Genomic DNA, 115,343 nt, shown 5'->3' on the forward strand with positions numbered 1-115,343 from the left:
GCACGCTGGCAGCGAAGATCTTGAGGTGTTTTTAAATGCCTTCGACAGAATGCCGACGCCGATGATTGATACGCAAGTACTGGCCGCATTTTCGGGACGTTCGCTATCTTGTGGCTTTGCTATGTTGGTCAATGAGTTTGAAGGTGTTGAGTTAGATAAAAGTGAATCTCGTACCGATTGGATAGCCCGGCCATTAAGCGAAAAGCAGTGTGATTACGCGGCTGCTGATGTGTTTTACCTGTTACCGCTGGCGGCTAAATTAGTTGAAGCGACCGAAGCCGCCGGGCGGATGGATGCGGCTAAAGATGAGTGTCAGCTGTTGTGCCGTCGTCGTAGTGAGACACTGGACCCAGAACTCGCCTATCGTGAGATTACCAATGCCTGGCAGCTACGAGGGCGTCAGTTGGCATGTTTACAGAAACTGGCCGCATGGCGTTTGCGTCAGGCACGTGAGCGCGATTTGGCGGTGAACTTCGTGGTGCGGGAAGAGAACCTTTGGCAAGTAGCCCGCTATCAGCCCACTTCGCTAGGTGAGCTGGACTCCTTGGGGCTGAGTGGGCAGGAGATTCGCTATCACGGTCGCACCTTATTGGCGCTGGTCGCTGAGGGTAATACAGTACCTGAAGAGCAACTGCCGCCACCGGTCGCTAACCTGATTGACCAGCCCGGCTACAAGAGAGTTTTTAAAGAGATTAAAGCGCTAATTCTGTCGGTCAGTGAGCGCTCTGGCCTAAGTAGCGAATTACTGGCATCACGCCGTCAAATAAATCAACTCCTCAGTTGGCATTGGAAATTGAAATTATCAGAGACTCAGCCTGAACTATTAAGTGGTTGGCGTGGTGATTTGTTATCTACGGAATTGACCGAGATTTTACAGCACTATTAATGATATTCAGGGTGGGGGAGACTTCACTCTGGTTATTTCAGTTTTTAATTCATCAGGGCTTTATGAACAACTGAAATAGAGATTAAGAATTTTCTTGTTTTAGTGGGGATGTCTATTTAATTGCGGCGATGTAGCTGGATATATATACAGTCAATAGGATGGCCATCCGCTATAGATAACTAGCACTGTAAATAAACACCCCTGTAAATGAATACAGGGGTTAGTTATTGCGAAGACATCATTTAGGTGTTTCTTCCGTTTCCGGTAATGTCACGTTAAGTTCAAGCACCGAAATATCATCCCCTTTCTGCTCAAATTGCACATGCAGCATTTCAGGTTCGATCTGGATATATTTACAAATAACCGCCAAAATATCGCGTTTTAAGTCAGGCAAATAGTGGGGCGCACTGTCCCCACGACGACGTTCAGCGACGATAATTTGCAGCCGTTCCTTGGCTATATTGGCTGTCGGTTTTTTGCGGGACAGAAAAAAGTCTAACAAAGCCATGGTTTATCCCCCAAAAAGGCGTTTCAGGAAGCCCTTCTTCTCTTCTTCGATGAAGCGGAAGGGGCGTTCTTCTCCTAGCAGACGGTCAACGGTATCGTCATAAGCTTTACCAGCATCTGACTCTTTGTCCAGAATCACAGGCTCGCCTTGGTTCGAGGCACGCAGTACTGACTGGTCTTCTGGTATAACGCCAACCAATGGGATCCTCAGAATGTCGAGGACATCTTCCATGCTAAGCATATCGCCGCGATTAACGCGCCCTGGGTTGTAGCGGGTCAACAGCAGATGTTCTTTAATCGGATCTTGGCCATTTTCGGCACGACGCGACTTAGATGACAGTATCCCGAGGATGCGGTCTGAGTCACGAACCGAAGAGACTTCAGGGTTGGTGGTAATGACTGCTTCATCGGCAAAATAGAGTGCCATCAAAGCGCCGCTTTCGATGCCGGCAGGAGAGTCACACACCACGAACTCGAAGTTCATTTCGCCAAGATCATTCAAAATCTTTTCAACACCCTCTTTGGTCAGGGCGTCTTTGTCACGGGTCTGAGAAGCGGGCAGGATATACAGATTATCTGTGCGCTTATCTTTTATTAATGCTTGGTTCAAGGTGGCATCACCTTGAATGACATTAACAAAATCATAAACGACACGGCGCTCGCATCCCATAATTAAATCTAAATTCCGTAGGCCGATATCGAAATCGATAACCACGGTTTTTTTACCTTTTTGGGCCAAGCCGGTTGCGATAGCCGCGCTTGATGTGGTCTTGCCAACGCCCCCTTTACCCGATGTAACAACAATAATGCGTGCCATGAAATGGATTCCTTGTCAAAAGGGCTTAATTTAAAGGTTGTATAGTTAGTGCGTTATCCAGCAGATGCAGACGTGCGGCCTGACCAAAATAGTCACGCGGAATCTGATCACTCAACCAGTACTGCCCTGCGATAGAGACTAGTTCAGCACCCAGATGCGTGCAAAAAATCTGGCACTGGGCATCACCGGATGCACCTGCTAGCGCACGGCCTCGCATCATTCCATAGATATGAATATTGCCGTCGGCAATTAATTCAGCACCGGCACTGACACTGCTGATAACAATCAAATCGCAATTACGAGCATAAATTTGTTGGCCAGAACGGACTGGCGTGTTGATGATTCGAGTCTTGGTCGGAACGTTTTCTGGCGGGCTGATAACTGGCTCGGGCGCCCTTTTCTGGCCTTTCCCCTCACTCAGTAATGGTAAGCCTGCTCGTGCTATCGCCCGTTTTTGACGCTCATCTTGACAACCACTGATGCCAACAATACGCAGACCTGCTGAGGTGACAGCCTGTTGGATATCTTTCCAGTTAGCACCGTTAGGTAACGTTGCAACGTTAATCACAACAGGGGCGTTTTTCAGAAAAGCGGGAGCTTGATCCACCTTTTCCTGCAATGCCTGACGGATTACCTCCGGTCGTGAATCATGTAAATGAATGACCGAAAGGGTAAAACTACTGCCTTTTAACTCAATTGGCGATTGTGACATCTATCCTGACTCAGTTTCAGCTACGTTTAATCCCCAGAATATCATTCGGGGGTACAATATTCTGATGTTCCTAAGCATGTTATAGGTAATATAAAAATAAATCTATCCGTATCAATATATTGAAATCTTAAGGTCAGAATGACAGCAATCAGACAAGAAATTACAGCATAACTTCTGCTTATTCGCTAGCCCTGAACCGTCTATATTTGGCTGATATCACTACCATTCTAGATTTGTGTATTTTTTCAACAATGAAATTCACTTAGTACCGGTTTTGCTACGCCGATAAAATTCGTTATTTCTATCAAATATGGCGAATTCTTTATCATGCGGCGTGTTTTTTATAAAATAGAGTAATAGCGCATCACTATTATCGGTTTCGTGAAATATTTCTCAGTGCTATTTCGGAAAAATCTGACTAAGTCATCTGTAAATCCAGATATCGCGAGAGTGTGGTATAGCTTGGCATGTTATAATTTTCAGCTACCATACCATTTTACTATCGAATTCGACCAATAGAGTCCAGAACATGCTTTGTGCTATTTATAGAAGCCCGAAACGGGATCAGACTTACCTCTATATTGAAAAGAGAGATGATTTTTCGCGAGTGCCGGCTGAGCTGCTCGCCAGTTTTGGCAAACCGCAATTTGCGATGCAACTGGCATTAAACAGCCGTAAAACCTTAGCAACCGCGGATATCGAAAAAGTGAAAAGTGCGCTTGTTGATCAGGGCTTTTATCTGCAAGTTCCGCCCCCGCCAGAGAGCTTGTTGAAAATGCATTTGGGCGAAAGCAAAGCATCATCCTAATATGAAGGCTTTCACCTTCCTCAGTGAGTTGCGGTCTAGTGAGGAGGGGCTTTTACCTTGATTGAGGCCATAAGCTAAATTGCGGGCGGACTTCAATATTGAGTTGGCGTGATAGTCGCTCTATGCCATAGTCGTTTGACTGCGGTGTCGGGGCTATCAGGATGTAAATTCAGGAGAGGCAGTATGTATCAACATAGAGACTGGCAAGGGGCTTTGCTGGATTTTCCAGTGAGTAAAGTGGTTTGCGTAGGCAGCAACTATGCAGAACATATTAAAGAGATGGGGAGTACAGCCTCAGTTGAACCGGTTCTGTTTATCAAACCTGAAACGGCGTTATGTGACATTCGCCAGCCAGTGTCGATCCCCAAAGAGTTTGGAGCAGTACACCATGAAGTTGAATTGGCTGTTTTGATCGGTACGCCGTTAAAACAAGCCAGCGAAGATAGGGTGGCTCGTGCGATTGCGGGTTATGGTGTGGCGCTGGATTTAACTTTGCGCGAGCTGCAGGCGGGTCTGAAGAAGGCCGGCCAGCCGTGGGAGAAAGCCAAAGCATTTGATGGCTCTTGCCCGATCTCTGGTTTTATTCCTGTAGCTGAGTTTGGTGATGCACAACAGGCTGAATTGTCCCTGACTATTAACGATGAAATTCGTCAGCAGGGTAATACTCGCGACATGATTACCCCCATCATTCCGCTGATAAGTTACATTAGCCGCTTCTTTACTTTGCGGGCTGGCGATATTGTTTTGACGGGCACCCCACAAGGGGTTGGGCCGATGAAGTCGGGCGATATGCTTAAAATAATGCTTAATGGCAAGACCTTGAACACCCGCATAATCTAACCAAATCCCTGCCGCTTATGCCCTTTGGCTGGGCGGCAAGGCTTGCATCTGACCGCTAAAGCGTCTATAACGACCCGCTCATTTATCTACACCGGATACCGATATGTCACAACTTCCTTTTTGGCAACAAAAAACACTCGCTGAGATGTCAGATAGTGAATGGGAATCACTGTGCGACGGTTGCGGCCAATGCTGTTTGAACAAACTGATTGATGAGGACACTGATGAAATCTACTTCACCAATGTGGCCTGCGATCAGCTCAATATTAAAACCTGCCAGTGCCGTAACTATGAGCACCGCTTTGAGTTGGAAGAGGATTGCATCAAGTTAACTCGCGAAAATCTGGTCACTTTTGATTGGTTACCGCCAACTTGCGCCTATCGGCTCATCGGCGAAGGTCGTGGCTTACCCCAGTGGCACCCGCTAATCACCCATTCAAAATCCGCCATGCATGGCGAACGTATCTCAGTACGCCATATTGCGGTTCATGAAAGTGAAGTGATCGACTGGCAAGATCACATACTTAATAAACCTCAGTGGGCCAGATAACACTTACCTATTGATAGGTTAGGTGTGGCATACTAGCGCCGAAATTTAACCAAGAAACTTAATAAAATGAAATATTCAACGTTAGCCGCTGTCATCATCGGCATCTCCGCGACTTTAGGTAGTGTTTCGCATCAGGCTCTGGCGGGTGGGACTTCATTAATTAACCTTGATTGCCAGCTGAAAGAGGGGAGTCGTCTCTCTGCGGTGTTGGATGGTCCTAATCAACAATTGACCATCGATAAGTCGGTATTTCAGTTCGTAAAAGTGAATCCGGAAGGTCAGGGTGAGTCATTAATCTTCCAGAAAGCAAATAGTCAGGATCAGGTTATTGCCTCCCTCAATATATCTGCATTGCCAATTCGACTGGCTATTGTTGATGGTGAGCAGGCTAACCAGTACATTTGCACACATACCAAAGCTTAATTCGCTTATCATCAGATTGAGATGAGGCTGCCTAAAGGGTGGCCTTTTTTAGTTGTGCGACCTTTTTTATCTATAAATCTGATTAAACCAATGGATGGATTAGTCCCTAGTTGACGTTAAAGTTACCCACAAAGTTGTAAAGTGAGTCCTCTATCTAGAGAGTTAAATAGCTTGATTGATAACACCGCGATAATTTCTGCTACTGCAATTATTGAGAAGGGGGCGGTGATTGGTGCGAATGTACAAATTGGTCACTTTTGTCACATTGGCGCTCAAGTCACTATTGGTTCTGGCACGGTACTTAAATCACATATTGTCATTAATGGTAATACCGAGCTTGGCTGTGACAATAATATTGGACAATTCTCCTCCATCGGTGAGGTTAATCAGGATCTTAAATATCAGGGTGAAGATACTCGGGTTATTATTGGTGATCGCAATTTGATTCAACAAAATGTCACCATTCATCGCGGCACAATACAAGGTGTTGGTATAACGCGCATCGGTGATGATAATAATCTGATGAGTCACGTGCATATTGGCCATGACTGCGTAATAGGCAGCCACTGTTTATTAGAGTCAAATGTGGGGTTGGCGGGGCATGTTGAGGTCGATGATTTCGCCATTATTGCCGCCGCAAGTGCAGTACATCAGTTTTGTGTTATCGGCACTTATGCGCTAGTCAACACCGGTTCCTGTGTGGTGCAAGATATCCCGCCTTATGTTATTGCTGAAGGTAATCGTGCTGCGCCCGTGGGGGTCAGGGATTTGGCGATGGGGCCTGATTGGCTGGATAGTTGCGACTGGCAAGCAGTTAAAAATGCCTATCAGCTTATTTATCATACCGGTAAGCGGGTGGCGGAGGTGAATATTGAAATTGAACTTCTCGCGAAAGAGTGGCAAATACTGCACGCCTATAAGCCTTTCTTTTCCCGCTCGGCACGGGGCATTATTCGTTAATTAATCGTGGAACGGGTATTTATTAAAACCAATGGCGCCGAGTGGCGCCATTGATAGATAAAGATATGTATAAAAACTATCGGCCAAACAGATCGCGTCTTTTCGGTTTAACGAATTGGCTGATCAGAACTAATAGACCAATCACTAAATACGCAGCAAAGATCCCTACCAACCACTGTGGCATTTCTAATGACAGAAATTCCCACTGTTTTACTGAGCAGTCGCCACTGGCAACAAATACCGCAGGTAACCATTTATCCAATGGTAACCAAGAAGGGAAGCTGACAAAGAAATCACAGGTTGTGAAAGGTGAAGGGTGCAGTTGCAGCATGGTGTGAACCCAGGCTAGTTGAACCCCTCGCCATGCGCTGTAGATCCAGATAAAAATAGCCAGATAGCGCAGTGGTGATTTGGGCGCAATCGCACCCAACAACGACGCACCAAGAATGCCGAATAAAGCAGCACGTTCGTAGATACACATTACGCAAGGCTGTAACAACATCACGTGTTGAAAATAGAGCGCAATCAATTCTAGTGCAAGTGCAGTCAGGGCCATTAATAGCCAAGCACCGCGCCCTTTAGAGCAGCGGTTAAGGAATTGCAACATATCTTTATTTTCCATGCAGTAAGCAATTGTACCGGCAGTGTAAACCAAATCATCTTTGCTGCCAGCTACCCAAAGGTAAAATTAGCCAAAAATCAGCGATTTCTCGCGCGTGACAACCTATCACTGGCATAAATTTTACTTTGGGTGAGATATTGGTTTGTTTTGCCAGCTCATAATTCCCCGAAGTTAATCAACGCCCTTCGTAGCGAGGAAAAGTGTAGAACTGGCTGAGACTATTATGCAAGTAATCAGTGTGTGATGCTAACCCCTGCCACGATATGAGGCAAACTTATCCAGCCATTTTGTGTCATCCATTCTGTTACTGGGACTAATAAATATTCAACACCCAACAGACCGACAATGGTCATCACGATGGTATAGGGCAGAGCCATATACACCATACGACCATACGAAAGGCGAATAAGTGGTGCCAGCGCGGAGGTCAGCAAGAACAGGAACGCGGCCTGACCATTAGGGGTGGCAACGGAGGGGAGGTTAGTCCCGGTATTGATGGCGACCGCCAGAAACTCAAACTGCTTAAGTGAAATAACGCCATGTTCAAACGCGGTACGGGCCTCATTGATATAGACGGTGCCGACAAAGACATTATCCGAAACCGAGGAGAGCAAGCCATTAAACAGATAAAACAGTGATAACTGTGCTGATGGTGAGGCCTGCAACACAAACTGTATAATGGGGGTGAATAGACTTTGCTCAATGATTACTGCGACTACCGCGAAAAAGACGGTGAGCAGCGCGGTAAACGGCAACGCCTCCTGAAAGGCTTTACCCAGGGCATGTTCATTAGTGATACCACAGAGCGAGGTGGCGAGAATAATCACCGATAACCCGACCAACCCCACTTCGGCGATATGTAGTGCCAACGCCAGAACCAACCAAACACCAATCAGTGCTTGAGTCAGGAGTTTTGCCTTCTCCTGCCGGCTGCGTTTTGCGCTGGCTTGCTTATCGTAATCGGTCAGTACCTGGCGAACACGGTCAGGTAGCTCGGCACCATAACCAAAGAGTTTGAAGCGCTCGACCAGCAGGCAGACCAGTAATCCGCAGCACAATACTGGCAGTGTGACGGGTAGCATTCGTATAAAGAACTCAGCAAAATTCCAGCCGGCACTTTTGGCGATAATAAGATTCTGTGGCTCACCGACCATGGTCATCACACCGCCCAGTGCCGTGCCTACACCCGCATGCATCATCAGACTGCGTAAAAATGCCCTGAATTGCTCCAGCGTTTTACGATTCTCTTGATTATCGATCCAGCTGTCATCGGTAATGTCTTTATCGGTATGATTCGATGCAACATGGTGATAAATAGTATAAAAACCAACGGATACGCTAATGACTACCGCAATAACGGTTAATGCATCCAGGAAGGCAGAAAGAAAAGCGGAGGCGATGCAGAAGGCTAATGAGAGAACTATTTTTGAACGGATATTCAGTAAAAGTTTAGTAAATACAAACAGTAGCAACTGCTTCATAAAGTAGATGCCCGCTACCATAAATACCAGCAGTAACAGCACTTCCAGATTGCTGGCAATCTCTTCTGCAACTTGATGTGGGCTAGTCATGCCGATGGCAATGGCCTGAATGGCTAATAATCCACCCGGTTGCAGGGGATAACATTTTAGTGCCATTGCCAGCGTAAAGATAAACTCAATCACCAGCATCCAGCCAGCGATAAACGGGCTGACAAAGAAAAACACCAGCGGGTTAATGATAAGAAACCCGACAATGGCCAATTTGTACCAATCCGGTGAGTTGCCGAGAAAGTTCTTGAGTACCGCTTGTCTAATGGTCATATCCATTGTGAATTATGGTCTCCTTAAATAAATTATTATGGCGCTATTGGCATTCAAAGTTACGTTTTACTTTACGTCATTCATCTAAAAGCAATGCGTATAGTCTGCCCATCATTACATCTGCACAATTTTTGCAACTTTATGACTACTTTCAACGTTTGTACGATTCTGGCGCTATATCAGGGTAGAGTCGTCTGGTATGATGAGCGCACTAAATCGCTGATATGTATCGCTACGGAACGTCAAAAATATGGTTATAAAGGCGCAAAGTCCTGCCGGTTTCGCGGAAGAGTATATTATTGAAAGTATTTGGAATAATCGCTTCCCTCCAGGCACTATTTTGCCCGCGGAGCGTGAACTTTCAGAGCTAATTGGAGTGACCCGCACAACATTGCGCGAAGTGCTGCAACGGCTAGCCCGCGATGGCTGGCTCACTATTCAGCATGGTAAACCGACGAAAGTAAACAATTTTTGGGAGACATCCGGTCTCAATATATTGGAGACACTCGCGCGGCTTGACCACGATAGCGTTCCACAATTGATAGATAACTTACTGGCTGTTCGAACTAATATAGCGACTATTTTTGTCCGGACTGCAATTCGCAATCATCCAGAAAAAGCGCAGGAAATTCTGGCGCAAGCTCTGACGGTTGATGACAGCTCAGAGGCATTTACTGCACTGGATTACGGCATTTTCCGTGGGTTGGCTTTCGCTTCAGGTAATCCGATTTATGGTTTGATCCTCAATGGCATGAAAGGGCTCTATACCCGCGTTGGGCGTTACTACTTCTCCAATCCTGAGGCCCGCAAGCTGGCACTAACCTTCTACAGCAAGCTGTCGTCACTCTGTGATGAGAAAGCCTATGATCAGGTGCTGGATTGTCTGCGAGCTTATGGCAAAGAGAGCGGGGCTATCTGGCACAGTATGCAAGGTACCATGCCAAGTGATTTGGCGGATGCTCGCCGTTAGGTACAAGTACAGTTAAACAGAACAACAAAGGGGGCATTCAATGCCCCTTGAGGTTAATGACAAAGCTGCTGATAGCTCAGTGAGTGAAGGGGTTACCGCACCTAGGGGCACGTCGGTGGCTCACGCCACTTCGACCCCAACGGCACGATCCCCCTTCATTTGACTTTTTTCATGCAAAACTTCCCCTTATCGCGTTAACCCCCTACTATCTATGCCTAATCATGGATATCAGACATTTTCAGGTAAATCCTGAGGCGATGGCCGAGAATATAATGCAGACCCACCCACTATTTACCGCACTCCAACAGCGGCAACAACAGCGTGATCACCGTTACCTCTGGGGCTTGATGGTGATGCTGCTATTGGCGCTGGTCGTCAGTTTGTGTGCCGGTGATGTTTGGATTTTGCCGACTCAGTGGCTGAGCGACAGCGGGCAACTATTTGTTTGGCAGTTGCGTTTGCCCCGAGCATTAGCGGTGATGATGGTTGGCGCGAGTCTTGCCGTCTCCGGTGCGGTGATGCAGGCACTGTTCGAAAATCCATTAGCCGAGCCGGGCTTATTAGGGGTAGCCAATGGCGCGGGGGTAGCGCTGGTGATGGCCGTGTTACTGGGCCACGGGCTGCTGCCCATCTGGTTCTTAAGTGCTTGCGCGATTGCCGGGGCCCTATTTATGACTGTGCTTCTGCTCGGATTCGCCCGTAGACGATTACTGACCAACGCCCGTCTGCTACTGGTTGGCGTTGCCTTAGGGATTGTTTGCAGCGCCATTATGACGTGGGCTGTCTACTTCAGCACCAGCTTGGATTTACGCCAATTAATGTATTGGATGATGGGCGGGTTCAGCGGGATTGACTGGCGCCATCAAGGGTTGGTTATTGCGCTACTGCCGATTGTCATATGGCTCTGTTGCCAAGGGCGAGTACTTAATTTTATGTCACTGGGTGAACAACAAGCCAGACAACTGGGTATTCCCCTCCACTTATGGCGGAATTTATTGGTGCTGGCTATTGGTTTACTGGTCGGTATCAGTGTTGCTTTAGCTGGCGTGATCAGTTTTATTGGTCTTGTTATCCCCCATATTTTACGATTGACTGGCTTAACCGACCAACGGCGTCTATTAGTGGGTTGTGCTTTGGCGGGCGGCGGGATACTGCTATTGGCTGATGTTATCGCGCGTATCGCTCTATTCTCGGCAGAATTACCCATTGGCGTGGTCACCGCGACACTCGGCTCGCCGCTATTTATCTGGTTGCTGACACGGGTGAAAAGTGTAAAGTGATCGGCCTGTTACCCATTCATATTATTGTCAGTTTATCTGTTTTTCATTGCTGAATAAGGGGCCTTCCTGATGAGTAATCCAATTTATTCCATCCCAGTCAACACCATTGATCATCAATCGGTGCAACTAGAAAAGTATAAAGGTTCGGTTCTGTTAGTGGTTAATGTGGCCTCTCAGTGTGGTCTGACTAAGCAGTATGAAGGGCTAGAGAGTCTTTATAAAACCTATCATGGGCAAGGTTTTGAGGTCTTAGGTTTCCCCAGCAATGAGTTTGCCGGGCAGGAACCGGGCAGTGATGAGGAGATCCAGGCTTTTTGCCGCGGGACATTTGGTGTTGAATTCCCGATGTTCAGTAAAATCGAAGTCAATGGCCCACAACGGCACCCACTCTATCAGCAGTTGATCGCCGCTAAATCGGTGGCGGTAAAACCTGAAGGGAGCGAGTTTTATCAGCGGTTAGCGAGCAAAGGGCGTGAGCCAAAACAAGCGGGTGATATTCTATGGAATTTTGAAAAGTTCCTGATTAGCCGCGATGGCGTGGTGCTTGAGCGCTTTGCGCCTGATATGACGCCAGAAGATCCGCTGCTGATTGCCGCCATTAAGCAAGCATTGGCTAGTCACTGATTTACGGATGAAAAAGTCATTTTGAAGCTATTGCAGCTCAGCAATCTCAGTGTAGATACCCGCCTTGCACCTTTTTCTACTCAGGTGACTGCTGGGCGGCAAATTCATGTGATTGGCCCGAATGGGGCAGGGAAAAGCACCCTGCTGGCAGCAGTAGCGGGCCTATTACCTGCGGCTGGAGATATTGTGCTGGCGGGTAAATCTCTACCTCTCTATTCAGGGCATGAATTGGCCCGGTTGCGGGCCTATTTAAGCCAACAGCAGTCGGCGCTGACCATTATGCCGGTTTTCCAATATCTTGCGCTTTATCAGCCCGCAGGGGTTGACCCAGATGCGGCAGCGGCGACGATTGGCTATCTCTGCAGCCAATTACGCCTGAGCGACAAACTCCGACGAATGCTGTCACAGCTCTCCGGTGGTGAGTGGCAACGTGTTCGTTTGGCGGCGATATTCTTGCAAGTGTGGCCAGATATCAATCCCGAGAGTCAATTGTTGCTGCTTGATGAGCCTTATACGGGCTTAGATGTGGCGCAAAAAGTGGCGCTAGATGAATTGCTGCATAAATTTTGTGCGATGGGTCGTAGCGCAATTATCACGGCCCATGACCTTAACCATACCTTGCAGCAGGCCGATCAGGTGTGGTTAATGGCGGGTGGAAAGGTGCTTGCCCAAGGGGAGACTCAGCAGGTAATGCAAACCGCTACCTTATCGGAGGTATTCGAAGTCGACTTCCAAATTCACAGTTTTAATCAGCAGAATTGGATTATTACAAAAAAGATTTAAGAGTTGCGCTGACTTATTCCTCTCTATCGCTAGCAAATAATCAATATTCCATATTTATAATCTCTAATTATAATTATTATAGCTTTCACCTCAATATTTTCTAAGCAGCCTAATTAATTGAGTGGTCACGATAAAAGAGTGCCATCTATTTTATTATAGTTTTGATTTTTTTGGATAAATCTCAATCTGATATTTATGGTTATTATTTTGAATATATCCGCTAAACCCTCTTTTCTTAAGGTTCGTTTAAGGTTAATGAACTAGAGTTTCCCCCTAGTAGCTCACGACTCTATCTGAGTGGCGTTTAGTTTTCGTTAACTTATTCGGGCCTATAGTTGCCAGAAGCGCAAAGTACTCTAGGGATTTATTAATGCAGAATTTTTTGCCTTTTTCGCGCCCAGCGATTGGCAGCGACGAAATTAACGCGGTAGTCAAAGTGCTAGGTTCTGGTTGGATCACCACCGGCCCACAGAATCAGCAGTTAGAAACGGATTTTTGCGCGACGTTTGGCTGCAAACATGCGGTCGCCGTCTGCTCTGCGACTGCGGGGATGCATCTCACGCTGATGGCGCTGGGGATTGGTCCGGGCGATGAAGTGATTACGCCGTCACAGACTTGGGTGTCAACCCTAAACATGATCGTGCTACTCGGCGCGGAGCCGGTGATGGTTGATGTCGATCGCGACACGTTAATGGTCAGCGCCGCCGATGTTGCAGCGGCTATTACACCAAAAACCAAAGCTATTATCCCGGTACATTACGCCGGCGCACCCTGTGATCTTGATGCTTTGCGAGCTATTGCTTTGCAACGAGGGATTCCATTGATTGAAGACGCGGCCCATGCTGTTGGGACTCGCTATAGAAATCAATGGATTGGCGAAAAAGGTACGGCTATTTTCTCCTTCCATGCTATCAAAAATATCACCTGTGCTGAAGGTGGCTTAATTGCGACTGATGATGATGAGTTAGCGGCGAAAGTTCGTCGGCTTAAGTTTCATGGTTTGGGCGTGGATGCTTTTGATCGTCAGGTTCAGGGCCGCAGCCCACAGGCTGAAGTTGTCGAACCGGGCTATAAATACAATTTATCGGATATTCACGCCGCTATTGCCGTGGTGCAACTCCAGCGCTTAGCTGCAATCAACGCCCGCCGTCAGGAGCTTGTCGCTCGCTATCATGCGGCATTAGCGGGTTCTCCCTTGCAACCACTGGCTGTTCCTCACTATCCCCATCAACATGCATGGCATCTATTTATGGTCCGCGTCGACGAGGAGCGTTGTGGTCTTAGCCGTGATTCGCTGATGGCGCAACTGCAAGAGTTAGGGATTGGCACGGGCTTACATTTTCGTGCGGCACATACCCAAAAATATTATCGCGAACGTTTCCCACAGCTGAATTTACCTCATACCGAATGGAACTCTGCCAGATTATGCACATTGCCCCTTTTCCCCGACATGCTGGATAGCGATGTTGATCGGGTGGTTGATGCACTGACAACTATTATAGGGCCGCACCGTGTTACAAAATAAAGCGATCAAGAAAGTCTCCGTGGTTATCCCGGTTTATAACGAGCAAGAGAGCTTGCCGGTATTAATTGAGAGAACATCGGCGGCCTGTAAATTACTCACTCAACCTTATGAAATTATTCTGGTCGATGATGGCAGCAGTGATAACTCCGCCGATATTTTGACTGTGGCGGCTAATGAGCCTGATAGCTGCATCATTGCGGTTTTACTTAATCGCAACTATGGCCAACACTCGGCGATTATGGCGGGATTCAATCAGGTCAGCGGTGATCTGGTGATTACTCTTGATGCTGATCTGCAAAATCCGCCAGAAGAGATCCCTCGGCTGGTCACTGTGGCGGAAGAGGGTTATGACGTTGTCGGCACCGTGCGCGCCAACCGTCAGGACTCGCTGTTTCGTAAAACGGCCTCCCGCATGATCAACATGCTGATTCAACGGGCGACGGGGAAATCAATGGGGGATTATGGCTGTATGTTACGAGCTTACCGCCGCCATATTGTCGAGGCAATGTTACACTGTCACGAACGCAGTACCTTTATTCCTATCCTGGCAAATACCTTTGCCCGCCATACCACTGAAATTACTGTTCATCATGCTGAACGTGAATTTGGCGACTCAAAATATAGCCTGATGAAACTCATCAATCTGATGTATGACCTGATTACCTGCCTAACCACGACGCCGCTACGTCTGCTCAGCTTGGTCGGCAGTGTCATTGCACTCTCTGGCTTCACGCTGGCGGTGCTGCTGGTGGTTTTGCGTTTGGTCTTTGGCCCCGAATGGGCCGGCGGTGGTGTCTTTACGCTATTTGCCGTGCTGTTCATGTTCATCGGTGCTCAATTCGTCGGTATGGGGCTACTCGGTGAATATATCGGCCGTATTTATAACGATGTACGTGCACGCCCACGTTATTTCATACAGAAAGTGGTCGGCGGTGAGCAGACCGAAAATAATCAGGAAATAGAAAAATGAAAGCGATTGTATTTGCCTATCATGATATTGGCTGTGTAGGTCTGAAAGCACTGGTTGACGCGGGTTACGATATTCAGGCGGTATTTACCCATACTGATGATCCCAATGAAAATCGCTTTTTTACTTCAGTGGCGCGTGTCGCCGCTGATTTAGATTTACCGGTATTTGCGCCGGAAGATGTTAATCACCCATTGTGGATTGAGCGTATTCAGCAATTGCAACCTGATATCATATTCTCTTTCTATTATCGCAATATGCTTTGTGACGATATATTGTCATTAGCACCACGCGGCGCATTTAATTTACACGGCTCGCTGTTACCTAAATATCGTGGCCGTGCACCTATTAACTGGGCGCTGGTGAAGGGGGAGAGTGAAACAGGTGTGACCCTGCACCAAATGGTAAAAAAAGCTGATGCAGGCCCGATAGTGGGTCAATATAAAGTTGCCATTAGCGATGCAGACACCGCATTAACATTACATGGAAAAATGCGTGATGCTTCTCAAAATTTATTAGGTGATTTATTGCCTAAAATGAAAGAAGCGCCACTGCCTCTGACGCCACAAAATGAAGCTGAAGCCAGCTATTTTGGCCGTCGTACTGCAGCAGATGGTGAGATTCATTGGCATCAGTCAGCATCAGCTATCAATAATCTGGTGCGTGCCGTAACAGAACCTTATCCCGGTGCTTTCAGTTATCTTGGCCAGCGTAAACTGATCATCTGGCGCGCCCGTCCACTGGATATGGCCCACGGGAAATTGCCCGGCACTGTGCTGTCGACGTCACCACTGATTGTTGCTTGTGGTGAAGGGGCATTGGAGATTGTGACCGGTCAAGGTGAAAGTGGTTTGTACGTTCAGGGCAACCGCCTGGCACTCGAGATGGGTATTGTCACTGACGTGCGTTTAGCCAGAAAACCAAGCAAAACCCTAAAACGCCGGACCCGCGTGTTAATTCTCGGCGTGAATGGCTTTATCGGGAATCACTTAACCGAGCGCTTATTACGCGATGACCGTTACGAAGTTTATGGTCTGGATATTGGTTCTGACGCCATTAGCCGCTTCCTGAATAACCCCTATTTCCATTTTGTGGAGGGGGATATTAGTATTCATTCCGAATGGATTGAGTACCACATTAAGAAGTGTGACGTTATTTTGCCACTGGTTGCTATTGCTACACCGATCGAATATACCCGCAATCCACTACGGGTGTTCGAATTAGATTTTGAAGAAAATCTGAAGATCGTGCGCGACTGCGTTAAATACAATAAGCGTATTGTCTTCCCATCCACATCTGAAGTTTATGGTATGTGTGATGATAAAGAGTTCGATGAAGATAGTTCACGACTGATTGTGGGGCCGATCAATAAACAGCGCTGGATCTACTCCGTCTCTAAGCAGTTGTTGGACCGCGTGATTTGGGCCTATGGCGCGAAAGAAAATTTAAGATTCACCCTGTTCCGTCCTTTCAACTGGATGGGGCCGCGCTTGGATAATCTTGATGCTGCGCGTATTGGTAGCTCCCGCGCCATTACTCAGCTTATTTTAAATCTGGTCGAAGGCTCACCGATTAAACTGGTTGATGGTGGTGCGCAAAAACGCTGCTTTACCGATATTCATGATGGCATTGAAGCGCTATTCCGTATTATTGAGAACCGTGATGGATGCTGTGATGGTCAGATTATCAACATTGGTAACCCAACCAATGAAGCCAGTATTCGTGAGTTAGCTGAAATGCTGTTGAGTAGCTTCGAAGAGCATGAGTTACGCGGCCATTTCCCGCCATTTGCTGGCTTTAAAGATATTGAAAGCAGTGCCTATTATGGGAAAGGCTATCAGGACGTAGAGTACCGCACGCCAAGTATTCGCAATGCGCGCCGCATTTTACACTGGCAACCTGAAGTCGCCTTGCAACAAACCGTCACCGAAACCTTGGATTTCTTCCTGCGTGGCGCAGTACTTGAACTGAACGAAAGCTCAAAGGACGATCATCACGTATGAAGCAAGTTGGCCTGAGGATTGATGTTGATACCTACCGTGGCACCAAGGAAGGCGTACCCTCACTGTTGGCCGTATTGGCAAAGCATGATGTTAGCGCCAGCTTCTTCTTTAGTGTTGGGCCGGATAACATGGGGCGCCATTTATGGCGTCTTTTCCGACCGCGTTTTCTGTGGAAAATGCTGCGATCTAACGCCGCCTCACTTTATGGCTGGGATATTTTACTGGCCGGTACCGCCTGGCCGGGTAAAAAGATAGCTGAAGACCTTGGGCCAGTGATGAAAAGCACGCTACAGGCGGGGCATGAAGTCGGCTTACACGCATGGGATCACCAAGGCTGGCAGGCTAAAGTTGCGTCGTGGTCAATGCAGCAACTGGCGGAGCAGGTGCAATTGGGGGTGGATGCATTAGAACGGAGCATTCAGCAGCCGATTACCTGCTCCGCAGCTGCGGGTTGGCGTGCCGATGAACGTGTTTTAGCGGTAAAACAGCCATTTTCTTTCCGTTATAACAGCGATTGTCGTGGTACCCACCCCTTCCGGCCACAACTGCCAGATGGCAGCTTAGGCAGTGTCCAGATCCCCGTCACTTTACCGACTTACGATGAAGTGGTGGGGAGTGAGGTTCGCGCTGAAGATTTTAATGATTTTATTATTGCCGCCATGTTACGTGACCAGGGGGTGCCGGTTTATACCATCCATGCCGAGGTTGAAGGGGGGGCTCAGGCTCAGATGTTTGAGCAGTTATTGATTCGAGCAAAAAAACAGAATATCCAGTTTTGTCCTCTCAGCGAACTATTACCCGAGAATTCGGATTTATTACCTGTGGGTAAAGTTGTACGTGCAGCCTTTCCAGGTCGAGAGGGCTGGTTAGGATGTCAGACAGATATAAAGGGTGCAGGATGAGACTGTTAAAAGGAAGTGGAGCGGTAGTGCTGTCGCTATTTTTTGCTCTGGTATATCTATTACCGGTCAATAGCCGGCTATTTTGGCAACCTGACGAAACGCGCTATGCAGAAATTAGCCGGGAGATGTTGCAACGTGGTGACTGGATTGTACCGCATCTACTGGGCATCCGTTATTTTGAGAAACCCATCGCGGGATATTGGTTTAATAATATTAGCCAGTGGATATTTGGTGACACCAATTTCGCCGTCCGGTTTGGCTCAATTTTTAGCACCGCGCTGAGTGCCATATTAATCTACTGGCTGGCGACGTTATTATGGCGTAATCGTGCTACGTCACTGTTGGCGACACTAATTTATCTCTCTATGTTGCTGGTGTTTGGTATCGGGACTTATGCGGTACTGGACCCAATGATCTCATTGTGGTTAACCGCCTCAATGGTCTGTTTTTATCTCACACTGCGGGCAGAGACGTCGACGCAGAAGGCTGGAGCATATCTGCTGCTCGGCCTTGCTTGTGGGATGGGTTTTATGACCAAAGGTTTTCTGGCGTTGGCGATCCCCGTCATCTCTGTACTGCCCATAGTGATACAGCAAAAACGGGTAAAAGAGCTGCTTATTTTTGGCCCAATCGCGATAGTGAGTGCGGTGCTATTGAGTTTGCCGTGGGCATTGGCAATTGCACAACGCGAGCCTGATTTTTGGCACTACTTCTTCTGGATTGAGCATATTCAACGCTTTGCCGAGAAAGATGCGCAACATAAAGCCCCATTCTGGTACTACCTGCCGATATTGTGCCTGGGTGTTTTACCCTGGTTAGGGCTATTGCCAGGAGCACTTCTCAAGGGGTGGCGTGAACGTGTAGCACGACCTGAGCTGTTCTTTTTACTCAGTTGGGTACTGATGCCGTTGCTATTTTTCAGTGTGGCAAAGGGGAAGCTGCCGACCTATATCCTGCCGTGTATGGCACCGCTATCCATGCTGATGGCCGCCTATGCGACAGATTGTGCCAACAACTTGCGAATGCGTGCGCTCAAGATTAATGGTGTCATCAACTTCCTGTTTGGATTGGTTTGTGCATTGGCGGTGCTGGTTATCGACGTGGGGCTAGTGAGTGGTCTGGTGGCTTACGGGCCGCAAGAGCATCAAAAAGTGGTACTTGCAACAGTTGCCTTTGCCGGCTGGGGGCTGGTGGGCTTGATAACCTGGCGCAATGATGCGCGTCATTGGCGCTGGGCGGCGGTGTGCCCATTACTGTTTGTTTTACTGGTGGGATATTTGATCCCGCAACAAGTCATTGATTCCAAACAGCCACAAAACTTTATCAAGCATAATTTTAGCGAACTCAATAGCAGTCGCTACGTGCTGGCCGACAGTGTGGGGGTGGCTGCGGGATTAGCATGGCAATTAAAACGTAGCGATATACTGATGCTCAGTGAGAAGGGTGAACTGACCTATGGGCTGAACTATGCTGACAGCAAAAACCAGTTCGTCAGCGGCGAAGATTTCAGTCAATGGCTGGCTAGGGCAAGGCAGCAAGGGGATGTATCTTTGGTGATGCAACTATCTCGCGATGAGGCAATTCCGGCCTATTTACCGGCAGCAGATAAGGTTAACCTGATGAATCGTTTGGCACTTTTGTGGTACAAAAAGGCACCATGACAAGTTACCTGCTATTGGTCATGGTCAGTTTATTGACCTGCGCGGGCCAATTGTGTCAGAAACAAGCCGCGCAATGCTGGGAGCGGTCGCCGAAAGCGCGGCTGGCCCCGACACTGCGCTGGCTTGCCGCCGCCATCATGCTGCTCGGTTTGGGGATGTTGCTGTGGTTACGGTTACTGCAACATCTGCCGCTGAGTGTGGCCTATCCGCTACTGAGCTTTAATTTCGTGCTGGTCACGCTGGCCGCACAGCTGTTTTATGGCGAGAAGGCGACATCCCGCCATTGGCTAGGGATTGCCACCATTATGTTTGGCATCCTATTAATAAGTTGGCGCTGATGAAAGGCTATCTGTGGGGCATTGGCAGCGTGATGCTGGTGACTGTGGCCCAGTTAATGCTGAAGTGGGGCATGATGCATACCCCGTTGATCTCATTGGCTGATATTAATTTCGAATTCTTAGCCAATCACCTAAGCCAACTCATCGCCGTCATCTGTGGGCTGACGGGCTATGCTTTATCAATGTTGTGCTGGTTTTTTGCGTTAAGATACCTGCCGCTCAATCGAGCCTATCCGTTACTGAGCCTTAGCTATGCACTGGTCTATCTGGCCGCCGTACTGCTGCCTTGGTTTAATGAACCCGCGACTTTACTGAAAACCATGGGGGCAGTTTTTATTCTGCTGGGTATCTGGTTGATAAATACTAAGCCGATAAAAGGCGCTTAAACCTATTATCTCATTCATATCACTTGTTTTTTCCATACTCGATAGCTAAATTAACCCTACTGGTGCCTTTCGCTAGCCAGATATAACGTCAAACAGTTCACTGTGCGGCGAATTGGCTAAGCCTCACCCTGGGTGGAATATCGATGCGGATGCGTTTTTGGATCTTTCTGATCAGCATGATTCTTGCTGGCTGTAGCAGCCATGCACCGGCACCCAGTGGCCACTTGTCTGATTCTATTGTGGTGGTTGCCAAACTGAATGAGCAGTTACGTCAATGGGAAGGCACGCCGTATCGAAATGGCGGGCTGGATCAAGGTGGCGTTGATTGTTCTGGCTTTGTTTACCGCACCTTCCGCGATCGTTTTGATATGCAATTGCCCCGCACCACAGTGGCACAAACCACGTTAGGGACTAAAGTCTCTCGTGATGATCTGATGCCCGGCGATTTAGTCTTCTTCAAAACCGGCAGTGGGCAGAATGGGTTGCATGTTGGCATTTACGATACCAATGACGAATTCATCCATGCCTCAACCAGTAAAGGCGTTATCCGCTCATCACTGGAAAATGTGTACTGGAAACGTGTCTACTGGCAAGCGCGTCGCATCTAAATAGGGTATTGCATCAATAGGCTGAAGCTGAAGATATCACTGTGGGTTATGCTATCTTAGTGGCTGCTTATTCTGGTTCGGAGCCCTGTTTATGTCATCCCTGCGCTTACTCATTTCTGATTCTTATGATCCCTGGTTTAATCTGGCAGTAGAAGAGTGCATTTTTCGCCAAATGTCTCCGGATCAGCGGGTACTGTTTTTGTGGCAAAATTCTAATACCGTGGTCATCGGTCGCGCTCAGAATCCGTGGAAGGAGTGCAATACACGGCGCATGGAACAAGATGGCGTGAAGCTGGCGCGCCGCAGCAGTGGCGGCGGGGCGGTATTTCATGATTTGGGCAACAGCTGCTTCACTTTTATGGCCGGTAAACCGGAATACGATAAAACAATATCAACTCAAATTATTCTCAATGCCTTGGCCTCGCTAGGGATCCAGGCCACAGCTTCCGGGCGTAATGACTTAGTGGTGGTTAAGGGGGATGGTGAGCGCAAAGTTTCGGGTTCCGCTTACAAAGAGACCAAGGATCGTGGTTTTCACCATGGCACGCTATTACTGAGCGCTGACCTCAATCGTTTAGCTGATTACCTGAATCCCGATCCCAAAAAATTGCAGGCCAAAGGCATTACCTCAGTGCGCTCCCGAGTCACCAATTTGGTGGAGCTGTTGCCGGGAGTTAACCACCAGCAGATTTGCGCCGCCATTAAGCAGGCATTCTTCGATTATTACCATGAAGAAGTCGCCGCAGAGATAATCTCGCCACAAGTTTTGCCAGACCTGCCCGGCTTCACTGAACAATTTGCCAAACAGAGCAGTTGGGAGTGGAACTTTGGCCAAGCCCCGGCTTTTAGCCATTTAGTCGATACTCGCTTTGTTTGGGGCGGAATTGAGCTACATTTTGATGTATTACACGGTGCGATTGATCGCTGCCAAATATTCACCGACAGTTTGAACCCAGCCCCGCTGGAGGCGCTAGCAGAACGGTTACAAGGCGTGAGCTATCGCCCCGAGGCCATCCATGCGGTCTGCCAGCAGTTAGGTGCTGATTTCCCTGAGTCACAGGCTGAGCTGCTGCAAGTTCGCCACTGGCTGGCGGAGGTATTACGCTGATGTTACCTGCTAACACCCCACAATTTAACAACAGCTACGGGCAACAACTGAGCGGTTTCTACACCCATTTGCAGCCAACGCCATTAACAGGGGCACATTTGCTCTATCACAGTGAGCCACTGGCGCAAGAGTTAGGGCTTGATGCCAGTTGGTTTAGTGGCCCGAAAGCGGCTATATGGGCAGGTGAGGCGCTATTACCGGGCATGGAGCCGCTGGCGCAGGTCTATAGCGGCCACCAATTTGGCGTATGGGCGGGGCAGCTTGGTGACGGTCGTGGTATTTTGCTGGGGGAGCAGCAACTGAGTGATGGCCGCAGCATGGATTGGCACTTGAAAGGCGCGGGCTTGACCCCCTATTCGCGTATGGGAGATGGGCGCGCAGTGTTGCGCTCGGTGGTGAGAGAGTTTTTGGCCTCCGAAGCCTTGCACCATCTGGGGATACCCAGCAGTCGTGCATTGACCATCGTCACCAGCAATCATCCGGTTTATCGTGAGCAACCAGAGCGCGGGGCGATGCTACTGCGGGTGGCAGAAAGCCATGTGCGCTTCGGCCATTTTGAGCATTTCTACTATCGACAGCAGCCTGAGCAGGTCAAACAGCTGGCCGACTATGTTATTGCCCGCCACTGGCCGCAGTTGGTCGGGCTGGCGGAGGGTTACCTGTTGTGGTTTACCGATGTGGTCAAGCGCACCGCCCGCTTAATGGCCCATTGGCAAACGGTAGGTTTCGCCCATGGCGTGATGAATACCGATAATATGTCGATTCTCGGCATAACCATGGATTATGGCCCATTTGGTTTCCTTGATGATTACGTCCCCGGCTACATATGCAATCACTCCGATCATCAGGGGCGTTATGCTTTTGATAATCAGCCGGCGGTCGCACTGTGGAACTTGCACCGCTTAGGGCAGGCGTTGTCCGGTTTGATGTCGGTAGATCAATTGCAACTGGCGCTGAATGCTTATGAGCCAGAACTGATGGCGGCTTATGGTCAGCAGATGCGCGCCAAATTAGGTCTCTTTGACAGCGGCAGTCAGGATAACGACCTGCTGACGGCACTATTGAGCTTGATGAGTAAAGAGGGGCGCGACTATACCCGCACCTTCCGCTTGTTGAGTGAGGTTGAGATCCATTCGGCACAATCGCCACTGCGGGATGATTTTGTCGACAGAGCTGCTTTTGACAGTTGGTATAGCCGCTATCGTGCACGTTTGCAGCAAGAGTCAGTGGATGATGCACAGCGCCAGCAGGCGATGAAAGCGGTTAATCCTAAATATATACTGCGCAACTATCTGGCACAGCATGTGATTTCTCATGCTGAGAAAGATGATATTCAGCCGTTACAGCGCTTACATCAGGCGTTGCAGCAACCTTTTGCCGATCAACCTGAGTTTGATGACCTGGCGGCATTGCCGCCGGATTGGGGAAAACATCTGGAAATTTCCTGCTCCAGTTAAGAGGCAGGGAGATATACCCTGCCACCTGAGGTTATTGACAAAGTCGCCTGAGCGGAGAGAATAAGCAGGTCGTCAAGACGCCGTAAAATCATCCCTGATGGCTCGAACCGCGCCATTCCTGGCGCGGACGCTTGACTCTTCTACCTATCCTCACCGTTATCGATCGAATCATTGAGGTTGTCAGCCGTCTGAGATGACATGGGGCGGCCCTACCACTCTATTTCAATCAAAAACTATCTATGTGTTGAATGCCCCCTTGATCACCATTGATAGCTAATCAGTAATTTGGCATTGCGGCCATCTTGAGGAATAGCTTGCGGTGAGTAGTGCTCTTTGTTGAAAGCATTACTCAGTACCGCTGTGGTGGTGACACCTTGCAAAGCCCCTTGCCCACGATAGCTCAGATAGAAGTCATGCAGGGTATAGCCATGTTGTGGTTTATAGGGGCCAGACCTCTGCTGCGCATCATTATTTTTCATAAATTGCGTGTTGCCCACCATCTTGACTAGCCAGCCGGCACTTAGACCGGTGTTGGCAATAGGGAGATTCAGGCGGCTGGTCACCGTGTCAGGATTGATGCTGTTAATATATTGGCGGGTCGCCAGATTAATGCCCCGGGTGCGGTTATAGGCCAGTGCCCAGTCAAACCACGGATTTTGATAGTCCAATGATGCATCCCAGCCCCAGCTTTTGCTCTGCGGGATATTAATGTACCGGGAGGTGATGAGTTTAACTTCAGGGGTAATGCGGTTCTCAGCGTTAATAGCGAAATAGCTGGTTTTGAATTTGACTGAATCGTCATCGGTCAGTAGCGAGTTAAAATGTAAACCAAAACCCGCTTCCCGGGTGACGTTGCTTTCGGGGTGTAAACTTGGGTTGGGTTTCCAGTAATTTACCCAAAAATGGTTTGAGTTGTTATACAGCTCGGCCAGTGTCGGGGTGCGAAACGCCTGGCTGTAGGCGCCAAACAGCATCAGCCAATCTGTCGGGTTGAGTGTCACCGCGCCCCGTGTTGACCATTTTTTGGCATCCCGATTGGCAAAGCCCACGCGGCTGTTTTGATAACTGTCGAAACGGGTCCCTGCCAGTAAGGTAACAGGTAGGTTGCGCAGGGTTATCTCATCTTGCAACCAGCCGGAGGTAAATCTGACACTGGCCGGCGGGAAGCTGCGGATTAAGCCATCGGGGATCTGCTGCTGACGATAACTCTCCGCACCGTAAGTGAACAGATGTGCCGCCGGGCTATCAGTAAATAGCGCGCTACGATTCTCCAGTTTTACCCCCGAACTCCTCTGCCGACGATTGCCAAAATCTTTGGCGCTCACCTGATCACTGACATTAATCTCCGAGTAGTAGATTTTGCTGGTGAAGTCTAGCCACTCAAGGTGTTGCGGTTGCAGCCGATAGCTCAGGTCGGCATCACGTTGCAGGGTATGTCGCGCCATCATGGGGTTCATTCGTGGGTTTGGCTGGCTACTATTGGCCATCTTAGGCTGCTGCGCGCGGTTGTTGTAGTAGCGCAGTCCGGTGGTTAATGATTGCCCCTCAGAGAGGTAGGCGGTGCCTTTGAGCATCAGATTGTTCACAGCTTCATCATTGGGAGCAGTATAACCATCACTTTGGCGTATATTTCCGACCTTACGTGTACTCAGGGCCATAAGGCCATCCAGATTATCTGTGCGGCCAAAGAGCGATAGCGCCGCGCCGCGACTATGATAGGCACTGGCGCTATAGCCGCTGAGCCGGAAACCCAAGTTTTGATCTTTAGCCAATAGATCCGCCGCCGTGACTGTTTGGTAAGCAATCACGCCGCCCATGGCACCGCTACCAAACAGTGAGGTTGATGGGCTGCGAATGACGCTAACCTGTTTTATCAGCGCCGGATCAATGAAAGTCCCGTTGATATGGGCGCCGCTAATTCCCTGACGGATACCATCAATCAGTACCAGCACCCCATATTGGTCATAGCCTCGAATATTGATATTCTGTCCGTTGGTGCGGCCAACCCCAGTGACACTGACCCCCGGCTCATTTTGCAGCATCTCTGCGGCGCTGGTCGCGGTCTGTTTTTGTGGTAATGAATCATCAATGGTGGTGATGGTTCCGGCAGCATTAAAACTGTCGGTGATGGGGCGGTCAGCGGTAATGACAAGGGTGTCATTTTTACTCTCGGCGGCGAGGCTGGCAGTGGCTAAAGGCGATAATGCCAGGGTGATTGCCAGACTGCACGAAGACAAACGAAAGAGACGAGACATAAGCAACTCTCCATATGTTATTAAACATAATCAAAGGATTGCTGGCTGCCTTGGGGGAGCTATTCGGTGGCTGGCGTAGTGATAATTATCGGAAACAGTACTCTGGCGACTAAATCATTATTTAGTCAGGATCAGTTTTCCTGCTTTGGTTTGGCGTAAATAGTAGAGCTGGCCTTGATGATGGATCGCCACCACATCCTGTTGGCCAAGCAGTTGTTCGCTGCGCAGTGAGGACAGTGGCAAAGTCGAGTGCTGCTGGTCGGCGGTGTAATTCAAATCCTGAATGCGACGAGTGGGATTATTCATAATGTCTGTTTTTTAGCGTTCATATCATTTTGAATGTGATAATAATTATCATCTGCATCTGCGCAATATTTCAATAGCAATATTCATTACTTGATATGCCAACTCCTTGTTTTTCATTAATGATTCAGTGAGTCAATTGGTGATGATAAATAGATAGGAGGAATCTAGTGCACGGGGAATTATAACAGCGTGGATCATATCATTTAGTGATAGAACAGAATTACCGCAGTGATTAACCCGGTACGGCTAATGCCATTCTATCACTATGTTAATTAAGATATCTTACTAGCTGAAGGGCGCTGCTAGTTAAAATCGACTGCTGACCGCATCAGCCAGTAGACTCAATAGTTGCTCGGTATCGGCCCAGTTTAGGCAGGGGTCGGTAATGGATTGCCCATAGGTTAAGGGCTGACCCGCAACAATTTTCTGTGTTCCTTCCATCAGGAAGCTCTCCGCCATCACCCCAACGATAGCCGTTGAACCGGCGCGGATCTGCTGACCAATATCGGCGGCGACCTCTAACTGACGACGATGCATCTTCTGGCAATTGCCGTGGCTGAAATCCACCACCAGATGTTCGGGTAGATCGAATTCACGCAGGCTATCACAGGCTGCGGCAATATCCGCAGCACCATAGTTAGGGGTTTTTCCGCCGCGCATGATGATATGGCCGTGCGGGTTGCCACTGGTTTGGTAAATGGTCATCTGGCCATGCTTATCCGGTGACAAAAACATGTGGCTGGCTTGTGCGGCACGAATAGCATCAATGGCAATGCGGGTATTACCGTCAGTGCCGTTTTTGAAACCGACCGGGCAGGAGAGTGCTGAGGCCATTTCACGATGAATCTGGCTTTCGGTGGTACGTGCGCCAATCGCGCCCCAACTGATAAGATCGGCAATATATTGACCGGTCACCATATCCAGGAATTCTGTCGCCGTCGGCAGCCCTAGCTCATTCACCGCCAGCAGCAAGCGACGGGCCATCTCAATACCCAAATTGACCTGACAGGAGCCATCAAGAGCGGGGTCAGAAATCAGCCCCTTCCAGCCTACGACTGTGCGCGGCTTTTCGAAATAAGTGCGCATGACGATTTCGAGGCGGTCTTGATAGCGCTGGCGCAATACATTCAGGCGAGTGGCGTAATCAATCGCGGCATCAAGGTCGTGAATTGAACAGGGGCCGACCACCACCAGCAGGCGCGGATCTTCACCGGTGAGTATCTTCTCAATCCGCTTACGTGACGCTGTCACGTTATCGGCAATGGCCGCAGAGATCGGCAACTTCTCCGCCAGTTGTTGTGGCGTAATTAAGCTGTCGATGCGCGCGGTCCGCAATTCATCTGTCTTATGCATGGAAATTCTCTAAATCCGTTCTTCTCTGCGGCAGGAATACCGGGAAGTGATGGCGATCACAATAAACCAAAACTAAATGAATTCAACCGCCATCGCCGTGATTTATACAAATTTTGATTAAATAAATTGCAAATGATAAGTCTGGCAATGGTCTGATTAGAACATCCGCCGACTCATGCCCAAAATATCCAGAATTTTGGTGGAGATCTCCTCGACGGAGTAGTTGGTGGAGTTCAGATAGCGAATCTGATTTTTGCGAAATAGCGCCTCCACTTCCCCCACTTCCATCCGGCATTGGCGCAGTGAGGCGTAACGGCTGTTTTCTCGCCGCTCCTCACGAATGGCAGCCAGCCGCTCAGGGTTAATGGTGAGGCCAAAAAGTTTATGCTGAAAGGGTTTCAGCGCCGCTGGAAGCTGCAAATTGTCCATATCATCGGCGATAAACGGATAATTTGCGGCACGGATACCAAATTGCATGGCTAAATAGAGGCTGGTGGGGGTTTTTCCGCAGCGAGAGACCCCCAGTAGAATCACTTGCGCCTGATCCAGATTGCGCAGAGAAATACCGTCATCATGAGCCAGGGCGTAATCAATGGCGGCGATACGGGCATCATATTTGCTCAGATTGCTTTCGGTTAAACCATGGGTGCGATTGAGTACCGGTTGCGGTGCCACGCCGAGTTCACCCTGAAGTGGTGCAACCAATGCCTGCACGATATCCTGGCAGAACCCTTCACTGTGCTGAATGAGTTCCCGCACTTCGGGACTGATTATCGAATAAAAAACCAGCGGCCTGACCCCGGTATTCTGATAGATATCATTAATTTTTTGGCACACCTCTTGCGCCCGTGCGGCACTTTCAACAAATGGCAGCGTAAAGGTGGTGGCTTTAACCGGAAATTGCGACAGGACCGCATGACCCAGTACTTCGGCAGTAATTGCCGTACCATCCGAAATATAAAACACACTTCTTTCCACGCTGACTCCTGAATATTTTGTCGTTCGGATTAATGGCATTGGTTAATAAGGCATCATATTGCTGCAAGTTTAGCGCAATCAGTGTGCCTTATTCGGCATGTCGGTAAAGTGTTTGCTGTCAGAATCGCCCGAAAATAACTTTTCTTGTTGGCTTGATCGATTCACCTGTCCATGGGGTATGGATCATTATGCTAATCTGAAATAGATCTTTGCTACTTAAGGTGGCAGGGATGTTAGCTGCGCTAACCACGATTTGTCCCCTACAGACGGTTCGTCACTATAAACAATGTAAAAAGGATTGTTTCGATGTCCAACAATGGCCTAAACCTGTGTAATGTGCTTTGGTACAACCAGCTTGGCATGCACGATGTTGAAAGGGTTGGCGGCAAGAATGCCTCCCTGGGTGAAATGATAACTCATCTCTCCGCACTGGGTGTCTCGGTGCCCAATGGTTTTGCCACTACCGCTCAGGCGTTTAACGACTTTTTGGAGCAAAGTGGCGTTAACCAACGTATCTATCAATTGCTGGATCAAACTGACGTTGATGATATTGCGGCACTCTCCAAAGCGGGCGCGCAGATCCGCCAATGGGTTATTGAGACACCATTCCATCCTGAGTTTGAACAATCCATTCATCAAGCCTATCAGCAGCTAGCGGATGGCGAGCCAGCGGCCTCCTTTGCGGTGCGCTCATCGGCGACAGCGGAAGATATGCCCGATGCCTCCTTTGCTGGTCAGCAGGAAACCTTCCTTAATGTGCAGGGCATTGATGCGGTGATGATTGCCATCAAGCATGTTTTCGCCTCACTGTTTAATGATCGCGCCATCTCTTATCGCGTGCATCAGGGGTACGACCATCGCGGTGTGGCGCTCTCTGCTGGCGTGCAGCGCATGGTGCGCTCAGATCTCGCCTCTTCCGGCGTGATGTTTACCATTGATACAGAATCAGGTTTTGATCAGGTGGTATTCATCACCGCAGCCCATGGTTTGGGGGAGATGGTGGTGCAGGGGGCGGTGAATCCAGATGAGTTCTATGTCCATAAACCAACGCTACGTAGTGGTAAGCCGGCGATTGTGCGCCGTAATATGGGTTCGAAAAAGATTCGCATGGTTTATGCCGAAAGTCAGGATCATGGCAAACAGGTACAAATTGAAGATGTGCCAGAGGCGCAGCGCAATCGTTTCGCTCTCAGCGATGATGAGGTAGAAGCACTGGCGCATCAGGCGTTGTTGATTGAGGAGCACTATGGCCGCCCGATGGATATCGAGTGGGCTAAAGATGGTCACACCGGCAAACTGTTTATCGTGCAGGCCCGCCCGGAAACGGTGCGTTCCAACGAGCAGGTGATGGAACGCTACCAATTGAATCACCAAAGCAATGTGTTGGTGGAGGGACGGGCTATCGGGCACCGCATTGGCGCGGGGCCGGTGAAAGTGATCCACGATATTAGCGAGATGGACCGCATTCAGCCGGGTGATGTTCTGGTCACCGACATGACCGATCCTGATTGGGAACCGATCATGAAAAAAGCCTCGGCCATTGTGACCAATCGTGGTGGACGTACCTGCCATGCGGCCATTATTGCCCGTGAGCTGGGGATCCCGGCGGTCGTCGGTTGTGGTAATGCCACGGAGCTGCTGCGAGAGGGGCAGAATGTCACGGTTTCCTGCGCCGAGGGCGATACTGGCTACGTTTATCATGAACTGCTCGACTTTTCGATTCAAAGCTCGCAGGTGACTGAACTGCCTGATTTACCGTTGAAAATAATGATGAACGTCGGTAATCCAGACCGGGCGTTTGACTTTGCCCGCCTGCCGAATGAGGGGGTGGGGCTGGCGCGGCTGGAGTTTATCATCAACCGCATGATTGGCGTGCACCCTAAAGCGTTACTGGAGTTTGACAGTCAGGAACCGGCTATTCAGGCTGAGATCAAGGCGCTGATGAATGGTTATGACGATCCGGTTGAGTTTTATGTCGGCCGCCTGACCGAAGGTATCTCGACCCTGGGGGCGGCGTTCTGGCCTAAACGGGTGATTGTGCGCTTGTCAGATTTCAAATCTAACGAATATGCCAATCTGGTCGGTGGGGAGGCTTATGAACCGCACGAAGAGAACCCGATGCTGGGCTTCCGTGGGGCCGGGCGTTATGTTGCCGATAGCTTCCGCGACTGTTTCGCCCTGGAGTGTGAGGCGGTTAAACGGGTGCGCAATGTGATGGGGCTGACCAACGTCGAAGTGATGGTGCCTTTTGTCCGCACTGTGGCTCAGGCGGAAGCGGTAGTCGCAGAGCTGGCACGGCAAGGGCTGAAACGTGGCGAGAATGGTTTGAAACTCATTATGATGTGCGAAATCCCATCGAATGCGTTACTGGCGGACCAATTCCTGGCGCATTTTGATGGCTTCTCCATCGGTTCCAATGATATGACTCAGCTAACATTGGGGCTGGATCGTGACTCCGGTGTGGTGTCTGAGCTGTTCGACGAACGAAATGAGGCGGTCAAGGCACTGCTTTCAATGGCAATTCAGGCGGCGAAACGGCAGGGCAAATATGTTGGGATTTGTGGTCAAGGGCCATCAGATCATGAAGATTTTGCTATCTGGTTGATGGAGCAAGGGATCGACAGTTTATCCCTTAACCCAGATACCGTGGTGCAAACCTGGCTGAGTCTGGCGCAACATACTCAACATTGATATTGCTGATATAAATCAACCACCAATTAATTATCCGCAGCTTAGGTTGCGGATTTTTTTGTCTGCATCCCAATAGAGTGGGTTGAATAGTGGCGATAATTTGGTTGGGAAGGAGCAACAGCAATAAAATTAGCGAGAGTGGTAATGAAAAGGGAATAGTAAAATAAAAGATAGTAAAAAAAGATAGCAGCAAAAAAAAAGCCCATCTTAAGTGATAGGCAAAGACTACACACAGCAATACGTATATTCGATTACAGATATTTAAGTAAATCATTCTGAAATGATTTATTTAAACGCCTTGGGGAAAGCAATATCTTATAATAATAGTAAGTAAATTCCTTGGTTTAGTCATTAAGAATCATCTGAATAAAATAGATTGAATAAATGCTTCCCATTACAGTGATTTCAAATGGTTATTAATAATCGGCTTATTTAATTATTTATAGGATTGCTGGCGGAGAATATAAATAGGGGATTTTAAGTGGCTATTATTAAATAATCATAGCGGATGGTTCTGAGGCGCGGGGGTTGCGCAGGATAATTGCCCAACCCCCTAAAAGCTAAAGTTCTTCCAAATGTTTGGCGACTTCTGTAATGCTCTCTTCTGGTTCAGGGGCTTCGCTGACCCAAGCTGCCGTCAGGCGATAGGAGATAGCTAACACCACCGGGCCGATAAATAGCCCAATCATGCCGAATGACAGCAGGCCACCAATAACCCCGGAGAGAATTAAGATCATCGGCATATCGGCTTCCATGCGGATAAGGTAAGGTCGCAAAACGTTGTCCATGGTTCCGACGATACAGCTCCAAACCAGCAGTACCGTGCCCCATGTGGTGTCGCCGGTCCAGTACAACCAGATAATCGCCGGAACCAGTATCAACAGCGGCCCAAGTTGCGCAACACAGCAGATAAACATCAACACGGTAAACAGGGTGGCATATTGGATCCCGGCAATGGCCAGACCAATCCCCCCCAGCACCGCTTGTACCAGTGCGGTGACCACCACCCCCAGCGCCACGGCGCGGATCGCTTTCGCCGCCAAGACCACCACGGCATCACCGCGTTTATCGGCTGCTCGCACCGCAAAATGGCGAATACCCAAACCCACTTGCTCACCATGGAAGTAGAGCAACACGCTAAATAGCACCATCAGCGCCAGATGAATTAAAAAGTAGCCAACATGGGCGGCTTGAGCCACCAGCCAGGTCGCAGCCGCACCGACATAGGGCTGCACTTTAGCAATAATCGCATTACCGCCACCGGCAATCAGCGTATGCCAACTGCTATAGAGCTTATTGCCCACCATGGGGACTGATTGCAGCCAGGTGACATCGGGCATCCGTAAATTAGAGGGGCTGGATGCCCACTGGATAAGCGGGCCGCTGTTTTGCACCAGGCTACTGACCAGTAGTGCTATCGGAATGACGAATAGCAAAACCAGTAGCAGCGTCATGATTAATGCCGCTAACCAACGTTTCCCCCAAAGGATTTTTTGTAGCCTAATCAGCAGTGGCCAGGTGGCAATGACCACCATGCCCGCCCAGGCAAAGCCCATAATAAAAGGTTGTACCACCCAGAAGCTGGCGATAATCATGATCAAAATGAATATCACCCCAAACATCAGTTTAGGTAAATCGAGACGACGTTGTTGCGGGTAATTCATCAGTGGGTTCTCACTTCGAAAGTCATGGCAAGGTGGCCATCGCACTGCTTATTTCTGCACTAATCTGCATTAATTGGGTTTGGAACTCATTAAGCATCTGCACTAATCATGGTGTATTTCTGCCACTTTTAATAGATAGCAGCGGATTTTACTGCGGCGATTTTTTTAAAAAAGGAGAATATCGGCGATGTAATAGAGATCTGGCCGCCGTAAAAAGGCTGAAATAATTTGCTTCTAATGGTTTGCGGCTATTATTTGTGCAATATAAAATTTTGATACTCAATGGTTTGCTGCTCTATTTCTCCGTGGCCGACAGCCATCACTTTCCCATCGTTCTGAATTGGCATAAATTATTCGACAAAGGCGATCGCGAACAGATAATCTTTTAGCGAAATAACAAACACACATACCTATAGATAGGGTCACACTCATGATCCCACAGATTTCTCAAGCGCCGGGTGTTGTTCAGTTGGTGCTGGATTTTTTGGATGCTTTGAAGCAAAACGGATTCACCGGCGATACTGCCACCAATTATGCCGGTCGCCTGACCATGGCGACGGACAACAGTATCTACCAACTGCTACCCGATGCCGTTGTTTTCCCCCGTTCGACGGCAGATGTCGCACTGATTGGTCGCCTGGCGGGGCAAGAGAGTTTTAAATCGCTGCTGTTTACGCCCCGTGGTGGCGGCACTGGCACCAATGGGCAGGCGTTAAACCACGGAATTGTGGTGGATATGTCGCGCCACATGAATCGCATTCTGGATATTAATCTGGAGCAAGGCTGGGTGCGGGTCGAAGCTGGCGTGATTAAAGATCAGTTGAATCAATACCTGCGGCCTTTTGGCTACTTCTTCTCGCCGGAGCTATCGACCAGTAACCGTGCCACATTAGGCGGCATGATTAACACCGATGCCTCTGGACAAGGCTCCTTGGTGTATGGCAAAACTTCCGATCACGTGCTGGGGCTGCGGGCTATTTTGCTCGGCGGTGAGATGCTGGATACCCGTGCCATGCCGACGGCATTGGCGGAAACGATTGCTCAGGAAGATTCAATTATCGGCCGCATCTACCAAACGGTGCTGAATCGCTGCCGTGACCAGCGGGCGCTGATTCTGGAAAAATTCCCCCAATTAAACCGCTTCCTGACCGGCTATGACTTACGTCACGTGTTCAGTGATGATCTGCAAACCTTTGACTTAACGCGCATTTTAACCGGTGCCGAGGGGACGCTGGCCTTTATCACTGAAGCCACGCTGGATATCACGCCGCTGCCGAAAGTCCGCCGTTTGGTCAATGTGAAGTATGACTCCTTTGATTCTGCGCTGCGCCACGCCCCTTTTATGGTGGAGGCGAAGGCGCTATCAGTGGAGACCGTGGACTCCAAAGTCCTCAATTTGGCGAAAGAAGATATTGTCTGGCACTCGGTCAATGAGTTGATTACCGATGTGCCGGATGAAGAGATGCTGGGGCTGAATATTGTTGAGTTCGCCGGTGATGATAAGGCGCTGATCGACAGCCAAATGGCGTCACTTTGTCAGCGGCTGGATGATTATCTCGCTGCCAGAGAGGGCGGGGTGATTGGTTATCAGATTTGCGGCGATCTGGCCGGTATTGAGCGCATTTATGCGATGCGCAAAAAAGCGGTGGGTTTGCTCGGTAACAGTAAAGGGCAGGCCAAGCCGATTCCGTTCGCGGAAGATACCTGTGTGCCGCCACAACATTTAGCCGATTATATTGTTGAGTTCCGCCAACTGCTGGATAGCCACAATCTCACTTACGGCATGTTTGGTCATGTGGATGCTGGCGTATTACATGTGCGTCCGGCACTGGATATGTGCGATCCGCAGCAAGAGATGCTGATGAAACAGCTATCTGATCAGGTGGTGCAACTGACGGCGCGCTATGGCGGCTTATTGTGGGGGGAGCATGGGAAAGGCTTCCGCGCTGAGTACAGCCCTGACTTCTTCGGCGAAGAGCTGTACCGCGAATTGCGGCGCATTAAATCGGCTTTTGATCCCGATAACCGTTTGAATCCGGGGAAAATCTGCTCACCATTAGGCAGTGATGCGCCCATGATGAGAGTGGATAGCTCGGATAAACGCGGCACCCTGGATCGACAGATCCCGCTGGCGGTCAGAAGCTCCTTCCGTGGCGCGATGGAGTGTAATGGCAATGGCCTCTGTTTCAACTTTGATGCCCGTAGCCCCATGTGCCCCTCGATGAAGATTACCGGTAACCGAATTCACTCGCCCAAAGGGCGCGCAACATTGGTGCGCGAGTGGTTACGGCTGCTCTCTGAACAAGGGGTTGATCCGGTGGCGCTGGAACAGGGGCTGGCCACTCAGCGCCCGAGTCTACGTGGCCTGATTGAAAAGACCCGCAACACCTGGCATGCCAGCAAGGGGGATTATGATTTCTCCCATGAAGTCAAAGAGGCGATGTCGGGCTGTCTGGCTTGCAAAGCCTGTTCGACCCAGTGCCCGATAAAAATTGATGTGCCCGGTTTTCGTTCGCGTTTCTTGCAGCTGTATCACACCCGCTATCACCGCCCACTGCGCGACTATGTGGTGGCGGGAGTGGAGAGCTATGCGCCGTTAATGGCGAAAACGCCGAAGATCTTTAATTTCTTCCTAAAACAGCCGTGGGTTGGCACGTTAAGCCGCAAGAGTATCGGCATGGTGGATCTACCGATGCTCTCCACTCCCTCGCTGAAGCAGTCGTTGTCGGGCCACTACGCCAGTACCATGACGCTGGAACAGTTGGAGAAACTGCCCGCAGCTGAACGCCGTCAGCATGTGCTGATCGTGCAAGATCCCTTCACCAGCTACTATGATGCGCAGGTGGTGGCCGATTTTGTGCGGCTGGTGGAAAAACTGGGCTTTAACCCGGTGCTGCTCCCTTTCTCACCCAATGGCAAGGCGCAACATATTAAAGGCTTCCTGCTGCGTTTCGCCAAAACTGCGCGCAAGACCGCAGATTTCCTGAACCGCATTGCGCAATTGGGTATGCCGATGGTCGGGGTTGATCCGGCATTAGTACTTTGCTATCGCGATGAATATAAAGAGATTCTGGGTGATGCGCGCGGTAACTTTAATGTGCAACTGGTGCATGAGTGGCTACAGGTGGCACTGGCGGAGCAGCCCGAGCAGCAAATGAGCGGTGAGTCCTGGTATCTGTTTGGTCACTGCACCGAAAGCACCGCACTGCCCGCCAGTAGTCAACATTGGGCGTCGATATTCTCCCGCTACGGTGCCAAACTGGAAAGTGTCAGTGTCGGCTGCTGTGGCATGGCCGGGACCTATGGTCATGAAGCAAAAAACATCGATAACTCGTTGGGCATCTACGCACTATCCTGGCAGCAAGCACTGCAAAAACTGCCGGGTAAACGTTGCTTAGCCACCGGTTATTCGTGCCGTAGCCAAGTTAAGCGCATTGAGGGCAATGGATTACGACATCCGTTGCAGGCACTATTGGAGCTTGTTTAATTAGCGCAGATATAATTGGAGATAACTTAATGCTTTGGAAACGTAAAGCCACGCTGGCGGAACTGAATAAGATCGGTGAAGGTTGTATGGTTGCCCACTTAGGTATTGAGATAACCCGGTTGGGTGATGACGAACTGGAAGCCACTATGCCGGTCGATAATCGCACCACACAACCTTTTGGCCTGTTACATGGCGGGGCTTCGGTGGTGCTGGCGGAGTCTCTCGGTTCGATGGCGGGCTATCTGTGCACCCTTGAAGGTCAACAGATTGTGGGATTGGAAATTAATGCTAACCATTTGAAAGCGGTGCGCACTGGGAAAGTGCGTGGCTGTTGTCGCGCTATTCACGTGGGTCGCAGCCATCAGGTGTGGCAGATTGAGATTTTCGATGACCAGAACCAGTTGTGTTGTACCTCCCGCTTAACCACGGCGGTGTTGACGCGATAACACCATTACCCATAAACCCCATTATTATCCTGCTCAGGGTCATTGATTGGCCTTGAGTCACCTAAATATACCTCTTCTATTTATCTTGCCCCGCTGACTAATTTATTCGCCAAATACCTGCCCTTGTCGCTATATAAAGTTAACGCCGTTAATACCCTTACTGTTTAAAGTGTAAAGAGAATGTTTATCCGATAAATGCGGCGAATCACTCTGATAGGTTTCCCCAGCGGCTGTTTTCAGCTAAAGTTAATGGAGAAATAGGTATTTTCTATGAATGTTTAAAAACGCAAGGGCTGACTGCGATTAGCCTTTGATATAGCAAGGGATTTGAGCGTTGCTGTAAAAATTATTCAGTTATTTCAGGGTGATAAAAGTACAGTTGTTCCTCAAGACTTTTACGGCCATCGCAGCATGCTTATTCGTTGCCGCCTCATTTGAGGTCAAAACGGCACTTTTCTTAATATCCCTGCAAAACAAATGGTTGAAGTGATAATTATTATCACTACCATTGTGAACATTCTGTGTTGATTTACTCATAATCAGCCAGCAAATATTTAACCTGAAATGTACTATACCCAAAATAAATGGGTAATTGAGAAACATAAGGTAGGGCATATGCAACAGCAATCAGTCGGCACATTTTCACTCGACGAGAATGTCTGGCAAGGCGTGACGATAACAGAGAGTGCTGCCGCGCAAATTACCCGGCTCATGCAACAAGACCCGCAAATTAAAGGGTTGCAGCTCGGGGTCAAGCAGTCCGGTTGCGCTGGGTTTGCCTATGTGATGGATATGGCGAAAGAGCCAGCCGACGACTGTCTGGTGTTTGAGCAAGGTAGCGCCAGACTCTACGTGCCATTAAAAGCGATGCCATTTATCGATGGCACCGAGGTGGATTACGTCCGCGAAGGGCTAAACCAGATCTTCAAATTTAATAATCCTAAAGCTCAGCATGCCTGCGGGTGTGGCGAGAGTTTTGGCGTTTGAGCGATGTAAACGAAATGACACGAAGCAATGTAGAAGTGCCAGATGATGTGCAGGCTTGGGTCAGCGATGGTCGCTACAAAGAGGGATTTTTCACACAGTTGGCGACAGATGAGCTGGCGAAAGGCATCAATGAAGATGTTATCCGCGCCATTTCAGCGAAACGTAATGAACCTGAATGGATGCTGGAGTTTCGACTCGGCGCTTATCGCAGCTGGCTAGAGATGGAAGAGCCGCACTGGCTGAAAGCCCATTATAAGAGCTTGGATTATCAGGATTATAGCTATTACTCTGCGCCCTCGTGCGGCAGTTGTGATGATAGCTGTGATTCGCAGCCGGGCGCGGTGCAGCAGTCGTCGGCAGAGAGTGATTACCTTACCGCTGAGGTGGAGTCGGCGTTTGCCCAGCTCGGGGTGCCGGTACGAGAAGGGGCCGAGGTGGCGGTTGACGCTATTTTTGACTCGGTTTCTGTGGCGACCACCTATCGCGGCAAGCTGGCTGAGCAAGGGATTATTTTCTGCTCGTTTGGCGAAGCGATTCAAGAGTATCCGGATCTGGTACGTCAGTACCTGGGGTCTGTGGTTCCGGCAAAAGATAACTTTTTTGCCGCGCTGAATGCGGCGGTGGCCTCTGATGGCACTTTTGTCTATGTGCCAAAAGGGGTGCGCTGCCCGATGGAATTATCCACCTACTTCCGGATCAATGCCGCCAAAACCGGTCAGTTTGAGCGCACTATTTTGATTGCCGACGAAGGGAGTTATGTCAGCTATATTGAGGGCTGCTCCGCGCCAGTGCGTGACACCTACCAGCTACATGCCGCAGTGGTTGAAGTCATTTTGCACAAAAATGCCGAAGTGAAATACTCCACGGTTCAGAACTGGTTTGCCGGTACTGAGAGCACTGGCGGTATTCTCAACTTTGTCACCAAGCGCGCACTGTGTGAAGGTGAGGGGTCAAAAATGTCGTGGACCCAATCTGAAACCGGCTCCGCCATTACCTGGAAATACCCGAGTGTGATTTTGCAGGGTGATAACTCAATCGGCGAATTCTTCTCAGTGGCGCTGACCAACGGTTACCAGCAGGCCGATACCGGCACCAAGATGATCCACATTGGCAAAAACACCAAATCAACAATTATCGCCAAAGGGATCTCTGCCGGACATAGCCAAAACACCTATCGTGGCCTGGTAAAAATTCTGCCCGGTGCGGATAACGCCCGTAACTTCACCCAGTGTGATTCGATGCTGATTGGCCCGGACTCCGGTGCGCATACCTTCCCCTATGTGGAGGTGCGCAATAATTCAGCACAATTGGAACATGAAGCGACCACCTCAAAGATTGGCGATGACCAACTGTTTTATTGCTTGCAGCGCGGCATCAGCGAAGACGATGCCATCTCAATGATTGTCAACGGTTTTTGCAAGGATGTCTTCTCCGAATTGCCGCTGGAGTTTGCCGTCGAAGCACAGAAATTGTTGGCTATTAGCCTGGAACACAGTGTCGGTTAAGCATGAGTTGAATAAGCATTCGTCACGTTTTGCGCACCAAGGAAACCTATGTTAAGCATCAAGAATTTGAAAGTGAGTGTTGAAGGTAACGAGATTCTGAAAGGGTTGGATCTGGAGATCAAACCCGGTGAAGTGCATGCCATCATGGGGCCGAACGGCTCGGGGAAAAGCACCTTATCCGCCACCTTGGCGGGGCGTGAAGAGTATGAAGTCACTGAGGGGAGCGTGGAATTTAAGGGTAAAGATCTGCTGGAGTTAGCACCGGAAGATCGCGCGGGTGAAGGCGTGTTTCTGGCCTTCCAATACCCGGTGGAGATCCCTGGCGTCAGTAACCATTTCTTCCTGCAAACGGCCGTCAATGCGGTGCGTAAATACCGCCAGCAGGAGCCGCTGGATCGTTTTGACTTCTCAGATTTCATCGAAGAAAAAATTGAGTTGCTCAAAATGCCCGCTGATTTGCTGACCCGCTCAGTTAACGTGGGTTTCTCTGGTGGCGAGAAAAAACGTAATGATATCTTGCAGATGGCAGCACTGGAACCCTCCTTATGCATTCTGGATGAGACCGACTCCGGGCTGGATATCGATGCGCTAAAAATAGTGGCCAACGGCGTGAACTCGCTGCGCAATGAGCAGCGCGCATTTATTATTGTGACCCACTATCAGCGAATCCTCGACTACGTAAAACCTGACTTTGTGCATGTGCTGTATCAAGGCCGCATCATCAAATCCGGTGATTTCACCCTGGTAAAACAGTTGGAGGAGCAAGGCTATGGCTGGCTTACCGACCAACAGTAAAACATCTGAACAAAGCAGTGCGCCAGAACCAAAACGGGTGCCGGAACAGCAACGTATGCTGGAACAGCAGCGCATTAATGCACTGAAAAATTTTGGTCTGCTATTCAAACAGCGCGAGAGCGGTAAAGGTAGCGAGGCAACGGCACATTGGCAGCAGGTGCTGGAGTTGGGCTTTCCCAGCATTAAGCATGAAGATTGGAAATATACGCCCCTGGAGCGTCTATTGGCCCATGATTTCAGTTTTGCCAGCGCTCCGGCCGTAACCGCCGCTCAGCGTGATGCCTTGTCATTGGTGCAAGATGCCCATCGCTTAGTTTTCATTGATGGCAGGTATGCACCTGAGTTAAGTGACAGCGACTGCGGCCCTTATCAACTCACCCACCTGACGCAGAGTGTGCCGCTACCTGCCGCTATCCGGCCGGAAATCTTTTTGCACCTGACAGAGAGCCTGGCGCAGGAGAGTCTGCACATTCGTCTGCCGGCGGGGCAACAGAGTGATAGGCCCCTCTACCTGCTGCATATCAGCTCAGGCAGCGGGTCTGAGGTGGTGAATACCAGCCATTACCGTCATCATTTGTCGGTTGAAACAACCGCGCAGGCGGAAGTGATTGAGCATTTTGTCAGCCTCAACCCGCAGCCGCATTTCACCGGCGCACGGCTCACGATTAACCTCGGTGATAATGCTGAGTTGAGCCATTACAAACTGGCATTTGAAACCCCGCAGAGCTACCACTTTGCCCATAATGATTTAGTGCTAAGCCGTGATGCGCGAGCGCGCAGCTACAGTTTCTTGCTCGGCGCGGGGCTGACTCGTCATAACACCAGCGCCCAGTTAAATGGTGAGGGCGCGACTTTATCTATCAATAGCCTGCTGCTGCCTATCGGGCGTGAAATCTGTGATACCCGCACCTATCTGGAGCACAATAAAGGGTATTGCGAAAGCCGCCAGTTGCACAAAACCATAGTGCGTGAGCGGGGTAAGGCGGTGTTTAACGGCATGATTAAAGTGGCCCAGCATGCGCTAAAAACGGATGGTCAGATGACCAACAATAACTTGCTGCTGAGCAAGTTAGCCGAGGTGGATACCAAGCCACAGCTGGAAATCTACGCCGATGATGTGAAATGTAGCCACGGGGCGACAGTGGGGCGCATTGATGCCGAACAGCTGTTCTACCTGCAATCGCGTGGCATCAATCAAGCTGATGCGCAGCAGATGATTATTTTTGCCTTTGCCGCAGAGTTAACCGAGGCTATTCACAGCGAGACCATCCGTAAAGTGGTACTGGCGCGGATTGCTGACCGGCTGGCGGGAGAGTCGCTATGAGTTTTCCTATTGAACGGGTAAGGGCTGACTTTCCACTGCTTAGCCGTCAGGTTAATGGGCAACCGCTGGCCTATCTGGACAGCGCAGCCAGTGCGCAAAAGCCACAGGTGGTTATCGACCGGGAACTTAACTTCTACCGTGAGGGTTATGCGGCGGTTCATCGGGGCATTCATAGCCTGAGTGCCGAGGCGACCCAACAGATGGAAGCGGTGCGCAGTCAGGTGGCTGATTTTATTCATGCCGCCTCTGTCGAGGAGATAGTCTTCGTTAAAGGCACCACCGAGGCCATCAATCTGGTGGCAAACAGCTATGGCCGCCACTTCCTGCAGGCGGGCGATAGCATTATCATTACCGAAATGGAGCATCACGCCAATATTGTGCCGTGGCAGATGGTGGCGAAAGATCTCGGTGTTGAAATTCGCGTATGGCCGCTGACGGCAACCGGTGAGCTGAAACCCGGTGCACTGCTGGATTTGATTGATGACACCACGCGGTTGCTGGCGATAACCCATGTCTCCAATGTGCTGGGGACGGTGAATCCGATCCAAGAGATTGTTGCTCAGGCCAAAGCGGCTGGGTTGGTGGTGCTGGTGGATGGTGCGCAGGCGGTCATGCATCAAGCGGTGGATGTGCAGGCACTGGATTGCGATTTTTATCTCTTCTCAGGGCACAAACTGTACGGGCCGTCTGGCATTGGTATTCTGTACGGCAAAAGTGCACTGTTACAGCAGATGCCGCCATGGGAAGGGGGCGGTTCGATGATCAAAACGGTGAGCCTGACCCAAGGCACCACTTTTGCTGATGCCCCCTGGCGTTTTGAAGCTGGTTCTCCAAATACCGCAGGGATTATGGGGCTTGGCGCGGCAATTAGTTACGTCAATGAGTTGGGCCTTGCACAAATCCAGCAATATGAGCAATCGTTGATGCAGTACGCGCTGGAACAGTTGAGCCAAATCTCGAGTCTGACACTCTATGGCCCCACGGCGCGGGCAGGGGTGATAGCCTTTAATCTGGGGTCGCACCACGCGTATGATGTCGGTAGCTTCCTCGACCAATATGGCATTGCGATTCGAACCGGTCACCATTGTGCTATGCCGCTGATGGCATACTACAAAGTACCGAGCATGTGCCGTGCCTCACTGGCGCTGTATAACACCCGTGAGGAAGTTGACCGCTTGGTCGCAGGGCTACAGCGTATCGAAAAATTGCTGGGCTAAGATTCAACAGTTGGCGACAGCTCGCGCCAAAGGGGTTATACCCAAAGCCCTTGTTGTTGCAGGCTGCAAGCGAACAGGCCGGTGACACCAGGGGCAAAGGGTGTTTTTATCTATTTAGGAAGCATGTGATGGCTGGTCTACCCGATAAAGATAAGTTGATTCGTAACTTTTCCCGTTGTTTGAATTGGGAAGAAAAATACCTGTATGTGATTGAGTTAGGCGCGCAATTGCCGCCGTTAACCGAACAGCAGCGCCAACCGGAGAACCTGATATCCGGTTGCCAAAGCCAAGTGTGGATCGCCATGACCCCCTCTGCGGCGGGGCAAGTGCTGTTTGCCGGTGACAGCGATGCCGCGATTGTCAAAGGACTGGTTGCCATTGTGTTTATTCTCTATCAAGGTTTAACCCCACAGCAGATAGTCAGTTTGGATGTACGTCCATTCTTTGCCGACTTAGCCCTGAGTCAGCACCTGACACCTTCGCGCTCGCAAGGTCTGGAAGCGATGATCCGCGCGATCCGCGCTAAAGCAGCGGCCTTATCGGCTAGCTGACCTCCCGTCAACATTTTGTGCTTTATTCATGATTGACTGACCATTTCTGTGTTATGGGTCACAGTATTAAAGTGGTGATATTTCAGCAAGTTAAATCATCAGTCATGGCCGATAAAGCACAATACATTACATTGTAACACCTTGATTTGTAGAGATATAAATTGCCTTTATAATAAGGACTGTTACTATATGGTGGCCTTATTATTGGCTGCTAAAATTAACGTAGATATACCCTCATCTTTCAAACTGTAGGTGTGTTGGCAACTTGCGTTCACCCGCATCACTTACTGACGTAAGCGCATCGGGATGCCGCTTTCCTGCACTTGAAATCTATTGGGTATCGCCGTGTAAACCGAATTTGAAGAAGTGATGTAGGAACTAAGCATGAAACGTGCATTAACTTTGATTGGTATGTTATTCGCAACTTGCGTGGCGGGAAGTATCACTGCTGCCAATGCGACCGAGTATCCTCTACCGCCAGCCAATAGCCGTCTGATTGGCGAAAATACCACCTATATTGTGCCAAACGATGGCCGCCCACTTGAGGCTATTGCAGCCGACTACAAAATCGGCTTACTGGGGATGCTGGAAGCAAACCCGGATGCTGACCCGTATCTGCCATTACCGGGTTCAGTGTTAACTATCCCAACCCAGATGTTGTTACCTGATACCCCACGGGAAGGTATCGTGATCAACCTGGCGGAACTGCGCCTTTATTACTACCCGAAAGGCCAGAACAAGGTGATAGTGTACCCAATCGGTATCGGCCAGTTAGGGCGTAATACCCCAACGATGACGACCTCTGTCAGCCAAAAGATCCCGAACCCAACCTGGACACCAACAGCGAATATCCGTAAGCACTATCTGGCCGAGGGTGTGACCTTGCCTGCTGTTGTTCCAGCCGGCCCGGAAAACCCAATGGGTCTGTTTGCGATGCGCCTGGCCGCCGGTGGTGGTGAGTACCTGATCCACGGTACTAATGCTAATTTCGGCATTGGTATGCGCGTCAGCTCCGGTTGCATTCGTTTACGTCCTGATGATATTGAAGCGCTGTTCAAATCAGTACCTAAAGGCACTCGCGTTCAGATCATCAATGAGCCAGTCAAATATTCGGTAGAGCCGGATGGTAAACGTTATGTGGAGGTTCATCAGCCGTTGTCTCGTGTCGACAGTGATGACCCGCAAACAATGCCAATTGCGATTAGCAGCAGCCTGCAGAAGTTTATCGACGACAGCCAGACTGATGCACAAGTGGTGCAGAGTGCGATTGTACGTCGTGCTGGTATGCCGGTGATTGTGACGGTAGGCGCAGCGGCACCAGAGCAAGCTCCTGCTGCTGTAGCGCCTCAGAGCGAGCCGCAGACTCAACCGCAGACCGAAGAGCAGCAACCGACTGAACAGCCGACGCCTAAGCTGGTTCAGCCAGGCCCGGTTTACTCCGCAGCCAACTAAGTCTCAGCTCCACCTTTACCATGGCTGCATGTCGGTCATGGTAAAGTTTTCACTCCCTTCTGAATCAATTCTAATCAATGATGTGAGACAAATAGCCTAAGTGCCAGTTATGGCGCGTGACAGCCTTGTTACGGCGTTTTTGGCGCTAAAGGGTAGGTTGGGTTCAGTTCGGTAGCTTGCAAGCGAGCAGGGCGGTTTTGCGAGGTAAAAAAAATGGCGCACAATGTGCGCCATTTTTCATTCAGGAAGTAATATTACTTCTTGTAAGCGTGAGCTTGGTTGTCCAGACGTTGGTTAGCACGTGCTGCATCGTCTTTAGCTGCTTGAACGTCAGAACGGATTGCGTTCACGTCGTTGCTCAGTTGGTCAACTTTAGCGTTCAGAGTCTGAACGTCAGAAGACAGTTGATCGATTTTAGCATTGCTTGAACAACCAGCCAGCATAGTAGAAGCCAGAATTACCGCGCCCAGTACAAGTTTAGTACGATTCATTATTAACACCCTCTAGATTAAGTTAATCTCCATGTAGCGTTACAAGTATTACACAAAGTTTTTTCGAAAGAGAATAAATTTTTAGTGTTAGAGGGGTTTATTTTGATCGTTCGCTCAAAGAAGCATCTTGTTTTAAAAAAAAGTTAAAAAAACGAGACAAAACAGCCTGATTCTATGGGATAAGTCTTATTTGAGAAATGACTCTGGCAGGATTAGGATAAAATGGATTTTTTCAGAAAGTTTATTTGGTTCGCTTAAAAAAGAAAACACCGCTATTGGAAGCGGTGTTTTTAATTAGCGTACAGTTGTGCGTGTTGAGATTATAACACGTGCACTGATGAAGTATTAGTGGTGCCACTTGGTACTAACGCACCAGAAACCATGATCACCACGTCACCTTTCTGTGCCAAACCGCTGGCCAGCGCCGCTTCTTTACCGATACGGTAGAAATCATCTGTTGAAGCAATTTCGTTGACCAGTTGAGTGATCACGCCTTTGGTCAGAATTAACTGACGGGCCGTGGTTTCATTGGTGGTCAGTGCCAGAATAGTTGCAGTTGGGAAGTATTTACGCACTGATTTGGCCGATTTACCGCCACCTGTGGCGACGACGATCACTTTTGCTTCCAGTTTTTCTGCGGTTTCTACAGCACCACGGCAAACGGCTTCAGTGATACGCATTTTGCGATTGTCGTTCAGCGTTTCGATGCGGCTAGGCATGATACGGTCTGTACGCTCGCAGATGGTCGCCATGATGGTGACAGACTCTAATGGGTACTTACCCTTAGCACTTTCACCAGACAGCATCACGGCGTCTGTACCGTCCAGGATGGCGTTAGCAACGTCGCCAGCTTCTGCACGGGTAGGGCGTGGGTTTTTGATCATTGAATCGAGCATCTGAGTTGCAGTGATAACAACTTTGCGAGCACGGTTACATTTTTCAATCATCATCTTCTGCGCGAAGATAACTTCTTCAACCGGGATCTCAACACCCAAGTCACCACGGGCCACCATGATGCCGTCAGATGCTTCCAGGATTTCGTCGAAATTATTCAGACCTTCCTGGTTTTCGATTTTAGAGATGATTTGGATGTGGCCGCCACCGTGTGCTTTCAGGTGTTCGCGGATTTCCAGGACGTCTGAACGTTTACGGATAAAGGATGCCGCAACGAAGTCTACGCCTTGCTCACAACCAAAGATCAGGTCAGCTTTATCTTTTTCAGCTAATGCTGGCAACTGGATAGAGACGCCCGGCAGGTTAACGCCTTTGTTTTCGCCCAGATCACCGTTGTTCAGCACTTTACATACCACGTTGCTTTCAGTGACTTCTGTCACTTCCATGCCGATCAAACCATCGTCAACCAACACCGTGTTGCCGATTTTCAGGTCAGCCGCGAAACCTGGGTAGGTCACAGCAACGATAGTATTGTTGCCAATCACGCTTTGATCAGTGGTGAAAGTGAAAGTCTGACCTGCAACCAGAGCCGCATCTTTGCCGCCTTCCAGTTTCATGGTGCGGATTTCAGGGCCTTTGGTGTCCAGTAGGATACCCGCTTTCAGGCCAGTTTTCGCCATGACAGCACGGATATTCTTGATACGTTGACCATGCTCTGCATAGTCACCGTGGGAGAAGTTCAAGCGCATAACATTCATACCTGCATTCAGCAGGTTCGTCAGCATCTCTTCGGATTCGGTTTTTGGACCGATGGTACAAACAATTTTAGTCTTTTTCATGACGGATTTTTTCTACAAGTTGTGATGGATAAAAAGCGAATATTCCGTTTAATCGAGCAACGGAGTGGGGATCTGATTAGTGTCTGGTGTAAAGAAACGTGCCCAAGAAGCAAAACATTACTAAGAATAGATGACAGTTGTGGAAGTTGAGCGGAAAACTTTAGCACGAGGCTAAACGCATGATCGGTATACGACGGCGTATAGGTGAGTTGTATTTTTTTAGCGTATCTACAGATCAAGAGGCTGAAACCATTCAACTGAAACGACGGTTCGTATTATAAACGGTAACTAACGGGAAATGAAATAGAAAACAGGAACTCATTGCCGTTTTTTATAAAAAGGGGAGATTAGTCGCGCAAACACTAAGAGTAATGCCTAATTTGTTGCGCAACAGATATTTGTTTTAACACTTTTAACAAATTCATTGATGAAAAACAGAATATTGAGAGCGACAGAATATCAGTGAGGATTGAGAAGTCAGGTGGTAAAATGGGAATATGGGGAACATCGAAAATAGCAGAGTGGTGCGTCCGAATGGACTCGAACCATCGACCCCCACCATGTCAAGGTGGTGCTCTAACCAACTGAGCTACGGACGCACATTACCCTACAAATAATAAGATTGGTGCGTCCGAATGGACTCGAACCATCGACCCCCACCATGTCAAGGTGGTGCTCTAACCAACTGAGCTACGGACGCAATACCATAATCTTATTACCTGCCATCAATGCTGACAGCGGGGACGAATATTAACGATCCGCCCGACGGCTGGCAAGGAGAAAAACACAATATTCACCGCAAACTCACGTAATTGCTGCGCTTTTACTCATTGCGCTGTTTTTTTCCTCATCTTTTCGCTTTACCTAAGCATTAATCGCCAGTTTGACTCCAGCGATTAACACTTAGCTAGGCTTGCCTAGTGTGCTGCTTTTTGCAGGATAAACGCCGTCGGTTGTTTTTGTAACCAACGGATGCGCAGTGCCATTAAGATCGCCGCAGCGGTTAAGCCGATAACGAAGCCTATCCAGAAACCACTTGGCCCCATTGCGGGGACAATATAGTCGGTCAGTCCCAGCAGGTAACCACTCGGTAACCCCAGCAACCAATAAGCTGTAAAGGTAATAAAGAAGATCGAACGGGTATCTTTATAGCCACGTAATACACCGCTGCCGATCACCTGAATGGCATCAGAGAGCTGATAGAGCGCCGCTAGCAGCATCAAATGGGAGGCCATCATCACGACTTCAGGTGTTTTGTTATACAGCAGGGCAATATGTTCGCGGAAAATAACCGTAAACACCGCAGTTATGCAGGCCAGCATCAAACCGACAGCAATACTGGTATAAGCCGCGACCTTTGCTTGATCAACCGAACCCTGACCGAGGCGGAAGCCAACACGAATAGTGGCCGCCACACTCAGTGACATGGGTAACATAAACATCAGTGAGCTGAAGTTGAGCGCAATCTGGTGCCCGGCAACCGCGACGATACCGAGTGGCGAAACCAGTAATGCTACTACAGCAAACAGTGTCACTTCGAAAAACAGCGCCAGCGCAACGGGTAGACCAAGGCCGCCCAAACGTTTCATCACTTGCCAGTCTGGTGCTGCAAACCCTTTCTCCAGTTTGATGTCTTGCTGCGAGCGAGCGCGGGTAACATACCACCGCATCATCAGGAACATCACCCAGTAGACGGTTCCGGTGGCCACACCACAACCCACGCCCCCTAACGCCGGTGCGCCGAATTTACCGTAGATGAAAATATAGTTAATCGGAATATTAACCAGCAAACCGATAAAACCTATCACCATCCCCGGTTTAGTTTTGGACAATCCTTCGCACTGATTACGCAACACTTGGAAGAACAGATAGCCGGGCGCGCCCCACATAATGGCATGTAAGAAACCAACGGCTTTATCCGCCAGTATCGGGTCAATATTATGCATTTGCTTAATAACGTGGTCGCTATTATATAGCACCAACATAATGAGCAGTGAAACGCACAGCGCCAGCCAAAATCCTTGCCTGACTTGATGGGCAATCTGGTTACGCCGCCCGGAACCATTAAGTTGGGCAACCGTAGGGGTTAGCGCCAGCAGTAAACCATGGCCGAATAAGATTGCCGGTAGCCAGATAGATGTCCCCACGGCCACCGCAGCCATATCGGTTGCACTGACAGAGCCGGCCATAATGGTATCAACCACGCCCATTGCCGTTTGGGACAGTTGCGCGATGACGACGGGAATAGCGAGAGCCAATAAGCTACGCGCCTCTACTATATACTTCTGCACGTATGCACCTTCTTTATTTATTGAGGCTATTTATCGCTAAATAAGCGTTAAATAAAATAACGGAAACAATTTATCCAAAATACTTGGGGTTGCAGGTAGGTAGCAAGTATAGCCCGATGGTCTGACGCCGCTCAGTGATTCGGGTAAGAGAGAGTCACTAGCAAGCCTACAACATCAAGAAAAACGAGTATAAAAGATTGTACCTTCTCGCCAAGCTTAAGCAATCCTTGTCATTAAATATCAGCAAAATACCGCGTATGCAGTTTTTTATTCTAAGTGGTTTGGTTTTCCGTATCTTCTGAGGCAAAATCAACGCAGAGATCACTTCTTTTTACCGCTGACTGATGAGAGGCATGGCGTATGTTTACCGGTATTGTTCAAGGCACCGCGCCGGTGGTTGCCATCGAAGAAAAATCTAATTTCCGTACTCATGTGGTGGAGATGCCAACTGAGATGCTACCTGAATTAGCCTTAGGCGCTTCTGTTGCCCACAATGGCTGTTGCCTGACGGTCACTGCGATTGAAGGCCATCGGGTTAGCTTTGATTTGATGAAGGAGACACTGCGCATCACTAACCTGGGTGATATTCAGGTGGGGGATGTGGTTAATTTGGAGCGCGCAGCTAAATTCAGTGACGAAATTGGTGGGCATCTTATGTCCGGCCATATTATTTGTACCGCTGAAATAACCAAAATATATACATCAGAAAATAATCGTCAGATCTGGTTTCGAATGCCCAGCGCTGATTTGATGAAATATATATTACATAAAGGTTTTATCGGTATTGATGGTATCAGCCTGACCATCGGTGAAGTTGTCGGCAACCGTTTTTGTGTGCATCTGATCCCGGAAACACTGGCACGCACCACGCTAGGTAAAAAGCGCTTAGGGCATCGGGTCAATATCGAAATAGATCCGCAGACGCAGGCTGTGGTGGATACCGTTGAGCGAGTACTGGCGCAGCGCGATATTGTCCATGCCATTGAGGCGGTGGAAAAAACAGTGCGTGAGTAAGTAGGATAAAAGTGAAGCAGGGGCTGTGCACCCCTGCTATCAAACCAGTCATGTTTAAATTGCGGCACTCTTAACGGGGAGTTCGAATACCGCCCTCTACGCCATTAGGGCTAAACAGAACTTGCCACAATTGAATGTCTCTGGCGCGGAATGCCCCAGCACACGCATTCAGATAATAGCTAAACATCCGTTCAAATCGCGAGGAGTAATTCTGCGCCAGAGTTGGCCATGCCGCTTGGAAACGGGCATACCAGGCCATTAATGTTCGGTCATAATCTGCGCCGAAATTATGCCAATCTTCCATGATAAAATAGGGCTCGCTGGCCTGAGCAATATGTTTCACCGAGGGCAGGCAACCATTTGGGAAGATATATTTATTAATCCACGGATCAATACTGAGATCAGTGCGATTAGCGCCAATGGTGTGCAGCAAGAACAACCCATCAGGTTTTAAATTGCGATTTACCACCTCAAAATAGGTGCGGTAATTCTTTGGCCCCACATGCTCGAACATCCCCACTGACACAATACGATCAAACTGTTCATTTAAATCACGATAGTCTTGCAGCAAGATAGTGACATCCAAACCTGCGCAGCGCTCTTGCGCCAATTTTTGCTGTTCCGCTGAAATGGTCACCCCTGAGACTGAGACCCCGTAATGGCGGGCGGCATAAGCGGCAAGTCCACCCCAACCACAACCGATATCCAGCAGTTTCATGCCCGGGGCTAATTGCAGCTTTTCGCAGATCATCTGCAGCTTATTTTCCTGCGCTTGCTCAAGAGTCGTGGCCTCTTTCCAGTAGCCGCAGGAGTATTGCATATTGGGGTCGAGCATGAGGCTAAATAGATCATTACCTAAGTCATAATGCTCTTTGCCGACAATCCAGGCGCGTTTCTTTGATTGCAAATTGATCACACGGGCGGCGGCAATACGTAAAGTATCTTTGAGATGGTGTGGAAGTTGATTTTCCAGGCCAGCACGGAGAACTCGCTGGAAAAAGATATCCAAGCGATCGCACTCCCACCAACCGTCCATATAACTCTCACCTAATCCCAAAGATCCTTCTTGTAATACCCGCTTAAAAAAGTCTGGGTTATTAACTTGAATGTCGAAGGGGCGTGAGCCATTGATCTCAATATCAGCCCGGTTCAGCATCTCTTGCACTATGCGGAACCACGGATTTTCTTGAATGCTCTGGTCTTCTATACAGGATGAACTCATAGCTTCTCCATCACTTTCTTCTGACTTATGACCCGCGATAATTATCTATATGCGCGAAGACATACCAATTAGGTTGTTGTGACCTTGGTGTCTGATATCCGTTACGGACAGAGGAAGATTAAGAAGAAACCCTAATTATGTTTTGGTTTAGGGTAACTCATCCATAAGAGTAAATGTGACGCAATCCACGCGCACAGAAAGTGCTTAAGATAATGCTTTTTTTTAATGGTATTGTAATCGGTTAAACCGAGTATAGGCTTGCCGGGACGCTTTCTCAATACTAAATCGCTCCCGGCTTTTATGCCGCTTAGTGACTATTTCTATTGAAAATTAATTCCCTTTTTATCTTTTCGCAGCGCATAGCAATGAATGCCATATCCCAATAGTGCTAACACAACCGTCGACAGCATCACCGTCACTGTTGCCAGCAATGCCTGGCTGATAAAAGCGGACACCATCATGCTCGCGACAAAACACAACCCTAGCTGAAGCGTGTTTTGCAGTGCAGCGGCTTTGCCAGTGTTCGCCGGAAAAGGCATTAATGCATTCGCTACGATAATAGGGTAGCAGGCACCATTCACAAGCGCCATTATGCAGAAAGGAATAAGTAAGCTCACCAGTGTCGGAGTGGTAAAGGTTGCGATGAGATAGAGCGCGATCATGCTGGCGCTATACCCCGCCAACAGCCATGGCAGCAGGGTATTTCCTTTGATGCGAGTCAGAGCGCTACGGCAACCGAAACCGCCTAAGAGAAAAGCCAATGTCTGTGGAACATAACTTAAACCGATGACGTTCGGGCCATATCCCATGTCGCCCAAAATAAAAGGTGAACCGGTTAACCAAGCGAAAAATCCGGCACTACATGCGGCGAACATCATCACGTTGCCGCTAAACTGTGGCGATTTCAATAACTGGTAGAAACTGATCCTAGCCCTACTTTGATCGGCTTTATCAGTCGCGGATTTTTTCCGCTCTTTCAACAGCGCCGTTGGGATCAGGAGCAGCAGAGTAACGGCCAGCAGAACGACAAAAATGGCGCGCCAACTGAAGTGATTTAACAGCCAGGCACCCAGCAAAGGTGCCAGTGCCGGCGACAACGCCACCAGCGGCATGATAGTTGCGAATACGCGGTTGGCTTTACCGTCGCGATAACGATCCACCACTAAGGCTTGCCAGCTCACGGCGGCAGAACAGACCCCCACCGCTTGAATAAAACGCAGGATTAATAACTGGGTGGCAGTCTCAACCCACAAAATCCCCAGACAGCCGATAGCAAATAACCCCAACCCGACCAACAGCACCGGTTTACGACCTATTTTATCCGATACCGGCCCCCAGATAAGTTGGGCGATAGCGAAACCGGCGAGGAAGATGCTCAGACTGGCACTGATGGCACCGGCGGAGGTTTGCAGCTCTTGTTGCATTGCGCCAAAGGCGGGCAAATACATGTCGGTGGCCAGATAACCCAGCATACTTAAGCCAGCCAGGTAGAACATGAAGCTAGAGGTGGTTTTCATTCTTTATTCTCAATGTGAAAATGTTGCAGGCGTTGCTGTTGTCAATATGTTGTTATTGTAAATGTATTATTACAGGCAATTTTATTGCGGGGGCATTCTATCCGGCGAGTGATTCGATTGTGAAACGGTAATATTTGCGCCATGCTATCAAAATATTTGATGTCTGAATAAATGAGCAACAGGAGCAGAAGATAATGTGGTCTGAATACTCGCTGGATGTGGTTGACGCGGTCGCACGTACCGGTAGCTTCAGTGCCGCCGCTCAAGAATTGCACCGTGTGCCATCGGCGATAAGTTATACCGTGCGCCAGCTTGAAGAGTGGCTGGCGGTGCCGCTGTTTGAACGGCGTCATCGTGACGTAGAATTAACCGCCGCAGGTGTCGTTTTTATCAAAGAAGCTCGCGATGTTATCAAAAAAATGAATGGCACTCGCCGTCAATGCCAACAAGTGGCGAATGGCTGGCGAGGGGAGTTAACCATCGTGGTGGATAAAATCGTCAAACCACAGCGCAGCCGCCGCTTAGTTCTGGATTTCTATCGACATTTTCCTGATATCGAATTACGGGTACGTTATGAGGTGTTCAATGGCGTCTGGGATGCGCTGGTGGACGGGCAGGCTGAAATGGCCATCGGCGCCACGCGTGCGGTGCCAGTCGGAGGGCGGTTTGTTTTTCGCGACATGGGCTTTTTAAGTTGGCAATGTGTGGTGAGTGTCGAACACCCATTAGCGCGGTTAACCGGGCCACTGACCGATGATCAGTTGCGGCCTTACCCCGCACTCTGTCTGGAAGATACCGCGCGCAACCTGCCGAAACGGGACACCTGGACCTTAGATAATCAGCAGCGGTTGGTGGCACCGGACTGGGCGACGGGGATTGACTGCCTGTGCGCGGGGCTATGTGTTGGCATGGTGCCTGCTCATATGGTCTCGCCGCTGATTGCGCAAGGGAGGCTGGCAGCGCTAAGCTTGGCTGAACCGCTACCGGATAGCCCATGCTGCCTGACGTGGGAGCAGAACAACCACTCACCGGCACTGGCATGGTTGCTGGCGTATTTGGGTGACAGTGTCACGCTAAATGCTGAGTGGCTGAAAGATGACAACCCATCAGCTACTCAGCATGACGACACCAGCAACTGAGAGCAAATAACCGCGCCGGTAGCCGAGTTTGCTACCGGCAGAAGAGAGTTAGCGGCGATAATCGCGGAACGGGCCATCCGCAACAGAACGTCGCTCGACCAGTTTCGGGTGCACCTCAATGGTCTGGGGGTCTTCGCGCTTGCTGACAATACGGTCGAGCAACATCGCAAAAGCGGTTTCACCTAATCGCTCTTTTGGCTGATGAATGGTGGTCAGCGCAGGGGAGAAGTAGCGCGCGTTGCGCACATTATCATACCCGATCACTGAAATATCTTGCGGCACCCGCAAGCCCAGCTCATCGGCTGCGCATATTGCACCCATCGCCATAATATCGCCGCCACAGAATACCGCGGTCGGGCGATGTTTTTGCGTCAGAATCTGGTGCATGGCTTTATAACCGGACTCCGGTTCGAAATCGCCCTGAACCACCCATTCATCACGCAGCGTGATATTGGCCTCCTCCAGGGCTTTCAAAAAGCCCTGATGGCGACCACCGCCAGTATTACGGGATAGCTGGCCGGGAATAGCGCCGATATCACGATGACCGCGCTCAATCAGATAACGTCCAGCCAAATAGCCGCCTTCAAAGGCGTTATCGATAATCGAGTCAGTAAAGTCGCCACGTGCTGTCCCCCAATCCATCACCACCATCGGGATATTACGATAATCTTCCAGCATCCCCAGCAACTGCTCGGGATATTCTGAACACATCACCAGCAGTCCATCAACACGCTTTTGTGCCAGCATCGCCAGATAGGCTTTCTGTTTATCCAGATTATTATGAGAGTTACATAAAATCAGCGTGTAACCCTTGCTATAACAACTGTTTTCAACCGCTTCGATCACTTCAGCAAAATAGGGCGCTTCGCTGGACGTTGCCAGTAAACCAATTGATTTGGTGTGATTAACTTTCAAACTACGGGCCACAGCACTGGGTGAATAATGCAGTTCTTTAATGGCCGCCCACACGGCAGCCTTAGTATTTTCGGCGACGAAACGCGTTTTGTTAATCACGTGCGAAACGGTGGTGGTGGAAACACCCGCGTGTTTGGCCACATCTTTAATCGTTGCCATAAAAAAAATGACTCCTAAGCTCACCTGTTACAGTAGGTAAGTATTATGTTAATCGTTTGCCTGCAGACGCGAAACCACTCAGACAGAAGCATGTTATTGGCTGGAAAATGGAATCAGCTGGTTGTCTGAGAGTATTTATTGGACGTTATTGGTCGGTATGCAGTTATGAACTGCGAATTTTGGCTGATCTGGAGGAAAAGTGAAAGAGGTATTCAAAGTTATAAAGTGCGTAATGAGCACAAGATTTTTTTTCTGAATTGTGGGAAGATATTTTAACACACTAACTATGTGCCTTTTCCCTACGACAAACTGACCGGCTGAGGAGTTTTTATGGATACCAATCTGAAAATGTCGCTGATTACGACTGTTGGTGCGCTGGCGATGATTATTGCCTTTAGCTTCGTGGCGGTAATGAATTAATTAAGCCGCTTGCCGGTAAAATAGTAAAGTAGGGCGGTTTACCCGCCCTTAATTATTGCTTGATGTGCTAACACATCGTCTCGCGCTTATTGCCTTCTCAGGCTAAATTCTTCTCAACGAATGCCCAGTTAACCAGCGCCCAGAAATTTTCCAGATATTTTGGCCGCGCATTGCGGTAATCAATATAATAAGCGTGTTCCCACACATCCACCGTCAGTAACGGTTTATCCGTGGTCGTCAGCGGGGTTGCCGCATTAGATGTACTCACAATCGCCAGCGTGCCATCGGCTTTTTTAACCAGCCAAGTCCAACCTGCGCCAAAGTTTTTCACTGCGGCATCGGTAAATTGTGCTTTAAATTCAGCAAAAGAACCAAATGATTGATTAATGGCATCAGCCACTTTACCGGTCGGCTCACCACCACCATTTGGTGACAGACAGTGCCAGTAGAAAGTATGGTTCCAGACTTGGGCCGCATTGTTAAAGAGACCACCGCTGGAGGTTTTTACTATCTCTTCCAGCGTTTTGTCAGCAAACTCACTATCTTTAATCAGATTATTGAGGTTAATCACATAGGTATTATGGTGTTTGCCGTAATGGTACTCCAGCGTTTCAGCTGAGATATGGGGTTCCAGTGCATTTTGTGCATAAGGTAATGCCGGTAATTCAAAAGACATAGCTCTCTCCTTTCGGGTTGCTCAGGGTGTTTGCTCCTCAAATCCCATCAATAGCCGCAGGCCATGATGTGGCGAAGAGCGGTTAAAAGCTTAATTGTTGTATTTTTGTTGTGGGTATAATCTTAACAATTTTCGACAGAAATGACAGTTATAACCACAGTATTAGTATGGCATTGGCATTAGCCAAGATAGATCACGGGGATAACAGAAGTTTGGCGAGTGGGGTACTCACAGCCAACAGCAGTGCTGGCTGTGAGTTGAAGAATTAGCGGATAGTTTTAGGTGTGACCACGCGGCGAGCACCCACATAGTGATCTTGCCAGTAGTCGTTATTCAGCATACTAATGCGGATCTCTTCGCCGGTACGCGGGGACTGAATAAATTTGCCGTTACCTAAATAGACACCGACATGATCGGCAACGCCGCGATTGGCAATATTAAAGAACACCAGATCACCACTCTCTAATTCAGCACGTTTGACTGGCGCGGCATCACGTAAATGATACATCTCGTTAGCAGTACGCGGCATTTTTATTCTGATCACATCTTTATAGGCGTAATAAATAAGCCCACTGCAATCAAAACCGGTATTCGGCGAGGTGCCGCCCCAACGATAAGGTTTACCGACTTGTTTCATCAGTTTGCTCATTGCCGTTTGCTTCGCATGTTGGTAGCGCTTTTTATGGGCAGGGCTGAGCTTGATTTTATTATTTGCAACTAATTCTGTGCCAGCTTTACCTTGAGTCTTATTTCGATGCCGACCATAAGCAATTTTTTCTGTTTTTTTGACCGCCGCCACTTTTTTGTTGGCCGCTGTTTTAGTATTCGTTTTTTTAACACTGCTGGGTTGTTTTATGGTGGGTTTACTTATTTCTTGCACTTTCTTCTTAAGAGCTTTCGTTGTGTTACTGGCTATGCTCTTTTTATTGCTGCTGACGGCGGTTTTATTGGTGCTGGTTTTGCCGGTGGCAGTTTTAGCGCTGGCAATTTTCGCTTTCTTGGTACTTTTATCAGCTTTTCGCTTTTTACGATCATCAGGGCTGGCTTGGCTGACCTGACCTCTCTTTTGCTCCGCCGACACCTGTGCCTGCGGCGACGCATGCGCCAAATTTAAGAATAGTTGGGTAAACAGCAGCACAAACAGCGTAAGAATTAAACGCATAATAACGCTACCAACCTTAGCCCTGAGATGAATATGAAGAGTCACAGTATTGCCGAAACTCAGGATATAAAAAAGCGAAGAGATACAGGATTCTAATCGATATTGTGAGAAAACGTTAATGGCTTCACAATTGTAGCTTATTTATGCTTTCAGCGAACTTAAATCAACCATTCGTCAACGAGTTATATCCGTCGTATCTAAAACCGTAGGGTTGTTAGCGACACTCACTCATCTGAATCACTGACTTGAGTTAGCGTATCGAGATTCGTTTGCTGGCAGACTACCTGTGGCCTCAATAACTTAGGGTATTATTGAAATAAACGCCTGCTACACGATAAAGAAGATATTAGTGAAGTGATGGGATCAAAAATGTTATTCTCAATGCACATATTTGTAGCTGACAGCTAACTCTTTGCTGATGGCATAAAGTCCCTGCAAAAGATGGCGTTTTATTCCAGCGGTGACAGTCGCTACAATAGAGCGGACGCAATAATGATATTGAGTAAAAAGCATTGTAGCCACGATATGGCTTGAGGAAGCAAGAAATGACGACGATTGATAAAATTCAGCGCCAGATAGCAGAAAACCCAATCCTGCTGTACATGAAGGGCTCGCCAAAGCTGCCAAACTGCGGTTTCTCTGCTCAGGCTGTGCAGGCGCTATCGGCCTGTGGCGAACGCTTTGCTTATGTTGATATCCTGCAAAATCCGGATATTCGTGCTGAGCTGCCAAAATATGCCAACTGGCCAACATTCCCGCAGCTGTGGGTAGATGGCGAATTGGTTGGCGGTTGCGACATTCTGATGGAAATGTATCAGCGTGGTGAATTGCAACAGCTGCTGAAAGAGACTGCAGATAAGTACCGTTCACAGGAAGATCAACCCGCCGCAGAGTAATGTGCGCTGGTGGTCAGTGAATCAAAAAAGGTGGCTTACGGGCCACCTTTTCATATTTATAACATGCCGTTTTCTGATAAAAAACGCGTTACTCGGACTCTCCCGCCGGTATTGGCCAGCCGCCCAATTTCTTCCAACGATTAACCAGCTCGCAGAACAGCTTTGCCGTTTGCATGGTGTCGTACAAGGCCGAATGCGCCTGGCTGCTATCAAACGGAATACCTGCGGTCAGGCAGGCTTTTGCCAACACGGTTTGCCCCAGCACCAGCCCGCTAAGAGCGGCGGTATCAAAAGTGGCGAATGGATGGAACGGATTGCGTTTTAAACTCGCCCGCTCAGCCGCAGCCATGACAAAACTGTGATCGAAATTGGCGTTGTGTGCCACGATGATTGCCCGGTTACAGCCTTGATCTTTTAGCCCTTTACGCACCGCTTTAAAAATGGCGTGTAAGGCATCGTGTTCACTCACTGCACCACGTAAAGGGTTGGTAGGGTCAATCCCATTAAATGCCAGTGCTTCAGGTTGCAGATTGGCACCTTCAAAGGGTTCTACATGAAAATGTAGTGTTTCATCCGGTAGCAACCATCCCTCTTTGTTCATCTGTAAAGTCACGGCGGCAATTTCTAATAATGCATCGGTTTGAGCATTAAAACCGGCGGTTTCAACATCAATTACTACGGGGTAATACCCACGAAAACGGCCACTCAGGGCGTTAAGGTCACTTTTATCTGCCATCAGTTTCTTATCTTCATCGAATTCAGCACACATTATGTCAAATTTTGGCGCAGGATGCAGGGGGATATCGCGATGATAAAAAAGGCACCGTGCTGGTGCCTGTTAGCTAATCAGTTTCCGAGGCCGTGTCCGGCGCTCTTATTCTCGATTAACTCGATTTTATAGCCGTCCGGATCTTCGACAAACGCAATGATGGTATTACCGCCTTTGACCGGGCCGGCTTCACGGGTGACTTTTCCACCCGCCTGACGAATTTGGTCGCAAGTGGCGGCCACATCATCCACACCCAGCGCCAAATGGCCAAATGCACTCCCCATCTCGTAGCTCTCTACGCCCCAGTTATAGGTCAGCTCAATCACTGAGCCTTCACTTTCATCGCTATAACCGACGAACGCCAGCGAGTATTTATACTCGGTATTTTCGCTGGTACGCAGTAAACGCATCCCTAATACCTTGGTGTAGAAATCGATGGAGCGTTGCAGGTCACCGACGCGGATCATGGTATGGAGTAAGCGCATAATATCCTCTGTTTACATTTTGCCTGGTTATTGGGCAAGGGTGATGAAACCAGGTTCAAGTATAGCCCCGGCAATTAAATCAGTTCAATGGGTTACAGGAAATGAAACGGGGCAAATCATCACGGCCAGATATCGCCTGACCGTGATGAGATAGTCGATTAGCAGGTAGAACTCATTACAGCGTTGGGTAATCAGTGTAGCCCTTAGCACCGCCGCCGTAGAATGTTTCGCCATCAGGCTCATTCAGTGGGGCATGCTGTTGTAGGCGAGCGACTAAATCTGGGTTAGAGATATAGCTGCGACCAAAAGCTACCGCATCAATAAAGCCTTTCTCAATCAACTCTTCGGCCTTCTCGGCGGTATAGGCACCCGCACCGATAATAACCCCTTTGAAGCGCGCACGAACCGCATCACGGAACGCCTCTGAGTAAGGTTTACCACCGGCCCAATCTGGCTCGGAGATGTGCAGGTAGGCGATATGCCGTTTGTTCAATTCATCAATCAGATACAGTGCCGCTTCTTCCTGATCTTCACCATTATCCAGACCATTGAACGGCCCTAATGGGGAGATACGGATACCAATACGTTCAGCACCCCATTGGGCAGCGGTGGCGTCAACCACCTCCAGTGTCAGACGGGTACGGTTTTCAATGCTACCACCGTATTGGTCGGTACGCTGATTTGAGGCCGGAGACATAAATTGATGCAGCAAATAACCATGGGCGGCATGCAGTTCGATATAGTCAAAACCCGCTTCGCGCGCATTGGCGGTGGCCTGACGGAAATCATTAATGATGCCCGGGATCTCTTCTGTTTCCAAGGCGCGCGGGGTGGAGCAGGGAACGCGCACCCAGGCACCGTTTTCATCGCGCACGGTGGTGCGGGTATCAGCGGCAATAGCTGAAGGCGCTACTGGCGCTTGTTGGCCGGGCTGCAAGCTACTGTGCGAAATGCGTCCAACATGCCACAGCTGCACGGCAATATGTCCCCCCTCCTCATGCACCGCCTGAGTGATTTTTTTCCACGCGTTCAACTGCTCCTGAGTGTGTAACCCCGGTGCTCCCGCGTAGCCTTTTGCCTGGAAAGAGATCTGGGTTGCTTCGGTGATAATCAAACCGGCACTGGCCCGTTGACGATAATATTCCGCCATTAAAGGGGTTGGGATATCACCTGGCTCAATACTGCGTAAGCGAGTCAGTGGTGCCATAAATACGCGGTTTGGCAAAGTGAGCGCGCCAACCTTCAAAGGAGAGAACAGTTTAGCAGTCTTCATGGTGCGTCCTATATTAATAGACCAGTCAACTATTGGCTGGATAAATCCTGAAGCACAAAGTTTGCGATCAGAATCATTGGATTATGGGTTCGGCTGTAGAATCAATTCGATACTTTCTAGCGCACAGGTCAGCGGGGTAACGGAACGTTTTACCTTGGCCCGCAATGCCGCACCCAGCCACAAGGCATAGAGTGTTTCTGCGGTGGCGGCCGGGGAGAGCATGGTGCGCAGCGAACCCTCTGCAATACCGGCTTCGATGGCATCTTGCAAACGACCAATCACGCGGGCAGTGCCGATATCTAGCGCGTGGCGCATGGGTTCGGATAGATCACTCACTTCAGCTGATAGTTTAACCGCCAGACAAGCATTGTGGCACTCACTGCCGCAATAGTTAGCAATAGATTGAGCAAAATAGTGCAGCAAATGGTGACGTTTATCGCCTTGGGAGCCAGTCAGCAGACTCTCCATTGCCGTGTCATAACGATCAAAATAGCGCTGTAACATCGCCTCACCAAACACTTCCTTTGAGCGGAAGTAGTGATAAAACGAGCCTTTCGGAATACCCGCGGTGCTAAGTAGCAGGCTAAGCCCCATGCCGTTAAAGCCAAGGCGCAGACTGAGACTTTCACCTGTCGCTAGCAGGTGATCACGGGTGTCTACATGTGTGTGCTGTATTTTGTTCATGTCGCAGAGCGTAATAGACCGATCGGTCTAGGTCAATAAAAAAATGCCAGCGGATAACTTCACTGGCATTAACTATCTGTTTTCCTAGCTAAAATTTATCGGTGCTTTTGGCTCATCTGTTAGCCCTGAGTGCGGCACTTCTCCAGCAGATCCATCCCAGATTGATATTCATTGGTTTGAATATTCATCATGCCCAATAGGGTATGGAACAGATTATCCTGCGAAATTTCATCATGTTGTGCACTCTTGGCTAAACACTGGCGATCGATGCCATAGCTTTTTGTATATTCAGGTGATAACCACATTAAGAAAGGAATGTGGGTTTGCTGACCAGGGGCGAACATATAGGGTGTTCCGTGCAGATACATGCCATTTTCGCCCAATGACTCGCCGTGATCAGAGAGATAAACCAGTGCGGTATTAAATCTGGCACTCTGCTGTTGCAGCAATTTAATGGTGTTATCCAGCATGGCATCAGTATAAAGAATCGAATTATCGTAAGTATTCACCAGCTCCTGAGAGGTGCAATCCTGAATTTGGTTGCTATCGCAGGTTGGGGCAAATTGGCGGAACTCGGGGGTAGAGCGGCGGTAATAAGCGGGGCCATGACTACCCATTTGGTGTAATACGATGACCCCGTCACCTTGCAGCCCATTGATATAATTATCCAACTTATAGAGCAGCGCGTTATCTAAGCAGACACCATTCTCGCAGTCGGTGGTTAATTGCAGCTGTGTCACATCCTGATGGGGAGTGCGGTCACAGGCTCCTTTACAGCCACCATCATTTTCACGCCACAAAACATTCAGCCCAGCGCGGGCAAGAATATCCATCAAGCCCTCCTGATGGCTGGCCAGTGTGGCATCATAGTTTTTACGCGGCATATTGGAGAACATGCACGGCACGGAAATAGCGGTTTCCGTGCCGCAGGATGAGGCATTCTTAAAATAGGTCACATCCTGTTTTTGTAGGCGAGGGTTGGTTGCGCGACCATAGCCACCTAAGGAGAAGTTCTCGGCACGGGCAGTTTCTCCTACCACCAAAATCACCAAAGTTCTCTTCTGTTGCCCACTGATTACCGGCCCTTTATGGGCATCTTCACCAATCCTCACCAGCGACATATTGCTGGCGAAATATTTATGCCTGGCAAATTGAAAACTGCCGCTGACAAAGTTGGATGGCGTTAGCATCTTGACGATGCTTTTATTGTTCCGGATCAGCGAGGCGTAATCTTTATAAAACAGCGTCGCTACCAGCATGATAATGACCGCCGATAGCAGAATATTTGCCGCCCGTAGCCCCAGCATGTACCACCAGGGGCGGGTTGCCTGAATCCGCACGAAGCAGATAATGATGGCAGGAGTGATACCGAGCACTAGCAGCCAGAGAGCCATACGTGGCGTGAAAAGGGCGGTGGCTTCCTGTGCGTTGGTCTCAAAGGCGTTTTGCATCATATTGGCGTCGATCACGGCACCATAGCTGAACATAAAGTAGTTGGCCGCAGCACCACCCAATAAAAATAGAATGATCAGTGGTTTGCGCAGCAAGGGGACGGCCAACAGGCTAAAAATGATATTGAGTGCGCAGAAAATCACCAGCGGAATGGTTGCGGCGAAGAAATAGCTTTCACTGCTGTCAAAACGGATCAGCGACCAGGCTTTGCTAATAAATAGCGCATTATGGCAGAGAGTGAAAAACAGCGCACAGCTGAGAATAAAACCGAGACTGTTACACTGTAACTTATATCGAACATTCATCGTGAAAATTGAATCCTAGAGTTCACTAATTGCATGAATGATATCGATTGAAACTTAAGATAACCTTAGCGGTATTGTGGTGTGCGTCACTGCTTGGCGGGTTTTATCCGGCGGGGCAAAATAGAGGCTTGCCAGCAGTGGCGAAGCAGGCTTCAATTAAGATATCGCTGAAACACTCAGTTCTTTAGGTATCTTAGTAGCAGGAGGCCGCGTGGCTCAGCAACTTGAGTTTTTCGACATTCCCAGTCCATGCCGTGGTATCTGCCAAACAGATGACCGTGGTTTTTGTCGTGGCTGTATGCGCAGCCGTGATGAGCGCTTTAACTGGATTAAAATGAGTGATCCGCAAAAACGAGATGTCCTGCGGCTGTGTCGCCAACGTCTACTGCGCTTGCAACGCGCTAACAAGCAGCCGGATGAGCCGCTGCAAGAGCAACCCTCTCTGTTCTAACGAGCCGTGCATTTTTAGCCTTTATGGCTATTTAGTCGGCTATTGAGTCGCTCAACCCCCAATTGACCCTTAATTCGTTGCTCAGGGAGGATTTAACCTTGCTGTCGGTTGTGTATGCTAAGGGCATACTAATAAATGAGGTAGCTAATAATGGATACACGTACTCAACTGGCACCCCTTGGGCCTGAATTTTCTCGCATGATTTGCGGTTATTGGCGCTTGATGGAGTGGGAGATGACGCCCGCGCAGTTGTTGGGCTTTATCGAGCAGCATATTGAATTGGGCATTACTACGACAGATCACGCAGATATTTACGGTGGTTATCAATGTGAGCAGGCATTCGGGCAGGCATTGCGCCTTAAGCCCGCTTTGCGGCAGCAACTGGAACTGGTGAGCAAATGTGGCATTGCCACTACCGCGAAACCAGAGCATGCGCTGGGGCATTACATCACTGATCGCTCACACATCATCAAAAGCGCTGAGCAGTCACTGACGCATTTACATACTGATTATCTGGATCTGCTGCTGATCCACCGCCCAGATCCCCTGATGGATGCTGATGAAGTGGCTGAAGCTTTCACCCAATTACACCAAAGCGGCCAGGTAAAACATTTCGGCGTGTCGAACTTTACGCCCGCACAATTTAGTTTGCTGCAATCGCGTTTGCCATTCTCGCTGGTGACTAATCAGGTCGAAATTTCACCGCTGCACCAGCCCGCCATTGTGGATGGCACCCTTGATGCTTGCCAACAGCTGCGCATTAAGCCGATGGCCTGGTCTTGTCTGGGGGGCGGGCGTTTGTTTAGTGACCCAGAGTTCCAGGCGCTACGTGATGAGTTGCAGGCGGTGGCCGATGAAATAGGTGCTGAAAGTATTGAACAGGTGGTTTATGCCTGGATCCTGCGCCTGCCATCGGCTCCATTACCTATCATCGGTTCCGGCAAGATAGAGCGCGTTAAAGCCGCGTGGGCTGCGCTCTCCCTGACGATGACTCGCCAGCAGTGGTTCCGCATTCGCCGTGCGGCCCTCGGTTATGACGTGCCTTAAGACTCTATGCGCCAGTGAGTTTCAAGCTGGCGCACTTGCTGCTCCTCGCCCGACCAATACTTTCTACCACTCCGCGTAAAGGAATGTTGCCATTATACAAAACAATCTTGGCCTCATTACCTTCTCTAATGTGTCTCAGTTTGGTTTCTTCGAAATAGCCCATTACATAGAATGAATCGGTATCTATTAGCGCTACTAATGGAGTGCCAGTTGTCGCATAGTTACCTACCCGTGTTTGTAGATTGGTGATATAGCCGTTGGCAGGGGCATAAATACGCGTTTTGCTGAGATTCCATTTCGCTTGCTCGAGGTTTGCCACTGCGCCCTGATATGCGGCTTTCATACTATCAGCGGTTAAATTGGCAATCTCGAGATCGGCACCGGAAATGATATTTTTAGGTAAGTAGCGGCGGCGTTCAGCTTCATGATTCGCTTTGGCTAACTCACTCTGGGCGCGGACAACAGCGGCTTGCGTATTATCCAGTGCTAACTGATAGGGTTGCGGGTCAATGACAAATAATAGGCTATCAGAGCTTACCAATTGGTTATCATGAACTAGTATTTTAACCAGCCTGCCGGAAACTTCCGGGGTGATACTGACTAATTCTGCCCGGACTTTACCATCACGAGCTCAGGGCGATTACATGTAATAATTCCACATCCACCAACCAGCACAGAGTGCGAGGGCGAATACGATGACTGAGGAGAAATATTTAAGAGATTGATGATTCATGTCAATTTACCAACTGGCTAAGACCCATAAAGAAACCGTGACCGAAATGACAAAAATTGAGAGATCCATTAATATTGGATGTCAGATGTCACCAGAGTAGATCCAATTCCGTAGCATATGATGGATCAGTAGCTATAACACCAAACCTAGCATGACTGTCTTAAACATTGGCGGGAAATAGATAGAAGCACCTAACACCAAGTCGGTAAGTGGTGCGTTAATGGGGAATATAGATACATACATAAGGTTAATCCTTAAGGGGTATTTTAGTAAAAAACATCATTTCTGCTAAACTATTTCCCGTATTTATTGCTATTCCCCTAGCATCGACGGTATATATACATTTGTGTTTTTAATGTTAATTACCCAAAATAGACTGGACTCTGGGAGTTATGCTAGCACGCTAAATAAAAGGAGGGGCAATTGGAATCGACATTAGGATCTGATTTAGCACGATTAGTTCGCGTTTGGCGCGCACTTATCGACCATCGGCTGAAGCCGTTGGAACTGACCCAAACACATTGGGTTACCTTGCATAATATTAATCGTTTACCACCTGAGCAGTCACAGATTCAATTGGCAAAGGCGATTGGTATCGAACAACCATCACTGGTTAGAACCTTAGATCAACTGGAGGAGAAAGGTTTAATCACACGGCATATCTGTGCAAATGATCGTCGTGCAAAGAGGATAAAACTGACGGAACAGTCTTCACCGATAATAGAGCAGGTTGATGGCGTCATATGTTCCACCCGCAAAGAGATTCTCGGTGGAATTTCAACTGATGAGATTGAGTTGTTATCTGGTCTGATTGATAAGCTCGAGCGAAATATTATTCAATTACAAAGCAAGTAAATTATAAAGTTTTAGACTCTTATTCACAGCAGAAAGAAAAGTATCACTGTAAGAGCAAGTCAGGGTTCGCAATGAACCCTGACTTTTGTCCGCGAGGTTAATACCCAATGGTATTAACGTGGGCTGACAGTCACCGTGCTACCGCTGCTGGCGAGCATGACGCGCTGACCGACGCTAAAGCGAGTAGGGCCTTGCTTCTGCACCACCAGAATGGTTGTACCATCGTCTTTACGCACTTCAAGTTGTACGCCATCAGTACGGTTTATTGCCCCCTGAACACCTTGTCCAGCCATACCACCTGCAACAGCACCCGCGGCGGTTGCCAGACTACGACCTGTACCACCACCTACAGTATTGCCGAGGAAGCCACCGAGAACGGCACCACCAATCGCGCCGACAATGTTGTTATCATCACCACCCTGAATGGTGACAGGGCGAACAGAGAGTAATGTGCCGTAAGTGACGGTTTGTACTTGCTTAGCCTGTGATGCGGTAAAAACATCACCAGAGAGTGTGTTGTTATTGGCGCAACCGGTCAAAGTCACCGCAATAATAGCAACGGCGATTAATGGCTTTTTCATAAAAACTCCTATTAAAAATGCATAACCGCTATACGGTTTAGTATGGCGGGATACCCAAATCCAGTCCATTGCGGCCCAGTCTTTGCGTAAAGTATGGCTTACTCAAATGTTTATTTCACTAGTTACTTGTTTCCGACCACTTGCTGAATATTTCGGCTACCTTAGATTGGTTCGCAGCTTAGCGCCTTATACTTCAACCAATATTAAACGGCGGTTTAACTTTATTAAAGTATGAAATATCACTGCCATAAATGAAAGTGTTAGCAGTAGTGACTTTTATGTGACCCTTATTGCAAATAAAAAGCATTCTTTAAGAGATGCGCCTATGGCGGTATACACTTGAAAAAGTATATCTTTTCATGGTGTTAATTTTATTATTCTGATTCGGCTTGAGAAAAGTCTTATCGCTATTTTGTTCCTCAATGGGGAAATAAGGTCATTGCTATGAAATCAGGCCGTTTTATTGGGGTGATGTCAGGAACCAGTCTGGATGGCGTTGATGTTGTGCTGGCAGCCATTGATGAGCGCATGGTGGCCCAACAGGCTAGCTATTGCCATCCAATGCCGCAACAGTTGAAAAAAGAGATACTTGGCATGTGTCAGGGGCAGTCAACCACCTTGTCAGCCGTGGGTAAGCTTGATGCCCAGTTGGGGATGCTATTCGCTGAGGCGGTGCTGGCTTTGATGAGTAAAGAGGGGCTCACAGCACAGGATATCACCGCGATTGGCTGCCACGGACAAACCGTGTGGCATGAGCCGTTAGGTGAGCCAGCCTTTACCATGCAATTGGGTGACAACAACCGTATTGCGGCGCTGACTCAAGTTGCCACCGTGGGGGATTTCCGCCGCCGAGATATGGCTTATGGTGGGCAGGGGGCGCCATTGGTTCCCGCATTCCATCATGCACTATTAGCCCATGCCACCGAGCGGCGCATGGTGTTGAACATTGGTGGCATCGCAAATTTATCCATGTTGCTGCCCGATTTGCCGGTGCGGGGCTTTGATACCGGGCCGGGCAACATGCTGATGGATAGCTGGATTTGGCGCAACAGATCCTTACCTTATGACAAAGATGCCACCTGGGCCTTGTCGGGGCAGGTGAATCAGTCACTGCTTGAGCTAATGTACAGCGACCCCTATTTTGCCAAGCCCGCGCCAAAAAGCACCGGGCGTGAATACTTCAACGCCGGATGGTTAGACCGACAGTTAGCGAAAGTGGCGGGAGTCAAACCTGAAGATGTGCAAGCCACATTGGCTGAGTTAACGGCGCTCTCCATTGCTGAACAAGTTCAATTGGCGGGCGGCTGTGAGCGGTTGCTGGTCTGTGGCGGCGGGGCGCGCAATCTACTGGTGATGTCGCGCATGTCCGCTTTACTGCCGGGCACCGAGGTGTGTGTCACTGATGACTTTGGTGTCAGTGGTGACGATATGGAAGCGCTGGCCTTTGCCTGGCTGGCATTTCGGACACTATCCGGTAAATCAGGCAATTTACCCTCTGTCACGGGGGCCAGTTGCGAGACCATTTTAGGAGCAGTCTATCCTGTATCGTCACGATGAGGGTGCTAAGCTTCCATTGAACATGGCAGCTTAGCCAATCAACGAGGGTGACATCATGAAATATTTATTGGCTGTGACCTGCACAACCGCCGCATTAATGCTGGCGGGGTGTAGCCTGGTGCAACCGAAAAATGAAACTTTGCACTATCAATGCGGGACGACCCAACTGACAGTCAAACAAGATAACCAACACGATAAAGTCAGCCTGATTCTAGATGGAGAACAGCTCACCTTGGGGCAAGTGCGCGCCGCTTCCGGCACTAAATACAGTGATGGCCGCTATACCTTCTGGTCAAAAGGCAATAGTGCATTTATTGAGCGCGATGACAAAATCATTATCGATGACTGCATGTTGATAAAATAACTGTGTTGATAAAATCACTGTTTTGATCAAGTCATCAGGTGGTTACTGGCTCAGGGTGATTGTGATTATGGTGCCACAAGGGCAGAATAATCATCACTGCTTTCCTGCGCGATACAGAGCTTATATGACTGACAATTTTGATGTTGCAGATTTACGTCGTGAATATATTCGCGGCGGACTGCGCCGCAGTGATTTAACTGAACAACCACTGGCGCTGTTTGAGCGCTGGCTCAAACAGGCGTGTGAGGCTCGACTGCCTGATCCGACCGCCATGTGTGTGGCAACGGTGGATGCCAATGGCCAACCCTATCAGCGCATTGTGCTGTTGAAGCACTATGATGAGCAGGGCATGGTGTTCTACACCAATTTAGGTAGCCGCAAAGCGCAGCAATTGGCTGAAAACCCACATATCAGTTTGCTATTCCCCTGGCATATGCTGGACAGACAGGTCATTTTCCTCGGTAAAGCCGAGCGGCTTTCCACCCTTGAAGTGCTCAAATATTTTAACTCCCGCCCGAAAGATAGCCAGATTGGCGCTTGGGTCTCTCAGCAATCCTCTCGCATCTCTGCCCGCGGTGTACTGGAGAGTAAGTTTCTGGAATTAAAACAGAAATTCCAGCAAGGTGATGTGCCATTACCCAGTTTCTGGGGGGGCTTCCGCGTTAAATTTGACTCTGTTGAGTTCTGGCAAGGCGGCGAACATCGTCTGCATGACCGTTTTATCTATCAACGGGAAGCCGCTGGCTGGAAAATTGACCGTTTAGCCCCTTGAGCACGATGAAATAATTGTGGTTAAGCCTAGCGCTCGTGCGGCGGGCGCTTTATTCTATACCCTTCGTACTTGAAGCCGCAGGGGAGTTCGCTTGCTGCCTACCTGCAACGCCAGGTTCTTTGGGTATAAATCATCTTTACATCGTAAAAGACATTTTTTGTAAAAGACAATTTTTTGTAAAAGACAATGGAGTCATTGATGACCAGCAGCAACCTGATTAAGCAATTGCAAGAGCGGGGCCTCGTTGCCCAGGTGACGGATGAAGAGGCGTTAGCAGAGAGACTGGCGCAAGGGCCAATTTCACTCTATTGCGGTTTCGATCCTACCGCGGACAGCTTGCATTTGGGTCATCTGGTTCCGTTGTTATGCTTGAAGCGATTCCAGTTGGCAGGTCACCGCCCAGTGGCATTGGTAGGTGGCGCCACCGGCATGATTGGTGACCCGAGTTTCAAAGCCAGTGAGCGCAAACTCAACACCGAAGATACCGTTAACGAGTGGGTTGAGAAGATCCGCCGTCAGGTGTCGCCATTCCTCGATTTTGATTGTGGTGAAAACAGCGCCATTGCCGCCAACAACTACGACTGGTTTGGCGGCATGAATGTGCTGACTTTCCTGCGGGATATCGGCAAGCACTTCTCCGTTAATCAGATGATCAATAAAGAAGCGGTTAAGCAGCGCCTGAATCGCGATGATAGCGGCATTTCGTTTACTGAATTCTCCTATAACTTGTTGCAGGCTTATGATTTCGCTTGCCTAAACAAAGCCCACGGCGTGGCATTACAAATCGGTGGTTCTGATCAGTGGGGTAACATTACCTCGGGTATCGATTTAACCCGTCGCCTTCATCAGCAGCAGGTTTACGGTCTGACCGTGCCATTGATCACTAAAGCTGATGGCACCAAGTTCGGTAAAACCGAAGGCGGCGCAGTGTGGCTTGATCCAAAGAAAACCAGCCCTTACAAATTCTACCAGTTCTGGATAAATACCGCCGATGCTGATGTTTACCGCTTCCTGAAATTCTTCACTTTCATGAGCTTAGAAGAGATAAATGCGCTGGAAGAGGAGGACAAAAACAGCGGCAAAGCCCCGCGCGCCCAATACGTGCTGGCAGAAAATGTCACCGCTATGGTGCACGGCGCTGAAGGTTTGGCGGCGGCAAAACGTATTACTGACAGCTTGTTCTCCGGTGATTTGAATGAGATGACGCAAGCGGACTTTGCCCAGTTAGCACAAGATGGGATGCCAACTATTGAGTTGACCCGCGATGCTGATTTGCAGCAGGCGCTGGTGAATGCTGAATTGGTTCCCTCTCGCGGCCAGGCGCGCACCATGATTAACTCTAACGCGGTGGCGATTAATGGTGAGAAACAGGCCGATCCGGAGTACTTCTTTACTGATGCTGACCGCCTGTTTGGGCGCTACACCTTACTGCGTCGTGGCAAAAAACATTATTGCCTGATTAGTTGGTTATAAGGGTGAAATAGAGTAAGGGGCAGAGATGTCCCTTATTTTTTTGCTTATATTTTAGTCGCTAACGTTTTCGTCGCTCACTTTTAGGCCGTACCAATGAAAAATATACTTTCGATTCAGTCACATGTTGTTTTTGGCCATGCTGGCAATAGTGCCGCTGAATTTCCGATGCGCCGAATGGGGGTTAATGTTTGGCCGCTAAATACTGTCCAGTTCTCAAATCATACGCAATATGGTCACTGGACCGGTTGTGTCATGCCTGCCAGTCACCTGACAGAAATAGTCCAGGGCATCGCCGATATCGATCGGCTCAAAGATTGTGATGCGATATTGAGCGGTTATATTGGCTCACCAGAGCAGGGTGGCCATATTTTGGCGGCGGTTGCGCGGGTAAAACAAGCCAATCCTGCGGCCTGGTATTTTTGTGATCCGGTGATGGGGCATCCTGAAAAGGGTTGTATCGTGGCACCTGGCGTGGCCGAATTCTTCTGTAAAGAGGCGCTGCCTGCCAGTGATGTTATTGCGCCTAACTTGCTTGAGCTGGAGCAACTCAGCGGTGTGCGGGTTGAGAGTGTTGAGCAAGCCGTCAATGTGGCCCGTGACCTCTGTGCCAAAGGGCCAAAAGTGGTGTTGGTCAAGCACTTGAGTCGTGCGGGTTATCATGCTGACTGCTTTGAGATGTTATTAGTGACGGCTGAAGAAGCATGGCACATTAGCCGTCCGCTGGTGGACTTCGGCACGCGCCAACCGGTCGGCGTGGGTGATTTAACCAGTGGTCTGTTACTGGTAAATCTGCTAAAAGGCGCAGCGCTGGATAAAGCATTGGAACACGTGACTGCGGCGGTTTATGAAGTGATGCTGAAAACCCAGGCTATGGGTGAGTACGAACTTCAAGTGGTGGCGGCACAAGATGAGATTGTTAATCCTACCTGCCAGTTTAGCGCGGTTAGAGTCGGCCAATAATTCGCTATAATCAGCTTATCCGCGATAAAAAATGCCCCTGGCAGCAGGGGCACTCTAATCAACTCATCAGTTAATTTATTATTTCTTGATATCTTCAGCTGCCAGCGCGGCTTTTACTGCTGGGCGCTCTGCAACACGAGCCATATAGGCATCTAAATGACTACGTTGCTTAATCTCAATATTCAGCGCGTTAGCCCAACGAGTGACGGTAAATAGATAGGCGTCGGCGACACTGAATTTTTTCCCTAGCAGATAATCATGATGCGCTAACACACTATCGACATAGCTGAATTGTTTATCCAGCCGCTCGCTGGCGATCACTTTATACTCTGGTGGTGTTTTCGGGTTAAACAGTGGACTGAAACCTTTATGTAATTCAGTCGCCACGAAATTTAACCACTCAATAGCATGATAGCGGGAGAGGGTGCCGGCAGGGGCGATAAGCTGGCGATCGGGCACTTTATCTGCCAGATATTGCACGATAGCAACCCCTTCGGTGAGCAAGCTACCATCATCCAATATTAGCGCCGGGACTTGTCCTTTTGGATTGATGCTTAAATAGTCTTGACCCGTTTCAGTGATTTTGGTTGCCAGATCGACACTCTCAATACTGAAGTCTAACCCCGCTTCACGTAATACAATATGTGGAGACAAAGAGCAGGCACTGGGTTTATAGAACAATTTCATCACAAACTCCTTAATAGAGCACTAAAAGAAACGAGCTTCCTTATCCTAAGGCAGGTGAGAAAAAAATGCAGCTAGCGGTGTAAGATAATTGTGAGGGAAATAGATAACTACCTGAGGAATAAGTGGTTATGCAGCGGTGATTCCTTGCCCTACAGCGGTGAATACTGGCCGCTGTAGGTTATCTTTGCCACTGATTATGCAGCAGTGGAAATTAATTACCGTGGTGGACGAGTGCTGATTGATGCGGACCAGCTAAAGGTGGTGGTACTTGGTGCAGTTTTTTTGGTTTTTCTTTCTACGCGAGTTAACTTGGCGATTTGTTCTCGGGCGTTCATGATTTTTTCTATTGCTTCGTCTTTGATTTTATTCTGTTCTGAATTGGTTAATGCTCTTCCTAAATTTATTCTGGCTCTGTCGAGTTGCGTTTTGACATCACGTTGCTCAATTTCAGTCATCTCTTTTAATGTCAGCTTTTTCATTTTTTTCGCCTTATTTGCATCAGTCCTACTCAGTGTACAACCTTATCCTGCGTGGGGATGTAAGAGATTGCGATCTGGGCGACATTAATCACGATAAAAGCCTGTTAGAAGCTGTAAAGCTCGAGAATCATGACAAACCGGGCGAATAAATGCAGCCTACCTCCGCTCTGAGGCACCGCCTCGGCAAAAAATACCGAGAGCGGTGGCAGCAGCACCGGTTTTTTATTACAACAATCGCGAACCGTATCCCCACAGCAGCACTGTCAAACCCAGCAATAACTCTAAGACCAGCACACCAATGGCGAATGTGGAGCCAGAAAAGATAAACCCTTCCCGGCGATCGATATTCAGGAAGGTCGGTATTCCCAAATACATCAGGTAGCCGGCGTAGCAGAGGGCGACAATCCCAACGAATAAGCATAACCAGATAATAGGGTAGAGGGCGACGACGCCGGCTAAAAACATCGGCGTGGCGGCATAACCGGCGAACAAGGTGCAACTTTGCCAGCTCGGGCGGCTGGCATAGCGGCGGGCCATCCAGTAAATGACGCGGCCCATCAAGGCGACGGCTGCCAGAATTAGCCCATAGAAAATAATGGCGGAATAGAGGGCAGTAAAGGGCGTCAGTTTTATCACCTGACCATCACCAAAGTTCCAGCCCACCTGGGTGGTGCCGATAAAGGCGCAAACCACCGGAATGGCGGCCATCAGCAGGACGTGATGGGCATAAAGGTGCCGGACACTTTCACCCTCACGTTTGATTTGCTGCAATTCCTGACTGGGGTGGGTTAGAAGCCCCCAAACATGGTTGATCATATATCACCTCCTTGCCCGCTATTGGCCGCTAATAACAGACTCATTTCATCTTCATCTATCATTAGGATGCAGTTAACGCTGTGCGGCCTAAGATCAGTATAGTCTGTTTTTTGAGCGAAAATGGGGTGGCGGCAGTAGCATTGATCAGATGGCTAGTGTCTATCGCTTCAACAAATGGTTAAATAAATGAGTAAATTAATAAATAAGATCAGGAGCAGGTAATGGGTACTCAAGGAAATGATAGTCGGATCGACAACATAGAGTTTGCGGTGAGTGATATTGCTAAATCGAAGGATTTCTATGGCAAGGTTTTCAATTGGCGTTTTACCGATTACGGGCCGGGGTATTGTGAGTTTACTGATGGTCGGTTGACGGGCGGCTTCACCACCTTAAGTGTAGTTCAGCCCAATGGTGGGCCGCTGGTGATCCTGTATGCAGATAATCTTGAACAGACACAAAAACGTCTGGAACAGGCTGGGGCCACTATCATAGTGCCGACCTTTGCTTTCCCAGGGGGCCGCCGTTTCCATTTTACTGATCCAGATGGTTATCAGTTGGCGGTATGGTCAGCTAATTGAGTTTGAGTGAGTGACGCAAAACGCGCCCGAAAGCGCGTATTGCGTTAGTCCGTCAGCTATGCTGCTGGTGCCGCTTTTTTACTGTCTGTTGGTGCTAAAGTCATGCGATACAGTTTTGGTGCTGTCAGCATCATCAAAATCGCGATGATAGCAGTGACGATACCAATCTGCATAAACACATGGCTATAGATTGCCAGTGATGCATGGGCGTCATTGATTTCAGCGGGTACTGCGGTCAATGCTGCCACTTTACCGGCGATCAGTGCTGCCGCTGCCGTGGTCAGGAACCATGAACCCATGATGAAGCCCATCAAACGCTGAGGCACTAACTGCGCAACCATCGCCAGACCCAAGCCGGAAATCATCAACTCACCGACACTTTGCAGCGCGTAGCTCAGGATCAACCAATTGACTGACATAATACCGTGTTCATTCGCCATGCTGGCACCCCATGGCAGTACCAGGAAGGCGGCGGAGCAGAGCACCATACCGAACGCAAACTTATGTGGCATGGGCAGACGGTCACCCATCTTGTTATAGACTGCCGCCAAAATGGGGCTAGCAACCATGATCCAGAATGGGTTCAGTGCCTGATACTGCTCCGGCTCGAAAGCAATACCGAAGATGGCGTGCTCAACGTTATGGATAGCAAAGAAGTTCAGTGATGTTGGCATTTGGCTGTAGAGCACGAAGAACACCACTGCTTCCAGCATCAACAGAAACGCCACAATCATTCTACGACGAGCGGTGCCGTGCAGTGAGAATGTCTCTTTGGCAAAGATACAAACAATCCCTACAGAGATCAGTGCTAATGCCCAGCGTGCAATAATTTGGTTGTGCAGCAACCAGTTAGACAGGGTGATCAGTGCGATAATCCCCACCAATACCAGCAGCAATTTTTTAAACTGCAGGGGTGCGAAGTCAGGTTTAGAACCTTGGTTTTTGACCCACTTACGGCAGAACCAGAAGTTCACCAAGGTGATCAACATACCCACAACACTCAGTGAAAACGCCACACTCCAACCATATCTAGCCGCTAACCATGGGGTTGCCAACATAGAGAAGAACGAACCGATATTGATGGACATATAGTACATGGTAAATGCACCGTCCAAACGTGGGTCGTCTTTGTTATAGCAGGTTGAGAGTAGAGAGGAGGGGTTAGCTTTAAACAAACCATTACCGACCGCAATGGTTGCCATGCCCAGATAAACCCAGAAAATATCATGTCCGGAGTAGGCAATCATGGCATAACCCACCGCCAGAATCAGTGCGCCGAGCACAATGACCCGTTTTGCCCCGAGAACTTTATCACCTAACCAGCCGCCAATGGCCACGAAGCCATAGACCAGTGCACTGAAGGAGGAGAATAAGGTGATGGAGTCGGCTTCGCTCATCCCGAGCATTTTTACCAGATAGACGGCCATGATCCCTTGCAGGCCGTAATAACCAAAGCGCTCCCAAAGCTCAATGGAGAAGATCAGGTAAAATGCTTTCGGCTGCTTGAAAGCATTCATGCTGATCTTTTCAGGTTGTTCGCTACTTGGTGGTTGTTGACTGTTGTTTGCTGTTGACACTGGGACCTCTGTGTTTTACTCCCTGCCATAAATGACAGAAGAGACAAAAGTGAATGCGTGAACCGGCATCCTTTTGCGTTGTTATAAGATGTTTAGCGGCGGTTAATGTTCACTATCTTTGTCAACGAGACAAGGCTTTTGTCATATTCTGTTACATATCTCTCTCGCAGTGCAATATCGCCATGTTACAAATGTTATGCAGTATTAACGTTTATGTTTTGGTGATTTGGCGATTTTTTGTTTTGATTAAAAGCTGAGCTTAATTTATTTAGTGATATATTCTGCTATTAATGTGATTTATGGTGAAAATGGTTATCGTAATGTGAATGACCAAATCAATATTATGCATACTGGGAGTTATCTGAAATTATCCAAATGGCGCTTAAATGTTAATCAGCCAAACACCTTGGTTATTAGATCAACTGTGAAAGGATCGGCGGGTGGTGTAAGTTTTTTTGCTTGAAAAAGGAGGGGGCTGGCATAACAGGGGCTGATTGATGGGCGATAGAGCGTCGACGCGGGATATCAATACCTTCAGGTACAGATATCCCGAAATAGTCTGCCAACAGATGATTTGCCCGCTTATTTGTTCTCCAGCGCGACTCATTGGCAGTGGCCCTTAAACTGTCTGCCCCAAAGCTTGGCGTAAACGGTTGGTCCAGCCAGCGCTGGCGGTGGTGATGATAATCCCCAGTAATTGGTGATAATTGACCCCCAGAGCGAGTAGCGGATGAATAGATTGATGGCTAAAACATTCCGGTGACCGGGTTAATTGAGCGGAGAGATCAATCAGCGAGTGGGTCATCTGCTCAGTTGGCTCAATTGCCAGTGCGCTATCCACCCCAGTGATTAATGCGCTGATTATCAATGAGTCATTGATTGATGCATAGATGGCTAACTGCTGCTTATGCTGAGCCTGGCAGTAAATGCTGCCATTGATGCGCGCTGAAACCAGCGCCACCAGTGCGAGCCAATCTGCGGGTATCTGCGGCGGCGCTGACTGCTGAGTTATCTCTCGGTAGGCGGGCAAACTTTGGGAGTTGCGTTCCAGCAGATCATGTAAGGTGATCGGCGTTTCATCTGACGATGACTCAGTGGCGCTGTCATCATTTGCGGTCAACGACGGCAGCCAGCCTTGCCATTGCGGTACTGTTGCCGGAATTAAATCTGCACTGGCATCTTCCATCCGTGGGAAACCAGGAAGCATAACGGTGGGATAACCGGCTAAGGCAGAAAGTCCGGCCACCACTCGGGCTTGATAGCCAACAAAACCAATAATCTGTGATAAAACAATGATATCGGCTGTGGTTAACCCAACCTCAGACAGTTGCTGTAGCGCATGTTGGTCGATCAACGTCGGCTGACTGGCGAGCTGGCGAGCATATTGGGTTATCTGGGTCAGCCGCATATTGCTTTCCCGCGAGGCATCCGGGCTGGAGAGTGGGGTAAGCCGCTCGGCATAGTGGCTGCATAGCCGCTGAACCCCCGTCACCTGTGCGACAGTTAATGCGCTACTTAAGCGGTCATACAGTGAAAGGCGATTTTCGTGGTTTAGCTCGACAATTGGCGGGAAGAGCAGCTGATAGAGGGCATCTGAGGCAGATAAAACGCCGGCATGGCGCTGTAAGCTCTCCGCGAGTGCGGCGGGAATTCCGTCGTCTACCCCTAGCAGGAAAATACCTGGTTCAGCATGGTGTTCGCTGTTGTGCGAGTGACTCATATCAGCTTTTGTGACGCCGTCACTTCTATCACTCACTTGCGCCACAACCCACTCCAGAGTGCCGCTACGTTGAGTTTCGTGATACCAATGAGCATTATCCGGTTGGCGAGTGTGCACCATAATGACCTCCGTTAGAGACAGCAACGTGCCAGCATTAAGGATGAGTGGGGGTTAAACAGCGCCGGTTGAGCTAGCGGGATCAAATAAATGGCGGCAAGGGCGGTAGCGGATCGGCAGCAGAGCAAAGGGGTAGGTATCCACATCGGCAAAATATCCTGTTGTTTTATGGCATGAGCACAGTGGATATCATTGCTGATTGAGTTGGCGAGATAAAATAATGTTAAGCCATAATCCATAACTAAAAGTAATAACATATTATTATATATAACAAAAATGATATTACGTTAGTCAATAATTGGCTAAAGAGATAAGGCGGCTAGCAATAGCAGGCGGCTGGATGCCGATATCCAGCCGCCTGGGGGTATTAAAACTGGGGGATACTAAAACTGGCAATATTAAAAATGACCCACATCCCGCCGCCAGGCATCCGCGGTTAATGCCTCACCAAAATGGCTAGAGATCAGGCGCTTAGTCAGATCATGCAGCGGGGACGCCAGCACTTCAGCCGTACTACCGCGCTCCACCACTTCGCCCTCATGCATCACAATCACCTGATCACTGATATGTTTCATCATGCCTAAGTGCTGGGTAACATAGATATAAGCTATGCCGTGCTTGTCCTGAAGTTCCAGCATCAGATTAATAATCTGTGAGCGCATGGACATATCCAGTGCGGCCAGTGCTTCATCGGCAACAATCACTTTCGGCTGCAAAATAAGCGCGCGCGCCAGAGCAATACGCTGCTTCTGACCAGAGGCCAACATATGAGGGTAGTAGTTCGCGTGATCAGGCAGTAGCCCCACCTGCCGCAGAGTCTGATAGATGCGCTGCTCGCGGGCGGCGGCATCCAAATCGGTGTTCAGTTTTAGCGGCGCATCCAGCAGTTGCCCGACGCGCTGACGTGGGTTCAGTGAGGTGCTCGGGTCCTGGAAAATCATGCGGATACGTTGACTGCGGTAACCATAGTCACCATAGACCAAACGATGGTCGTCAATCAGCAGCTCACCCTCCGTAGGCTCAATCATGCCCGATAGCATTTTCGCTAAGGTGGATTTACCTGAGCCATTTTCACCAATGACCGCCAGTGTCTGACCTTCACGTAAGGTAAAGCTGACTGACTTCACCGCCTCGACATGCTGACGGCGAAATAGCCCGGTACGATAGCGGAAGGTCTTGCTCAGGTTACGGACTTCGAGCAGTGTCTCGGCCATTATTGCTCCTCCAGATTTAAGGGGAAGTGGCAGGCAAAGGCGTGGTTTTTGACCAAGCGCAGGCGCGGAGTTTCAATGCAGGTTTTCTGCGCATAAGGGCAGCGCGGCCCGAGGCGGCAGCCGATGGGCAAATGTTCCAGCGACGGAATGGCTCCCGGTAACGTATTCAGGCGGCTTTTGTGTGGCAGCGAACGACCAAAGTCGGGCATCGAGCGAATGAGCGCCTGAGTATAAGGGTGGTGGGGGGTCGCCAGCAGATCCTCACAAACGGCACTCTCCACGGTTTGACCGCAATAGAGCACGTTAACCCGATTGGCCCACTTACTCATCATTTGTAAATCATGGCTGATCAGCAAAATAGTGGTGTTGTTATTCTGATTCAACCGCGCCAGTAGGCGGAAAATCTGCGCCTGAGTGGTAGGCTCCATCGCATTGGTCGGCTCATCGGCAATCAGCAGTCGTGGCTGATTCGCCAGAGCAATAGCAATCATCACCTTCTGGCATTCGCCCTCTGTCAGCTCATAGGGGTAGCTGCGCATAATGTCTTTGTGGTCTTTGATCCCCACGCGGTGCAGTAGCTCTATCGCCCGCCGTTTGCGCCAATGAAAACGCTGCCACCAGCGGCCTTTGTAAGTCCAGCCGGGAATGGCCTGGATCAGCTGTTGGCCAATGCTTTCTGAGGGGTCGAGACAAGATTGCGGCTCCTGGAAAATCATCGAAATATTATGGCCGATCACCTTACGTCGCTGACGTGGCGTCAGTTGCAGTAGATCGATATCATCGAAGCGAAAACGGTCAGCGGTGATCCGCCAGTTATCTTTACTGACGCCGCAGATAGCCTTGGCAATCAAACTCTTGCCCGAGCCAGACTCTCCCACCAGACCCCGCACTTCACCTTCGGTCAGGGTAATACTGATGCGGTCAACCGCTTTCACCATCCCCTCGGAGGTCATAAACTCGATGGTGAGGTTACGAATATCAAGTAACGGCATTACTCCACCCCTGCATTAATTGCACGACGCATACCATCACCTAATAGATTCACCAGCAGCACGCTAATTAGAATGGCCGCACCCGGTAGCATCACAGTCCAGGGGGCGACATAGACCAGATCCAGCGAGTCCCCCAGCATAGCTCCCCACTCTGGCGAGGGCAGTTGCGCCCCCAAATCCAGAAAACCTAATGCCGCAATATCCAAAATTGCCATCGACAGGGCGCGGGTAAACTCCGTGACTAACACCGCCGCAATATTGGGGAGGATGGCATAAGCCAGAATATGGGGGGTGGATGCGCCATCCAGACGGGCGGCAATCACATACTCTTTATCCAACTCATCATGCACGGCGCTATAAATGGTGCGAACCATTCGGGGCAACAGGGCCAGCCAGACCGCGAACATTGCATGTTCTAAACTGGGGCCAACAAAGGCGACCACAATAATCGCCAACAGCAGTGATGGAATAGAGAGCAAAGTATCCAGCACATGATTAAGAATGGCTGAGCGAAAACCGTGGGTGATGCCCGCAAAGACCCCGAGAACCACACCGCACAGCGCTGCCGCCAGTGTCACCAACAACGCGGAGCCATAGGTGGAGGCGGCACCGGCCAACAAGCGGCTTAAAATATCGCGGCCCAGATCGTCGGTGCCGAGGAAGAATGAGACGTTGCCGTAGCGTGACCAGGAGGGCGGGAGCAATTGGTAGCCGAGAAACTGTTGGTCAAGGGCATAGGGGGCGAGGGTGCTGCCCAGCAGGCAGAGTAGCAGTAAGGCCAGCACACCGTAGAAACCGACCATTGCCAAGGCATCCCCATAGAAAAGCCGCCAGGTATACAGCAACGGGCTGGGCATTTTCTTTTCGCGGTAGACATTATCGAAGGGCATACCACTCCTTATGCTTTAACGGCGTCATCATCGCGCCGACAATATCGGACAGCACGTTAATGACGATGACCAGCGAACCGACGACCATTACACCTGCGGATATTGCGGCGTAATCTTGCTGACGAATGGCATTAATCAGCCAACGACCCAATCCCGGCCAGTTAAACACCACCTCGGTGATCATCGCCAGCGTCAGCATGGTTGAGAACTGCAACCCCAGTTTTGGAATGATCGGCGGCAAGGCATTATGCAGCACATGGCGACGAATAATAGTGAAACGGGATAAGCCACGGGTCGCCGCCGCCTTAATGTAGTTTTGCCCGATCACATCATCGGTACTGGTGCGCATCAGGCGAATAACCTCGGTGGTCGGGGCAACCGCCAGCGCGGTGATGGGCAAGATCATATGCTGAATTGCACTGAGCATCATCTCTTCACGATATGGCGAGGGCGAGAGCCAGGCATCGACCAAGGCCAGCCCGGTGACCGGTTTCACCTGATACAATAGATCATAACGGCCGGAAACCGGCAGCCAGCCTAAATGCAGCGAAAAGAACAGCATAAGCAGCAGCGCCAGCCAGAACACCGGGATTGAAAAACCCACCAAGGCGACGGAGCTGATGGCGATATCGGCCCATTTACCGCGCATCACGCCAGCAATTATCCCCAGCGGAATGCCGATAAATAGCGCCAGTGAAAAGGCCAGAACACATAGCTCCATGGTGGCGGGGAAGGCCTCGCGTAACTGCTCGCTAATCGGTTGACCGTTAATGCTGGAGACGCCGAAATCCCACTGAATCAGGCTGCTGAAGTAGAAACGATAGGCATCCAGCAGTGCCACACCATTTAACGGCGCATGAGGGGTGAAATAGCTCAGGCTAAAACTGACCAGTGATAACATAAACAGGGTTATCACTAGCAGTAATAGTCGCCGTAAGGTGAAGATAATCATGGTTTTTTGCCCTCTTCGCTCTCACGGAACACGCCAGCAAAAGATGAATTGCCAAACGGGCTTAATACCAACCCTTTGATATCATGACGGTAAGCCTGTAGCCGCAGCGATGAAGCTAACGGCAGCAGCGGCAGTTGCTGCTCCAGAATACGCTGAGCCTGCTGATAATATTCAATACGCGACGACAGTTGCTGAGAGCGTAGTGCTTTTTGCAGTAATTCATCAAACTGTGGGTCACACCAGTGAGCATAGTTTGTTTGCGAACGAATTGCTGCACAGCTCAACAGTGGGCGGAAGAAACTGTCCGGGTCGTTACTGTCGGTTGACCAGCCGGAGAGGGTCAGATCGTGGTTCATCTCCATTAGGCGGGCTTCCTGAAAGCGGCCTTCAACCGGCACGATATTGACCGTGATGCCCACTTGCGCCAGATCCGCCTGAATCAGCTCTGCGGTCTTCAACGGGCTGGGATTATAGGATTGCGATGCCGTCGGCACCCACAAATTGAGCTGCAATTTGCTTAACCCTAACTCTTTTAGGATCGCTTTGGCTTTTTCCGGATTATATTCGGTCACCTGCGCCTGATTATCATAAGCCCATGATGCACGAGGCAAAATAGAGGCGGCAGTTTCTGCGGTGCCGTAATAAATTGATTGCATCAATCGTTGGTTATTAATTGATAAAGCAATCGCCTGCCGCACCCGCTGATCATTGAGCGGCGGTTTACGGGTATTGAACGCCAAATAGGCCACATTCATCCCTGGGCGCAGGGTCAGGCGCAGGCGAGGGTCATCGCGCAGAATGGACAGTTGACTAGCGGCGGGATAGGCCAACACATCACACTCACCGGTCAGCAACTTGGATAAGCGGCCAGTGCCACCGGCCCCCAGATCGATAACCACCTGCGGCATACGCGGTAAGCCTTTCCAGTAGTCACTGTTACGGAACAGGCGGATATATTGCCCAGACCGATATTCGTTTAACAAGAAGGGGCCTGTTCCCACGGGTTCGCGGTCGATCTGCTCCTGGCGACCTTTTTGGGTCAGCACATCGGCATACTCGGCAGAGAGCACCGGTGCATAGTGGGTCGCCAAATGCCAGAGGAATGAGGCATCCGGGGCTTTTAGCTTAAATTCAACGGTGTAGTCATCCAGCTTTTTGACACTCTGCACCGCGTCAGCAAATTGCAGGCTATCGAAATAGGGATATTCGCCGCCATTAACGCCATGGTAGGGGTGCTGGGAGTCAAGTACCCGCTGGAAACTGAATATCACGTCATCGGCGTTCATCATCCGAGTGGGGGTAAACCAATCAGTGGTCTGGAACGGCACATCTTTACGTAAATGAAAGCGGTAAGTTGCTCCGTTATCCAGCACTTGCCAGCTTTCGGCTAACTCAGGGATCAGCCGATAGGTGTAGGGGTCGACATCCAACAGGCGGTCATAGAGTTGTGCCGCCAGTGTATCGATGGTTAATCCGCTACTGGCCATCTGCGGATTAAAGGTATTTAGTATCCCACTGACGCAATAGACAAATCCACGCTGGCGGATATCTGGCAGCGGTTGATCAGCTAAGGCCGCCGGAGCAGACTGCGCCAGCGCTGGGGTCGCAAGGCAGGCCAGCGACAACATCCAAATGAGTAAAGCACGCATAAACGCTTCGCAGTAAGTAAGCAATACTCTCAGTGTACCGTAATCTGGCACCGCTCCCAATCCATTGAGCAAAACAACTGCGCCGTCTGCTGGTTGTTGCAGCAATTGATGATAATTCCATCATAATCAGTGTGGTAATGAGAAAAATTCTCAATAAACTGTTTGCAACTGCTATTGATAACTATTATCATTCGTTTGCTCTTCGGGATAAAGCCAATAGTTTTAGGCTTTTGACAGGAAAGCACGACATTGCTCACATTGCTTCCAGTGTTTTTAAGCCAGCTCGGGTGCTGGCTTTTTTTTTACCCTGCGTCCTTGGCGCGGCAGCGATGTTAGCGGCACTCGCGCCCACAAATCACTCCCCAACTCACTCTCCAGTTAAGATCGCGTGTTTTTTCAACATGCCGCGCAACTGATGATAAGTTAGCCCCAGTAAACTCGCCGCTTTACGCTGATTAAATCGCGCCTGCTCTAATGCGTGTTTTAACATCTGCTGCTCACGGTTATGCAGCCACTGCTTAAGGTCGATGGGGAGTGCCGGGAGGGGGCTTGAGGTTTCGCTATCAGGAGCCACGGCAATACCACTATCAGCACTCTGCCGGGCGGCGAAGGGGTTGATAATAATATTATCCAGCGGCTGAATGCTATCTCCATGGCGATACACCGAGCGCTCCACCACATTCTTCAGTTCACGCACATTGCCCGGCCAGTGATAGGCCAGCAATTGCGCTTGCGCCAGCGGCGTAAAACCGGGAAAAAGCGGTAAACCCAGCTCTCGGCACATCTGGATAGCAAAATGCTCAGCCAATAGCATAATATCTTGCTGGCGCTCACGTAACGGCGGCAGTTGTACCACATCAAAAGCCAGACGATCCAGCAGGTCGGCGCGAAATTTACCGGCTGCGGCTAACGCGGGTAAATTGTCATTGGTGGCACACACCAGCCGCACATCCACCTGCAACGGCTGGCTCCCGCCAACCCGCTCTAGATGCCCATACTCAATGACCCGCAATAATTTCTCCTGCACCAGCATGGGCGCGGTTGCCAGTTCGTCCAAAAACAGTGTCCCGCCGTCAGCCCGCTCAAAGCGGCCCAGATGGCGTTTTTGCGCACCGGTAAAGGCACCAGCCTCATGGCCAAATAGTTCCGAATCAAGTAGATTTTCATTCAGCGCCGCGCAGTTCAGGGAGATGAACGGCCCTTGCCAGCGCTCAGATAGATAGTGGAGGCGATGGGCAATCAGCTCCTTGCCGGTTCCGCGCTCACCAATCACCAATACGGGCTTATTCAGTTTTGCCAGCCCAGAAACTTGCTCCAGCACTTCAACAAAAGAGTTGGCTTCGCCCAACAGGTTATCTAATTGCTCACTCATGATGAAATTCGCCAATAGTTGGTTAATATAATCACTCTACATTTTATGTCAAAATAGGCAAAAAATTTTTTTTGTTATTTTTCAGGTGATTAACTTTTACAAAAAGTTGGCACGACTCTTGATATTGTCTTGGTGAATGAATATTTCTCTGAGGGTCGCATTGAGCACCATTAAGTCAGAGAGCTAACAAGTGAAAGAGGAGTTCTATTATGGGTATTTTTTCGCGCTTTGCCGATATCGTAAACGCAAACATCAATACATTGCTGGATAAAGCGGAAGACCCGCAAAAATTAGTCCGCCTGATGATTCAGGAGATGGAAGATACGCTGGTTGAAATTCGCTCAACATCTGCCCGTGCTTTAGCGGAGAAAAAGCAGTTGCTGCGCCGTATTGATCACAGCGAAAGCCAGCAGCAGGAGTGGCAGGATAAAGCTGAGCTGGCGCTGCGCAAAGATAAGGAAGATTTGGCCCGGGCGGCACTGATTGAAAAGCAAAAAGTCGCGGCGCTCATTGAGACGCTGACACGGGAAGTGGCCACAGTGGACGAAACACTGAGTCGCATGAAACATGAGATCACTGAGCTGGAAAGTAAGCTGACCGAAACCCGAGCCAGACAGCAAGCATTGACTCTGCGCCATCAGGCGGCAGCATCATCCCGTGATGTGCGTCGTCAACTGGACAGCGGGAAACTGGATGAGGCGATGGCGCGTTTTGAGCAGTTTGAACGCCGCATTGACCACATGGAAGCGGAAGCCGAAACCGTGGGTGTTGGCAAACAGAAGTCGCTGGATCAGCAATTTGCTGAACTGAAAGTCGATGATGAAATCAATAACCAGTTGGCTGCGTTGAAAGCGAAAATGAATTCAGCCGAGTAATGTGTCGTGCGACTCTACTACGCTAAACGGGCCATCAGAACTCAGATGGCCTGTCATAATGAAAATGCGGGTATCCGCGCAGATGATTAAGGGGAACCAATGAGTATCCTGTTTCTTGCCATACCACTGACCATCTTTGTGCTATTTGTGGCACCGATCTGGTTATGGCTGCACTACAGCAATCGCCAGCAAAGTGGCGCTCAACTCAGCCAGCAGGATATGCAGCGCCTGTCACAGTTGACCGACGATGCTCGCCGGATGCGTGAGCGGATCCAGACACTGGAAGAGATCCTTGATGCACAACATCCAAACTGGAGGCAGTCATAATGGGCGACACTTTTAAAAACAGTGGCTTAGGCAGCAAAAAACTCTATCGGGTGCCCGAAGAGGGCATGATCAAAGGGGTGTGTGCCGGATTGGCGCACTATTTTGATATTCCGGTGCGATTGATTCGGGTGATGGTGGTGTTATCCCTGTTTTTTGGCCTGTTCGTCTTCACTATCGCGGCCTATATCGTGCTGACATTTATGCTGGAACCGGCACCTGCCGCCAGTTTTAGTGAAGGTCGTGCAGCGACACCCCGGCAACTACTGGATCAGCTCGAGTATGAACTGGGTGCAGGAGAGCAGCGCTTACGGCAGGTGGAGCGCTATGTGACCTCGGAAACCTTCGTGGTCGAGAGCCGTTTCCGCCAGTTGTAATACTGGCCTGCTGTGCAATATCCATCCCTGCCGGAGGGCAATAGATGAACAATAATTCCGCCCGTAGACGTGCAGGTGTAGTATTAACCAGATTGATTAAAATTGTTTTTACTGTCGCATTGACCTATGGCCCGGCCGGTGCCGCTGGCTTGATAGTCAAAAATGTCAGCCGTAAGCCGCTGCGCTGGTTGCTGCTACTGCTGCTGGAACCGATGTTAAAACGTGCCATGACGGCAACTGCGGGCCAATTTGCCAAGGAGAAGCATGAAACGACTGCAAAATGAGATCAGCTCATTGGTTAACCGTGGGATGGATCGCCATCTCCGATTAGCAGTAACCGGCCTAAGCCGCAGCGGTAAAACCGCCTTTATCACCTCTTTGGTGAATCAATTACTTCATATTCACAGCGGTGCGCGTTTGCCGCTGTTTTCTGCGGTGCGTGAAGAGCGGCTACTGGGTGTAAAGCGCGTGCCACAGCGTGATCTGGGGATCCAGCGCTTTACCTATGATGAAGGGTTGGCTTCGTTGTATGGCACCCCACCGAACTGGCCGACGCCGACACGCGGTGTCAGTGAGATCCGTTTAGCACTGCGTTTTCGTTCCGGCGATTCGCTGTTGCGCCATTTTAAAGAGACCTCGACGCTGTATTTAGAAATTGTCGATTATCCGGGTGAATGGTTGCTTGATTTACCTATGCTGGAGCAGGATTACCTCAGCTGGTCGCGCCAAATGGCGGGCTTATTACAGGGGGATCGTGCCGAGTGGGCCAAGCCCTGGCTGACACTGTGCCAACAGTGTGATCCGCTGGCACCCGCTGATGAAAATCAGCTGGCGGCGATTGCGCAGGCGTATACCGATTATCTGATTCGCTGTAAGAGTGAGGGGCTGCACTTTATTCAGCCGGGGCGCTTTGTATTGCCCGGTGATATGGCGGGTGCGCCCGCATTGCAGTTTTTCCCGTGGCCAGATGTCAATGGAGCTGGCGAGTCGCGGCTGGCTCAGGCGGATAAGCACTCCAATCTTGGCATGTTGCGCACCCGTTTTAACTACTACTGCAACTCGGTGGTCAAAGGCTTTTACAAAGAGCACTTTGTTCGTTTTGATCGGCAAATCGTGTTGGTCGATTGTCTGCAACCGTTGAACAGCGGGCCACAGGCGTTTAACGATATGCGTTTGGCGCTGACACAATTAATGCAGAGTTTCCATTACGGAAAGCGCACGCTATTTCGTCGCCTATTCTCGCCGTGTATTGATAAGCTGATGTTTGCGGCCACCAAAGCAGACCATGTCACGGCAGATCAGCACGCAAATCTGGTCTCGTTGCTACAGCAACTGGTGCAGGAGGCGTGGCAAAATGCCGCTTTTGAAGGGATCAGCATGGATTGTGTCGGCCTGGCCTCGGTACAGGCAACCGAAAGCGGGATTGTCGATCATCATGGGCAAAAAATACCGGCATTGCGCGGTCATCGCCTGATTGATGGTACACCACTGACGGTCTTTCCCGGCGATGTACCTGCCCGTTTGCCGGGGCCTGCATTCTGGCAGCAGCAGGGGTTCCATTTTGATGAGTTCCGCCCGCAAGCGGTGAATGTCGATAGCCCACTACCCCATATTCGGCTGGATGCTGTGATGGAGTTCTTATTGGGAGATAAATTGCGATGAGCGAGCCTTTAAAACCACGGATCGATTTTGAACAGCCCTTGCAGCCACTGGATGAGCCAGTATTAAAAGCGGCGCAGGCTTTTGATCCGCAAACCGCTGAGAACTTCTATCCTGCGGCACCGGAATTGGATGCTGAAGATGAAGAGGGGCGAGTGGAGGGGTTGGTCAATGCGGCGCTGAAACCAAGACGCAGCCTGTGGCGAAAAATGGTGACCGCCGGTTTGGCGCTGTTTGGTGTCAGTGTGATTGCCCAGTCAGTGCAGTGGGTCAATCAGGCATGGCAACAGCAAGATTGGATAGCACTGGGGGCCACCACTGCCGGTGGGCTGATTGTGCTGGCGGGGGTCGGTTCGGTGCTGAGCGAGTGGCGGCGCTTATATCGCCTACGCCAACGGGCGGAAGAGCGCGATATTGCGCGCGAACTGTTGCTCAGTCACGGTATCGGTCAGGGACGGGCTTTTTGTGAAAAACTGGCACGTCAGGCGGGGCTGGATCAAGGGCATCCGGCACTCCAACGCTGGCAAGCTTCGCTACATGAAACCCATAACGATCGGGAAGTGGTTGAGTTATATGCAAAATTAGTACAACCGGCGCTGGATAATCAGGCGCGAGCGGAGATCAGCCGCTATGCTGCCGAATCGGCGCTTATGATCGCCGTCAGCCCATTGGCGCTGGTGGATATGGCGTTTATCGCCTGGCGTAATATTCGACTGATCAATCGTATTGCCGCTCTGTATGGCATTGAGTTGGGCTATTTCAGCCGCATCCGCTTGTTCCGGTTAGTGCTGCTGAACATCGCCTTTGCCGGTGCCTCTGAGCTGGTGCGGGAAGTTGGCATGGATTGGTTATCGCAGGATCTGGCAGCGCGGTTATCAGCCCGTGCGGCGCAAGGGATTGGCGCCGGTTTACTGACTGCGCGGCTGGGTATCAAAGCTATGGAGCTGTGCCGCCCCTTGCCGTGGATGGCGGGGGATAAACCTAAGTTAGGTGATTTCCGCCGTCAGTTGATTAGTCAGCTGAAAAATACGCTGCCGAAAAAAGATAAATCTAACCAATAGTGGTGCGCCATTGATTCGCAGCAGTGACTACTTCAACCGTGGATCAAAGGAGAACGACAGGGGTTTGACGCTGTTCAAGCAGAGTGGAAACTCTTTGTGGCGCGGATTGACTAACATGTTGTTTTCCGACGGCACTAATGTGGATGGAACCAGTAATCCAACTGAGGATGCTGATTCCAGCCACTCAGTGCCAAGATCCATGGTGGTGGCCGGTGCGGGGTCGCTACGCCAGTCAGTGGGCCAATCTGGGCGCTGCAACAGCATGATATGGCTGTCATCAATCTCGATTTGAAATAGTTCAAATTCGCTGAGGGTTGAGCTGTCCTGAATATGCACCAGTGTTTCCAGCATGGCTAATGACACACTGCTGGCCAGATAGAGAGCCGCGTGGCCTTTATGATTCCAGCGCCCACCATAGATTTCAGCGCCATAGCCGGTCCAGGTTGATGCAAGATAACGGCGCATCACAATGCGATAGAGCATCATAAATATCGGCCCATGGGGTTGAACTTCATTGCGTCACTATCCCTCAATTAAACTTATCCCTGTCCCGCTGGCCGTGAGCTTAGGAAAATACGCCGTGCTCCAACCGCCCAATGAGGTCACAAACTTCCAATGCGCCGGTTTCTGTCTCGAGTAAAGAGTCTGGGCTGTGATGCCCCAACCCCTTAATTGGCGTTGACATCCAGGTGATGGCCTTGCCCTTATCGCCGCCAAAAAGATCGACTGCCGCATCCATCACGCGGACGAAACGTGCAATTCGCTCACTCTCTTCCGGCGTAAAACGGCCATCATGGGTACGTCTACGGGTTAGACTACGGCTGGGGATCCCCGTTGCACGTAATATTTCAGCTTTAGGCATGGAGGCCCAAAGGTGAATACTGTCGATGACATCAACAGAAAACCCCAACTTAATGCTGTCAACCAAAACGGTGCCACGGCTGGCGGGCAAACCAATCTCACGCCAGAGTGCGCCAGTTTTGCTCGCAGGTGTTGGGTGATATGCTCTCATATAACCTCCTCGGTCATGTGGCTACATCTACTATAGCCAACTGGCCGAGATAAAGCAAAGTGTCACTTGACCTTGACGAGGGAAGTTGACACATCCAGCCATTATATTATTCTGAATTATTCATATAAATAATAATATGACGCTATATATGGCGGCGTTAAGGGTTGATGATCTTTCCTTAGTGTGCTGAGGGCGTAAAAAAAACAGCAAAAAGCCGATTTCTGTCAACTTTTGCTGACAGACTGCTTCATCAGCAAGGGGGGACAGGGTATTATCATAGCCAGAATTCCGCACCTGCCATATATAAGGTCGATACTGATGCGCTTGGAAGTTTTTTGCGAAGACCGAATCGGTCTTACCAGAGAGTTACTTGATCTCTTGGTTTTACGCAGCATTGATTTACGGGGGATCGAAATTGATCCAATTGGTCGCATCTACCTGAACTTCTCTCAACTAGATTTCAGTGTATTTAGCGCATTAATGATGGATATTCGCCGCATTGATGGTGTAACTGATGTCCGCACCGTCTCCTTTATGCCATCAGAGCGAGAGCACCGCTCACTGCGCGCACTGCTCGAGTCGATGCCTGAGCCGGTCTTCTCTATCGATTTAAAGGGCAATCTTGAGCTAGCCAACCCGGCGGCCCGTGATCTGTTCTCCCTCAATGAGGAGAAAATCCGCCACAAAACTGCGGGCAGCCTCCTGGGTGGCTATAACTTTGCCCGCTGGTTTGAGGGGGGAGAAACAGCACCTCATACCGAACGTGTGTTGATCAATAATCAGGATTATCTGATGGAGATCACCCCCATCCAACTCGAAGACGAGAATCAGAAAAATCAGACTGTTGGCGCGGTAGTGATGCTAAAATCTACCGCCCGCATGGGGCAGCAACTGCAAATCCTATCGGTCAACGACGATACTGAATTTAAGCAGATAGTCGCGACCAGCACTAAAATGCGTCAGGTGCTTGATCAAGCTCGCAAGTTAGCCATGTTGGATGCACCACTGTTGTTGGTGGGGGATACCGGCACCGGGAAGGATCTCTTGGCGCGGGCCTGTCATCTGCGCAGTCCACGCGGAAAAATGCCTTTTCTCGGGCTTAACTGCGCTTCATTGCCAGACGACGTGGTGGAAAGCGAACTGTTCGGTTATGCCGCCGGGGCTTACCCCAATGCCATTGAAGGCAAAAAAGGTTTCTTTGAGCAGGCAAATGGTGGCTCGGTGCTGCTGGACGAAATCGGCGAAATGTCGCCTCGCATGCAGATCAAACTGTTGCGCTTCCTCAATGATGGCACTTTCCGCCGGGTTGGTGAGGAGCATGAGGTGCATGTCGATGTGCGGGTGATATGCGCCACGCAAAAGAATTTAGTGGAGTTGGTACAGCGCGGTGAGTTCCGTGAGGATCTCTATTATCGCCTCAATGTGCTGACTATCACTTTGCCGCCATTACGTGAGCGTCAGGCCGATATCATGCCGCTGACGGCGCTGTTTGTTGCTCGTTTCTCCGATGAACAGGGTGTTCCTCGGCCAAAACTGGCCCCGGAGCTCAGCAGTTTCCTGACCAACTATGGCTGGCCGGGTAATGTGCGGCAACTGAAAAATGCCATCTATCGCGCCTTGACCCAGCTAGAGGGTTCAGAGCTGCGACCACAAGATATTACTCTGCCGGAATTTGAAGTTGAAGCCGCGCTGGGGGATGAAGTGCTGGATGGTTCGCTGGATGATATCAGCAAACGGTTCGAACGTTCGGTGCTGACCCGGCTTTATCGCAACTATCCGAGCACGCGGAAACTGGCTAAGCGGCTGGGTGTTTCCCACACTGCGATTGCCAATAAGTTACGCGAATATGGCTTAAGCAGTAAACGGCCGGTGAGTGATGAGAGTGAAGAGGAGTAAGTCACAGATAAGTTGTCTGTGATGAGATTTTCATAAAAAAACGGCTGAACCCCAAAGGGACAGCCGTTTTGAATCCACACTCCGGTTTGATTCAAACCGAGAGTTATCGACTTATTTCAGTGCTGCCAGTGCGGCATCATAGTTTGGTTCAGTGGTGATCTCATTAACCAACTCACTGTAGATAACGTTGTCCTGACCATCCAGAACCACCACAGCACGGGCAGTCAAACCTGCCAATGGGCCTTCAGTAATAGCCACACCGTAAGCTTGTTTGAAGTCAGCGCCACGCAAAGTTGACAGTGTAGTGACGTTGCTCAGACCTTCAGCACCGCAAAAACGTGATTGGGCAAATGGCAAGTCTGAGGAGATGCAAAGAACTACAGTGTTCTCAAGTTCGCCTGCCAGTTGATTGAATTTACGTACCGATGCAGCACAAACACCAGTATCAATGCTTGGGAAGATATTCAGGACTTTACGTTTGCCAACGAAGTTGCTCAGGGCCACGTCAGATAAATCTTTCGCTACCAAAGTAAAGTCTTTCGCTTTATCGCCCACTTGCGGCAATTGACCGGCGACGGTCACTGGATTGCCTTGAAAATGTACGGTTTGTGTCATTATTTGCTCCCTTTTACAGATGTGTAACACGAAGTTCAGTTTAAGGTAACAATGGCAGCTTGGATATGAGAAATTTGCCAAATACCGGAGATTTTGTTTAGGTTAGATTCTAACATCGGTCGCCAAAGTCCGAATATTGCCAAGGAGCCATAATTGAGAACGATGCGTTTCTACCCTGAGGCCTGGCCTCTACACTCTGCGTTTGTTATTTCCCGTGGCAGTCGTACAGAGGCGAAAGTGGTGGTGGTCGAAATTGAAGAGAATGGCATCCTAGCCTTTGGCGAATGTACGCCATATCCCCATTATGGCGAAAGTGAATCTTCGGTGATGGCCCAGCTTGCCTTGGTGGTAAGCGCCATAGAAGAGGGGGCTTCACGAGGCGCATTACAGCAGCTTTTACCTGCTGGGGCGGCCAGGAACGCGGTGGATTGTGCGCTATGGCAACTGGAGTGTTTGCAGCAGCAACAAAGTTTATGGCACCTAAGCCAGATAGCGCCGGTTGCTCATATTGCGATGGCCCAGACGGTGAGCATTGGTGCGCCAGAAACCATGGCGCACAGTGCCAGCGCATTGGCGCGCCAGGGGGCCAACCTACTGAAAATCAAACTTGATGACCATCTCATTGCCGAGCGGTTGGTGGCGATCCGCAGTGCTGCGCCTGAAGTGACGTTAATCGTCGATGCTAATGAGTCGTGGCAAACAGAAGGGTTGGCGGCCCGTTGCCAGCTACTGGCTGATTTAGGCGTCGCCATGCTTGAGCAGCCATTGCCTGCGGGCCAGGATGACTGTTTGCAGAATTTTATTCATCCGTTACCCATTTGCGCTGATGAGAGCTGCCACACGCGAGCCGATTTAGCCAGTCTGGTTGGCCGCTATGATATGGTCAATATTAAGCTGGATAAAAGTGGTGGGTTAACCGAGGCATTGCTGTTAGCCGAGCAGGCGAAATCACTGGGATTTGCCATTATGCTCGGTTGCATGCTGTGCACTTCCCGCGCCATTCGGGCCGCATTGCCTTTGGCACCGGGCGCCCGCTTTGTTGATTTGGACGGCCCCACGTGGTTGGCGCAGGATGTTGAGGGCGGGCTGCGCTTCTCAACCGGGGCGATTGATCTGTCGGCCTAATCAGCCAGCGTCAATAGATCAATTAATGCCGCCAGATAACACTCACTGGCGGCATCCGCTGAGATTGGCGGTAATTCTGCGGTGATACAAGGCAAGTGGCGATCTGCGCACCAACTGCCAAAAGAGCCGGGTGTGGCGTAACCCACACTGGTAACCAGCGGCAAGTTAAAATTGGCCGCCAGCCGCGCACCCAGCGCAGAGCTATCAGGATCCTCAATGCAGGCCAGCGGTTCATGGAATGAAACGACCCAACGCGGTGCCAACTGGGTAATTAATGCACATAAAGCCTGGGTTTCCGGCTCAGATCCCGCCTGTTCGCCTGCCGATAACAGCACATCTCGCGCATCAGCCACACTGTTCCAGCGATAGACCGTCTCCCCTGTCTGCCAGTTTTCGGCGGGAAAATTACGATTCAGATCAACCCCATTGGCATTCGCCCGGAGTCCCAATTGACAACCATCCGGATTGACTGCCAGCACCACGTGGTGACGCTGCTGTTCCGGCGAGATAGTGCGTAGCGCACAGGAGAGCGCAACAATAGCGGCGCTCTCATCACCATGGGTTCCGGCGATAATCAGCCCAGGCTTTTCGGCTGAGTGGGGGGCGGGGAAGTAGTGCAGCGGTGCGCCCAGCAGAGATTTGCCATAGGGCTGGCCTAAGGTGACCAGATTTCCGCGCGCTGAGCGAGGCCGATGTTGACTCATAATACTTCCTGTTATCGCGAAACATAAATATTGCCGTTAAACATAGCATCTAACATTATTACTTTGAATCAATAAGATAAGTTATTTTCTGCCAGATAAAACAGCGATTAGGTAAAAAGCGGGCGAAATGCAGTTGCTGATAGCGCTGTTGGGGTCAGGTGGTATTCCAGGCCTCTTTGCACGCACTATTTTTTATTTTCCCATGGTTACTCTGGCATCTAATCTGCTAGTTTATGTTTATTCGGCTTTTTTTTTCGCTGGCAAAGAACGAATCGCTGACAAAGAACAACAACTCGCTGACATGGAACAACAACGAAAAGGTTATCAATTATGCGCTATTTCCGTTATGCATTGTGTGCCGCATGGGTTGGCTCAATATTGGGCACGGCAAGTGCCGCTGACCTCCCTGCCGGCACGGTACTGGCCGAGAAACAAGAAATTGTTCGTCACCTTAAAGATGAACCGGCGTCCCTTGACCCAATGAAAGCAGTCGGGTTGATAGAGGCGCAGGTCGATCGGGATCTATTCGAAGGGTTGGTTAACCAGAATGCGCAGGGTGAAATTATTCCAGGCGTCGCCACCAACTGGCAAACCACCGATAATCAAACTTACATCTTTACGCTCCGTAAAGACGCGAAATGGTCTAATGGCGATCCGGTGACGGCGCAAGACTTTGTCTATAGCTGGCGTCGTTTAGTTGACCCTAAAAGTTTATCTCCTTTTGCCTGGTTTGCTGAACTGGCTGGCGTAGAAAATGCCCAACAAATCATTGCCGGAAAAATGCCACCAGAAAGTCTAGGGGTGAGTGCCGTGAATGATCACACCTTAAGAGTTAAGCTTATCCGGCCGGTACCTTATTTCCCCAGTTTGACGGCTAATTTTAGTCTATTCCCAGTACCGCAAACCACTGTTGAGAAGTACGGCAGTGACTGGACGAAAGTCGGTAATCTGGTTGGAAACGGCGCATTTAAATTACAAGACCGCGTGGTCAATGAGAAATTAGTTTTGGTACCGAATGAACACTATTGGGACCATGCTCATACTGTCTTGACTAAAGTGACCTTTATTCCAATCAATCAGGAAGCGAATGCCACTAAACGTTATCAGGCGGGGGATATCGATATTACAGAGTCTTTCCCGAAGAATTTATATCAGAAACTGTTAAAAGATATTCCGGGTCAAGTTTATACGCCGGATCAGCTAGGGACTTATTATTACGCCTTTAATACCCAGCGTGCGCCGACCAATGATGTTCGGGTACGCAAAGCATTATCTTACGCCATCGATCGTAAGATTATCGCTGAAAAGGTTCTGGGTACCGGTGAGAAGCCCGCTTATCACTTTACCCCTGATGTCACCGCCAATTACCACCCGGTGGCGAATATATTGCAGCAACAAGATCAGGATGAATTGGATGCGCAAGCCAAGGCGCTGCTCCATGCTGCGGGTTATGGCCCGGATAAACCGCTAAAATTATCATTGCTGTACAATACATCTGACAACAATCAGAAATTAGCCATTGCCATAGCGTCGATGTGGAAGAAAACATTGGGTGTGGATGTGCAGATGATTAACCAGGAGTGGAAGACTTATATTGATAGTCGCAATACCGGTAATTTTGATGTGGTGCGTGCATCATGGGTGGGCGACTACAATGAACCATCAACCTTCCTGTCACTACTGACGTCAATGCACAGTGGGAATATTGCCAAATTTAAGAGTGCGGATTATGACCGCCTGCTAAATGAAGCGGGCCGCGAGACGAATCCCAAATTATTAAATGATGATTATAATAAGGCCGAGCAGATTATTGCGGAGCAGGTGCCGATAGCGCCAATATATCAATTTACCAATGGGCGCTTAATTAAGCCATGGGTGAAAGGTTACCCCATTACCAACCCGGAAGATGTTGCATATAGCCACAGCCTGTACATTATCAAGCACTAAATATCATTTTGTTGATCTGCTGTGATGTGAAAATAAGTCAGCCGCCGGTATCTATCGGCGGTTTAGCATTTTAACTACATTAAATAATTAATAGATGAAATTTATTTTGCAGTTTTATGTTCGGATTGCTTAGGTACAATGGCTGCTATGGAGATCATAAATCCTGTAAGAGACGCGATGATCAAGGGAAAGATAAATGCATCTGAAGATCTCAATGGATTTTGTATATCGAAAAGCATCAAAAAGAAAAATGCGCTGGTTGCAAAAGTCGATGATGCATATAATTCGTTCAGTTTATATTGCAGGTTCTCTAATGCGAATGGTGGTGTCTTTTTTGAAAGACAATCCCAAACAATATGAACTGCCATATAAGAGATACAGATGATGCAGTAGAACCTCGTTAGCTCATCGGTGGTTTGCGGCGAGTACCAGTGAGAAGAGAACTGACCCAAATCAGGTTACCAAGCCATTTTTCAGATAAATCCCTGCAGTTATTGCGCTCCCCAGAGCGGCAAATGTGAGTGCAAAGGATGCTGTAACAGTTAATGCGGGTATGAAAAAAGATAAGCAACCCGTCATAGCAAACCCCGCACCCGCGCCACCAATCAATGCTTTCATTAATGTTATGATACTGATTTCCATAATCAATATTCCTTTAATCTATGACTGTCATCCGTTGGGGCGAATTGTACATCAAAATATCTACTCTCTCGTGATCTTTAACATTACATATTCTTAGTCATTCGTTATCCGAGTACATCACCTTTAAAGATCAGGTAGCTAGCGCTACACTGAGCTAATTGCATGATAAATGCCGAATTGAGGATAGTGTTGTGGATGTAGTCGAAGGGAAAGCACTGCAAATCTCTGATGCAGTTTATGCTTATCAGTTGGACGGTAAGGGGGGGGTGACGTCAATTAGCCCTGATGCGCTCGCTACTGCGGAGCAACCTTGCTGGTTGCATCTGGATTACACTCACCCGGCAAGTGCCGCCTGGCTGCAAAATACCCCACTGCTGCCAGAGGTGGTGCGTGACGGACTGGCCGGTGAGAGTGTGCGCCCCAAGGTTACCCGCTTAGGCGATGGCACTATGGTAACCCTGCGGGGTATCAATTTTAATAATGATGCTCGCCCCGATCAGCTAGTCACTATCCGCGTCTATATGACGGATAAATTGATTGTCTCAACCCGTCATCGCAAAGTTTACTCCATTGATGATGTGTTGAATGATTTGCAAAGTGGCACAGGCCCGACAAACAGTGGCAATTGGCTGGTGGAGATTGTGGATGGTCTGACTGACCATACCAGCGAATTTATTGAAGATTTACACGATAAAATTATTGATCTTGAAGATGATTTACTGGAACAGAAAATCCCGCAGCGTGGGCAAATGGCCCTGTTACGTAAGCAGTTGATTGTCTTGCGTCGCTACATGGCACCCCAGCGGGATGTCTTCTCACGACTCGCCAGTGAGCGGTTGCCGTGGATGAATGATGATGATCGGCGTCGTATGCAGGAGATCTCAGAGCGCTTGGGGCGTGGTCTAGAGGATTTAGACTCTAGCATCGCGAGGACTGCGGTGCTGTCCGATGAAATTAGTTCATTAATGGCGGATGCAATGAATCGGCGAACTTACACTATGTCGCTGCTGGCTATGGTATTTTTACCAACCACTTTCTTAACCGGCTTGTTTGGGGTCAACCTGGGGGGGATCCCCGGTAACACCGACGCTTTTGGTTTTGCGACATTTTGCATGATGTTGGTGCTTTTAGTCTTGGCTGTTGCCTGGTGGTTAAAGCACAGTAAATGGCTCTAAGTAGCAGTGATAGGTGGCGTAAAAGAGTGGCGCAGGCAGGGGTTAATCACTGCAAAATTGAGCCATATCAAGATTTGAGGGTGATGACTCAGGCATTATCACTTTGCAGGTGAATGCAACGTCAAGCGATGGGCGTTGCGCTCCATATTTGTAATACTTTTATTTTTGAATTACTGCATAGCACATAATTGTTACGATGCCGATGTTGTCTCAACATCGGCATTTTTTTTATGTTTTTTTGAGCTAAAACAGTCGACTGACTCAGACAAACAAAACTCGCCTCATCCCAAACACGAAACTGAATAAGGCGATTGTTGCTGGAGTTTATTTGATTTCTACCACGTCGAGGCGTACCAGCGGCTGATTTTCATTTTCTTCATCACTTTCCGGTTGCCAGCCTACCGGTTGCAGTGGTAGCTCCTCGCGATCAAACGCCAGATCACCGCCATCAACCACTTCGCTGTCGTGGGTAATAGCTTTAAAATCAAACAATTTATGGTCATTCAAGTGTGATGGCACCACATTTTGCATGGCGCTAAACATCGTTTCGATCCGACCCGGATACTGCTTATCCCAGTCACGTAACATATCTTTGATCACCTGACGTTGCAGGTTAGGCTGCGAACCACATAAGTTACAAGGAATAATCGGATACTCTCTTGCCACGGCAAACCGCTCAATATCTTTCTCACGGCAGTAGGCCAGTGGGCGAATGACGATATGTTTACCGTCGTCGCTCATCAATTTAGGTGGCATACCTTTCAGCTTCCCGCCATAGAACATATTCAGGAACAGCGTTTGCAGAATATCATCACGATGATGACCCAAAGCTATCTTGGTCGCGCCTAACTCAGTGGCGGTGCGGTACAAAATTCCACGGCGCAGGCGAGAGCAGAGTGAGCAGGTGGTTTTTCCTTCGGGAATAATCTCTTTCACAATCCCGTAGGTATTCTCTTCCACAATCTTATATTCCCCCCCCTGTTTATCCAGATAAGCCGGCAGGATATCTTCCGGGAAGCCCGGCTGTTTCTGATCCAGATTAACGGCGATCAAGGTGAAGTTGATTGGTGCGCTTTTTTGCAGGCTTTGCAAAATATCCAGCATGGTATAGCTGTCTTTGCCCCCAGAAAGGCAGACCATCACCCGGTCACCCTCTTCAATCATATTAAAATCAGCAATCGCCTGACCGACATTACGGCGCAAACGTTTTTGTAATTTGTTCAAATCGTATTGAATTTTTTGATTAACCACTTGTTTATCTTGCATTTGTTCGTGACTCATATTCAGTTAGGGGCATGGCAGGGCATTGTTGCTATGGCATAAGTTTATCATTCAACAGGCATATATATTACTGTTTTCATCTAGGGCGCAGTGCTGCGGTTGTTTGCGCCGGTGGCGAGTTCTGCCATATGGGCTGTGAAATGGCTCACAAAAGAGGGAAGAATTCTTATCGTAACTTGCCACAACTCACTCTTTATGATGTAGTGCATTCAACGGATTGTTACTGTGTCAGAGCAGGCAAAACCTAAAAGAGAATGAACTCTTTTAAGTTTTGCCTTTTTTTTTGGGTGGAATATGCGAATACAAAGAGTTCTGAATAACAATGTTGTTGTCGCGCACGATTTTAGTGGGAAAGAGTGCGTTGTTATTGGCAAAGGTGTCGGATTCAATAAAAAGAGCAGTGACCTTGTCGATGATGCCTGCATTCAGAAGATATTTCGTCTTGATGAAGAAAATAGCTTTGGTAAGGCAAATGATGCTTTTCAGGATGTTCCTGAGGCGTTGTTTGATATCGTGCTGGAAATTGTCAAACAAGCCACGACTCGGTTAGATAGAAAAATTCATAAAAGTGTTTATGCCTCCTTGCTTGATCATATAAGTTTTGCTATTGAACGGACAAAGCAGGGCGTTCATGTCAGAAATATGCTGCTTTGGGATATCAAGCGCCTTTACCGCAATGAGTTTATTATTGGCGTATCTGCATTGGCTAATATTAAGCAGAGACTCAATATCGAGTTGGCAGAGGATGAAGCGGGGTTTATTGCTCTACACCTATTAAACTCGCAAAAAGATGGCACCATGCCTGACATAGAAAATGTGTCAAAAGTTATTCAGGATATTTTAAATATCGTCAAATATCACTTCAATATTGAATATGAAGAAGAGTCAATTAATTTTCAGCGTTTTGTAACTCACTTAAAATTCTTTTCACATCGATTATTAAGCAACACCTATGTTGCCACCAATGATAACTCTCTACATGATATTGTGGCAGAAAAGTATGCTGTCTCTTATGCTTGCGCGAAAAAGATAGATAAATTTATTGAGCATGACTATGGGCGAGCATTAACAGATGACGAAATGATGTTTCTCTCTATCCATATTGAGCATGTGAGAAAATCAATCTAAATAATTTATTAGTAGAAAATTAATTTAAACACTTTATCCATGGAAATAAATGGATTCAATCGGTTATTAATTTAATTGAGGTTATCCCATGAGTGCATATAAGCAGCTGGCTGGGGAAATAATTGAGCATGTAGGTGGGAAAGACAATATTGTTTCTCTAACTCACTGCATTACACGTTTAAGATTTTCACTCAGAGATGCAAAGAAATTCAATAAATCCGTATTGGATAAGCTGGATGGTGTCATTTTAGCGGTTGAAAGTAATGGTCAATACCAGGTTGTTATTGGTAACGATGTGACCAAAGTCTACAATGTGATTATTGATGAGTTTGGCATTAAAGGCGACACCTCCTCTACCGATGCTCACCCAGCTGAAAGAAAAGGCAATATAGTTGGCCGAGTCTTTAATAAGATGTCCTCAATTTTGGTGCCCATCGTGCCGGCATTAGCCGGGGCCGGTATGTTAAAGGCATTGCTGGTTATCTTATCTACCTACCATTTTATTGATCCGACAGGGAGTACATATAAAATTCTGGCGGCGGCCAGTAACAGTGTATTTTATTTCCTGCCACTACTATTGGCCTTCTCATGTGCAAAATCGTTTAATGCTCACCCCTTTGTGTCAGTGGCAATTGTCGGAGCGCTACTCGAACCTACATTTACCGGATTGATGAAAAATCCAGGTGATATTGTTGATTTTATGGGTATTCCGGTGGTTCTGATGAAGTACTCATCCACCCTTATTCCGGCCATACTCGCCGTCTGGGCTTACTCCTATCTCGAACGATTTTTAAAACGCTTCATCCATCAAAGTATTGAAATGATTGCGGTGCCGATGCTGGGCTTATTAATTATGGTGCCGGTGATTGTCATTGCTGTCGGGCCGATTGGGGTCTATCTAGGGGATGGTATTGGTGCCGGCATTGCATATATGAACAATGTCAGCGGTATGCTAACGGGGGCTATTATTGGTGGCGGCTGGACACTGTTGGTTATGTTCGGTTTACACTGGGGCTTAGTGCCGGTAATGCTAAATAATCTGGCACTACATGGTTTCGATACTATTAAGCCCGCTGCGGCCACCGCCACATTTGCTTCGGCTGGTGCGGCATTCGGTGTATTCCTTAAAACCAAAGATAAGAAATTAAAATCCTTTGCTCTGTCCACTATGGTTCCGGCGCTTTTTGCTGGGGTGACTGAGCCGATTGTTTACGGTATTTCGATAAAATATAAACGTCCATTGATCGCATCTCTTATTGCCGGAACCATTGCTGGTGGATTTGTTGGCGCCATGGGCACCACAGTAATGGCGTATGTTTTCCCGGCACTGACTACGCTGCCTGCATTTATGACGAATACCTTCGCTTATTATGTTATTGGCATTTCAATGGCTTTTGCGCTCTCTACGATATTGACTTATCTCTTGGGCTTTGATGAGAAAATAGATGAAACCGTCGTAGCGCCTATATCAAACAGTACATCAAACAGCCCGGCCATACATGATAACCCTCCCGCAGGGCTGGCTGGGATTTTATTATCAGCGCCGCTTAATGGAAAAATAGTTCCCTTAACAGATGTTAAAGATGGTGTTTTCGCCAGCGAAATAATGGGTAAGGGTATTGCTATTTACCCCTCGGAAGGGGCGGTATATTCACCGGTGAATGGTGTTGTATCAAAACTATTTCACACCAATCATGCCATTGGTATTGTTTCTGAGGAGGGGGTGGAGATTTTAATTCATGTCGGCATAGATACCGTTAAATTAAATGGTGAGCTTTTCAATAGTCATATTAATGAGGGTGACTTTATCACCAAAGGGCAATTGCTTTTGACATTCGACCTTGATGAGTTAATCACCAGGGATTTTGATATGACCACGCCGATTGTCATTGCTAATACTGACGATTATAGAAATATTCTGGCAACTGAAAATGAGTGTGCTGATCGTAGCAATACATTAATTACTGTGCTTCCTGCTTTAGCTTAAATAGACGTTGGAGAGATAAAATGACAGATTCAGTGATCAAAGGTTTCCCGAAGGGTTTTCTGTGGGGTGGTGCGGTTGCCGCGAATCAGGTTGAGGGGGGCTGGAATGTCGGTGGCAAAGGATTATCTACTGCTGACATGGCAATTCATAAAAAAGATCTTAAACGCGAAGAGTATGAGAAACATTATAAAATCAGTAACCAGCAAATAGAAGAAGCTATTGCCACTCAGGATGCCAGCAACTATCCAAAACGCCGGGGTATCGATTTTTATCATCGTTATAAGCAAGATATTGCTCTGTTTGCCGAGATGAACTTCAAAGTATTGCGAGTCTCCATTGCCTGGACGCGTATTTATCCTAATGGTATTGAAGAGCAGCCCAATGAAGAGGGTTTGCGTTTTTACGATGAACTGTTTGATGAAATGCGCAACAATGGGATTGAACCCTTAGTCACGCTTTCACATTATGAAATGCCTATCTATCTGGTTAATCATTATGGCGGCTGGAGTAATCGGATCACGGTCGATCTATTTGAGAAGTTCGCTATAACGGTTTTAGAGCGCTATCAAGAGAAAGTAAAATATTGGCTAACCTTTAATGAAATCGACAGCTTAATTCGCCATCCATTTACCTCTGGTGGAATTGTCACTGAGCGTTTCCCAGCAGATGAAGTTGAATCCATTATTTATCAAGCGTTGCACCACCAATTCGTTGCCAGCGCATTAGCAGTTAAACACTGTAAGCGAATTTCGCCTGATGCCAAAATAGGTTGTATGCTGACTCGTTTACTGACTTATCCGGAAAGTTGTGCGCCAGAAGATGTATTACTGGCTTATCAGGAAAACCAGCTAAACTATTTCTTCTCTGATGTGCAAATCCGTGGTCGCTATCCACGCCACATGACGCGCCGCTTTGCAGAAAAAGGCATTAATATCGTCATGCAACCGGGTGATGAGGAGATCCTGCAACAACATACTGTTGATTTCCTCTCATTCAGCTACTACATGTCACTGGTCACCAGTGTTAATGCTGACAAGATGGATAAAGTGGGGGGGAATATTGCCGGTGGCGTTAAAAACCCCTACTTGAAAACGACCGACTGGGACTGGCAAATTGACCCCATTGGCTTGCGTATTGCATTAAATGATATGTACGACCGCTATCAGATCCCACTATTTGTGGTGGAGAATGGCATGGGTGCTGTCGATCAGATTGATGAAAACCATCAAATCAATGATGATTATCGTATTGAGTTCTTCCGTTCTCATTTAAAAGAGATGAAAGAGGCGGTTAAGGATGGGGTCGAATTGATGGGCTACACCTCATGGGCTCCTATTGATCTTATTAGCGCATCAACGTCAGAAATGAATAAACGTTACGGTTTCATTTATGTTGATCAGGATAATGACGGCAATGGCACCCTGGAGCGCTACCGCAAAAAAAGCTTCTATTGGTATCAAGATGTTATTAGCACCAATGGCGAAAATTTATAGTCTTTAATTAGTAATAGTTTTCCGTCACTAAAAAGCCAGTCAGTGAAAGCTGACTGGCTGGTTATTTTTGCGGATTAACTTATCACTCGGTTGGCGCTTTCTCTGCTTTGCCAGCCAGCAAGCTCAGGAAATCATAGCGTTTTTTTAGGTCTTCCTCGGCGGCGGCATACAGTTGCGCGGCAACCTCTGGCTGTTGGGTATTGAGTCGGCGGAAGCGTTGCTCCTTAAGCAGCGTGGTAGTCAGGTCGCTGCTCGGTGGGCGAGAGTCCAGCGCCAGGGCGGCTTTACCCTCTGCTGTGCGGCGCGGATCGAAACGATATAGCGGCCAGAAACCGGTGGCGGTTAATTGTTTCATCTGATCATGGCTGTAGGCCAGATCGTAGCCGTGCTCCTCACAAGGACTGTAGGCGATAATCAGTGATGGGCCGGGGTAGGCTTCCGCTTCCTGAATGGCTTTCACCGTTTGATTGAGCTGTGCGCCGAGGGAGATCTGTGCCACATAAACATGGCCGTACATCATCATGCTGACGCCTAAGTCTTTGCGCGCATTGCGTTTTCCATGCTCACCAAATTTAGTGACAGCGCCCAGTGGCGTGGCTTTGGATTGCTGACCGCCGGTGTTGGAGTAGCATTGGGTGTCCAGCACCAGCACATTGACGTTTTCTGTCAGGCTCAGCACGTGGTCAAGGCCGCCAAAACCGATGTCATAGGCCCAGCCGTCGCCGCCAATTAGCCAGATAGATTTATCCACCAGATAATCGGCGTCGGTGGCTAATTGCTGCGCATCACTGCCGGGAATCTCCGCTAACAACTGGCGCAGTTGCGTCACCTGCTGGCGGCGAACTTCAGGAGGGGCCTCCTCATGGAGCAATTGAGTGACCAACTCCGGCGGCAGTTGGCGGGCCAGCTCATTGATCAAGCGAGTGACACGTTGGCGATGTTGATCAACCGTCAGGCGAAAGCCCAAACCAAACTCGGCGTTATCTTCAAACAGCGAGTTAGCCCATGCCGGCCCTCGGCCCTCGGCATTGGTGGTATAGGGGGTGGTCGGCAAGTTGCCGCCATAAATGGAAGAGCAACCGGTGGCATTGGCAATCAACAGGCGGTCGCCATATAACTGCGTCAGCAACTTAATGTAGGGGGTTTCACCGCAACCGGAACAGGCGCCGGAGTACTCAAACAGCGGCGAAATCAGCTGTGAGGTGCGGATATCAATGCGCTCCATTTGCGTTTTATCGATCTCCGGCAACTGGAGGAAGAAGTCATAGTGGCCTCTCTCTGCCACCAGATGCTCCAGCCGTGGTTTCATGTTGATGGCTCTGATTTCAGGGTTTTGACGATCTTTCGCCGGGCAGACTTCGTAGCACAGGTTGCATCCGGTGCAATCCTCTGGCGCGACTTGCAGCACATATTTTTGTCCGCGCATATCGCGCGCTTTAACATCCAATGATTGCAGGCTCTCTGGTGCACCAGCCATTGCATCCGGTGGTATCACTTTGGCGCGGATTGCCGAGTGCGGGCAGGCGGCGACACAATGGTTACATTGGGTACAGAGGTCGGGCTGCCAGATAGGGATATTTTCCGCGATATTACGTTTTTCCCAGGCTGTGGTGCCCAGCGGCCAGGTGCCATCGGGCGGGAAGGCGGAGACCGGCAGCGCATCACCCAGACCTGCCAACATGGTTGCGGTGACGGTTTTGACAAAATCGGGCGCCTGATCGGAGACAATAGGCGGGCGCATCGGGCTGTGCTCATCAATAGGTTGCAGCGGAATTTCCACCAGTGCTGCCAGCGTGGCATCCAGCGCCTGCCAGTTGCGGGTGACAATTTCTGGCCCCTTATTGCTGTAGCTGCGTTCAATGGCGGTGCGTAACTGCTCTTGCGCCATCGCGCTGGGCAGGATTTGTGTCAGATGGAAGAACGCCATCTGCATCACGGTATTGATGCGCGCACCCAGCTTGCATTCACGGGCGATTTTCGCGGCATTAATCACAAACAGACGCGCATTGCGCTGATGCAGCACCGCCTGAACTTCCTGCGGCAGTCGCGGCCACATTTCATCGGCGCTAAAAGGCGTATTAATCAGAAAAATACCGCCGGGCTTCAGTCGTTCAGCCATCTGGTAGATGTCGATAAACTGCAATTGGTGGCAGCCGACAAAATCGGCGTGACTGACCAAATAAGCGGAGTTGATTGGCGTTTCGCTGACGCGCAAGTGTGAGACCGTCAGGCCGCCGGCCTTTTTCGAGTCGTAAACAAAATAGCCCTGCGCATAGAGTGGGGTGCTGTTGCCGATAATTTTGATACTGTTTTTGGTCGCCGAGACAGAGCCGTCACTGCCGAGGCCATAAAATAGCGCTTCCAGTGTGGCCCGCTGTTCGATTGTCTCATCACTCAGTGGCAGTGACAGACCGGTCACGTCATCAAAAATCCCTACCGTGAAGCGCGGACGCGGTAGATCCAGGCACAGCTCTTGGAAAATGGCGAGTGCACAATCGGGGCCAAACTCTTTGGAGGATAGACCATAGCGACCACCAATCACCTTCGGCAAGGTAGCGCGTTCACCACGGCTATAAGCCTCCGCCAATGCCGTCATGACATCAAGATAGAGCGGCTCCGCTAAGGCTCCCGGCTCTTTGGTGCGATCCAGCACTGCAATTTTTGTCGCCGATGGCGGCAATACACTCAGCAAATGTTCAGCAGAGAAGGGGCGGAATAAGCGCACCTTCAACACGCCGACTCTCTCGCCACGGGTCAGCAAACTATCAATCACCTCTTCACAGGTGCCGATAGCGGAACCCATCAGAATAATCACACGATCAGCTTGTGGGTGGCCGTAATATTCAAATGGCTGATATTCGCGCCCGGTTGCTTCAGCAAACGCCTGCATGGCATCGGCAACATGCTGATATGTCTGGTTATACCAGGGGTTAGTGGCCTCACGGGATTGGAAATAGGTGTCAGGGTTGGCTGACGTGCCGCGCACCACTGGATGATCCGGCGAAAGCGCGCGGCTGCGGTGAGCGTCGATCCCTTTTTGCGGCAGTAGCTGGCGCAGGGTGTCATCACTGAGAGGGACAATTTTATTGATTTCATGGGAGGTGCGAAAACCATCAAAGAAATGAATAAAAGGAATGCGGCTATTAAGTGTCGCCACTTGAGAAATTAGGGCAAAATCCTGCGCTTCCTGCACGCTGCTGGCACACAGCAGGGCGCAACCGGTCTGGCGCACCGCCATGACATCGGAGTGGTCACCAAAAATTGACAGCGCGTGGGTTGCAATGGTGCGGGCGGCCACATGGAGCACAAAGGGGGTCAGCTCACCGGCCAATTTGTACAGTGTGGGGATCATCAACAGCAATCCCTGCGAGGAGGTAAAGGAGGTCGACAGTGCGCCGGTTTGCAGTGCGCCATGTACGGTGGCGATGGCCCCACCTTCCGACTGCATCTCCACTACACGGGGCACATCCCCCCAGATATTCACTTTGCCGTCACCCGACCAGGCATCAGCTTGTTCGGCCATGGTGGAACTTGGCGTAATAGGGTAGATAGCAATCACTTCACTGGCACGATAGGCTACAGAAGCGACGGCACTGTTACCATCAGTTGTAATCATTAATTTGTACCTTCACATTGCTTATTATGCAGAGAACAGGTGTTATGCATAGAAAATGGATATTGGGCGTATCTGACCGTTAACGGATTATTTGAACTAATAGCAAAATTCTAGCAGAGCGCATTTTTGCCAGTTATCGCATTTGTGTGGCGATAAGCTGGCAAGGAATAAGCGGGGGCGGCTGAATGGGGATATTTGTGAAATAATTGTGAAGCAGAGCGGGAGTTAATGACCATTTATACCTGGGCGGGCATAATGTCAGCTCAATAGTGAAATGAGAGAGTAGCCATGAACGGTTTCATGTATTTATTGATGGCAATTGTGGCCGAGGTGGTGGCAACCACGATGTTGAAAGCCTCCGAGGGTTTTACCCGCCTGGTGCCCTCGGTGGTGGTGGTGATTGGCTATGGTATTGCTTTTTGGGGGCTTTCGCAGGTGGTAAAAACTATGCCATTGGGCATTGCTTATGCCATTTGGTCAGGATTGGGGATTGTTTTGGTGTCAGTTGCCGCCACTTTTCTCTATCAGCAAAAACTGGATTGGGCGGCGATTGCGGGTATGACGCTGATTATTGCCGGCGTGCTGGTGATTAATTTATTATCCAAAACACCGATGCATTAATAAGAGAGGGTGGAGACGGGGAGCACACATCCACTTTATATCTCTGCGCTATCGCGGGTTAGCGGTAACGCAGAGATCAATAAACTGGGTTATCGATTAATAGATCAATTATCTGATATCTAATTTATGTATTCCCTCGATAGCCAATAATTTTTCATAAATCTCGTGCAGGTTCTTTTTCGGTGACAGCATCACTTCCATGGTGAGTTCACAGTCAATTTCCCCTTTTTCATGTTTTTGAGTGACTGACAGATTAATGGGTTGTAGCTGTAGTTTTTGCAGAGCCACCAAAATACGCGGGACACTCTCCGACAGCAGCTTAATAGAGACAAAATGGTGCTGACCGATCAGTCGGTTACTTAATTGGCGGAAGATCTCCAGCACCACCAGTGTCACTAGCGTGCCATAAATCCCAATTTCATAAAGTCCGCTACCAATCACCAGACCGATAGCGGCAGTGACCCACATTCCGGCGGCGGTGGTTAGCCCTTTTACCATCTGCTTTTGAATCATGATGGTCCCGGCACCAAGGAATCCCATGCCACTGACGACTTGTGCTGCTACACGGCTGGGGTCAAAGCTGACGTGTTCCAGTGTCAATAGATCCTCAAAACCATATTTTGACACGATCATAAACATGGCACTGCCAATACCCACCAGAATATGGGTGCGTAACCCGGCCTCTTTAGCACGCAACTGACGTTCAAAACCAATTAACCCACCTAGCGCTCCCGCCAGGGTAATTCGTAGCAGTAGATCAGTAATCATCATTATTCCCTTTTATTTTGTATCAACTCTAGGTCGCTGATTCTCTATCTGATTAATATCAATTTAATCACTTCCTCAACATTTAAGCGGCAAGATACCCTGATAATTAGGCTATTCGCTTTATGCTAAGCTAAATTAAATGAGGGTATTTATGCTTATTTGTGTTGTGTTTTAATGATAACAGATATTATATAAGCCAATTATAGCGCTATATATCTCTTATGCCGGAGCAAAAGAATGAATTTATTATCTTGGTTTGTCGGTGGCGCCGTGTTTTTTTTAGCCGCTTGCAGCAGCAATGATCCTACCGATACCGTATCAAACAACAATGCTTATGAGCCAGTGCAGCAGGCCACCAGTGCCCACACTAATGTCAGTATGGCTAATCCCGCGTCACTCAATTGTGCCAATGCCGGGGGGGTATTAACCCTGGCTAAGCAACTAAATGGCAGTAGTGTCGGGATGTGTCAGTTGCCCGATGGTAAGCGGTGCGAGGAGTGGGCGTTGATGCGTGGTGCTTGCCAAAGTCGCTAACGGATGCCAGCTCATCGGGATGCCACTATTAGGCCCCTCCATGGGCCGCGCCGCTATAGTTAATCAGGCGGTAATGATATTCGGGCAAGGTTCACCCTTTTTCAACTGAGCAATATTCTGCATGGTGGTGGCAGAAATACTGGTCAGCGCTTCTTCGGTTAAAAATGCCTGATGGCCAGTAAATAACACGTTATGACATGAAGAGAGGCGGCGGAAAACGTCATCCTGAATCACGTCATTGGATTTGTCTTCAAAGAACAGATCGCGTTCATTTTCATACACATCCATACCGAGTGCGCCAATTTTTTGCTGTTTCAGCGCTTCAATGGCGGCCACCGAATCGATCAAACCCCCACGGCTGGTATTGATGATCATCACGCCATCTTTCATTTGGTCAAATGATTGTTTATTCAGCAGATGGTGGTTCTCTGGGGTCATCGGGCAGTGTAGCGAGATAACATCAGATTCGGCATATAAGGTTTTGAGATCCACATACTCCGCGCCCAACTCCAGCGCTTGCGCACTTGGGTAGGGATCGAAGGCCAGCAGACGCATACCAAACCCTTTCAGGATACGCATGGTGGCGACACCAATTTTACCGGTGCCGATAATCCCCGCCGTGCGATTGTGCATATTGAAGCCAATCAAACCCTCCAGCGAGAAGTTAGCATCACGGGTGCGCTGATAGGCGCGGTGAATGCGGCGGTTGAGGCTCAACATCATGCCGACGGTATGTTCAGCAACGGCTTCCGGTGAGTAGGCGGGAACCCGCACCACCTGAATGCCCAGCTCCTTCGCCGCTTCCAGATCGACGTTATTGAAGCCCGCGCAGCGCAGTGCCAGAATCTCGACCCCGACACTCTTCAGCTCTTCCAGGGTAGCGCGACAAGCATCATCATTGACGAAGAGACAGACTGCGTCACAGCCCGCCGCCATCTTTGCGGTTTTCGGCGATAACAGAAAATCGAAAAACTCTAATTCAAAGCCAAAATCTTTGTTGACCAACTCGAGGTATTTGCGGTCATACTGTTTAGTACTGTAAACGGCTAATTTCATCGTGATTTCTCCGCCAAAATAGTGTGATCAATCTAACAGATTTGAATAAATCATACAATTTGCCGCAACAATAAGCTATGGAGAGCAGTTGTCACTTTTTCATGCCAAAAAAGTCAGGTTTTTATTCCAGTTTTCAAGGGCAACAGTGATATTCGAGCTACAAGGGTATCACGCTATATTGTGGTATCTTGCAGCAGCTTAGATTATCGAGATTGCAGTTTAGATTAGTGAGATTAAAGCACACCGTGAGTCAGCGCGGTGATAAAACAGGGCAAGTCATGACTAAATGCGCAAAAATAGTGGGTTGGTTGTTATTGATCAGCGCAATTTCTCTGATCGCGTTATGGAAAACCCTGCCGCAGTGGTTACCGAAAATCGCCCAATACTGGTTGCCGGAAGGGAGCCAACTCACCTTAGCTAGCCCGCCGGTGTGGCAAGATGGCGCATTGCAGCTCCCGCAACTGCGCTATCGGGTACAAGATTGCACACTCGCCAATATCGATGCCCTGAGGCTGGGTTACCACCAAGGCCGCTGGCAAGTGGCGGCCAGTCAGGTGGCGCTGGATACCGCCTGCCTGAGTCAATTACCGAGCAGTGGCGAGCGCGCACCGCAAGATTTGGCCTACTGGCAGCAGCAGCTTTCGGTGCTGGATCTCGATATCGCCAATTTACAGATTACGCCGTGGCAGCAATATGCCGGTAAGTTGACCCTCACCTCATCCCGCCAAGATAGCGCTCGCCCACAGCAGAAGTTTAGTCAAGAGTTGCGCTATCAGGGCCAACAATTGAGCTTTGCCGCGATACTGGATGAAAATCAGCAGCTTAGCCTGCATCAATTCTCAATTACGGTGCCCGGCACTCCGCAGCCGTTTGAACTTAGCGGCAAGATTAAAATTCCACTGTCGCTGGATGATTGGCCTGAGCAGGGGGCGCTTGACGGCGTATTGACCACCGGCTATCTCTCCAAACCGCTGTTACTGAACCTGAGTTGGCAACAGCAGCAAGGGGTGCTAACCCTCACTGAGCGCGGTGACGACGCCCCGCTGGCGCGGTTGCCGTGGCGTGTATCAGCCAATCAAATTCAAATTGCTGGTGGACAGTGGCAGTGGCCCTATGCCCAGCAGCCGCTGAGTGGTGGCATTAATTTGACGCTACATGACTGGGATCAGGGGTTGGATCAAACCTCGGTGGATGCGCGCATCAATGTTGTCACCTCCGGCCAAAGTGGTAAGGGCAATGCGGTACTGACCCTCGGGCCAGGCAATTTGAGTCTAACCAACAGCGACTTAATCTTCCAGCTCAGCGGGCAGGCCAATCTGGAGACCATGGTGCTGAATGCCACTATCCCCGGTGTTCTCAGCGGTTCGGTGCTCAATCCAACCTGGGTATTGCACCCCGGCGCTTTGCTGCGCGCCCACGGTAATGTCACACCAGAATTGCGGATAAGGGATGCCCGTTGGCCTCTGGCGGGGGTAAAAGTGACCTCCGCCGGTGTCACGGGGCGTCTACAGGCCATTGTCGATGCACAGGATAGCTACTGGGGCAGTTTCAATTTGCATTTGGATGGTCAGGCGCAGGATTTCTGGCCAGATAAAGGCCAGTGGCAGTGGCGCTATTGGGGCAGTGGTCAACTACCGCCGCTGGCGGCGCGTTGGGATGTCAGCGGCAAAGGGAGCTGGCAGGATACATTGATCACTCTGGATAAACTCTCGACCGGATTTGACCGCTTACAGTATGGATTAGTGAAAGTTGAAGCCCCACGGCTGACCTTGGTCAAACCTCTGAGCTGGCAGCGGGATCATCACCACCCCGCCTTTATTGCCGGTTTTGAGTTGGGGGCGAAAAAAGTCGCATTCAGTGACGGCGGCGGTTATCTGCCCCCGGCGGTATTGTCGCTGCAACTCAATGGTCGTGACCCAGAGAGCTTCTTGTGGCAGGGGAAACTACAGGCGCAGGCGATTGGCCCGATCCCGCTAAGTGGTCGCTGGGATGGCGAGCGCTTACGTGGTGAAGCTTGGTGGCCGAAACAGTCGTTAAAAGTATTCCAGCCGCTGATATCACAAGAGCTAGGCATTAAGCTGCGTGATGGGGAGTTCTATGCTCAAGCGGCCTTCTCGGCGGCCCGTGAACAAGGTTTTACCGCTGGTGGTCACTGGGTAGTCAAGCGGGGCGGGATGTGGTTAAAAGATGGCGAGCTAAGTGGGCTGGATTTTGTGATGTCCTACCGCTTGCAAGATCACCGCTGGCAGTTGGGGGCCAAAGAGCCGGTGATGCTGCGCATTGCCTCGCTCACCAATCTGTTTGACATGCGTAATATTACCGCCGATTTACAGGGTAGTTACCCCTATTCAGAGGAGGCCCCATTGACGCTAAGCAATGTGGGCATGGATATTCTGCAGGGGCATATGAGTTTGTCTGCTTTGCGCTTGCCGCAACATGATGCCGCGGTGCTGAAATTAACCGCCATCGATCTTAGCGAACTCTTTACCGTACTAAAGCCAAAACAGTTTGCGATGTCAGGTAGAGTGAATGGTGAGCTGCCACTGTATCTCAACAATCCACAATGGCTGGTGCGCCATGGCTGGATGGCGAACGACGGCATGGTGACACTGCGTCTGGATCAGGATCTGGCTAACCAAATCGGTGACAGCAATATTGCCGCTGGCGCGGCGATCGACTGGCTACGCTATATGGAGATTTATCAATCGTATGCCAAAGTGGATCTTGATAATCTAGGTCAATTAACGCTAAGTTCGAAAATTCATGGTGTGAATACGCAGAAAAATGCCAAACGTGCGGTCATCTTGAACTATCAACATCAGGAAAATGTCTTCCAACTCTGGCGCAGCTTGCGTTTTGGTGACAATTTACAAGAGTGGTTACAACAAACGCTTTCAATACAACCAACAGCCACACCGGCGAGGACGAAGGAATGAAGATCTTGACAGGGGAACGTATGGCGATGGCTCTGGGTATTTTGCTACTCAGTGGCTGTGTGCGCCTCGAGGTAGCGACTCCGGAAAAACCTATCACTATCAATATGAACGTCAAGATTGAGCATGAAATCCAGATCAGAGTCGATAAAGATGTGGAAAACCTGCTTAAAAATCAATCCAACTTATTCTAAGGAGCCATGATGAACAAGCAAACCTCAGGCTGGATTGGTGGCACTGGCGGGCTGATTCGGCTGATCTTGAGTAGCATGATATTGAGCGGCACTCTACTGTTTAGCTCAATGGCGTTTGCGCTGACATTAGAGCAGGCCAAGCAGCAGGGGCGGGTGGGCGAAACTCTCAGCGGATACCTAGCGCCGGTAAAAAAAGATCCTGAAACACTGGCGCTGGTGGAGCAGATCAATATCGCGCGCACTGAAAAATATGAAGAAGTGGCGCAGAAGAACCACATCTCAACCGAAGATGTAGCTAAGCTGGCGGGGCAGAAACTGGTTAACCGCGCTGCTGCGGGGGAGTATGTGCGCGGCATTAATGGTCAATGGATGAAACGCTGAATATCGCCATCAGCCTATTTCGATCAAACGCCCGGTTTTAATCTGGGCGTTTGATGTTAGCGCTAGCTAATCGTTATTTAATCTTTTCATTCTTTTTCTTATAACGTGATGGCCATATTACCGCAGCATCTATTTCGAGAAAATCCGCTATAATCTTCTCACCTTTTGGCCATTGACGATTAAGGGCATTACTCAGTGTGGATGCGCTTAATCCTGCGCGCCGTGATAACTCTGAAAGAGTAGACCCCTTATTTCGTATCGCTGAGGTGATCTCGGTAGGATTCCAGTCCTTCTTCATAATATATTCACTCCCTTTTTAAAATAACAATCAGATTAATAATGATTGAAATGACAATAAGTCACTCTCATAATTAAATTAGATTTCTGATTGGCTTGGCATGCTAAAGTTATATTGATCTTAAATTAAAGAGTAGCATTATAATATACTTGTTTGAATTGATGTTATTGTGTGTTATAGGACGGCGTGTTAATGTTTAATATGTGTTTGGATGGCATTCTTGAGGGTGATAATATTAAGTGGGGGTAATTATGGATGCGAAAAATAATACTATTGAGAAGAGTAGTTCAAATTTAAGGCAAGTGTTTTCACATGTGTTTGATTGGGATGACATGGATGTTACTTATGGCAAGATAGATCTAATTAATAAATCAGTACTAACTATGCCAAGTAATTATGAATGGTATCTGATTTATCATGATAATGACCTGGATTTACTCACAAGTGAACGAATGGTTCCCGGCATTCAATACTGGAGTAATTACTCTTCGAAGCATAGGGAGGTGCTATCGAAAAGCGGTAAAAGAGAGGTCAAAGTTGACTTTTGTACTCAATATAAAAATACGTTTGACATTTTATCCATTAATTCAAAGAGAAAGTTATCATTTTCTGATCTGATGGCTATTTTTAGATGGAAGCAAATCATCTCTTA

At 49.2% G+C, this 115,343-nt stretch carries 107 protein-coding genes, 2 tRNA genes, 1 other RNA gene and 2 pseudogenes (2 of these 112 cut by a window edge); 62 read left to right on the forward strand and 50 right to left on the reverse strand.

The annotated features are described in order from the left end of the window. Window positions 1–886 carry the 3' portion of a ribonuclease D gene (gene rnd / locus FFE93_RS09415; protein WP_032896268.1) on the forward strand. 236 nt of this gene lie to the left of the window's left edge, so the window shows 886 of its 1,122 coding nt (coding positions 237–1,122); the start codon falls outside the window, past its left edge; the stop codon is at window positions 884–886. A 238-nt stretch (window positions 887–1,124) separates the two neighbouring features. Here the strand turns inward: rnd and minE are convergent, their stop codons facing one another. The 3 genes from minE to minC are packed head-to-tail and all read right to left on the reverse strand — an operon-like array spanning window position 1,125 to window position 2,922. Continuing rightward, window positions 1,125–1,394 carry a cell division topological specificity factor MinE gene (minE, locus tag FFE93_RS09420; protein ID WP_004874203.1) on the reverse strand — a complete coding sequence of 90 codons (270 nt, stop codon included), beginning with the start codon at window positions 1,392–1,394 and terminating at the stop codon, window positions 1,125–1,127. 3 nt (window positions 1,395–1,397) lie between these two features. After that, window positions 1,398–2,210 (reverse strand): septum site-determining protein MinD, encoded by an 813-nt coding sequence (gene minD, locus FFE93_RS09425; protein ID WP_004874204.1) that lies wholly within the window; start codon window positions 2,208–2,210, stop codon window positions 1,398–1,400. A gap of 25 nt (window positions 2,211–2,235) precedes the next feature. Next, entirely contained in the window at window positions 2,236–2,922 is a 687-nt protein-coding gene (gene minC / locus FFE93_RS09430) for a septum site-determining protein MinC (protein WP_005270226.1), read from the reverse strand. A gap of 529 nt (window positions 2,923–3,451) precedes the next feature. On the opposite strand from minC, the gene FFE93_RS09435 reads away from it, so the two are divergent. The 5 genes from FFE93_RS09435 to lpxA all read left to right on the forward strand — a co-directional run bounded on the left by FFE93_RS09435 (window position 3,452) and on the right by lpxA (window position 6,503). Further along, entirely contained in the window at window positions 3,452–3,730 is a 279-nt protein-coding gene (locus FFE93_RS09435) for a YcgL domain-containing protein (protein ID WP_032896144.1), read from the forward strand. Window positions 3,731–3,913: 183 nt separating this feature from the next. After that, a complete protein-coding gene (locus FFE93_RS09440) occupies window positions 3,914–4,570 on the forward strand; it encodes a fumarylacetoacetate hydrolase family protein (protein WP_005270231.1) in 657 nt (218 codons plus the stop codon). 103 nt (window positions 4,571–4,673) lie between these two features. Continuing rightward, entirely contained in the window at window positions 4,674–5,120 is a 447-nt protein-coding gene (locus tag FFE93_RS09445) for a YcgN family cysteine cluster protein (RefSeq protein WP_005270233.1), read from the forward strand. 66 nt (window positions 5,121–5,186) lie between these two features. Then, complete coding sequence (locus FFE93_RS09450; RefSeq protein WP_005270235.1) at window positions 5,187–5,543, forward strand: hypothetical protein; 357 nt, start codon at window positions 5,187–5,189, stop codon at window positions 5,541–5,543. A 171-nt stretch (window positions 5,544–5,714) separates the two neighbouring features. Next, window positions 5,715–6,503 carry an acyl-ACP--UDP-N-acetylglucosamine O-acyltransferase gene (gene lpxA / locus FFE93_RS09455; RefSeq protein ID WP_049600161.1) on the forward strand — a complete coding sequence of 263 codons (789 nt, stop codon included), beginning with the start codon at window positions 5,715–5,717 and terminating at the stop codon, window positions 6,501–6,503. 76 nt (window positions 6,504–6,579) lie between these two features. Here lpxA and dsbB read toward each other — a convergent pair whose 3' ends face one another. Then, the gene (gene dsbB, locus FFE93_RS09460; protein ID WP_032896271.1) at window positions 6,580–7,110 is read right to left on the reverse strand and encodes a disulfide bond formation protein DsbB; all 531 of its coding nucleotides are present in this window, start codon (window positions 7,108–7,110) and stop codon (window positions 6,580–6,582) included. A gap of 248 nt (window positions 7,111–7,358) precedes the next feature. Continuing rightward, complete coding sequence (gene nhaB, locus FFE93_RS09465; RefSeq protein ID WP_005270240.1) at window positions 7,359–8,933, reverse strand: sodium/proton antiporter NhaB; 1,575 nt, start codon at window positions 8,931–8,933, stop codon at window positions 7,359–7,361. A gap of 244 nt (window positions 8,934–9,177) precedes the next feature. Between nhaB and fadR the strand changes: the two genes are divergently transcribed. From fadR to FFE93_RS09540, 14 genes are all read left to right on the forward strand, one after another. Further along, entirely contained in the window at window positions 9,178–9,897 is a 720-nt protein-coding gene (fadR, locus tag FFE93_RS09475) for a fatty acid metabolism transcriptional regulator FadR (protein WP_005270241.1), read from the forward strand. 272 nt (window positions 9,898–10,169) lie between these two features. Then, window positions 10,170–11,177: a vitamin B12 ABC transporter permease BtuC gene (gene btuC / locus FFE93_RS09480; RefSeq protein ID WP_032896274.1), complete on the forward strand. Its 1,008-nt coding sequence runs from the start codon at window positions 10,170–10,172 to the stop codon at window positions 11,175–11,177. 69 nt (window positions 11,178–11,246) lie between these two features. Next, window positions 11,247–11,801, forward strand: a complete 555-nt coding sequence (locus FFE93_RS09485) for a glutathione peroxidase (protein ID WP_049600164.1) — start codon at window positions 11,247–11,249, stop codon at window positions 11,799–11,801. A 21-nt stretch (window positions 11,802–11,822) separates the two neighbouring features. Continuing rightward, window positions 11,823–12,584, forward strand: coding sequence for a vitamin B12 ABC transporter ATP-binding protein BtuD (btuD, locus tag FFE93_RS09490; RefSeq protein WP_049600167.1), 762 nt, complete (start codon window positions 11,823–11,825; stop codon window positions 12,582–12,584). Between the two features lie 370 nt (window positions 12,585–12,954). Further along, complete coding sequence (gene arnB / locus FFE93_RS09495; RefSeq protein ID WP_005270249.1) at window positions 12,955–14,109, forward strand: UDP-4-amino-4-deoxy-L-arabinose aminotransferase; 1,155 nt, start codon at window positions 12,955–12,957, stop codon at window positions 14,107–14,109. Then, complete coding sequence (arnC, locus tag FFE93_RS09500) at window positions 14,096–15,079, forward strand: undecaprenyl-phosphate 4-deoxy-4-formamido-L-arabinose transferase (protein ID WP_032896148.1); 984 nt, start codon at window positions 14,096–14,098, stop codon at window positions 15,077–15,079. Before arnB ends, arnC begins: the two co-directional genes overlap by 14 nt. Further along, complete coding sequence (arnA, locus tag FFE93_RS09505; protein ID WP_032896151.1) at window positions 15,076–17,079, forward strand: bifunctional UDP-4-amino-4-deoxy-L-arabinose formyltransferase/UDP-glucuronic acid oxidase ArnA; 2,004 nt, start codon at window positions 15,076–15,078, stop codon at window positions 17,077–17,079. Before arnC ends, arnA begins: the two co-directional genes overlap by 4 nt. Beyond that, complete coding sequence (gene arnD / locus FFE93_RS09510) at window positions 17,076–17,981, forward strand: 4-deoxy-4-formamido-L-arabinose-phosphoundecaprenol deformylase (protein ID WP_138775064.1); 906 nt, start codon at window positions 17,076–17,078, stop codon at window positions 17,979–17,981. The genes arnA and arnD overlap by 4 nt, the downstream gene beginning before the upstream one ends. Further along, window positions 17,978–19,642, forward strand: coding sequence for a lipid IV(A) 4-amino-4-deoxy-L-arabinosyltransferase (arnT, locus tag FFE93_RS09515; RefSeq protein ID WP_138775065.1), 1,665 nt, complete (start codon window positions 17,978–17,980; stop codon window positions 19,640–19,642). The genes arnD and arnT overlap by 4 nt, the downstream gene beginning before the upstream one ends. Beyond that, entirely contained in the window at window positions 19,639–19,980 is a 342-nt protein-coding gene (arnE, locus tag FFE93_RS09520; RefSeq protein WP_138775066.1) for a 4-amino-4-deoxy-L-arabinose-phosphoundecaprenol flippase subunit ArnE, read from the forward strand. The genes arnT and arnE overlap by 4 nt, the downstream gene beginning before the upstream one ends. Further along, the gene (gene arnF, locus FFE93_RS09525) at window positions 19,980–20,366 is read left to right on the forward strand and encodes a 4-amino-4-deoxy-L-arabinose-phosphoundecaprenol flippase subunit ArnF (protein ID WP_005270260.1); all 387 of its coding nucleotides are present in this window, start codon (window positions 19,980–19,982) and stop codon (window positions 20,364–20,366) included. Before arnE ends, arnF begins: the two co-directional genes overlap by 1 nt. 143 nt (window positions 20,367–20,509) lie before the next feature. Continuing rightward, a complete protein-coding gene (locus FFE93_RS09530) occupies window positions 20,510–20,974 on the forward strand; it encodes an NlpC/P60 family protein (RefSeq protein WP_005270262.1) in 465 nt (154 codons plus the stop codon). Between the two features lie 91 nt (window positions 20,975–21,065). Beyond that, window positions 21,066–22,082 (forward strand): lipoate--protein ligase A, encoded by a 1,017-nt coding sequence (locus FFE93_RS09535; RefSeq protein WP_057646743.1) that lies wholly within the window; start codon window positions 21,066–21,068, stop codon window positions 22,080–22,082. Next, window positions 22,082–23,539 carry a protein adenylyltransferase SelO gene (locus FFE93_RS09540; protein WP_005270264.1) on the forward strand — a complete coding sequence of 486 codons (1,458 nt, stop codon included), beginning with the start codon at window positions 22,082–22,084 and terminating at the stop codon, window positions 23,537–23,539. The genes FFE93_RS09535 and FFE93_RS09540 overlap by 1 nt, the downstream gene beginning before the upstream one ends. 260 nt (window positions 23,540–23,799) lie before the next feature. Here FFE93_RS09540 and FFE93_RS09545 read toward each other — a convergent pair whose 3' ends face one another. From FFE93_RS09545 to FFE93_RS09560, 4 genes are all read right to left on the reverse strand, one after another. Then, complete coding sequence (locus FFE93_RS09545) at window positions 23,800–25,794, reverse strand: TonB-dependent hemoglobin/transferrin/lactoferrin family receptor (RefSeq protein WP_138775067.1); 1,995 nt, start codon at window positions 25,792–25,794, stop codon at window positions 23,800–23,802. Window positions 25,795–25,911: 117 nt separating this feature from the next. Next, window positions 25,912–26,100 carry a hemin uptake protein HemP gene (hemP, locus tag FFE93_RS09550; protein ID WP_057646738.1) on the reverse strand — a complete coding sequence of 63 codons (189 nt, stop codon included), beginning with the start codon at window positions 26,098–26,100 and terminating at the stop codon, window positions 25,912–25,914. A gap of 306 nt (window positions 26,101–26,406) precedes the next feature. Continuing rightward, entirely contained in the window at window positions 26,407–27,453 is a 1,047-nt protein-coding gene (locus FFE93_RS09555; RefSeq protein ID WP_005270273.1) for a 3-deoxy-7-phosphoheptulonate synthase, read from the reverse strand. Between the two features lie 156 nt (window positions 27,454–27,609). Beyond that, complete coding sequence (locus FFE93_RS09560; protein ID WP_032896172.1) at window positions 27,610–28,431, reverse strand: pyruvate, water dikinase regulatory protein; 822 nt, start codon at window positions 28,429–28,431, stop codon at window positions 27,610–27,612. 306 nt (window positions 28,432–28,737) lie between these two features. Between FFE93_RS09560 and ppsA the strand changes: the two genes are divergently transcribed. Next, the gene (gene ppsA / locus FFE93_RS09570; protein WP_049600188.1) at window positions 28,738–31,122 is read left to right on the forward strand and encodes a phosphoenolpyruvate synthase; all 2,385 of its coding nucleotides are present in this window, start codon (window positions 28,738–28,740) and stop codon (window positions 31,120–31,122) included. A gap of 190 nt (window positions 31,123–31,312) precedes the next feature. On the opposite strand, the gene rprA is transcribed toward ppsA, so the two are convergent. Both rprA and ydiK read right to left on the reverse strand, forming a co-directional pair. Then, window positions 31,313–31,421, reverse strand: an RNA gene (rprA, locus tag FFE93_RS09575) — antisense sRNA RprA. Window positions 31,422–31,682: 261 nt separating this feature from the next. Beyond that, complete coding sequence (gene ydiK / locus FFE93_RS09580) at window positions 31,683–32,786, reverse strand: AI-2E family transporter YdiK (protein WP_054872007.1); 1,104 nt, start codon at window positions 32,784–32,786, stop codon at window positions 31,683–31,685. A gap of 430 nt (window positions 32,787–33,216) precedes the next feature. On the opposite strand from ydiK, the gene FFE93_RS09585 reads away from it, so the two are divergent. From FFE93_RS09585 to FFE93_RS09630, 9 genes are all read left to right on the forward strand, one after another. Beyond that, window positions 33,217–36,273, forward strand: a complete 3,057-nt coding sequence (locus tag FFE93_RS09585) for an FAD-binding and (Fe-S)-binding domain-containing protein (RefSeq protein WP_138775068.1) — start codon at window positions 33,217–33,219, stop codon at window positions 36,271–36,273. Window positions 36,274–36,302: 29 nt separating this feature from the next. Next, entirely contained in the window at window positions 36,303–36,719 is a 417-nt protein-coding gene (locus tag FFE93_RS09590) for a hotdog fold thioesterase (RefSeq protein WP_005270288.1), read from the forward strand. Window positions 36,720–37,334: 615 nt separating this feature from the next. Continuing rightward, the gene (sufA, locus tag FFE93_RS09600; protein ID WP_032896177.1) at window positions 37,335–37,706 is read left to right on the forward strand and encodes a Fe-S cluster assembly scaffold SufA; all 372 of its coding nucleotides are present in this window, start codon (window positions 37,335–37,337) and stop codon (window positions 37,704–37,706) included. Between the two features lie 14 nt (window positions 37,707–37,720). Beyond that, window positions 37,721–39,211, forward strand: a complete 1,491-nt coding sequence (gene sufB / locus FFE93_RS09605) for a Fe-S cluster assembly protein SufB (protein WP_032896179.1) — start codon at window positions 37,721–37,723, stop codon at window positions 39,209–39,211. Window positions 39,212–39,259: 48 nt separating this feature from the next. Next, window positions 39,260–40,006 carry a Fe-S cluster assembly ATPase SufC gene (gene sufC, locus FFE93_RS09610; RefSeq protein ID WP_005270311.1) on the forward strand — a complete coding sequence of 249 codons (747 nt, stop codon included), beginning with the start codon at window positions 39,260–39,262 and terminating at the stop codon, window positions 40,004–40,006. Continuing rightward, entirely contained in the window at window positions 39,981–41,330 is a 1,350-nt protein-coding gene (gene sufD, locus FFE93_RS09615; RefSeq protein WP_138775069.1) for a Fe-S cluster assembly protein SufD, read from the forward strand. The genes sufC and sufD overlap by 26 nt, the downstream gene beginning before the upstream one ends. After that, entirely contained in the window at window positions 41,327–42,547 is a 1,221-nt protein-coding gene (gene sufS / locus FFE93_RS09620) for a cysteine desulfurase SufS (protein ID WP_138775070.1), read from the forward strand. The genes sufD and sufS overlap by 4 nt, the downstream gene beginning before the upstream one ends. Window positions 42,548–42,675: 128 nt before the next feature. Further along, entirely contained in the window at window positions 42,676–43,098 is a 423-nt protein-coding gene (sufE, locus tag FFE93_RS09625; protein WP_005270320.1) for a cysteine desulfuration protein SufE, read from the forward strand. A 384-nt stretch (window positions 43,099–43,482) separates the two neighbouring features. Beyond that, a complete protein-coding gene (locus FFE93_RS09630) occupies window positions 43,483–44,550 on the forward strand; it encodes a L,D-transpeptidase family protein (RefSeq protein ID WP_005270323.1) in 1,068 nt (355 codons plus the stop codon). A gap of 254 nt (window positions 44,551–44,804) precedes the next feature. Here FFE93_RS09630 and FFE93_RS09635 read toward each other — a convergent pair whose 3' ends face one another. The 5 genes from FFE93_RS09635 to FFE93_RS09655 all read right to left on the reverse strand — a co-directional run bounded on the left by FFE93_RS09635 (window position 44,805) and on the right by FFE93_RS09655 (window position 49,065). Beyond that, complete coding sequence (locus FFE93_RS09635; protein ID WP_005165631.1) at window positions 44,805–45,041, reverse strand: major outer membrane lipoprotein; 237 nt, start codon at window positions 45,039–45,041, stop codon at window positions 44,805–44,807. Window positions 45,042–45,361: 320 nt separating this feature from the next. Next, complete coding sequence (gene pykF, locus FFE93_RS09640) at window positions 45,362–46,774, reverse strand: pyruvate kinase PykF (protein ID WP_032896189.1); 1,413 nt, start codon at window positions 46,772–46,774, stop codon at window positions 45,362–45,364. 522 nt (window positions 46,775–47,296) lie between these two features. Beyond that, window positions 47,297–47,373 (reverse strand) — tRNA-Val (locus tag FFE93_RS09645). Window positions 47,374–47,397: 24 nt separating this feature from the next. Further along, window positions 47,398–47,474: transfer RNA gene (locus FFE93_RS09650), tRNA-Val, on the reverse strand. A gap of 217 nt (window positions 47,475–47,691) precedes the next feature. Further along, the gene (locus FFE93_RS09655; protein ID WP_049600202.1) at window positions 47,692–49,065 is read right to left on the reverse strand and encodes an MATE family efflux transporter; all 1,374 of its coding nucleotides are present in this window, start codon (window positions 49,063–49,065) and stop codon (window positions 47,692–47,694) included. Window positions 49,066–49,425: 360 nt separating this feature from the next. On the opposite strand from FFE93_RS09655, the gene FFE93_RS09660 reads away from it, so the two are divergent. Beyond that, window positions 49,426–50,079 (forward strand): riboflavin synthase subunit alpha, encoded by a 654-nt coding sequence (locus FFE93_RS09660; RefSeq protein WP_138775071.1) that lies wholly within the window; start codon window positions 49,426–49,428, stop codon window positions 50,077–50,079. Between the two features lie 70 nt (window positions 50,080–50,149). On the opposite strand, the gene cfa is transcribed toward FFE93_RS09660, so the two are convergent. Continuing rightward, complete coding sequence (gene cfa / locus FFE93_RS09665; protein WP_032896194.1) at window positions 50,150–51,301, reverse strand: cyclopropane fatty acyl phospholipid synthase; 1,152 nt, start codon at window positions 51,299–51,301, stop codon at window positions 50,150–50,152. Between the two features lie 320 nt (window positions 51,302–51,621). Then, on the reverse strand, window positions 51,622–52,818 hold the full coding sequence (gene punC, locus FFE93_RS09670) for a purine nucleoside transporter PunC (protein ID WP_138775072.1): 1,197 nt from the start codon (window positions 52,816–52,818) through the stop codon (window positions 51,622–51,624). Window positions 52,819–53,012: 194 nt separating this feature from the next. Between punC and punR the strand changes: the two genes are divergently transcribed. Further along, window positions 53,013–53,957, forward strand: coding sequence for a DNA-binding transcriptional activator PunR (punR, locus tag FFE93_RS09675; protein WP_005270339.1), 945 nt, complete (start codon window positions 53,013–53,015; stop codon window positions 53,955–53,957). Between the two features lie 48 nt (window positions 53,958–54,005). On the opposite strand, the gene purR is transcribed toward punR, so the two are convergent. Beyond that, the gene (gene purR / locus FFE93_RS09680; RefSeq protein WP_005270340.1) at window positions 54,006–55,031 is read right to left on the reverse strand and encodes an HTH-type transcriptional repressor PurR; all 1,026 of its coding nucleotides are present in this window, start codon (window positions 55,029–55,031) and stop codon (window positions 54,006–54,008) included. 330 nt (window positions 55,032–55,361) lie between these two features. Between purR and FFE93_RS09685 the strand changes: the two genes are divergently transcribed. Beyond that, window positions 55,362–55,451: a YnhF family membrane protein gene (locus FFE93_RS09685; RefSeq protein WP_016266160.1), complete on the forward strand. Its 90-nt coding sequence runs from the start codon at window positions 55,362–55,364 to the stop codon at window positions 55,449–55,451. A gap of 97 nt (window positions 55,452–55,548) precedes the next feature. On the opposite strand, the gene sodB is transcribed toward FFE93_RS09685, so the two are convergent. Together sodB and FFE93_RS09695 are read right to left on the reverse strand one after the other, a co-directional pair. Then, window positions 55,549–56,127, reverse strand: coding sequence for a superoxide dismutase [Fe] (gene sodB, locus FFE93_RS09690; RefSeq protein ID WP_005270342.1), 579 nt, complete (start codon window positions 56,125–56,127; stop codon window positions 55,549–55,551). A 265-nt stretch (window positions 56,128–56,392) separates the two neighbouring features. Continuing rightward, window positions 56,393–57,289 carry a C40 family peptidase gene (locus FFE93_RS09695; RefSeq protein WP_005270345.1) on the reverse strand — a complete coding sequence of 299 codons (897 nt, stop codon included), beginning with the start codon at window positions 57,287–57,289 and terminating at the stop codon, window positions 56,393–56,395. A 545-nt stretch (window positions 57,290–57,834) separates the two neighbouring features. Here FFE93_RS09695 and FFE93_RS09700 point away from each other — a divergent pair. Then, a complete protein-coding gene (locus FFE93_RS09700; protein ID WP_004874252.1) occupies window positions 57,835–58,185 on the forward strand; it encodes a Grx4 family monothiol glutaredoxin in 351 nt (116 codons plus the stop codon). An 88-nt stretch (window positions 58,186–58,273) separates the two neighbouring features. On the opposite strand, the gene rnt is transcribed toward FFE93_RS09700, so the two are convergent. The 5 genes from rnt to eptA all read right to left on the reverse strand — a co-directional run bounded on the left by rnt (window position 58,274) and on the right by eptA (window position 63,153). Continuing rightward, the gene (rnt, locus tag FFE93_RS09705) at window positions 58,274–58,921 is read right to left on the reverse strand and encodes a ribonuclease T (RefSeq protein WP_072079948.1); all 648 of its coding nucleotides are present in this window, start codon (window positions 58,919–58,921) and stop codon (window positions 58,274–58,276) included. Window positions 58,922–59,031: 110 nt separating this feature from the next. Beyond that, window positions 59,032–59,439, reverse strand: coding sequence for a lactoylglutathione lyase (gloA, locus tag FFE93_RS09710; RefSeq protein WP_049600210.1), 408 nt, complete (start codon window positions 59,437–59,439; stop codon window positions 59,032–59,034). A 175-nt stretch (window positions 59,440–59,614) separates the two neighbouring features. Beyond that, window positions 59,615–60,712, reverse strand: coding sequence for an alkene reductase (locus FFE93_RS09715; RefSeq protein WP_049600211.1), 1,098 nt, complete (start codon window positions 60,710–60,712; stop codon window positions 59,615–59,617). Between the two features lie 81 nt (window positions 60,713–60,793). After that, entirely contained in the window at window positions 60,794–61,396 is a 603-nt protein-coding gene (locus FFE93_RS09720; RefSeq protein WP_057646722.1) for a TetR/AcrR family transcriptional regulator, read from the reverse strand. 119 nt (window positions 61,397–61,515) lie between these two features. After that, the gene (gene eptA / locus FFE93_RS09725) at window positions 61,516–63,153 is read right to left on the reverse strand and encodes a phosphoethanolamine transferase EptA (protein ID WP_138775073.1); all 1,638 of its coding nucleotides are present in this window, start codon (window positions 63,151–63,153) and stop codon (window positions 61,516–61,518) included. A gap of 211 nt (window positions 63,154–63,364) precedes the next feature. On the opposite strand from eptA, the gene FFE93_RS09730 reads away from it, so the two are divergent. Beyond that, entirely contained in the window at window positions 63,365–63,604 is a 240-nt protein-coding gene (locus FFE93_RS09730) for a DUF1289 domain-containing protein (protein ID WP_049600215.1), read from the forward strand. Window positions 63,605–63,754: 150 nt separating this feature from the next. Beyond that, a complete protein-coding gene (locus FFE93_RS09735; RefSeq protein WP_005270381.1) occupies window positions 63,755–64,651 on the forward strand; it encodes an aldo/keto reductase family oxidoreductase in 897 nt (298 codons plus the stop codon). Window positions 64,652–64,697: 46 nt separating this feature from the next. Here FFE93_RS09735 and FFE93_RS09740 read toward each other — a convergent pair. Then, a pseudogene (locus tag FFE93_RS09740) lies at window positions 64,698–65,384 on the reverse strand (HlyD family secretion protein); the annotation flags it as partial. Between the two features lie 6 nt (window positions 65,385–65,390). After that, window positions 65,391–65,627: pseudogene (locus FFE93_RS21705) on the reverse strand (DUF1656 domain-containing protein). Window positions 65,628–65,807: 180 nt separating this feature from the next. Between FFE93_RS21705 and rovA the strand changes: the two are divergent. Further along, window positions 65,808–66,239 (forward strand): virulence master transcriptional regulator RovA, encoded by a 432-nt coding sequence (gene rovA / locus FFE93_RS09750; RefSeq protein WP_005270385.1) that lies wholly within the window; start codon window positions 65,808–65,810, stop codon window positions 66,237–66,239. A 113-nt stretch (window positions 66,240–66,352) separates the two neighbouring features. Here the strand turns inward: rovA and FFE93_RS09755 are convergent, their stop codons facing one another. Beyond that, window positions 66,353–66,820: a glycine zipper 2TM domain-containing protein gene (locus FFE93_RS09755; protein WP_005270387.1), complete on the reverse strand. Its 468-nt coding sequence runs from the start codon at window positions 66,818–66,820 to the stop codon at window positions 66,353–66,355. A 444-nt stretch (window positions 66,821–67,264) separates the two neighbouring features. Between FFE93_RS09755 and anmK the strand changes: the two genes are divergently transcribed. The 5 genes from anmK to pdxY all read left to right on the forward strand — a co-directional run bounded on the left by anmK (window position 67,265) and on the right by pdxY (window position 71,946). Further along, window positions 67,265–68,377 (forward strand): anhydro-N-acetylmuramic acid kinase, encoded by a 1,113-nt coding sequence (gene anmK / locus FFE93_RS09760; protein ID WP_005270391.1) that lies wholly within the window; start codon window positions 67,265–67,267, stop codon window positions 68,375–68,377. A gap of 55 nt (window positions 68,378–68,432) precedes the next feature. Next, on the forward strand, window positions 68,433–68,741 hold the full coding sequence (locus FFE93_RS09765) for an MliC family protein (RefSeq protein ID WP_005270393.1): 309 nt from the start codon (window positions 68,433–68,435) through the stop codon (window positions 68,739–68,741). A gap of 124 nt (window positions 68,742–68,865) precedes the next feature. Next, window positions 68,866–69,513, forward strand: coding sequence for a pyridoxamine 5'-phosphate oxidase (gene pdxH / locus FFE93_RS09770; protein WP_032896206.1), 648 nt, complete (start codon window positions 68,866–68,868; stop codon window positions 69,511–69,513). A 198-nt stretch (window positions 69,514–69,711) separates the two neighbouring features. After that, a complete protein-coding gene (gene tyrS / locus FFE93_RS09775) occupies window positions 69,712–70,986 on the forward strand; it encodes a tyrosine--tRNA ligase (RefSeq protein ID WP_138775074.1) in 1,275 nt (424 codons plus the stop codon). A 93-nt stretch (window positions 70,987–71,079) separates the two neighbouring features. Further along, window positions 71,080–71,946 (forward strand): pyridoxal kinase PdxY, encoded by an 867-nt coding sequence (gene pdxY, locus FFE93_RS09780; protein ID WP_138775075.1) that lies wholly within the window; start codon window positions 71,080–71,082, stop codon window positions 71,944–71,946. Window positions 71,947–72,024: 78 nt separating this feature from the next. Here the strand turns inward: pdxY and gstA are convergent, their stop codons facing one another. The 3 genes from gstA to FFE93_RS09795 form a co-directional block, all read right to left on the reverse strand. Beyond that, a complete protein-coding gene (gene gstA / locus FFE93_RS09785) occupies window positions 72,025–72,633 on the reverse strand; it encodes a glutathione transferase GstA (protein WP_005270404.1) in 609 nt (202 codons plus the stop codon). A 215-nt stretch (window positions 72,634–72,848) separates the two neighbouring features. Continuing rightward, a complete protein-coding gene (locus FFE93_RS09790) occupies window positions 72,849–73,112 on the reverse strand; it encodes a DUF3811 domain-containing protein (protein ID WP_005270407.1) in 264 nt (87 codons plus the stop codon). A gap of 225 nt (window positions 73,113–73,337) precedes the next feature. Further along, complete coding sequence (locus FFE93_RS09795) at window positions 73,338–73,928, reverse strand: Yip1 family protein (protein ID WP_072083744.1); 591 nt, start codon at window positions 73,926–73,928, stop codon at window positions 73,338–73,340. A gap of 221 nt (window positions 73,929–74,149) precedes the next feature. Between FFE93_RS09795 and FFE93_RS09800 the strand changes: the two genes are divergently transcribed. After that, window positions 74,150–74,506, forward strand: coding sequence for a VOC family protein (locus FFE93_RS09800; protein WP_049600223.1), 357 nt, complete (start codon window positions 74,150–74,152; stop codon window positions 74,504–74,506). Between the two features lie 56 nt (window positions 74,507–74,562). Here the strand turns inward: FFE93_RS09800 and dtpA are convergent, their stop codons facing one another. The 8 genes from dtpA to pspF form a co-directional block, all read right to left on the reverse strand. Then, complete coding sequence (dtpA, locus tag FFE93_RS09805; RefSeq protein WP_005270413.1) at window positions 74,563–76,083, reverse strand: dipeptide/tripeptide permease DtpA; 1,521 nt, start codon at window positions 76,081–76,083, stop codon at window positions 74,563–74,565. A gap of 619 nt (window positions 76,084–76,702) precedes the next feature. Continuing rightward, window positions 76,703–77,923, reverse strand: a complete 1,221-nt coding sequence (locus tag FFE93_RS09810) for a CMD domain-containing protein (RefSeq protein WP_138775076.1) — start codon at window positions 77,921–77,923, stop codon at window positions 76,703–76,705. 395 nt (window positions 77,924–78,318) lie between these two features. Next, window positions 78,319–79,134 (reverse strand): putrescine export ABC transporter ATP-binding protein SapF, encoded by an 816-nt coding sequence (sapF, locus tag FFE93_RS09820; protein WP_054872016.1) that lies wholly within the window; start codon window positions 79,132–79,134, stop codon window positions 78,319–78,321. Continuing rightward, complete coding sequence (sapD, locus tag FFE93_RS09825) at window positions 79,134–80,126, reverse strand: putrescine export ABC transporter ATP-binding protein SapD (RefSeq protein WP_005270417.1); 993 nt, start codon at window positions 80,124–80,126, stop codon at window positions 79,134–79,136. The genes sapF and sapD overlap by 1 nt, the downstream gene beginning before the upstream one ends. Beyond that, on the reverse strand, window positions 80,126–81,016 hold the full coding sequence (gene sapC, locus FFE93_RS09830; RefSeq protein WP_032896212.1) for a putrescine export ABC transporter permease SapC: 891 nt from the start codon (window positions 81,014–81,016) through the stop codon (window positions 80,126–80,128). The genes sapD and sapC overlap by 1 nt, the downstream gene beginning before the upstream one ends. After that, window positions 81,003–81,968, reverse strand: coding sequence for a putrescine export ABC transporter permease SapB (gene sapB, locus FFE93_RS09835; RefSeq protein ID WP_032896214.1), 966 nt, complete (start codon window positions 81,966–81,968; stop codon window positions 81,003–81,005). The genes sapC and sapB overlap by 14 nt, the downstream gene beginning before the upstream one ends. Further along, window positions 81,965–83,617 carry an ABC transporter substrate-binding protein SapA gene (sapA, locus tag FFE93_RS09840; protein ID WP_049600538.1) on the reverse strand — a complete coding sequence of 551 codons (1,653 nt, stop codon included), beginning with the start codon at window positions 83,615–83,617 and terminating at the stop codon, window positions 81,965–81,967. The genes sapB and sapA overlap by 4 nt, the downstream gene beginning before the upstream one ends. A 367-nt stretch (window positions 83,618–83,984) precedes the next feature. Further along, window positions 83,985–84,989 (reverse strand): phage shock protein operon transcriptional activator, encoded by a 1,005-nt coding sequence (pspF, locus tag FFE93_RS09850; RefSeq protein WP_032896216.1) that lies wholly within the window; start codon window positions 84,987–84,989, stop codon window positions 83,985–83,987. Window positions 84,990–85,198: 209 nt separating this feature from the next. Between pspF and pspA the strand changes: the two genes are divergently transcribed. From pspA to FFE93_RS09880, 6 genes are all read left to right on the forward strand, one after another. Next, window positions 85,199–85,864 carry a phage shock protein PspA gene (pspA, locus tag FFE93_RS09855; protein WP_005270436.1) on the forward strand — a complete coding sequence of 222 codons (666 nt, stop codon included), beginning with the start codon at window positions 85,199–85,201 and terminating at the stop codon, window positions 85,862–85,864. A 99-nt stretch (window positions 85,865–85,963) separates the two neighbouring features. After that, on the forward strand, window positions 85,964–86,191 hold the full coding sequence (gene pspB / locus FFE93_RS09860) for an envelope stress response membrane protein PspB (RefSeq protein ID WP_032896218.1): 228 nt from the start codon (window positions 85,964–85,966) through the stop codon (window positions 86,189–86,191). After that, on the forward strand, window positions 86,191–86,565 hold the full coding sequence (gene pspC, locus FFE93_RS09865) for an envelope stress response membrane protein PspC (RefSeq protein WP_005270439.1): 375 nt from the start codon (window positions 86,191–86,193) through the stop codon (window positions 86,563–86,565). The genes pspB and pspC overlap by 1 nt, the downstream gene beginning before the upstream one ends. Window positions 86,566–86,609: 44 nt before the next feature. Continuing rightward, the gene (gene pspD, locus FFE93_RS09870) at window positions 86,610–86,849 is read left to right on the forward strand and encodes a phage shock protein PspD (RefSeq protein WP_032896220.1); all 240 of its coding nucleotides are present in this window, start codon (window positions 86,610–86,612) and stop codon (window positions 86,847–86,849) included. Beyond that, complete coding sequence (locus FFE93_RS09875) at window positions 86,830–88,227, forward strand: YcjX family protein (protein ID WP_032896223.1); 1,398 nt, start codon at window positions 86,830–86,832, stop codon at window positions 88,225–88,227. The genes pspD and FFE93_RS09875 overlap by 20 nt, the downstream gene beginning before the upstream one ends. Beyond that, complete coding sequence (locus tag FFE93_RS09880; protein WP_032896225.1) at window positions 88,224–89,285, forward strand: YcjF family protein; 1,062 nt, start codon at window positions 88,224–88,226, stop codon at window positions 89,283–89,285. Before FFE93_RS09875 ends, FFE93_RS09880 begins: the two co-directional genes overlap by 4 nt. A 27-nt stretch (window positions 89,286–89,312) precedes the next feature. Here FFE93_RS09880 and FFE93_RS09885 read toward each other — a convergent pair whose 3' ends face one another. Further along, window positions 89,313–89,771: an RES family NAD+ phosphorylase gene (locus FFE93_RS09885; RefSeq protein ID WP_005270456.1), complete on the reverse strand. Its 459-nt coding sequence runs from the start codon at window positions 89,769–89,771 to the stop codon at window positions 89,313–89,315. Between the two features lie 79 nt (window positions 89,772–89,850). After that, window positions 89,851–90,297: a type II toxin-antitoxin system antitoxin Xre gene (gene xre, locus FFE93_RS09890; RefSeq protein ID WP_005270459.1), complete on the reverse strand. Its 447-nt coding sequence runs from the start codon at window positions 90,295–90,297 to the stop codon at window positions 89,851–89,853. Window positions 90,298–90,615: 318 nt separating this feature from the next. On the opposite strand from xre, the gene tyrR reads away from it, so the two are divergent. Then, window positions 90,616–92,193 carry a transcriptional regulator TyrR gene (gene tyrR, locus FFE93_RS09895; protein WP_032896227.1) on the forward strand — a complete coding sequence of 526 codons (1,578 nt, stop codon included), beginning with the start codon at window positions 90,616–90,618 and terminating at the stop codon, window positions 92,191–92,193. A gap of 111 nt (window positions 92,194–92,304) precedes the next feature. Here the strand turns inward: tyrR and tpx are convergent, their stop codons facing one another. Further along, window positions 92,305–92,808 (reverse strand): thiol peroxidase, encoded by a 504-nt coding sequence (gene tpx / locus FFE93_RS09900; protein WP_005270467.1) that lies wholly within the window; start codon window positions 92,806–92,808, stop codon window positions 92,305–92,307. 153 nt (window positions 92,809–92,961) lie between these two features. Here tpx and ycjG point away from each other — a divergent pair, with 153 nt between their 5' ends. Further along, a complete protein-coding gene (ycjG, locus tag FFE93_RS09905; RefSeq protein ID WP_138775077.1) occupies window positions 92,962–93,933 on the forward strand; it encodes an L-Ala-D/L-Glu epimerase in 972 nt (323 codons plus the stop codon). Here ycjG and mpaA read toward each other — a convergent pair. Next, the gene (gene mpaA / locus FFE93_RS09910) at window positions 93,930–94,637 is read right to left on the reverse strand and encodes a murein tripeptide amidase MpaA (protein WP_032896232.1); all 708 of its coding nucleotides are present in this window, start codon (window positions 94,635–94,637) and stop codon (window positions 93,930–93,932) included. The genes ycjG and mpaA overlap by 4 nt on opposite strands. Window positions 94,638–94,967: 330 nt before the next feature. On the opposite strand from mpaA, the gene FFE93_RS09915 reads away from it, so the two are divergent. Further along, window positions 94,968–96,584, forward strand: a complete 1,617-nt coding sequence (locus FFE93_RS09915; RefSeq protein ID WP_138775078.1) for an ABC transporter substrate-binding protein — start codon at window positions 94,968–94,970, stop codon at window positions 96,582–96,584. Between the two features lie 453 nt (window positions 96,585–97,037). Here FFE93_RS09915 and FFE93_RS09925 read toward each other — a convergent pair whose 3' ends face one another. Continuing rightward, complete coding sequence (locus tag FFE93_RS09925; protein WP_005270473.1) at window positions 97,038–97,226, reverse strand: hypothetical protein; 189 nt, start codon at window positions 97,224–97,226, stop codon at window positions 97,038–97,040. A gap of 191 nt (window positions 97,227–97,417) precedes the next feature. Here FFE93_RS09925 and zntB point away from each other — a divergent pair, with 191 nt between their 5' ends. Further along, complete coding sequence (gene zntB, locus FFE93_RS09930; protein WP_005270474.1) at window positions 97,418–98,401, forward strand: zinc transporter ZntB; 984 nt, start codon at window positions 97,418–97,420, stop codon at window positions 98,399–98,401. A gap of 324 nt (window positions 98,402–98,725) precedes the next feature. Here zntB and ttcA read toward each other — a convergent pair whose 3' ends face one another. Next, entirely contained in the window at window positions 98,726–99,667 is a 942-nt protein-coding gene (gene ttcA, locus FFE93_RS09935; RefSeq protein WP_138775079.1) for a tRNA 2-thiocytidine(32) synthetase TtcA, read from the reverse strand. 309 nt (window positions 99,668–99,976) lie between these two features. Between ttcA and licT the strand changes: the two genes are divergently transcribed. From licT to FFE93_RS09950, 3 genes are all read left to right on the forward strand, one after another. Beyond that, entirely contained in the window at window positions 99,977–100,810 is an 834-nt protein-coding gene (gene licT, locus FFE93_RS09940) for a BglG family transcription antiterminator LicT (protein WP_049600243.1), read from the forward strand. Between the two features lie 88 nt (window positions 100,811–100,898). Then, window positions 100,899–102,797, forward strand: coding sequence for a beta-glucoside-specific PTS transporter subunit IIABC (locus FFE93_RS09945; RefSeq protein ID WP_138775080.1), 1,899 nt, complete (start codon window positions 100,899–100,901; stop codon window positions 102,795–102,797). 20 nt (window positions 102,798–102,817) lie between these two features. Further along, window positions 102,818–104,290 carry a glycoside hydrolase family 1 protein gene (locus FFE93_RS09950; protein WP_005270483.1) on the forward strand — a complete coding sequence of 491 codons (1,473 nt, stop codon included), beginning with the start codon at window positions 102,818–102,820 and terminating at the stop codon, window positions 104,288–104,290. An 82-nt stretch (window positions 104,291–104,372) separates the two neighbouring features. Here FFE93_RS09950 and nifJ read toward each other — a convergent pair whose 3' ends face one another. Continuing rightward, the gene (gene nifJ / locus FFE93_RS09955; protein ID WP_138775081.1) at window positions 104,373–107,906 is read right to left on the reverse strand and encodes a pyruvate:ferredoxin (flavodoxin) oxidoreductase; all 3,534 of its coding nucleotides are present in this window, start codon (window positions 107,904–107,906) and stop codon (window positions 104,373–104,375) included. Window positions 107,907–108,194: 288 nt separating this feature from the next. On the opposite strand from nifJ, the gene FFE93_RS09960 reads away from it, so the two are divergent. Next, window positions 108,195–108,527, forward strand: a complete 333-nt coding sequence (locus FFE93_RS09960; RefSeq protein WP_032896240.1) for a DMT family transporter — start codon at window positions 108,195–108,197, stop codon at window positions 108,525–108,527. A 108-nt stretch (window positions 108,528–108,635) separates the two neighbouring features. On the opposite strand, the gene FFE93_RS09965 is transcribed toward FFE93_RS09960, so the two are convergent. Beyond that, window positions 108,636–109,295 (reverse strand): MgtC/SapB family protein, encoded by a 660-nt coding sequence (locus tag FFE93_RS09965; RefSeq protein WP_032896243.1) that lies wholly within the window; start codon window positions 109,293–109,295, stop codon window positions 108,636–108,638. A 237-nt stretch (window positions 109,296–109,532) separates the two neighbouring features. On the opposite strand from FFE93_RS09965, the gene FFE93_RS09970 reads away from it, so the two are divergent. Further along, window positions 109,533–109,829, forward strand: a complete 297-nt coding sequence (locus FFE93_RS09970; protein ID WP_138775082.1) for a DUF333 domain-containing protein — start codon at window positions 109,533–109,535, stop codon at window positions 109,827–109,829. A 63-nt stretch (window positions 109,830–109,892) separates the two neighbouring features. On the opposite strand, the gene FFE93_RS09975 is transcribed toward FFE93_RS09970, so the two are convergent. Further along, window positions 109,893–110,885 (reverse strand): 2-hydroxyacid dehydrogenase, encoded by a 993-nt coding sequence (locus tag FFE93_RS09975; RefSeq protein ID WP_138775083.1) that lies wholly within the window; start codon window positions 110,883–110,885, stop codon window positions 109,893–109,895. A 278-nt stretch (window positions 110,886–111,163) separates the two neighbouring features. Between FFE93_RS09975 and FFE93_RS09980 the strand changes: the two genes are divergently transcribed. From FFE93_RS09980 to FFE93_RS09990, 3 genes are read left to right on the forward strand one after another with little or no spacing between them, the layout of a single operon-like run. Then, window positions 111,164–113,821: a YdbH family protein gene (locus FFE93_RS09980; RefSeq protein WP_138775084.1), complete on the forward strand. Its 2,658-nt coding sequence runs from the start codon at window positions 111,164–111,166 to the stop codon at window positions 113,819–113,821. Beyond that, window positions 113,818–114,012, forward strand: coding sequence for a YnbE family lipoprotein (locus tag FFE93_RS09985; RefSeq protein WP_032896245.1), 195 nt, complete (start codon window positions 113,818–113,820; stop codon window positions 114,010–114,012). Before FFE93_RS09980 ends, FFE93_RS09985 begins: the two co-directional genes overlap by 4 nt. A gap of 9 nt (window positions 114,013–114,021) precedes the next feature. Continuing rightward, complete coding sequence (locus FFE93_RS09990; RefSeq protein WP_032896248.1) at window positions 114,022–114,393, forward strand: YdbL family protein; 372 nt, start codon at window positions 114,022–114,024, stop codon at window positions 114,391–114,393. Window positions 114,394–114,466: 73 nt separating this feature from the next. Here FFE93_RS09990 and FFE93_RS09995 read toward each other — a convergent pair whose 3' ends face one another. Beyond that, window positions 114,467–114,691 (reverse strand): helix-turn-helix domain-containing protein, encoded by a 225-nt coding sequence (locus FFE93_RS09995; protein ID WP_032896250.1) that lies wholly within the window; start codon window positions 114,689–114,691, stop codon window positions 114,467–114,469. Window positions 114,692–114,942: 251 nt separating this feature from the next. On the opposite strand from FFE93_RS09995, the gene FFE93_RS10000 reads away from it, so the two are divergent. Continuing rightward, on the forward strand, window positions 114,943–115,343 hold the 5' portion of the coding sequence (locus tag FFE93_RS10000; protein ID WP_049600255.1) for a hypothetical protein. Its footprint extends 376 nt past the window's final position; the window shows 401 of its 777 coding nt (coding positions 1–401); the start codon lies at window positions 114,943–114,945; its stop codon lies beyond the right edge, outside the window.

The sequence above is a fragment of the Yersinia sp. KBS0713 genome (genome assembly GCF_005937895.2).
Classification (GTDB): domain Bacteria; phylum Pseudomonadota; class Gammaproteobacteria; order Enterobacterales; family Enterobacteriaceae; genus Yersinia; species Yersinia bercovieri.

What these genes read in the sequence shown, in the direction of transcription:
- minE (WP_004874203.1), bottom strand. Translation starts at nt 1,394, where the DNA reads ATGGCTTTGTTAGACTTTTTTCTGTCCCGCAAAAAACCGACAGCCAAT.
- minD (WP_004874204.1), bottom strand. Translation starts at nt 2,210, where the DNA reads ATGGCACGCATTATTGTTGTTACATCGGGTAAAGGGGGCGTTGGCAAG.
- minC (WP_005270226.1), bottom strand. Translation starts at nt 2,922, where the DNA reads ATGTCACAATCGCCAATTGAGTTAAAAGGCAGTAGTTTTACCCTTTCG.
- FFE93_RS09435 (WP_032896144.1), top strand. Translation starts at nt 3,452, where the DNA reads ATGCTTTGTGCTATTTATAGAAGCCCGAAACGGGATCAGACTTACCTC.
- FFE93_RS09440 (WP_005270231.1), top strand. Translation starts at nt 3,914, where the DNA reads ATGTATCAACATAGAGACTGGCAAGGGGCTTTGCTGGATTTTCCAGTG.
- FFE93_RS09445 (WP_005270233.1), top strand. Translation starts at nt 4,674, where the DNA reads ATGTCACAACTTCCTTTTTGGCAACAAAAAACACTCGCTGAGATGTCA.
- FFE93_RS09450 (WP_005270235.1), top strand. Translation starts at nt 5,187, where the DNA reads ATGAAATATTCAACGTTAGCCGCTGTCATCATCGGCATCTCCGCGACT.
- dsbB (WP_032896271.1), bottom strand. Translation starts at nt 7,110, where the DNA reads ATGTTGCAATTCCTTAACCGCTGCTCTAAAGGGCGCGGTGCTTGGCTA.
- nhaB (WP_005270240.1), bottom strand. Translation starts at nt 8,933, where the DNA reads ATGGATATGACCATTAGACAAGCGGTACTCAAGAACTTTCTCGGCAAC.
- fadR (WP_005270241.1), top strand. Translation starts at nt 9,178, where the DNA reads ATGGTTATAAAGGCGCAAAGTCCTGCCGGTTTCGCGGAAGAGTATATT.
- btuC (WP_032896274.1), top strand. Translation starts at nt 10,170, where the DNA reads ATGCAGACCCACCCACTATTTACCGCACTCCAACAGCGGCAACAACAG.
- FFE93_RS09485 (WP_049600164.1), top strand. Translation starts at nt 11,247, where the DNA reads ATGAGTAATCCAATTTATTCCATCCCAGTCAACACCATTGATCATCAA.
- arnB (WP_005270249.1), top strand. Translation starts at nt 12,955, where the DNA reads ATGCAGAATTTTTTGCCTTTTTCGCGCCCAGCGATTGGCAGCGACGAA.
- arnA (WP_032896151.1), top strand. Translation starts at nt 15,076, where the DNA reads ATGAAAGCGATTGTATTTGCCTATCATGATATTGGCTGTGTAGGTCTG.
- arnD (WP_138775064.1), top strand. Translation starts at nt 17,076, where the DNA reads ATGAAGCAAGTTGGCCTGAGGATTGATGTTGATACCTACCGTGGCACC.
- arnT (WP_138775065.1), top strand. Translation starts at nt 17,978, where the DNA reads ATGAGACTGTTAAAAGGAAGTGGAGCGGTAGTGCTGTCGCTATTTTTT.
- arnE (WP_138775066.1), top strand. Translation starts at nt 19,639, where the DNA reads ATGACAAGTTACCTGCTATTGGTCATGGTCAGTTTATTGACCTGCGCG.
- arnF (WP_005270260.1), top strand. Translation starts at nt 19,980, where the DNA reads ATGAAAGGCTATCTGTGGGGCATTGGCAGCGTGATGCTGGTGACTGTG.
- FFE93_RS09530 (WP_005270262.1), top strand. Translation starts at nt 20,510, where the DNA reads ATGCGGATGCGTTTTTGGATCTTTCTGATCAGCATGATTCTTGCTGGC.
- FFE93_RS09535 (WP_057646743.1), top strand. Translation starts at nt 21,066, where the DNA reads ATGTCATCCCTGCGCTTACTCATTTCTGATTCTTATGATCCCTGGTTT.
- FFE93_RS09540 (WP_005270264.1), top strand. Translation starts at nt 22,082, where the DNA reads ATGTTACCTGCTAACACCCCACAATTTAACAACAGCTACGGGCAACAA.
- FFE93_RS09545 (WP_138775067.1), bottom strand. Translation starts at nt 25,794, where the DNA reads ATGTCTCGTCTCTTTCGTTTGTCTTCGTGCAGTCTGGCAATCACCCTG.
- hemP (WP_057646738.1), bottom strand. Translation starts at nt 26,100, where the DNA reads ATGAATAATCCCACTCGTCGCATTCAGGATTTGAATTACACCGCCGAC.
- FFE93_RS09555 (WP_005270273.1), bottom strand. Translation starts at nt 27,453, where the DNA reads ATGCATAAGACAGATGAATTGCGGACCGCGCGCATCGACAGCTTAATT.
- ppsA (WP_049600188.1), top strand. Translation starts at nt 28,738, where the DNA reads ATGTCCAACAATGGCCTAAACCTGTGTAATGTGCTTTGGTACAACCAG.
- ydiK (WP_054872007.1), bottom strand. Translation starts at nt 32,786, where the DNA reads ATGAATTACCCGCAACAACGTCGTCTCGATTTACCTAAACTGATGTTT.
- FFE93_RS09585 (WP_138775068.1), top strand. Translation starts at nt 33,217, where the DNA reads ATGATCCCACAGATTTCTCAAGCGCCGGGTGTTGTTCAGTTGGTGCTG.
- FFE93_RS09590 (WP_005270288.1), top strand. Translation starts at nt 36,303, where the DNA reads ATGCTTTGGAAACGTAAAGCCACGCTGGCGGAACTGAATAAGATCGGT.
- sufA (WP_032896177.1), top strand. Translation starts at nt 37,335, where the DNA reads ATGCAACAGCAATCAGTCGGCACATTTTCACTCGACGAGAATGTCTGG.
- sufB (WP_032896179.1), top strand. Translation starts at nt 37,721, where the DNA reads ATGACACGAAGCAATGTAGAAGTGCCAGATGATGTGCAGGCTTGGGTC.
- sufC (WP_005270311.1), top strand. Translation starts at nt 39,260, where the DNA reads ATGTTAAGCATCAAGAATTTGAAAGTGAGTGTTGAAGGTAACGAGATT.
- sufD (WP_138775069.1), top strand. Translation starts at nt 39,981, where the DNA reads ATGGCTGGCTTACCGACCAACAGTAAAACATCTGAACAAAGCAGTGCG.
- sufS (WP_138775070.1), top strand. Translation starts at nt 41,327, where the DNA reads ATGAGTTTTCCTATTGAACGGGTAAGGGCTGACTTTCCACTGCTTAGC.
- sufE (WP_005270320.1), top strand. Translation starts at nt 42,676, where the DNA reads ATGGCTGGTCTACCCGATAAAGATAAGTTGATTCGTAACTTTTCCCGT.
- FFE93_RS09630 (WP_005270323.1), top strand. Translation starts at nt 43,483, where the DNA reads ATGAAACGTGCATTAACTTTGATTGGTATGTTATTCGCAACTTGCGTG.
- FFE93_RS09635 (WP_005165631.1), bottom strand. Translation starts at nt 45,041, where the DNA reads ATGAATCGTACTAAACTTGTACTGGGCGCGGTAATTCTGGCTTCTACT.
- pykF (WP_032896189.1), bottom strand. Translation starts at nt 46,774, where the DNA reads ATGAAAAAGACTAAAATTGTTTGTACCATCGGTCCAAAAACCGAATCC.
- FFE93_RS09660 (WP_138775071.1), top strand. Translation starts at nt 49,426, where the DNA reads ATGTTTACCGGTATTGTTCAAGGCACCGCGCCGGTGGTTGCCATCGAA.
- cfa (WP_032896194.1), bottom strand. Translation starts at nt 51,301, where the DNA reads ATGAGTTCATCCTGTATAGAAGACCAGAGCATTCAAGAAAATCCGTGG.
- punC (WP_138775072.1), bottom strand. Translation starts at nt 52,818, where the DNA reads ATGAAAACCACCTCTAGCTTCATGTTCTACCTGGCTGGCTTAAGTATG.
- punR (WP_005270339.1), top strand. Translation starts at nt 53,013, where the DNA reads ATGTGGTCTGAATACTCGCTGGATGTGGTTGACGCGGTCGCACGTACC.
- purR (WP_005270340.1), bottom strand. Translation starts at nt 55,031, where the DNA reads ATGGCAACGATTAAAGATGTGGCCAAACACGCGGGTGTTTCCACCACC.
- FFE93_RS09685 (WP_016266160.1), top strand. Translation starts at nt 55,362, where the DNA reads ATGGATACCAATCTGAAAATGTCGCTGATTACGACTGTTGGTGCGCTG.
- sodB (WP_005270342.1), bottom strand. Translation starts at nt 56,127, where the DNA reads ATGTCTTTTGAATTACCGGCATTACCTTATGCACAAAATGCACTGGAA.
- FFE93_RS09695 (WP_005270345.1), bottom strand. Translation starts at nt 57,289, where the DNA reads ATGCGTTTAATTCTTACGCTGTTTGTGCTGCTGTTTACCCAACTATTC.
- FFE93_RS09700 (WP_004874252.1), top strand. Translation starts at nt 57,835, where the DNA reads ATGACGACGATTGATAAAATTCAGCGCCAGATAGCAGAAAACCCAATC.
- rnt (WP_072079948.1), bottom strand. Translation starts at nt 58,921, where the DNA reads ATGGCAGATAAAAGTGACCTTAACGCCCTGAGTGGCCGTTTTCGTGGG.
- gloA (WP_049600210.1), bottom strand. Translation starts at nt 59,439, where the DNA reads ATGCGCTTACTCCATACCATGATCCGCGTCGGTGACCTGCAACGCTCC.
- FFE93_RS09715 (WP_049600211.1), bottom strand. Translation starts at nt 60,712, where the DNA reads ATGAAGACTGCTAAACTGTTCTCTCCTTTGAAGGTTGGCGCGCTCACT.
- FFE93_RS09720 (WP_057646722.1), bottom strand. Translation starts at nt 61,396, where the DNA reads ATGAACAAAATACAGCACACACATGTAGACACCCGTGATCACCTGCTA.
- eptA (WP_138775073.1), bottom strand. Translation starts at nt 63,153, where the DNA reads ATGAATGTTCGATATAAGTTACAGTGTAACAGTCTCGGTTTTATTCTC.
- FFE93_RS09735 (WP_005270381.1), top strand. Translation starts at nt 63,755, where the DNA reads ATGGATACACGTACTCAACTGGCACCCCTTGGGCCTGAATTTTCTCGC.
- FFE93_RS09755 (WP_005270387.1), bottom strand. Translation starts at nt 66,820, where the DNA reads ATGAAAAAGCCATTAATCGCCGTTGCTATTATTGCGGTGACTTTGACC.
- anmK (WP_005270391.1), top strand. Translation starts at nt 67,265, where the DNA reads ATGAAATCAGGCCGTTTTATTGGGGTGATGTCAGGAACCAGTCTGGAT.
- FFE93_RS09765 (WP_005270393.1), top strand. Translation starts at nt 68,433, where the DNA reads ATGAAATATTTATTGGCTGTGACCTGCACAACCGCCGCATTAATGCTG.
- pdxH (WP_032896206.1), top strand. Translation starts at nt 68,866, where the DNA reads ATGACTGACAATTTTGATGTTGCAGATTTACGTCGTGAATATATTCGC.
- tyrS (WP_138775074.1), top strand. Translation starts at nt 69,712, where the DNA reads ATGACCAGCAGCAACCTGATTAAGCAATTGCAAGAGCGGGGCCTCGTT.
- pdxY (WP_138775075.1), top strand. Translation starts at nt 71,080, where the DNA reads ATGAAAAATATACTTTCGATTCAGTCACATGTTGTTTTTGGCCATGCT.
- gstA (WP_005270404.1), bottom strand. Translation starts at nt 72,633, where the DNA reads ATGAAATTGTTCTATAAACCCAGTGCCTGCTCTTTGTCTCCACATATT.
- FFE93_RS09790 (WP_005270407.1), bottom strand. Translation starts at nt 73,112, where the DNA reads ATGAAAAAGCTGACATTAAAAGAGATGACTGAAATTGAGCAACGTGAT.
- FFE93_RS09795 (WP_072083744.1), bottom strand. Translation starts at nt 73,928, where the DNA reads ATGATCAACCATGTTTGGGGGCTTCTAACCCACCCCAGTCAGGAATTG.
- FFE93_RS09800 (WP_049600223.1), top strand. Translation starts at nt 74,150, where the DNA reads ATGGGTACTCAAGGAAATGATAGTCGGATCGACAACATAGAGTTTGCG.
- FFE93_RS09810 (WP_138775076.1), bottom strand. Translation starts at nt 77,923, where the DNA reads ATGGTGCACACTCGCCAACCGGATAATGCTCATTGGTATCACGAAACT.
- sapF (WP_054872016.1), bottom strand. Translation starts at nt 79,134, where the DNA reads ATGGCCGAGACACTGCTCGAAGTCCGTAACCTGAGCAAGACCTTCCGC.
- sapD (WP_005270417.1), bottom strand. Translation starts at nt 80,126, where the DNA reads ATGCCGTTACTTGATATTCGTAACCTCACCATCGAGTTTATGACCTCC.
- sapC (WP_032896212.1), bottom strand. Translation starts at nt 81,016, where the DNA reads ATGCCCTTCGATAATGTCTACCGCGAAAAGAAAATGCCCAGCCCGTTG.
- sapB (WP_032896214.1), bottom strand. Translation starts at nt 81,968, where the DNA reads ATGATTATCTTCACCTTACGGCGACTATTACTGCTAGTGATAACCCTG.
- sapA (WP_049600538.1), bottom strand. Translation starts at nt 83,617, where the DNA reads ATGCGTGCTTTACTCATTTGGATGTTGTCGCTGGCCTGCCTTGCGACC.
- pspF (WP_032896216.1), bottom strand. Translation starts at nt 84,989, where the DNA reads ATGAGTGAGCAATTAGATAACCTGTTGGGCGAAGCCAACTCTTTTGTT.
- pspA (WP_005270436.1), top strand. Translation starts at nt 85,199, where the DNA reads ATGGGTATTTTTTCGCGCTTTGCCGATATCGTAAACGCAAACATCAAT.
- pspB (WP_032896218.1), top strand. Translation starts at nt 85,964, where the DNA reads ATGAGTATCCTGTTTCTTGCCATACCACTGACCATCTTTGTGCTATTT.
- pspC (WP_005270439.1), top strand. Translation starts at nt 86,191, where the DNA reads ATGGGCGACACTTTTAAAAACAGTGGCTTAGGCAGCAAAAAACTCTAT.
- pspD (WP_032896220.1), top strand. Translation starts at nt 86,610, where the DNA reads ATGAACAATAATTCCGCCCGTAGACGTGCAGGTGTAGTATTAACCAGA.
- FFE93_RS09875 (WP_032896223.1), top strand. Translation starts at nt 86,830, where the DNA reads ATGAAACGACTGCAAAATGAGATCAGCTCATTGGTTAACCGTGGGATG.
- FFE93_RS09880 (WP_032896225.1), top strand. Translation starts at nt 88,224, where the DNA reads ATGAGCGAGCCTTTAAAACCACGGATCGATTTTGAACAGCCCTTGCAG.
- FFE93_RS09885 (WP_005270456.1), bottom strand. Translation starts at nt 89,771, where the DNA reads ATGATGCTCTATCGCATTGTGATGCGCCGTTATCTTGCATCAACCTGG.
- xre (WP_005270459.1), bottom strand. Translation starts at nt 90,297, where the DNA reads ATGAGAGCATATCACCCAACACCTGCGAGCAAAACTGGCGCACTCTGG.
- tyrR (WP_032896227.1), top strand. Translation starts at nt 90,616, where the DNA reads ATGCGCTTGGAAGTTTTTTGCGAAGACCGAATCGGTCTTACCAGAGAG.
- tpx (WP_005270467.1), bottom strand. Translation starts at nt 92,808, where the DNA reads ATGACACAAACCGTACATTTTCAAGGCAATCCAGTGACCGTCGCCGGT.
- mpaA (WP_032896232.1), bottom strand. Translation starts at nt 94,637, where the DNA reads ATGAGTCAACATCGGCCTCGCTCAGCGCGCGGAAATCTGGTCACCTTA.
- FFE93_RS09915 (WP_138775078.1), top strand. Translation starts at nt 94,968, where the DNA reads ATGCGCTATTTCCGTTATGCATTGTGTGCCGCATGGGTTGGCTCAATA.
- FFE93_RS09925 (WP_005270473.1), bottom strand. Translation starts at nt 97,226, where the DNA reads ATGGAAATCAGTATCATAACATTAATGAAAGCATTGATTGGTGGCGCG.
- ttcA (WP_138775079.1), bottom strand. Translation starts at nt 99,667, where the DNA reads ATGCAAGATAAACAAGTGGTTAATCAAAAAATTCAATACGATTTGAAC.
- licT (WP_049600243.1), top strand. Translation starts at nt 99,977, where the DNA reads ATGCGAATACAAAGAGTTCTGAATAACAATGTTGTTGTCGCGCACGAT.
- FFE93_RS09945 (WP_138775080.1), top strand. Translation starts at nt 100,899, where the DNA reads ATGAGTGCATATAAGCAGCTGGCTGGGGAAATAATTGAGCATGTAGGT.
- FFE93_RS09950 (WP_005270483.1), top strand. Translation starts at nt 102,818, where the DNA reads ATGACAGATTCAGTGATCAAAGGTTTCCCGAAGGGTTTTCTGTGGGGT.
- nifJ (WP_138775081.1), bottom strand. Translation starts at nt 107,906, where the DNA reads ATGATTACAACTGATGGTAACAGTGCCGTCGCTTCTGTAGCCTATCGT.
- FFE93_RS09960 (WP_032896240.1), top strand. Translation starts at nt 108,195, where the DNA reads ATGAACGGTTTCATGTATTTATTGATGGCAATTGTGGCCGAGGTGGTG.
- FFE93_RS09965 (WP_032896243.1), bottom strand. Translation starts at nt 109,295, where the DNA reads ATGATTACTGATCTACTGCTACGAATTACCCTGGCGGGAGCGCTAGGT.
- FFE93_RS09970 (WP_138775082.1), top strand. Translation starts at nt 109,533, where the DNA reads ATGAATTTATTATCTTGGTTTGTCGGTGGCGCCGTGTTTTTTTTAGCC.
- FFE93_RS09975 (WP_138775083.1), bottom strand. Translation starts at nt 110,885, where the DNA reads ATGAAATTAGCCGTTTACAGTACTAAACAGTATGACCGCAAATACCTC.
- FFE93_RS09980 (WP_138775084.1), top strand. Translation starts at nt 111,164, where the DNA reads ATGACTAAATGCGCAAAAATAGTGGGTTGGTTGTTATTGATCAGCGCA.
- FFE93_RS09985 (WP_032896245.1), top strand. Translation starts at nt 113,818, where the DNA reads ATGAAGATCTTGACAGGGGAACGTATGGCGATGGCTCTGGGTATTTTG.
- FFE93_RS09990 (WP_032896248.1), top strand. Translation starts at nt 114,022, where the DNA reads ATGAACAAGCAAACCTCAGGCTGGATTGGTGGCACTGGCGGGCTGATT.
- FFE93_RS09995 (WP_032896250.1), bottom strand. Translation starts at nt 114,691, where the DNA reads ATGAAGAAGGACTGGAATCCTACCGAGATCACCTCAGCGATACGAAAT.